This is a genomic window from Desulfobotulus pelophilus (assembly GCF_026155325.1).
Lineage (GTDB): Bacteria > Desulfobacterota > Desulfobacteria > Desulfobacterales > ASO4-4 > Desulfobotulus > Desulfobotulus pelophilus.
The window spans coordinates 228,661-344,003 of the sequence record NZ_JAPFPW010000001.1; the positions used below are offsets into that span (position 1 = coordinate 228,661).

92 protein-coding genes (2 of these 92 only partly in view) are annotated in these 115,343 nt (G+C 51.4%); 61 read left to right on the plus strand and 31 right to left on the minus strand.

Annotated elements, in window-relative coordinates; translation table 11 throughout:
- On the plus strand, positions 1–499 hold the 3' portion of the coding sequence (locus OOT00_RS01085; RefSeq protein WP_265423441.1) for a DUF4124 domain-containing protein. The gene continues 17 nt to the left of window position 1, outside the view; 499 of the gene's 516 nt are visible here — the last part of the coding sequence; its start codon lies off the left edge, out of view; it ends in the stop codon at positions 497–499.
- Here OOT00_RS01085 and miaA read toward each other — a convergent pair.
- Positions 478–1,425 carry a tRNA (adenosine(37)-N6)-dimethylallyltransferase MiaA gene (gene miaA / locus OOT00_RS01090; RefSeq protein ID WP_265423442.1) on the minus strand — a complete coding sequence of 316 codons (948 nt, stop codon included), beginning with the start codon at positions 1,423–1,425 and terminating at the stop codon, positions 478–480. The genes OOT00_RS01085 and miaA overlap by 22 nt on opposite strands.
- A gap of 312 nt (positions 1,426–1,737) precedes the next feature.
- Here miaA and OOT00_RS01095 point away from each other — a divergent pair, with 312 nt between their 5' ends.
- The 19 genes from OOT00_RS01095 (at position 1,738) to OOT00_RS01185 (ending at position 25,503) form a co-directional block, all read left to right on the plus strand.
- The gene (locus tag OOT00_RS01095; protein ID WP_265423443.1) at positions 1,738–4,770 is read left to right on the plus strand and encodes an FAD-dependent oxidoreductase; all 3,033 of its coding nucleotides are present in this window, start codon (positions 1,738–1,740) and stop codon (positions 4,768–4,770) included.
- 65 nt (positions 4,771–4,835) lie between these two features.
- Positions 4,836–5,267, plus strand: a complete 432-nt coding sequence (locus tag OOT00_RS01100) for a hydrogenase iron-sulfur subunit (protein WP_265423444.1) — start codon at positions 4,836–4,838, stop codon at positions 5,265–5,267.
- Positions 5,267–6,214, plus strand: coding sequence for a ferredoxin family protein (locus tag OOT00_RS01105; protein WP_265423445.1), 948 nt, complete (start codon positions 5,267–5,269; stop codon positions 6,212–6,214). The genes OOT00_RS01100 and OOT00_RS01105 overlap by 1 nt, the downstream gene beginning before the upstream one ends.
- A gap of 35 nt (positions 6,215–6,249) precedes the next feature.
- Positions 6,250–7,287, plus strand: a complete 1,038-nt coding sequence (locus OOT00_RS01110; protein WP_265423446.1) for a 4Fe-4S dicluster domain-containing protein — start codon at positions 6,250–6,252, stop codon at positions 7,285–7,287.
- A gap of 111 nt (positions 7,288–7,398) precedes the next feature.
- A complete protein-coding gene (locus tag OOT00_RS01115; protein ID WP_265423447.1) occupies positions 7,399–8,244 on the plus strand; it encodes an FAD/NAD(P)-binding protein in 846 nt (281 codons plus the stop codon).
- A gap of 379 nt (positions 8,245–8,623) precedes the next feature.
- A complete protein-coding gene (locus tag OOT00_RS01120; protein WP_265423448.1) occupies positions 8,624–8,941 on the plus strand; it encodes a TusE/DsrC/DsvC family sulfur relay protein in 318 nt (105 codons plus the stop codon).
- Between the two features lie 121 nt (positions 8,942–9,062).
- Positions 9,063–9,470 (plus strand): secondary thiamine-phosphate synthase enzyme YjbQ, encoded by a 408-nt coding sequence (locus tag OOT00_RS01125; protein ID WP_265423449.1) that lies wholly within the window; start codon positions 9,063–9,065, stop codon positions 9,468–9,470.
- 3 nt (positions 9,471–9,473) lie between these two features.
- A complete protein-coding gene (gene ahbA, locus OOT00_RS01130) occupies positions 9,474–9,920 on the plus strand; it encodes a siroheme decarboxylase subunit alpha (protein WP_265423450.1) in 447 nt (148 codons plus the stop codon).
- A gap of 5 nt (positions 9,921–9,925) precedes the next feature.
- Positions 9,926–10,807 (plus strand): nitrilase-related carbon-nitrogen hydrolase, encoded by an 882-nt coding sequence (locus tag OOT00_RS01135; RefSeq protein ID WP_265423451.1) that lies wholly within the window; start codon positions 9,926–9,928, stop codon positions 10,805–10,807.
- 210 nt (positions 10,808–11,017) lie between these two features.
- Positions 11,018–12,235, plus strand: a complete 1,218-nt coding sequence (locus OOT00_RS01140) for a TolC family protein (RefSeq protein WP_265423452.1) — start codon at positions 11,018–11,020, stop codon at positions 12,233–12,235.
- Between the two features lie 3 nt (positions 12,236–12,238).
- Positions 12,239–13,729, plus strand: coding sequence for an efflux RND transporter periplasmic adaptor subunit (locus tag OOT00_RS01145; RefSeq protein WP_265423453.1), 1,491 nt, complete (start codon positions 12,239–12,241; stop codon positions 13,727–13,729).
- Positions 13,726–16,872 carry an efflux RND transporter permease subunit gene (locus OOT00_RS01150; protein WP_265423454.1) on the plus strand — a complete coding sequence of 1,049 codons (3,147 nt, stop codon included), beginning with the start codon at positions 13,726–13,728 and terminating at the stop codon, positions 16,870–16,872. The genes OOT00_RS01145 and OOT00_RS01150 overlap by 4 nt, the downstream gene beginning before the upstream one ends.
- A gap of 27 nt (positions 16,873–16,899) precedes the next feature.
- Positions 16,900–17,253 (plus strand): copper-binding protein, encoded by a 354-nt coding sequence (locus tag OOT00_RS01155; RefSeq protein WP_265423455.1) that lies wholly within the window; start codon positions 16,900–16,902, stop codon positions 17,251–17,253.
- Between the two features lie 392 nt (positions 17,254–17,645).
- Positions 17,646–18,932 carry a (Fe-S)-binding protein gene (locus tag OOT00_RS01160; RefSeq protein ID WP_265423456.1) on the plus strand — a complete coding sequence of 429 codons (1,287 nt, stop codon included), beginning with the start codon at positions 17,646–17,648 and terminating at the stop codon, positions 18,930–18,932.
- A gap of 39 nt (positions 18,933–18,971) precedes the next feature.
- Entirely contained in the window at positions 18,972–21,998 is a 3,027-nt protein-coding gene (locus tag OOT00_RS01165) for an FAD-dependent oxidoreductase (protein WP_265423457.1), read from the plus strand.
- Between the two features lie 86 nt (positions 21,999–22,084).
- Entirely contained in the window at positions 22,085–22,525 is a 441-nt protein-coding gene (locus tag OOT00_RS01170; RefSeq protein ID WP_139450930.1) for a hydrogenase iron-sulfur subunit, read from the plus strand.
- Positions 22,526–23,473 carry a ferredoxin family protein gene (locus OOT00_RS01175; RefSeq protein ID WP_265423458.1) on the plus strand — a complete coding sequence of 316 codons (948 nt, stop codon included), beginning with the start codon at positions 22,526–22,528 and terminating at the stop codon, positions 23,471–23,473.
- Between the two features lie 35 nt (positions 23,474–23,508).
- Positions 23,509–24,546: a 4Fe-4S dicluster domain-containing protein gene (locus OOT00_RS01180; protein WP_265423446.1), complete on the plus strand. Its 1,038-nt coding sequence runs from the start codon at positions 23,509–23,511 to the stop codon at positions 24,544–24,546.
- A 111-nt stretch (positions 24,547–24,657) separates the two neighbouring features.
- Positions 24,658–25,503: an FAD/NAD(P)-binding protein gene (locus tag OOT00_RS01185; protein ID WP_265423447.1), complete on the plus strand. Its 846-nt coding sequence runs from the start codon at positions 24,658–24,660 to the stop codon at positions 25,501–25,503.
- Positions 25,504–25,776: 273 nt separating this feature from the next.
- Here the strand turns inward: OOT00_RS01185 and OOT00_RS01190 are convergent, their stop codons facing one another.
- From OOT00_RS01190 to OOT00_RS01200, 3 genes are read right to left on the minus strand one after another with little or no spacing between them, the layout of a single operon-like run.
- The gene (locus OOT00_RS01190) at positions 25,777–26,607 is read right to left on the minus strand and encodes a M55 family metallopeptidase (protein ID WP_265423459.1); all 831 of its coding nucleotides are present in this window, start codon (positions 26,605–26,607) and stop codon (positions 25,777–25,779) included.
- The gene (locus tag OOT00_RS01195; protein WP_265423460.1) at positions 26,604–27,527 is read right to left on the minus strand and encodes a cation diffusion facilitator family transporter; all 924 of its coding nucleotides are present in this window, start codon (positions 27,525–27,527) and stop codon (positions 26,604–26,606) included. Before OOT00_RS01195 ends, OOT00_RS01190 begins: the two co-directional genes overlap by 4 nt.
- Positions 27,528–27,887 (minus strand): translation initiation factor Sui1, encoded by a 360-nt coding sequence (locus OOT00_RS01200; protein WP_265423461.1) that lies wholly within the window; start codon positions 27,885–27,887, stop codon positions 27,528–27,530.
- Positions 27,888–28,136: 249 nt separating this feature from the next.
- Here OOT00_RS01200 and OOT00_RS01205 point away from each other — a divergent pair, with 249 nt between their 5' ends.
- The 4 genes from OOT00_RS01205 to OOT00_RS01220 all read left to right on the plus strand — a co-directional run bounded on the left by OOT00_RS01205 (position 28,137) and on the right by OOT00_RS01220 (position 30,450).
- Positions 28,137–28,727: a TetR/AcrR family transcriptional regulator gene (locus tag OOT00_RS01205; RefSeq protein WP_265423462.1), complete on the plus strand. Its 591-nt coding sequence runs from the start codon at positions 28,137–28,139 to the stop codon at positions 28,725–28,727.
- Between the two features lie 92 nt (positions 28,728–28,819).
- On the plus strand, positions 28,820–29,155 hold the full coding sequence (locus OOT00_RS01210; protein WP_265423463.1) for a DMT family transporter: 336 nt from the start codon (positions 28,820–28,822) through the stop codon (positions 29,153–29,155).
- A 1-nt stretch (position 29,156) separates the two neighbouring features.
- Positions 29,157–29,477 (plus strand): DMT family transporter, encoded by a 321-nt coding sequence (locus OOT00_RS01215; RefSeq protein ID WP_265423464.1) that lies wholly within the window; start codon positions 29,157–29,159, stop codon positions 29,475–29,477.
- A gap of 214 nt (positions 29,478–29,691) precedes the next feature.
- Positions 29,692–30,450: a DNA alkylation repair protein gene (locus OOT00_RS01220; RefSeq protein WP_265423465.1), complete on the plus strand. Its 759-nt coding sequence runs from the start codon at positions 29,692–29,694 to the stop codon at positions 30,448–30,450.
- A 21-nt stretch (positions 30,451–30,471) separates the two neighbouring features.
- Here the strand turns inward: OOT00_RS01220 and ald are convergent, their stop codons facing one another.
- The 6 genes from ald to OOT00_RS01250 form a co-directional block, all read right to left on the minus strand.
- A complete protein-coding gene (gene ald / locus OOT00_RS01225; protein ID WP_265423466.1) occupies positions 30,472–31,590 on the minus strand; it encodes an alanine dehydrogenase in 1,119 nt (372 codons plus the stop codon).
- A 192-nt stretch (positions 31,591–31,782) separates the two neighbouring features.
- Positions 31,783–32,547 carry a substrate-binding periplasmic protein gene (locus OOT00_RS01230; protein ID WP_265423467.1) on the minus strand — a complete coding sequence of 255 codons (765 nt, stop codon included), beginning with the start codon at positions 32,545–32,547 and terminating at the stop codon, positions 31,783–31,785.
- A 213-nt stretch (positions 32,548–32,760) separates the two neighbouring features.
- Positions 32,761–33,996 (minus strand): DEAD/DEAH box helicase, encoded by a 1,236-nt coding sequence (locus OOT00_RS16315; RefSeq protein WP_265423468.1) that lies wholly within the window; start codon positions 33,994–33,996, stop codon positions 32,761–32,763.
- Positions 33,997–34,321: 325 nt separating this feature from the next.
- Positions 34,322–35,464, minus strand: a complete 1,143-nt coding sequence (locus OOT00_RS01240; RefSeq protein ID WP_265423469.1) for a response regulator — start codon at positions 35,462–35,464, stop codon at positions 34,322–34,324.
- Positions 35,445–37,310 (minus strand): sensor histidine kinase, encoded by a 1,866-nt coding sequence (locus OOT00_RS01245; RefSeq protein WP_265423470.1) that lies wholly within the window; start codon positions 37,308–37,310, stop codon positions 35,445–35,447. The genes OOT00_RS01240 and OOT00_RS01245 overlap by 20 nt, the downstream gene beginning before the upstream one ends.
- Positions 37,307–38,578: an ABC transporter substrate-binding protein gene (locus tag OOT00_RS01250; RefSeq protein WP_265423471.1), complete on the minus strand. Its 1,272-nt coding sequence runs from the start codon at positions 38,576–38,578 to the stop codon at positions 37,307–37,309. The genes OOT00_RS01245 and OOT00_RS01250 overlap by 4 nt, the downstream gene beginning before the upstream one ends.
- A 422-nt stretch (positions 38,579–39,000) precedes the next feature.
- Between OOT00_RS01250 and OOT00_RS01255 the strand changes: the two genes are divergently transcribed.
- The gene (locus OOT00_RS01255; protein WP_265423472.1) at positions 39,001–39,237 is read left to right on the plus strand and encodes a hypothetical protein; all 237 of its coding nucleotides are present in this window, start codon (positions 39,001–39,003) and stop codon (positions 39,235–39,237) included.
- Positions 39,238–39,409: 172 nt separating this feature from the next.
- On the opposite strand, the gene ldhH is transcribed toward OOT00_RS01255, so the two are convergent.
- From ldhH to OOT00_RS01280, 5 genes are all read right to left on the minus strand, one after another.
- A complete protein-coding gene (ldhH, locus tag OOT00_RS01260; RefSeq protein WP_265423473.1) occupies positions 39,410–41,572 on the minus strand; it encodes an L-lactate dehydrogenase (quinone) large subunit LdhH in 2,163 nt (720 codons plus the stop codon).
- Positions 41,565–42,137: a LutC/YkgG family protein gene (locus tag OOT00_RS01265; RefSeq protein WP_265423474.1), complete on the minus strand. Its 573-nt coding sequence runs from the start codon at positions 42,135–42,137 to the stop codon at positions 41,565–41,567. Before OOT00_RS01265 ends, ldhH begins: the two co-directional genes overlap by 8 nt.
- 10 nt (positions 42,138–42,147) lie before the next feature.
- Positions 42,148–43,434: a (Fe-S)-binding protein gene (locus OOT00_RS01270; RefSeq protein WP_265423475.1), complete on the minus strand. Its 1,287-nt coding sequence runs from the start codon at positions 43,432–43,434 to the stop codon at positions 42,148–42,150.
- A 4-nt stretch (positions 43,435–43,438) separates the two neighbouring features.
- Complete coding sequence (locus OOT00_RS01275; RefSeq protein WP_265423476.1) at positions 43,439–44,821, minus strand: FAD-linked oxidase C-terminal domain-containing protein; 1,383 nt, start codon at positions 44,819–44,821, stop codon at positions 43,439–43,441.
- Positions 44,822–44,996: 175 nt separating this feature from the next.
- Positions 44,997–46,688 carry an L-lactate permease gene (locus tag OOT00_RS01280; protein WP_265423477.1) on the minus strand — a complete coding sequence of 564 codons (1,692 nt, stop codon included), beginning with the start codon at positions 46,686–46,688 and terminating at the stop codon, positions 44,997–44,999.
- Between the two features lie 789 nt (positions 46,689–47,477).
- Between OOT00_RS01280 and OOT00_RS01285 the strand changes: the two genes are divergently transcribed.
- The 3 genes from OOT00_RS01285 (at position 47,478) to OOT00_RS01295 (ending at position 53,151) form a co-directional block, all read left to right on the plus strand.
- Complete coding sequence (locus OOT00_RS01285) at positions 47,478–50,900, plus strand: ABC transporter substrate binding protein (protein ID WP_265423478.1); 3,423 nt, start codon at positions 47,478–47,480, stop codon at positions 50,898–50,900.
- 11 nt (positions 50,901–50,911) lie between these two features.
- Positions 50,912–52,354 carry a sigma-54-dependent transcriptional regulator gene (locus tag OOT00_RS01290; protein WP_265423479.1) on the plus strand — a complete coding sequence of 481 codons (1,443 nt, stop codon included), beginning with the start codon at positions 50,912–50,914 and terminating at the stop codon, positions 52,352–52,354.
- A 494-nt stretch (positions 52,355–52,848) separates the two neighbouring features.
- Positions 52,849–53,151, plus strand: a complete 303-nt coding sequence (locus tag OOT00_RS01295) for a Dabb family protein (protein WP_265423480.1) — start codon at positions 52,849–52,851, stop codon at positions 53,149–53,151.
- Positions 53,152–53,379: 228 nt separating this feature from the next.
- On the opposite strand, the gene OOT00_RS01300 is transcribed toward OOT00_RS01295, so the two are convergent.
- Complete coding sequence (locus tag OOT00_RS01300; RefSeq protein ID WP_265423481.1) at positions 53,380–54,600, minus strand: GNAT family N-acetyltransferase; 1,221 nt, start codon at positions 54,598–54,600, stop codon at positions 53,380–53,382.
- Between the two features lie 755 nt (positions 54,601–55,355).
- On the opposite strand from OOT00_RS01300, the gene OOT00_RS01305 reads away from it, so the two are divergent.
- Positions 55,356–58,727 (plus strand): S8 family serine peptidase, encoded by a 3,372-nt coding sequence (locus tag OOT00_RS01305; RefSeq protein WP_303649735.1) that lies wholly within the window; start codon positions 55,356–55,358, stop codon positions 58,725–58,727.
- A gap of 70 nt (positions 58,728–58,797) precedes the next feature.
- Positions 58,798–61,437, plus strand: a complete 2,640-nt coding sequence (pepN, locus tag OOT00_RS01310; RefSeq protein ID WP_265423482.1) for an aminopeptidase N — start codon at positions 58,798–58,800, stop codon at positions 61,435–61,437.
- A gap of 120 nt (positions 61,438–61,557) precedes the next feature.
- On the opposite strand, the gene sat is transcribed toward pepN, so the two are convergent.
- Positions 61,558–62,835, minus strand: coding sequence for a sulfate adenylyltransferase (gene sat, locus OOT00_RS01315; RefSeq protein ID WP_265423483.1), 1,278 nt, complete (start codon positions 62,833–62,835; stop codon positions 61,558–61,560).
- A 521-nt stretch (positions 62,836–63,356) separates the two neighbouring features.
- Between sat and acnB the strand changes: the two genes are divergently transcribed.
- The 4 genes from acnB to OOT00_RS01335 all read left to right on the plus strand — a co-directional run bounded on the left by acnB (position 63,357) and on the right by OOT00_RS01335 (position 69,142).
- Positions 63,357–65,873: a bifunctional aconitate hydratase 2/2-methylisocitrate dehydratase gene (acnB, locus tag OOT00_RS01320; protein WP_265423484.1), complete on the plus strand. Its 2,517-nt coding sequence runs from the start codon at positions 63,357–63,359 to the stop codon at positions 65,871–65,873.
- Between the two features lie 340 nt (positions 65,874–66,213).
- Positions 66,214–66,675 carry a DUF3015 family protein gene (locus OOT00_RS01325; protein WP_265423485.1) on the plus strand — a complete coding sequence of 154 codons (462 nt, stop codon included), beginning with the start codon at positions 66,214–66,216 and terminating at the stop codon, positions 66,673–66,675.
- A gap of 89 nt (positions 66,676–66,764) precedes the next feature.
- Positions 66,765–68,630, plus strand: coding sequence for an Lnb N-terminal periplasmic domain-containing protein (locus tag OOT00_RS01330; RefSeq protein WP_265423486.1), 1,866 nt, complete (start codon positions 66,765–66,767; stop codon positions 68,628–68,630).
- Between the two features lie 110 nt (positions 68,631–68,740).
- Entirely contained in the window at positions 68,741–69,142 is a 402-nt protein-coding gene (locus OOT00_RS01335) for a thioredoxin family protein (protein WP_265423487.1), read from the plus strand.
- A gap of 47 nt (positions 69,143–69,189) precedes the next feature.
- Here the strand turns inward: OOT00_RS01335 and OOT00_RS01340 are convergent, their stop codons facing one another.
- Positions 69,190–69,711 carry a gamma carbonic anhydrase family protein gene (locus tag OOT00_RS01340; protein ID WP_265423488.1) on the minus strand — a complete coding sequence of 174 codons (522 nt, stop codon included), beginning with the start codon at positions 69,709–69,711 and terminating at the stop codon, positions 69,190–69,192.
- 259 nt (positions 69,712–69,970) lie between these two features.
- Between OOT00_RS01340 and OOT00_RS01345 the strand changes: the two genes are divergently transcribed.
- The 3 genes from OOT00_RS01345 to OOT00_RS01355 are packed head-to-tail and all read left to right on the plus strand — an operon-like array spanning position 69,971 to position 71,908.
- Entirely contained in the window at positions 69,971–70,546 is a 576-nt protein-coding gene (locus OOT00_RS01345; protein ID WP_265423489.1) for a GAF domain-containing protein, read from the plus strand.
- Entirely contained in the window at positions 70,543–71,451 is a 909-nt protein-coding gene (locus tag OOT00_RS01350) for a protein kinase (protein ID WP_265423490.1), read from the plus strand. The genes OOT00_RS01345 and OOT00_RS01350 overlap by 4 nt, the downstream gene beginning before the upstream one ends.
- Before the next feature lie 10 nt (positions 71,452–71,461).
- Positions 71,462–71,908 carry a universal stress protein gene (locus OOT00_RS01355; RefSeq protein WP_265423491.1) on the plus strand — a complete coding sequence of 149 codons (447 nt, stop codon included), beginning with the start codon at positions 71,462–71,464 and terminating at the stop codon, positions 71,906–71,908.
- A 56-nt stretch (positions 71,909–71,964) separates the two neighbouring features.
- Here OOT00_RS01355 and ahbD read toward each other — a convergent pair whose 3' ends face one another.
- The 6 genes from ahbD to OOT00_RS01385 form a co-directional block, all read right to left on the minus strand.
- On the minus strand, positions 71,965–73,053 hold the full coding sequence (ahbD, locus tag OOT00_RS01360) for a heme b synthase (RefSeq protein ID WP_265423492.1): 1,089 nt from the start codon (positions 73,051–73,053) through the stop codon (positions 71,965–71,967).
- A gap of 293 nt (positions 73,054–73,346) precedes the next feature.
- Entirely contained in the window at positions 73,347–74,324 is a 978-nt protein-coding gene (gene hemB / locus OOT00_RS01365) for a porphobilinogen synthase (protein WP_265423493.1), read from the minus strand.
- 546 nt (positions 74,325–74,870) lie between these two features.
- Positions 74,871–76,058 carry a 12,18-didecarboxysiroheme deacetylase gene (gene ahbC, locus OOT00_RS01370; RefSeq protein WP_265423494.1) on the minus strand — a complete coding sequence of 396 codons (1,188 nt, stop codon included), beginning with the start codon at positions 76,056–76,058 and terminating at the stop codon, positions 74,871–74,873.
- A 189-nt stretch (positions 76,059–76,247) separates the two neighbouring features.
- Positions 76,248–77,522: a bifunctional folylpolyglutamate synthase/dihydrofolate synthase gene (locus OOT00_RS01375; protein WP_265423495.1), complete on the minus strand. Its 1,275-nt coding sequence runs from the start codon at positions 77,520–77,522 to the stop codon at positions 76,248–76,250.
- Between the two features lie 134 nt (positions 77,523–77,656).
- On the minus strand, positions 77,657–77,860 hold the full coding sequence (gene rpsU / locus OOT00_RS01380; RefSeq protein WP_265423496.1) for a 30S ribosomal protein S21: 204 nt from the start codon (positions 77,858–77,860) through the stop codon (positions 77,657–77,659).
- A gap of 286 nt (positions 77,861–78,146) precedes the next feature.
- Positions 78,147–78,818 carry an adenylate kinase gene (locus OOT00_RS01385; protein ID WP_265423497.1) on the minus strand — a complete coding sequence of 224 codons (672 nt, stop codon included), beginning with the start codon at positions 78,816–78,818 and terminating at the stop codon, positions 78,147–78,149.
- Positions 78,819–79,151: 333 nt separating this feature from the next.
- Between OOT00_RS01385 and coaE the strand changes: the two genes are divergently transcribed.
- From coaE to ybaK, 21 genes are all read left to right on the plus strand, one after another.
- On the plus strand, positions 79,152–79,781 hold the full coding sequence (gene coaE, locus OOT00_RS01390) for a dephospho-CoA kinase (protein ID WP_265423498.1): 630 nt from the start codon (positions 79,152–79,154) through the stop codon (positions 79,779–79,781).
- Between the two features lie 309 nt (positions 79,782–80,090).
- On the plus strand, positions 80,091–81,338 hold the full coding sequence (gene rho / locus OOT00_RS01395; RefSeq protein ID WP_265423499.1) for a transcription termination factor Rho: 1,248 nt from the start codon (positions 80,091–80,093) through the stop codon (positions 81,336–81,338).
- 31 nt (positions 81,339–81,369) lie between these two features.
- Positions 81,370–81,588 (plus strand): 50S ribosomal protein L31, encoded by a 219-nt coding sequence (gene rpmE, locus OOT00_RS01400; RefSeq protein ID WP_265423500.1) that lies wholly within the window; start codon positions 81,370–81,372, stop codon positions 81,586–81,588.
- 114 nt (positions 81,589–81,702) lie between these two features.
- Positions 81,703–82,770, plus strand: coding sequence for a peptide chain release factor 1 (prfA, locus tag OOT00_RS01405; RefSeq protein WP_265423501.1), 1,068 nt, complete (start codon positions 81,703–81,705; stop codon positions 82,768–82,770).
- Positions 82,757–83,656 carry a peptide chain release factor N(5)-glutamine methyltransferase gene (prmC, locus tag OOT00_RS01410; RefSeq protein ID WP_265423502.1) on the plus strand — a complete coding sequence of 300 codons (900 nt, stop codon included), beginning with the start codon at positions 82,757–82,759 and terminating at the stop codon, positions 83,654–83,656. The genes prfA and prmC overlap by 14 nt, the downstream gene beginning before the upstream one ends.
- A 171-nt stretch (positions 83,657–83,827) precedes the next feature.
- Positions 83,828–84,676, plus strand: a complete 849-nt coding sequence (rpsB, locus tag OOT00_RS01415; RefSeq protein WP_265423503.1) for a 30S ribosomal protein S2 — start codon at positions 83,828–83,830, stop codon at positions 84,674–84,676.
- Between the two features lie 104 nt (positions 84,677–84,780).
- Positions 84,781–85,377 carry a translation elongation factor Ts gene (tsf, locus tag OOT00_RS01420; protein WP_265423504.1) on the plus strand — a complete coding sequence of 199 codons (597 nt, stop codon included), beginning with the start codon at positions 84,781–84,783 and terminating at the stop codon, positions 85,375–85,377.
- 4 nt (positions 85,378–85,381) lie between these two features.
- Positions 85,382–86,095: a UMP kinase gene (gene pyrH / locus OOT00_RS01425; protein ID WP_265423505.1), complete on the plus strand. Its 714-nt coding sequence runs from the start codon at positions 85,382–85,384 to the stop codon at positions 86,093–86,095.
- 139 nt (positions 86,096–86,234) lie between these two features.
- Complete coding sequence (gene frr / locus OOT00_RS01430) at positions 86,235–86,792, plus strand: ribosome recycling factor (RefSeq protein WP_265423506.1); 558 nt, start codon at positions 86,235–86,237, stop codon at positions 86,790–86,792.
- Entirely contained in the window at positions 86,782–87,522 is a 741-nt protein-coding gene (gene uppS / locus OOT00_RS01435; protein WP_265423507.1) for an undecaprenyl pyrophosphate synthase, read from the plus strand. Before frr ends, uppS begins: the two co-directional genes overlap by 11 nt.
- A gap of 101 nt (positions 87,523–87,623) precedes the next feature.
- Positions 87,624–88,430, plus strand: coding sequence for a phosphatidate cytidylyltransferase (locus OOT00_RS01440; protein ID WP_265423508.1), 807 nt, complete (start codon positions 87,624–87,626; stop codon positions 88,428–88,430).
- A 1-nt stretch (position 88,431) separates the two neighbouring features.
- On the plus strand, positions 88,432–89,586 hold the full coding sequence (locus OOT00_RS01445) for a 1-deoxy-D-xylulose-5-phosphate reductoisomerase (RefSeq protein ID WP_265423509.1): 1,155 nt from the start codon (positions 88,432–88,434) through the stop codon (positions 89,584–89,586).
- Positions 89,587–89,696: 110 nt separating this feature from the next.
- Positions 89,697–91,037 carry an RIP metalloprotease RseP gene (gene rseP / locus OOT00_RS01450; RefSeq protein WP_265423510.1) on the plus strand — a complete coding sequence of 447 codons (1,341 nt, stop codon included), beginning with the start codon at positions 89,697–89,699 and terminating at the stop codon, positions 91,035–91,037.
- Between the two features lie 115 nt (positions 91,038–91,152).
- Positions 91,153–94,158 (plus strand): AIR synthase-related protein, encoded by a 3,006-nt coding sequence (locus OOT00_RS01455; RefSeq protein ID WP_265423511.1) that lies wholly within the window; start codon positions 91,153–91,155, stop codon positions 94,156–94,158.
- A complete protein-coding gene (purQ, locus tag OOT00_RS01460) occupies positions 94,155–94,958 on the plus strand; it encodes a phosphoribosylformylglycinamidine synthase I (protein ID WP_265423512.1) in 804 nt (267 codons plus the stop codon). Before OOT00_RS01455 ends, purQ begins: the two co-directional genes overlap by 4 nt.
- Before the next feature lie 104 nt (positions 94,959–95,062).
- The gene (locus OOT00_RS01465; protein ID WP_265423513.1) at positions 95,063–95,260 is read left to right on the plus strand and encodes a hypothetical protein; all 198 of its coding nucleotides are present in this window, start codon (positions 95,063–95,065) and stop codon (positions 95,258–95,260) included.
- A gap of 395 nt (positions 95,261–95,655) precedes the next feature.
- The gene (locus tag OOT00_RS01470; protein WP_265423514.1) at positions 95,656–96,612 is read left to right on the plus strand and encodes a formylglycine-generating enzyme family protein; all 957 of its coding nucleotides are present in this window, start codon (positions 95,656–95,658) and stop codon (positions 96,610–96,612) included.
- Between the two features lie 101 nt (positions 96,613–96,713).
- Positions 96,714–98,078 carry a YjgN family protein gene (locus OOT00_RS01475; RefSeq protein WP_265423515.1) on the plus strand — a complete coding sequence of 455 codons (1,365 nt, stop codon included), beginning with the start codon at positions 96,714–96,716 and terminating at the stop codon, positions 98,076–98,078.
- Positions 98,078–99,109: a M48 family metallopeptidase gene (locus OOT00_RS01480; RefSeq protein WP_265423516.1), complete on the plus strand. Its 1,032-nt coding sequence runs from the start codon at positions 98,078–98,080 to the stop codon at positions 99,107–99,109. The genes OOT00_RS01475 and OOT00_RS01480 overlap by 1 nt, the downstream gene beginning before the upstream one ends.
- A gap of 420 nt (positions 99,110–99,529) precedes the next feature.
- Positions 99,530–100,000, plus strand: a complete 471-nt coding sequence (locus tag OOT00_RS01485; RefSeq protein WP_265423517.1) for a hypothetical protein — start codon at positions 99,530–99,532, stop codon at positions 99,998–100,000.
- 78 nt (positions 100,001–100,078) lie between these two features.
- The gene (gene ybaK, locus OOT00_RS01490) at positions 100,079–100,546 is read left to right on the plus strand and encodes a Cys-tRNA(Pro) deacylase (protein WP_265423518.1); all 468 of its coding nucleotides are present in this window, start codon (positions 100,079–100,081) and stop codon (positions 100,544–100,546) included.
- Positions 100,547–100,593: 47 nt separating this feature from the next.
- Here ybaK and OOT00_RS01495 read toward each other — a convergent pair whose 3' ends face one another.
- The 5 genes from OOT00_RS01495 to thrS form a co-directional block, all read right to left on the minus strand.
- Positions 100,594–102,831, minus strand: a complete 2,238-nt coding sequence (locus tag OOT00_RS01495; RefSeq protein WP_265423519.1) for a LemA family protein — start codon at positions 102,829–102,831, stop codon at positions 100,594–100,596.
- A gap of 42 nt (positions 102,832–102,873) precedes the next feature.
- On the minus strand, positions 102,874–103,647 hold the full coding sequence (locus OOT00_RS01500) for an NYN domain-containing protein (protein WP_265423520.1): 774 nt from the start codon (positions 103,645–103,647) through the stop codon (positions 102,874–102,876).
- A gap of 224 nt (positions 103,648–103,871) precedes the next feature.
- Positions 103,872–104,777, minus strand: a complete 906-nt coding sequence (locus OOT00_RS01505) for a universal stress protein (RefSeq protein ID WP_265423521.1) — start codon at positions 104,775–104,777, stop codon at positions 103,872–103,874.
- 135 nt (positions 104,778–104,912) lie between these two features.
- Positions 104,913–107,141: a hybrid sensor histidine kinase/response regulator gene (locus tag OOT00_RS01510; protein WP_265423522.1), complete on the minus strand. Its 2,229-nt coding sequence runs from the start codon at positions 107,139–107,141 to the stop codon at positions 104,913–104,915.
- 431 nt (positions 107,142–107,572) lie between these two features.
- On the minus strand, positions 107,573–109,486 hold the full coding sequence (thrS, locus tag OOT00_RS01515) for a threonine--tRNA ligase (RefSeq protein ID WP_265423523.1): 1,914 nt from the start codon (positions 109,484–109,486) through the stop codon (positions 107,573–107,575).
- Positions 109,487–109,814: 328 nt separating this feature from the next.
- On the opposite strand from thrS, the gene OOT00_RS01520 reads away from it, so the two are divergent.
- The gene (locus tag OOT00_RS01520) at positions 109,815–110,957 is read left to right on the plus strand and encodes a ribonuclease D (RefSeq protein WP_265423524.1); all 1,143 of its coding nucleotides are present in this window, start codon (positions 109,815–109,817) and stop codon (positions 110,955–110,957) included.
- Between the two features lie 154 nt (positions 110,958–111,111).
- On the opposite strand, the gene OOT00_RS01525 is transcribed toward OOT00_RS01520, so the two are convergent.
- Together OOT00_RS01525 and OOT00_RS01530 are read right to left on the minus strand one after the other, a co-directional pair.
- On the minus strand, positions 111,112–111,411 hold the full coding sequence (locus OOT00_RS01525; RefSeq protein WP_265423525.1) for a hypothetical protein: 300 nt from the start codon (positions 111,409–111,411) through the stop codon (positions 111,112–111,114).
- 26 nt (positions 111,412–111,437) lie between these two features.
- On the minus strand, positions 111,438–112,922 hold the full coding sequence (locus OOT00_RS01530; protein WP_265423526.1) for an HD domain-containing phosphohydrolase: 1,485 nt from the start codon (positions 112,920–112,922) through the stop codon (positions 111,438–111,440).
- Between the two features lie 282 nt (positions 112,923–113,204).
- On the opposite strand from OOT00_RS01530, the gene OOT00_RS01535 reads away from it, so the two are divergent.
- Together OOT00_RS01535 and OOT00_RS01540 are read left to right on the plus strand one after the other, a co-directional pair.
- Positions 113,205–114,365: an ArsA family ATPase gene (locus tag OOT00_RS01535; RefSeq protein WP_265423527.1), complete on the plus strand. Its 1,161-nt coding sequence runs from the start codon at positions 113,205–113,207 to the stop codon at positions 114,363–114,365.
- 435 nt (positions 114,366–114,800) lie between these two features.
- Positions 114,801–115,343, plus strand: partial view of a FadR/GntR family transcriptional regulator gene (locus OOT00_RS01540; RefSeq protein ID WP_265423528.1) — the 5' portion only. The gene runs 141 nt beyond the window's last position; 543 of the gene's 684 nt are visible here — the first part of the coding sequence; the start codon lies at positions 114,801–114,803; its stop codon lies off the right edge, out of view.

Below are 115,343 nucleotides of genomic sequence, written 5' to 3' on the forward strand. Positions count from 1 at the left end.
AAGTTTCATTAGCGTGGTTGTGGTTTTCTTTTTTGCATGCGGCGCAGGGGCGGAGTTTTATCAGTATCGGGATGCTTCGGGTCGTATAGTTTTTACTGATGATCTTTCCCGTCTTCCGGAGGCGGGAAGGGAGGTGGCTCTGCGTTTTGAAAGTCATAGGCCGCTGGCTGATACAGTAGGCGAAGAAGTGGATGCCAATGTACCTTCAGGCACTGTTTTTTCGGAGAGCGCAGCGGATCTGGAGGCGGAGCAAAAAGAACTCGGAGAAGCCTTGAGTCACCTGAAGGTATGGCGGGAAGCTCTTGAAGATCAGTTTGAAACTCTGGGAGATGCGGACCGTCAGATTATCGCAGCCTATAATGAGGAGGTAGCCGCCTTTGATGCGGAGCTGAGAGCTTATGAGCAGAAAAGGCAGCAGCATAATGAAAAAGTAAGGGCATTCAATGCTGTCCTTGCAGAAATGGACAAAGGGGCGCTTCAGGATATGGGCACCCCCTGAAAACAGAGTGTGTTTCGTATGGCTGCCGTGGCCTCTTCAAGATTTGCAGGGTTTATCCACAGGATATCCGGATCTGCATGAAACCACGTGTACTGTCGTTTGGCATAGCGGCGGGTGTCCCTCTTCAGCAGGCGGATCCCTTCCTCCCGCTCGACACGGCCCAGAAGTATGTCGGCCATGTGGCGGTAGCCGATGGCCTGCATGCTTTTTAATTCTGGTCCGTAGCCCATGGTAAAGAGCTGTTCTACTTCTTTTTCCAGACCTTCTGACAGCATGCGGTCTACGCGCTGGTTGATGCGTTCATAGAGTTCGTTGCGGTCCGTAAGGATGCCGATTTTGACAACGGCGTAATCGGGCCTGTCCGTGAAATCATGCTCCTGCTGGCGGGTGGAAATGGGGGTTCCTGTTGTCTGGTAAAATTCCAGGGCCCGGATGATGCGGAAAGTATCGTTGGGGTGGATTTTGGCAGCCGCTTCCGGATCCAGGCTGGCCAGGCTGTTGTGCAGGGCTGCGGAGCCTTTTTCTTCAGCTTGTTTTTCAAGACTGGCCAGTCTTTCCGGACTGGCGGGGTGTGCGCGGAAAAGTCCCTGCAGCAGGGCCTTTATATAAAGGCCTGTACCACCGGCAACCAGCGTGAGAAATCCTTCATTGAAATTGCGCATTATCTCCCTTCGGCCCAGACGTGCAAATTCAGCGGCGTCAAAAGGCATGTCCGGGTCCAGGATGTTGATGGCAGCGTGGGGGTATTGTCGCAGCTCTTCCTGGCTGGGTTTGGCCGTTCCAATATCCATATAGCGGTATACCTGCATGGAATCGGCGCTGAGAATGCGCGCGTTAAAAGTTCTGCTCAGTTTTATGGCCATGCCGGTTTTTCCGCTTGCGGTAGGGCCGCATATGACAATGACACCGGGTCTTGCTGGGTTCATGTTTCCTCCTGTGAATATTCCCACCTCCTTAATTAAAGCGGATTTCAGCAGAAAATAACAGGGTAAAAATTGCCGGGAAGGGCGGATATCCATGCGGGACAAATGTATTGACAACATTGATGTTAGTCGATAAGGATTGGCGTGCTAATAGAATTCATAAATGCTTGTACGGATTTTGGCGCCCATTCCCGATGCGGGAGGCAGAAAGCGTCAGGCAATATGGGTATTTGTAACGTTGCAGAATTCCTTGGAAATGCCGGATAATGGGGTGGCATGACGGGATTTTGCAGAATCGCTACAGGAGAATAGACCATGTCGAAGGAAGTTATTGGATCCGCTGTCGTCGTGGGTGGTGGTATCACCGGGATGCAGTCGGCGCTTGATCTGGCCGATGCTGGATACTATGTGTATCTGGTGGAGAAGGGATCGTCCATTGGCGGCGTTATGTCGCAGCTGGACAAGACCTTTCCGACCAACGACTGCGCCATGTGAATTATCTCACCTAAACTGGTCGAGGTCGGCCGGCACCTGAACATTGAGTTATTGACGCTAAGTGAAGTTACGTCCATTACCGGAGAAGCTGGAAATTTCGAGGTCGAAGTTTTCAAAAAGCCCCGCTATGTGGACATGGACAAATGTATTGCCTGTGGTGCGTGTACGGAGAAATGTCCTAAAAAAATTGATGATCTGTACAATGCATCCTTGAAAAAGCGTAAAGCCATTTATGTGGAATACGATCAGGCAGTGCCCCTGAAGTACGTTATAGACCCTGCAAGTTGTATCAAGCTTACCAAGGGAAAATGTGGTAACTGCGAAAAGGTGTGTCCTGCCGGAGCTATCAATTATGACGACAAGCCGGAAACCCTGAAGCTGAACGTAGGGTCCATCGTGCTGTCTCCGGGCTTCAAGCCCTTTGATCCCACTATTTTTGATACCTATCAGTATGCCAAATTCCCCAATGTTGTGACCTCTATGGAGTTTGAAAGAATTCTTTCCGCTTCCGGTCCCACCATGGGGCATCTCACCCGTATGAGCAAGGATCACGAGGAACCGAAGAAAATTGCCTGGTTTCAGTGCGTGGGCTCCCGTGACATGAACCGTTGCGACAATGCTTATTGTTCTTCGGTATGCTGTATGTACGCCATCAAGGAAGCGGCCATTGCCAAGGAACATAATGGTGATGATCTGGACTGCGCCATTTTCTACATGGACATGCGTACCCACGGAAAAGATTTTGAGCGCTACTATGAGGATGCCAAAAAGAAGGGCGTCCGTTTTGTCCGCAGCCGTGTGCATACCATCAATCCCATTCCGGAAACTGATTCCCTTGAGGTTCGTTATGTGACCGATGACGGCCGTCTTGAGACGGAAATCTTTGACATGATTGTTCTGTCCATCGGCCTTGAAACAGATCCTTCCACAGTGAAGCTGGCCAATGATCTGGGCATCAAACTGACCAAGGGTAACTTTGCTGAATACGAGACCTTTAAGCCGGTTTCCACCTCCCGTGAAGGTATTTTTGTGGCCGGCGCCTTCGCTGGTCCTAAGGACATTCCTCAGGCCATGATTGATGCCTCGGCGGCGGCTTCTGCTGCGGGCGAGCTGCTGACATCGGCCAGGAATACCCGTACAAAAACCGCAGAGGCCGTGCCTGAAACAAACGTTGCCGGTGACCGCCCCAGAGTGGGGGTCTTTGTCTGCTCCTGCGGCACCAATATTGCCGGGACTGTCGATGTAAAGGCCGTGGCGGAATATGCGGGAGGTCTTCCCTATGTGGAATACGTGACCAACAACCTCTTTTCCTGTTCCCAGGATACTCAGGACAAGATGGCGGAGATCATCAAGGAAAAGAACCTGAACAGGGTGGTTGTGGCGGCCTGTACGCCCAAAACCCATGAGGGACTCTTCCAGGAAACCCTGATCAATGCAGGGCTGAATAAGTATCTTTTTGAGATGGTTAACATTCGTAACCATGATTCCTGGGTACATAAAGAAACTCCGGATCTCGCCACGGATAAAGCCAAAGACCTGATCCGTATGGGGGTTGCCAAGGTTGCACTTTTTGAGCCCCTGAAAGAAGGGGAGCTGAACGTCAACCAGGTGGCCATGGTGGTGGGCGGTGGTGTTGCGGGCATGACCGCAGCCAAGGCCCTTTCCAGTCAGGGATACCATACCCACATCATAGAAAAATCAGACCGCTTGGGTGGTCAGGCTCTGAATCTCTTTAAAACCATCAAAGGCGAAGATGTGGCGGAGAAGGTGGCGGATCTGGAAAATGCCATCAAGGTGGATGCCAGCATCACCGTTCACCTGAATACGGAAATCGCAACGGTTGACGGTTTTGTTGGGAACTTCAAAACTCAGCTCAAAGGCGGTTCCGAGCTTCTCCTTGAACATGGCATTGCTGTCATGGCAACAGGAGCTTCGGCCCTCCAGCCCAGCGAATATCTTTATGGCGAAGATCCAAGGATTCTCACCAGCCTTGAGATGGATATCAAGTTTAAAACCAAAGATCCCATCCTGGACAGTGCGGAAAGTGCCGTGTTCATCCAGTGCGTGGGCTCCCGTCAGCCGGATCGTCCCTACTGTTCCCGCGTGTGCTGTACCCACTCCATTGACAATGCTCTGGAGTTGAAAAAGCATAAGCCGGATATGGATGTATTTATTCTGTACAGAGACATCCGGACCTACGGCGAAAAAGAATACCTCTACCGTGAGGCGAGGGATGCGGGTGTGATTTTCATCCGCTATGAGCTTGACGCTAAGCCTGTGGTGGAAAAAGCAGGTGACAGTCTTGTGGTTCGTGTTAGGGATCATGTGCTGGGTCGTCCTCTGGAGCTGAAGGCAGATATTCTGACTCTGGCCTCCGCTGTTGTGCCCAACAAAAATGAAGCACTGGCCCAGTTTTTCAAGCTGCCCATGAACGCAGATGGCTTCTTTGTGGAACGCCATGCCAAGCTCGGACCCAGCGAATTTGCCACAGACGGCGTCTTCCTTGCCGGTACGGCCCATTATCCCAAGCCTCTGGATGAGACCGTGGCCCAGGGAAGGGCGGCTGCGGCAAGGGCCGTGACACTTTTGGCCAGGCAGAAGGTGTACACCTCCGGTCAGGTGGCCAAGGTGGATCCTGCTGTGTGCTCCTCCTGCGGAATCTGTGTGAGTGTGTGCCCCTATTCTGCCCCCAGCGTTATGGATACGGGTTATTATGCGGGCAAGGCTGAAATCAATCCCGTTCTCTGCAAGGGCTGCGGCCTTTGTGTGGCGGCCTGCCGCAGTGGTGCCATCCACCATGGCGGTTTTGATAACAGCCAGATTTTTGCACAGATTTTTACCATGAGTGCATAACCATTTTCCTTTCAGGGTTTCTTAAGGATGCCCTGAAAGGATTCTATACATAAGGAGAAACAGCCATGAGCTGGGAACCTAAAATTGTGAGTTTCCTTTGCAACTGGTGCAGCTACGGTGCGGCGGATCTGGCAGGCGTAAGCCGGTTTCAGTATCCCCCCAACATCCGGGTAATCCGCATCCCCTGCACGGGTCGTATGAGTCCGAAATTTTTCCTTTCCGCATTAAGGGAAGGTGCCGATGCCGTATGGGTATCCGGCTGACATCCCGGTGACTGCCATTACCTGGAAGGTAATTACTATGCACGCCGCAGATTTCAGCTGTTCAACGACCTGATGGAACACATGGGTGTTGAGAAAGGTCGTCTCCATTATTCATGGATCTCTTCCGCCGAATCCACCAAGTTTGTGGAAGTGGTCAAGGAAGTAACGGATGCTGTAAAGGCCGTTGGTCCCAATACTAATTTTGTGAAGCGTTACATGAAGGAAGCGGAATAATGAGCGGAAACATCGACAGGATTAAAGAGATTGCCCGCGGCCTTCTCGAATCAGAGAAGGTCGATGTCGTGATCGGCTTCAAAAAGGGAACGCTTCCCGTCATGAGTGAGCCGACCATCATTCGTAAGGCATCGGATACAAAGGATCTGATCTGGGACGCCACCTGCCGTCTCAATCTGTGCAATTATTTAACGGGCCGCAAGGACCGCATCGGTATCATTGCCAAGGGCTGTGATGCGCGGAACATTGTGGGCCACATTGTGGAAAACAAGATCAAGCGGGATCAGCTTGTGATCATCGGTGTTCCCTGCACGGGCATGGCGGACAAAAAAGCCCTTTCCGACCTTGTTGGCGGTGAGGTAACCGCTTACGCCGAGGCCGGTGATCAGATTACGGTAAGCGGCCCTGCGGGAGAAAAGACTGTTTCCAAGGCAGATGTTCTCCAGTCCAACTGCTGCACCTGCATTAAACGCAACCCCGTAATTTTTGACGAGATGGCAGGGGAGCCCGTGGAAGAACTTTCCCCTGACAATCGCTTTGCGGACGTGGAAGCCATAGCTTCCATGGATGCGGCTGCCAAGTGGGGGTATTTTGAGGAGCTTCTTTCCGGCTGCACCCGCTGCTATGCCTGCAAGAACGCCTGCCCCTTGTGTTATTGTCCCACCTGTTTTGTGGATGAATCCCGTCCCCAGTGGGTGGGTAAGGGAACGGACCCCATTGATATCCGCACCTACCACTTCCTGCGGGCCTACCATTGTGCAGGGCGTTGTACGGATTGTGGTGCCTGTGAGGCGGCCTGTCCCATGGATATCAAAATGCGTGCCTTCACACGGAAAAGCATCAAGGACTGTGTGGACAACTACGGTTGGGAAACGGGTATGAAGGAGGGTGTGCGGCCGCCGCTGGACACCTTTAAAACCGATGACCCCGAGGCCTTTATCCGCTAGGCCCTTACGACCCCAAGCATTATCGGAGGAAAATTATGAGTTATATCCGAATTGCCAAGGCATCCTGGGACGGTGGGCTTGAGAAGGCGCGTAAAGCCTACGAACTCATCGGACCTGTGCCAGAAAAAGACAGTCACAAGTACGCGGTATTGGCCGCGGGCCAGCTTCCGGACATGGGATTTAAAAGCACAAAGCTGTCTCCCAAGTGGGTTGTGTTTCCCCAGTCTGAAGTGATGTTTGAATATACCCTGGATGAGAGCAAGGCCAACCACCACATCCTTCAGGAAGTGCCCGCCGCACCGGGCGCACGGGCTGTGATCGGCATCCGTCCCTATGATGCCAAAGCCATCCAGCTGACTAAGATGAACTTTGACAACAAAGATTACAAAGATCCCTTCTGGCTGCGCAATTATGAGCGCTGCACCTTTGTGGGCCTTGCCATCAATGAGCCTTCTTCAACAGATTTTTCCACCTCCTGTGGCACAGGTCCCTTTGCCGAAGAAGGCCTTGATGTACTGCTGGTGGATGCAGGGGATGCTTTCATCGCCAAGGTGTTGACGGATAAGGGGAAAAAATTCCTTTCCGAAGCAGGCTTTGCCGAAGAAGCCGGTGCCGATGCGGCCAAAGCCGTGGAAGATCTGAAGGCCAAGGCAGAAGCGGCCATCACTTCGAAGGTGAGCTACAATAAGATTGCTGGCAAGACCATCATGGATCTTTATGATGCCCCCTTTTGGAAGGATGTTCTCTTTGGCTGCATCAACTGCGGTACCTGTACCTATGCCTGCCCCACCTGCTGGTGCTTTGACATTCAGGATGAGGTGAAGGGTACGGATGGTGTGCGCGTGCGGAACTGGGATTCCTGCATGACGGGTCTTTTTACCCACCATGCCTCGGGCCATAACCCCCGCGAACACGAATGGGAGCGTACCCGCCAGCGTTTCATGCACAAGCTGAAATATTTTGTGGACAAGTACGATGCGGGCCTGATGTGTGTGGGCTGCGGTCGCTGCGTGGAGCAGTGCCCTGCCAACATTGACATCCGGACGGTGTGCAATACCCTGAACGATTTTTAAACCGGCCACGTGGCAGGGCAGGCTTTTGGCCTGCCCACTACCCCGTGCCTGCATATCGGTGCAGCCCCCTGTGTCTGCCCACTGGAAATAGCAGGATAAGGAGAAGACAAGGTGAGAAATCCCAATCCATATGAGCCGTATCCCGTCCGTATAGACGACATCACGGTGGAGACGGAAGACAAGAGCTTGAAGACCTTCAAGTTCGTCTTCCTGAATCCTGAGCATGAGGAGATGTTTGCGTATAAGGCGGGCCAGTTTGCAGAGCTTTCCATTCCGGGTCAGGGCGAAATACCCATCGGCATTGCGTCCAGCCCTACGGAAAAGGGTTTTGTGAAATTCACGGTGTTTAAAACCGGCAAAGTGACAAGCTATCTGCATTCCATGCAGGTGGGCGATATCATGGGTCTTCGTGGCCCCATGGGCAACTGGTATCCCTGGGAGATCCTTGAGGGGAAGAACATACTGATTGTGGGGGGTGGTTTTGCTTTCACGACCTTACGTTCTTCCATCAAGATGATGCTGGATAACCGGGATAAGTTCGGCAAGATCGATGTGGTGTATGGTGCGCGTTCACCGGGTATGCTTCTTTACATGGATGATCTGAAGGAATGGGAAGCGCAGGGTAAGATCAACATGCACATTACAGTCGACAAAACCGATGATCCTAACTGGAAATATCATCAGGGTTTTATTCCTCCGGTTGCGGAAAAGGTGGCACCCCCTGCCAGTGATGATACCTATGCCATTGTCTGTGGTCCTCCCATGATGATCAAGTTCACCATGCCTGTGCTGGACAAACTGGGCTACAAGCATGACCACATTATCATGAGTCTTGAAAACCGTATGAAATGCGGCATTGGCATGTGCGGTCGCTGCAACATCGGCAAAGAGCTGGTGTGCAAGGACGGTCCTGTGTTCACTCTGGATCAGCTCAACCAGATGCCCAAAGAGTATTGAGGCACTCCATAACTTGTAGTGGGGATGTGGCCTGAAAATGGGAGCTCGTTGGGAAACACTGAACTTCACAGGAAATATTCCGAAACCATCCTCTCTGATTTTCAGGAATACCTCCAGCTTCTAAGATGTATAATGCGAAAGTTGCGACCGTTCCCCGGTTTCTGGTGGAGCGGCCGCAACTTTATTCCGGGGATTCCTGCCCGTTTATGGGCAAGCGTGTTCGCAAAAGTTTGACACCTAAGAAGGAATGATGTAAAAACATCTTGCTTGTTGACAAGGCATGCTTGTTTCGTTAGGTAGATACGCTAACAAAAAGTTAAGGATATAACGGGAACCCCCCCATAAGAATGATATCTTAATTACAGGAGGTCTTTTTAAAATGGCTGAAGTAGAATTCAAAGGAAAAAAGTTTGTTGTGGATGAAGATGGCTTTCTTGAGGACTTCAATACCTATACGGAAGAATGGGTTGAGTTCTGCATGAAAGAAGAAGGTATCGAAACCCTGACAGAAGAACACTGGAATGTAATCAATATTCTTCAGGATTATTACAAGAAGAATGGTATTGCTCCCATGGTGCGTGTTCTTTCCAAGCTTACCGGTTTTAAACTTAAGCACATCTATGAGCTTTTCCCCTCAGGACCCGGTAAGGGAGCTTGTAAAATGGCTGGTCTTCCCAAGCCTACGGGCTGCGTTTAATATCTGCCGTTGCAACACTGTATTTTTTGCTGAAAAGAAAAGGTCCTGCCATGGCAGGACCTTTTCTTTTATCAGAAAGATGCCGTATGATTGCATCCGTGTACTTTATGGGAGAAAGTCTATGCATATGAAAGTTCAGACATCCACGCGTAAAGAACTCGTGGACATTACGGCACGGGTGCAGGAAGTTGTGGCCGCATCGGGTATGGTGACAGGTCTTTGCCATATTTTTGTTCCCCATACCACAGCGGCCATCACTCTGAATGAGAATGCCGACCCGGATGTGCAGGAAGACATGATCCGTACGCTTTCCAGATTGGTGCCGGTGGATCCGGATTACAGGCACATGGAAGGGAATTCCGATGCTCATATGAAGGCCTCATTGATCGGCGCTTCGGAGCTGGTGCCTGTGCGGGATGGCCGTCTGGATTTAGGTCGCTGGCAGGCCATTTATCTGTGGGAATTTGACGGACCCCGGAGGCGCGAGGTGAGAATCATGCTGATGCCCCAGCAGGAAAGGGGACTTTAAATCATGGATGATCTGGATAAAAAGCTTTTGAACAGTATACAGTCAGGTTTTCCCATTTGTTCCAGGCCCTATGGTGCCATTGGAGAAATGCTGGATATGGGCGAGACCGAGGTGCTGGAGCGATTGAAGAAGCTCAAAGAGTCCGGTATTATCCGTCGAATAGGGGGCAATTTTGGGCCTGAGAATCTTGGGTATTTTTCCACCCTTTGTGCCGCAAAGGTGCCGGAGGATAAGCTGGAAGCCTTTACGGAGACAGTGAATTCTTACCCCGGTGTCACCCATAATTATATCCGGGAAAATGACTGGAATGTGTGGTTTACCTTTATCGAGCCTTCACGGGAGATTATTGCCCATAATCTGGAGGAGATAGCTAAAGAAACGGGAGTTACGGAGATCCTCAACCTGCCGGCCACCCATGTTTTTAAAATCCGTGCAAAGTTTGCCCTATAATACCCATGATTAATTCCGGAATCTCTCTGCCGGATAAAGACGGCATCATCACAGGTCTGGCCCTCGCTCCGCAGTTTATGGGGGATGTTCAAAACAACCTTGCTACTTTAAAGTTTTTTTGTGAAAGGGCATCTCTGGCCGGTGTTGAAGTCCTTCTTCTGCCCGAAATGAACCTTACGGGATACCCGACCCGCAAAGAAGATCTTGAGCGATGTGCCCTTGGTCTTGAAGAGGCCATTTCCATCATGGTCCCCCTTGCCAGCCGGTGGAACCTTGTGCTGGTGGCGGGTTTTGTGGAAAGGTCAGAAAAACGTTTTTTTGTAACCCAGCTTGCACTGGGGCCTGAAGGACTGCTTGCCCTTTACAGGAAAATTCATTTAGGTCCGCCGGAGAGACCTCTATACTGTGCGGGAGATCAGACCGCCTCTTTTATGTTCAAGGGAATGCATTTTGCCATAGCCCTTTGCTATGATGCCCATTTCCCTGAGCTTTTTTCTCACCTTGCCAGTCAGGGTGTGGATGTATTTCTTATTCCCCATGCCTCTCCCAGAACTACTCCCCAGGAAAAAAAATCCTCATGGCTGCGCCATCTTTCAGCCCGTGCCTTTGATACGGGAAGCTATGTGCTGGCAGTAAATCCCCTTGGTCCCGATGGTGCAGGAAAAAGTTTTCCGGGTCTTGCCCTGGGTCTTGGTCCTGACGGCCGTATCTTTGGTGAGCTTGCCACAGATAAGCCCGATCTTCTGGTACTGAATCTTCATGCAGAACGGGTGAAATCCCTTCGATCCCATCCCATGACAGCCTTTTATTGTGGCCGGAGGCCGGATCTTTATATGGCTTGGATCCGTGAAGAGCTGGAAACGGTTTTTCCTCCCAAAATACCCTGATTTCTTTCCCTGTGGCTGGGCTTTGTCCTGGCTCTGTCTGGTTGCGGGACAGGGTCGTTGACATAAAACTTGTTCGAGCCTCCTGGGTGTGTTAATTTTTCTGAACCTGGTTTTTTTTAAAGATTCTCCCCACAGCATTTATGCGGCAACGTTTTTCAGATCTCTTCTCTTTCCTGCTTTCCCACCCCTGTCTGAAGAAAGGAAAACCCTATGGGCATTTTTCGTCCCATGCTGTGTGTTCCCTTCATGCTCTTTTTTGTGGTTTTACCCCTTTCCCTTTGGGCTTTGGAACCTGAGCATTTATCCTTGCCCCGCACCCTGGAAATCGCTTTTGAACGGGATACCACCCAGGAAAGCTTTAAGGCCAGGGCTGCAAGTCTTCATGAGCGTGGTGCCGTGGCTTCCCGGCTTCCGGATCCCCGTCTGCTTTTGGGGTATGAAAAGGCGGAAAGCATGGAGGAATACATGTTGGGAGTGAGGCAGGAAATTCCCCGCAGTAGCCGTTTGCGTCTTAAACAGGATCAGTTTGGCGTGCTGGCTTCTGCCCAGGAAAGGCAGGCTGAAGTCTGGGATCGGCAATTAAAGAGAAATGTGCGCATGGCTTATCTCGATCTCTGGTACCAGCAACAGGCCTTAAAGATTGTACGCCATCACCTCAGTCTTCTTTCGGAGCTGGCAGGAGCGGCGGCTCAGCAATATGCCGTGGGCAGGGTGAGCCAGCAGCAGCTTGTCATGCTGGAGCTTGAGGAAGATAAGGAGAAGGATCGTCTGGCCCGCAGCCTTGGCGATGAAGAGGCGGCCCGGGCGAGGCTGGCCCGCTGGATCGGCAGCATTCCGGAAACCCTTCAGCTGGATGAAAAAAGCCCCCCGTTGCCCTCCCTTCCTCCCCTTGAAGCTTTGAAGGCGGCACTTCCGGAGCATCCGCTTCTGGCGGTGGATCAGGCGAGCATTCAGGCAGGTGAAATGGAGGTGAGACTGGCGGAACAGTATTATACGGGTTTCATGGTGGATGGCCTGTATACCCGAACGGATGAGGACCAGCAGAAATTCAACCTCATGTTTTCCATCGAAATTCCCCTTGCGCCCTCCGGGAGGCAACAACGCAACGCCGCTGCTGCCCGGCACCAGGTGCGCGCCACAGGCTATGACCGGCTGGAGCGCCTGCGCCAGATGGAAGGGGAGGTGGAAGCAGGGTATGTACGCTGGGAAAGACTGGGGCAACGCATGGATCTGTACCAGACCCGGATTTTACCCCAGAGTCACATGGTCAGTGAGCTTGCCGCTTCGGGTTATCAGCACAGGGTTGGAGAGTATGCGGGCTGGCTGCGCTCGTCTGTGGCGGCCTTTGAAAATGAACTTTCCTATCTGCGTCTTTTAACGGAGCAGGCCAGTGTGCAGGCGGAACTCCTCTATTATACGGAGAAATAAACCATGAAATTTTCATCCCTGTTCAAGCTGGCTTTTGCCTTTATCATCGGTGTTTTTCTCACAGGGGCCTTTTTCCTGTGGCCCTACGGGGAGGAGGATCACAGCATCCATGGAGAATCCGTTTTGGGCTCAGAAGAACGCGTTATCCTTTACTATCGTCATCCCCATAACCCCCAGGTGACATCGGAAACCCCGCGTAAGGATGAGATGGGAATGGATTATATTCCGATCTACGCCGATGCCGCAGGGGATGCCTCTGCATCCGGAGTCCGGATTGCTCCTGAAACCCGGCAGAACCTTGGGGTTCGCACGGCGCATGTTCGCAGGGGAACCCTCTCTCCCCTTGTGGAGGCCGTGGGTTATGTGGACTATGATGAAAATCTGCTTTCCCATGTGCATGTGCGTACCGAAGGCTGGGTGGAGCGCCTTGTCGTACGCACGGCAGGGGAAGGGGTGAAAAAGGGGGCGCTGCTCTTTGAGTTCTATTCGCCCCAACTGGTGAATGCCCAGGAAGAATATCTGCGGATTCTGAACATCGGTCAGCCCGCAGTACGGCAGGCGGCCCGCGAGCGTCTGCTAGCCCTGGGGATGGGCAGGCCTACCCTTGAAGCTCTGGAAAAAGATCGCAGGGTACGCACCCTGATTCCGGTGTTTGCCCGTCAGGATGGGGTGATAAGCGAGCTTGGTATCCGTGAGGGTATGTTTGTGACCCCGGCCATGGACATCATGACCCTGGCCGATCTTTCGAGAATCTGGATACAGGTGGAGGTTTTTGAACATCAGGCGGCTCAGATTGCAAGGGGGCAGAAAGCACTTCTGGACATGCACCCTGTGCATGGGGGCAGCCTTGAAGGAGAGGTGGCTTTCATCTATCCGGCTCTGGATCCCAGGACGCGGGCTTTGCGGGTGCGTTTGACTTTCCCCAATCCCGATGGTCGGCTGAAGCCAGGCATGTTTACCCGGGCGCGTATTCTGGGAGAACCCCGGGAGGATATTCTCCTGATTCCTTCGGCCAGCCTGATCCGAAGTGGCAACAGCCAGCGGGTGATTGTGGATCGTGGAGAGGGGCGCTTTGAAGCCCTTGAGGTGGAGACCGGCCTGATAACAGATGATGAGGTGGAGATTCTTGCCGGTCTTTCCCTTGGCGAGAAGGTGGTGGTTTCAGGCCAGTTCCTGATAGATTCGGAAAGCAGCCTCCGGGGCTCTTTTCTGCGTATGCAACCCTTGGAGGATTCGCCGCCCGCATCGGGTGAGGCGGTGTGGGCCAGGGGCGTTTACAAGGGTGCTGGCGCCAGTCCGGGATCCATCCATGTCAGCCATCAACCCATTGTGGAGTTGGGCTGGCCCGCCATGGCTATGGATCTGGACCTTAAAGAAGGGTTTGAGCTTCCTGCGGATATCCATGAAGGTATGGAGATTGAATTTGCTTTGGAGCAGGTGGATGAAGTGACTTTCCGCATTGTGGATCTGCGAAGTCTGGAGGTGGCCCCGTGATTAACGCCATAATCCGATGGTCGCTTCGTAACCGTCTGCTGGTTCTCCTTGCCAGCCTCTTTCTGGCAGTCTGGGGGATGTATTCCCTTTATAAAACTCCCATGGATGCCATACCGGATCTTTCCGATGTGCAGGTTATTATCAAAACAAGCTATCCCGGTCAGGCCCCTCAGGTGGTGGAGCAGCAGGTAACCTATCCCCTTTCCAGTGCTCTTTTGGCTGTGCCAAAGGCAACGGCGGTACGGGGATACTCCATGTTCGGAGACTCCTATATTTATGTGATTTTTGAGGATGGAACGGATTTGTACTGGGCAAGGGCAAGGGTGCTGGAATACCTCAGCCAGGTTGCGGGCAATCTGCCCGAAGGGGCAAGGCCTTCTTTAGGACCCGATGCCACTGGGGTGGGCTGGGTTTTCCAGTATGCCCTGACAGACCGCAGCGGCAGACACGACCTTGCCCAGTTGCGCAGCCTTCAGGACTGGTTTCTAAAATATGAACTGCAGACCGTGGAAGGGGTTTCCGAAGTGGCCACCATCGGTGGCATGGTACGCCAGTATCAGATTGTTATGGATCCCCATCGTCTGCGGTCCTATGGTCTGACCCCGGCACAGGTTGCCGATGCAGTGAGGGCCGCAAATCTGGAGAGCGGTGGCTCTGCCATTGAGATGGCTGAGGCGGAGTATATGATCCGCGCCAGGGGATATATCCAGAGCCTGGAGGATCTGCGGCAGGTTCCTCTGATTCTAAGCCCCGGAGGCACCCCGCTTCTGCTGGGGGATGTGGCGGAAGTTACCACAGGACCGCAGATGCGTCGGGGAATTGCCGAGCTCAATGGCGAAGGCGAGGTGGTGGGGGGTATTGTGGTGATGCGTTCCGGAGAAAACGCCCGGGTCGTGATTGAACGGGTGAAGGAAAAGCTGGATCAGCTCCGTCCAGGCCTGCCTGCGGGTGTGGAAATTGTCACGACCTATGACCGGTCCAGTATCATTGACAGGGCTGTGGAAAATCTTCGGGATACCCTGATCAAGGAACTGCTTGTTGTTGTGCTGGTCTGCATGCTTTTTCTCTTTCATTTCCGATCTTCCCTGGTCATTGCCATCAGCCTGCCTTTGGGCGTTCTCGGTGCCTTTGCCATCATGAAGCTTCAGGGAATCAATGCCAACATTATGTCCCTCGGTGGGATTGCCATTGCCATTGGCGCCATGGTGGATGCCGCCATTGTCATGATAGAAAATGTGCACAAACATATGGAACACCAGAAAGAAGGGGAGGTCCGGGAACACTGGACTTTGATCCGGGAAGCTTCCGAGGAAGTGGGACCGCCCATCTTTTTTGCCCTTTTGATTATCACCATCAGTTTTCTGCCTGTGTTCACACTGGAAGCCCAGGAAGGCCGTCTTTTTGCTCCTCTGGCCTTTACCAAGACCTATGCCATGGCGGTATCCGCAGGCTTGGCCATTACATTGGTACCTGTACTGATGGGGTATTTTATTCGCGGTAATATCATGCCGGAGCAGAAAAACCCCTTGAATCGTATGCTCATTGGGATTTATCGACCGGTGATCCGTATCTCTTTGGATTATCCTGCTACGGTTCTGGTGCTGACACTGGTGGTCAGCCTCAGCATGGTTTACCCTGTACTGCGTCTGGGTTCGGAATTCATGCCCACTCTGGATGAGGGGGATCTCATGTACATGCCCACTACCCTGCCGGGGATTTCCGTGGGAAAGGCCAGTGAGCTTCTGCAGCAGACGGACAGGCTCATTAAAACCCTGCCTGAGGTGAAAAGCGTTTTCGGCAAAGCAGGGCGGGCCGAAACCGCTACAGACCCGGCTCCCCTGACCATGCTGGAAACCACCATACAGTTGAAACCCCGCGAAGAATGGCGGCCCGGTATGACTACAGCAAAGCTTATTCAGGAGCTGGACAGCCTTGTGCAGCTTCCCGGTGTCACCAATGCCTGGGTCATGCCCATCCGAACCCGCATTGATATGCTGGCGACAGGTATCCGGACCCCTGTGGGGATCAAGGTGGCGGGAACGGATCTTGGGGTGATTCAGAAAATCGGAAGTCAGATTGAGGACGTGATCCGCGGAGTTCCGGGAACCACTTCCGTGTATTCGGAGAGGGTTACGGGCGGTCGTTACATTGAGATAGAAATAGATCGGCCTGCTGCGGCGCGTTATGGGCTGAATGTGGCGGATATTCATGGGGTGATCCGTATGGCAGTGGGCGGCATGAATATCAGCACCACTGTGGAGGGACTGGAGCGCTATCCCATCAATCTGCGCTACCCGAGGGATGTGCGGGATTCTCTGGAAAAACTTCAGCAACTTCCCCTGGCAACTCCAAGCGGGGTATGGGTCAGTCTGGAGCAGGTGGCGGAGGTGAAAATCACCGATGGGCCTCCCATGATCCGCAGCGAAAATGCCCGGCTCAGCGGCTGGGTCTATGTGGATATTCAGGGCAGGGATCTGGGTTCCTATGTCAGTGAGGCCAGGGATGCGGTGGCGCGTTATGTGGAGCTTCCATCGGGTTATTCCATCAGCTGGTCTGGTCAGTATGAGTATATGGAGCGGGCCAATGCCCGCCTCAAGCTTGTTATTCCCCTTACCCTGGCCATCATTCTGCTCTTTTTATATTTGAGTTTTGGTCGGGTTGGCGAAGCTCTGCTTATTATGGCGACACTGCCTCTGTCTCTGGTGGGGGGATTCTGGCTTCTTTATTTTCTGGATTATAATCTCTCCATCGCTGTGGGGGTGGGCTTCATTGCCCTGGCTGGTGTGGCCGCAGAGACCGGTGTGGTGATGCTGGTTTACCTGGATCAGGCCCTCCGCAGGTGTGAGGAAAAGGCTTTTCAGGAGAAGAGGGGCGTCCATGTTGCGGAACTGATGGAGGCTGTGAAAGAGGGTTCTCTTATGCGGGTAAGGCCCAAAATCATGACAGTTGCCACCATTATCATTGCTCTTTTGCCTATTATGTTCAGTACGGGAACCGGAGCTGAGGTGATGCGTCGCATTGCAGCGCCCATGGTGGGCGGCATGGTCAGTGCCACGCTTTTGACCCTGGTGGTTCTGCCGTCGGCTTTTTTCTTGTGGAAAAAATATACGTTCACAGAGGGTTTGCCCAAGAGTAAGCCTTAAAACGTAAAACCAGAAAAGGAGTGCAGCATGAAAAAAGTGGTTCTTATCCCTATTCTCGCCCTGATATTTCCCTTTGTGCTCTGCACGGCTCCCATGGCCAGCAGCCACAGCCATGGGGACCATAATCATGGGGCCGCAGAAACCCCTGAGGGTAAAGTTGTTACGGCCATGGGCCTTGTGACAGCCCTGAATCCTGGGGGAAAGAGTATTACCCTGAAGCATGAGCCCATCCGGGAGCTGAACTGGCCAGCCATGACCATGGCGCTGGCTCTGGAAAGTCCGGATCTGGCCAAAGGCCTTAAGGTTGGCGATAAGGTGGCGTTTAAACTCAAACAGCTTTCTGCCACGGATTATGTTATTACGGAAATCACAAAGCATTGAGAAGGTAAACCCGTATAGTTTTGCTTAAGGCAGGTCCTTTCTATGGGGACCTGCCTTGGTGTTTTCAGAAGTTACTTCCAGAAATATGATTTGAGAGTTTTTCATAGAATTTTATTTTTTATATTTTTTTAGTTGAACTGAAAAAAATTAAGTCTTTTTAAATAGTAAAAATCTATCCTTGTTATTAACTATATCAGGATTATCTGTTTGACTCCCTCCTTCTTCCCTTTCTATAAGACACAATCAAATTTATACCTATGTTCTTCATTGGTAAAATCTATTTATAAAAGAAGAAACCATAATTTTCCCTGAGAGATCTTTGCACAACATGGCGTCAGGAGAGAGCTTATGGAATATGGATGCCTTTTTGGATGTGAAGGGAGGAATAATAGATGACAGCTGAAGCGGTACGCGTCGGCGGTACTGGCGGGGATATCTGCAGGATGGCACGGGAAATGGTCCCGGACGGGAATCTCAATGCCTGTCTCACCTGTGGTACCTGTTCCAGTGGCTGTCCTGCCACAGGACAGTTTGACATGGATCCGCGGAAATTTCTCCGCATGGCCGTGCTGGGCATGGATGAGGCTCTGGAAAAGCACCCATGGGCCTGGGTCTGCACCATGTGCAGGCGTTGCTATGATGTCTGTCCCATGCAGATCAACATTCCGGCACTCATTTATGAAATCCGTTCCCGCTGGCCCAGAGAGGAGCGGCCCAGAGGGATTCTGGAATCCTGTAATCTCCATGTGAAATCCCGTGGTGGTGCCATGGGGGTCCCCTTCGAGGACTTTAAGTTCACGGTGGATGATCTGGCGGAAGAATGCCGGGAACAGCCGGGGTTTGAGGAGTTACAGGCCCCCATTGATAAAGAAGGGGCCATGTATGCTTTGAATCAGAACTCAAGGGAACCCGTTGTGGAGCCAGATGAGCTTCTGCCCCTCTGGAAGATCCTCCATACCGTGGGGGCGGACTGGACCTATTATTCTGAAATGTGGGCCGGTGAGAACTACTGCATGTTCCTTGCCGATGACAAATCCTGGGAATATATCGTCCGTGCCCAGGTGGAACACCTGAACAAACTGGGTGTGAAGTATTTTGTGAATACGGAATGCGGGCATTCCTTTTACGCCATTTATGGAGCTATCCGCCGTTTCAATATTGAAACTAACTTTGAGTTTATTTCCATCATTCAGCTCTATGCCAAATGGATACGGGAAGGCAAACTTCCCGTTAATTCAGAGTGGAACAAGGAGCTTGGCATCAAGTTCACGGTGCAGGATCCCTGCAATATCATCCGTAAATCTTTGGGCGATGAAATGGCTGAAGATCTGCGTTTTGTCGTTAAGACGGCCGTGGGGGAGGAAAATTTCATTGATATGGTGCCCAACCGTTCCAACAACTACTGTTGCGGTGGTGGGGGCGGGGCGCTTCAGGCTGGCTTTACGGAACAACGGCAGGCCTATGGAAAAATTAAATTTGATCAGATCGACAAAACCGGCGCCACCTACGTCATCACCCCCTGCCACAACTGCCATGCACAGGTAGAAGATATCGGCCATCATTTTGACGGGAAGTATCATACCGTGCATCTGTGGACCATTCTCTGTCTTTCCATGGGGATTCTCGGTGAAAACGAACGGACCTATCTGGGACCGGACCTTGCGGATTTTGGTCTGTAATTTCCCTGAGCCATCAGGCGTGAGGAGGAGTAAAACAAGATGTCAGAAAAAACCATAGGATCAGTTCTGATCGCCGGCGGCGGAATTGCCGCCATCCAGGCGGCACTGGATCTGGCCGATTCCGGCTATTATGTCTATATGGTGGAAAAATCGCCATCCATCGGCGGGGTCATGGCCCAGCTGGACAAGACCTTTCCCACCAATGACTGCTCCATGTGCATCATGAGTCCCAAACTTGTGGAGGTGGGACGGCACATCAATATTGAGCTGGTAACCCTGGCAGAGATCAAGGATATAAAGGGGGAGGCCGGTAATTTCGATGTGGAGGTCTTCCAGAAGGCCCGTTATGTGGACATGGATAAGTGCATCGGCTGTGGGGCCTGCATGGAAAAATGCCCCAAAAAAGTGGATGATGAGTACAATATGGGTCTTGACAAGCGCAAGGCCATCTATGTGCCCTATCCCCAGGCTGTACCGCTTAAGTATGCCATTGATGCAGCTAATTGTATCAAAATCACAAAAGATAAATGTGGAAACTGTGAGAAGGTCTGCCCTGCGGATGCCATTAATTATAAAGATACGGACAAGACTTTTACCCTTAATGTGGGTTCCGTCATTCTGGCCACGGGCTTTTCTGCCTACAATCCTTCGGGTAAGGATTTCCTCAACTATGACCGCAGCAAGGATGTGGTCACCTCTCTGGAGTTTGAGCGGCTCCTTTCCGCATCCGGTCCCTTTCAGGGCCATGTGGTGCGCCTGTCCGATAAGGAACATCCCCATAAAATCGCTTGGTTGCAGTGCGTGGGTTCCAGGGATGTGAACACCTGCAAAAACGGTCACTGTTCTTCGGTCTGCTGCATGTATGCCATCAAGCAGGCCATCATTGCCAAGGAACATGATCCGGAGCTGGAAACCAAAATTTTCTACATGGATATGCGTACCCACGGCAAGGGCTTTGAGGATTGCTATAATCAGGCCAGGGAGAACTATGGTGTAAAGTTCCAGCGCTGTCGTGTGCATACGGTGTATGACAATCTCGATGGTCCGGGACAGGTTCTGGAATACATTGATGAGAACAACCAGCGGGTAACGGAAGTCTATGACATCGTTGTTCTTTCCGTTGGTATGGAAATCAATGATGAAGTGCGGGCCAATGCAGCAAATATGGGCATTGAGCTGACCGAAGGTGGTTTCGTTAAAACCTCCACCTTCAAACCTGTCAGCACTTCCAGGGAAGGGGTCTATGTCTGCGGTGCCTTCCAGGGTCCCAAAGATATTCCCCAGTCCGTTGTGGAGGCAGGTGCTGCGGCCCTCAATGCCGGAGCAGGCCTTGTTGCTGCCCGGAACACCCTGACCCGCACCGTGGAAAAGGTGAAGGAAAATGACATCCGGGGAGATCGTCCCCGTATCGGTGTCTTTGTCTGCCACTGCGGGATTAACATTGCAGGGGTCATTGATGTGGAGGCGGTGAGGGATTATGCGGCAAGCCTGCCCAATGTGGAGTTTGTGACCAATAATATGTATTCCTGTTCCCAGGATACCCAGGATGGCATGGTCAAGGTCATTAAGGAAAAGGGCTTAAACCGCATTGTTGTGGCGGCCTGCAGTCCCAGAACCCATGATCCCCTTTTCCAGGAAACCCTCATCAATGCAGGCTTGAATAAATACCTCTTTGAAATGGTGAACATCCGCAACCACGGCTCCTGGGTACACAAGGATCAGCCTGCGGAAGCCACCCTGAAAGCCAAAGAGCAGGTTCGCATGGCCGTGGCCAAGGTGGCCCTGTTTGAGCCTCTCTCCGAAGCCACCCTTGAGATAGACCAGAACGTACTGGTCATCGGCGGCGGGATTTCCGGTATGGCTGCTGCAAGAGCCCTTTCCACCCAGGGCTATCATGTGACTCTGGTGGAGCGGGACAAGGTTCTGGGCGGTCAGGCAAGAAATCTTTATGTTACGGGCAAGGGCGAGTCCATTGAAGAAGGCCTTGCCGACATGGTCAACAGCGTGGCTGTGGATGATAAAATTGATGTCCTGCTGGAGTCCAGCCTTAAAAATGTGGAAGGCTTTGTGGGTAACTTTGTCAGTACCATTGAGACAAAGGGCAGTGAAAAAGAACTCCGCCATGGTGTTACCATCATTGCCACGGGGGCTGAGGAATATAAGCCCACGGAATACCTCTACGGCAGCTCTGATAGGGTGGTGACGGGTCAGGAGCTGGATGGACTCATGAAGAGCCATGATGCCAAGGTGGAGAAGGCGGAAACCGCTGTCTTCATTCAGTGTGTGGGTTCCCGTGAGCCGGGCCGTGCCTACTGCTCCCGCATCTGCTGTACCCATACCATGGTGAGCGCCCTTCACCTGAAGGAGAAAAAACCGGACATGGATGTCTTTGTCCTCTACCGGGATATCCGTACCTATGGTGAAAAGGAAGCCCTTTACAAGAAGGCCAGGGAAAAGGGTGTGATTTTTGTCCGTTATTCCCTGGAGGCCAAACCCCTTGTGAAAGAAGCCGAAGGCAGACTGCTGGTTCGTGTGAACGATCCCATCATTCAGAGGCCCCTTGAGCTTGCGGCGGATCTTCTGGTACTGGCCTCTGCTGTTAAACCCTACAAGGATGAGCGTCTGGCCCAGTTCTTTAAAGTGCCCCTCAATGATGACGGCTTCTTTGTGGAAGCCCATGTGAAGCTGGCACCCAGTGATTTTGCAACGGACGGGGTCTTCCTTGCGGGCCTTGCCCACTATCCCAAGCCCATTGACGAGGCCATTGCCCAGGCCCAGGCGGCCGCAGCACGGGCCACGGGTCTCCTTGCCAGAAAGACCATCAATACTTCCGGTCAGGTGGCCTATGTGAATCAGGACCTTTGCTCCGGGTGCCGTGTCTGTGTGGCGGTCTGCCCCTACAACTCTCCGGGTATGATTCTGGAAGGGCCGAGGGCGGGCAAGGCGGAGATCAACCCCGTACTCTGTAAAGGTTGTGGGGCCTGTGTGGCATCCTGCCGCTCCGGAGCCTTGAATCTTAAAGGCTTTGAGGAAGGTCAGATCCTGGCCATGATTGATGCGGCCTGATTGAAGGATACGTGAGACCGGTGCCGCAGGTGCCGTTCTTTTCAAGAATCATATGCACCTTACCAAAAGGTGCAGGGAGGCTTCCTATGCAGGAGTTTGAACCTAAAATCATTACCTTTCTGTGCAACTGGTGCACCTACGGAGCCGCAGATCTTGCGGGCGTGAGCCGCTTTCAGTATCCGGCCAACATGCGCATCATCCGTCTGCCCTGTTCCGGAAGGGTTTCGCCCAAAATGGTCCTTTCCGCATTCCGCAACGGAGCGGACGGGGTCTGGATTTCCGGTTGTCACCCCGGTGACTGTCACTACATCACCGGTAACTATTATGCCCGCCGTAAATTTACACTGCTGAAGGAAATGCTGGAGCATACGGGCCTTGAACCGGGTCGTATCCAGTTTTCATGGATTTCTTCCGCAGAAGGCGTGAAGTTTGCCGATGTGGCCCGTACCGTGATTTCCGAGGTGAAGGCCCTTGGTCCTGCCAAAGGTATGGCAAAGGAGTTTATTATGAGTCAGGAGGTGGCGTAGATGGCTGATGTCGCCCTGAAAATAAGAGAGATTGCCAGAGAGCTTCTTGATTCTGAGAAGGTTGATGTGGTGATCGGCTTCAAAAAGGGAACGCTTCCCGTCATGAGTGAGCCGACCATCATTCGTAAGGCATCGGATACAAAGGATCTGATCTGGGACGCCACCTGCCGTCTCAATCTGTGCAATTATTTAACGGGCCGCAAGGACCGCATCGGTATCATTGCCAAGGGCTGTGATGCGCGGAACATTGTGGGTCACATTGTGGAAAACAAGATCAAGCGGGATCAGCTTGTGATCATCGGTGTTCCCTGCACGGGCATGGCGGACAAAAAAGTCCTGAGCGACCTTGCAGGCGGCGAAGTAACGGCCTACAGCGAGGCAGGTGATCAGATTACGGTAAGCGGCCCTGCGGGAGAAAAGACTGTTTCCAAGGCAGATGTTCTCCAGTCCAACTGCTGCACCTGCATTAAACGCAACCCCGTAATTTTTGACGAGATGGCAGGGGAGCCCGTGGAAGAACTTTCCCCTGACAATCGCTTTGCGGACGTGGAAGCCATAGCTTCCATGGATGCGGCTGCCAAGTGGGGGTATTTTGAGGAGCTTCTTTCCGGCTGCACCCGCTGCTATGCCTGCAAGAACGCCTGCCCCTTGTGTTATTGTCCCACCTGTTTTGTGGATGAATCCCGTCCCCAGTGGGTGGGTAAGGGAACGGACCCCATTGATATCCGCACCTACCACTTCCTGCGGGCCTACCATTGTGCAGGGCGTTGTACGGATTGTGGTGCCTGTGAGGCGGCCTGTCCCATGGATATCAAAATGCGTGCCTTCACACGGAAAAGCATCAAGGACTGTGTGGACAACTACGGTTGGGAAACGGGTATGAAGGAGGGTGTGCGGCCGCCGCTGGACACCTTTAAAACCGATGACCCCGAGGCCTTTATCCGCTAGGCCCTTACGACCCCAAGCATTATCGGAGGAAAATTATGAGTTATATCCGAATTGCCAAGGCATCCTGGGACGGTGGGCTTGAGAAGGCGCGTAAAGCCTACGAACTCATCGGACCTGTGCCAGAAAAAGACAGTCACAAGTACGCGGTATTGGCCGCGGGCCAGCTTCCGGACATGGGATTTAAAAGCACAAAGCTGTCTCCCAAGTGGGTTGTGTTTCCCCAGTCTGAAGTGATGTTTGAATATACCCTGGATGAGAGCAAGGCCAACCACCACATCCTTCAGGAAGTGCCCGCCGCACCGGGCGCACGGGCTGTGATCGGCATCCGTCCCTATGATGCCAAAGCCATCCAGCTGACTAAGATGAACTTTGACAACAAAGATTACAAAGATCCCTTCTGGCTGCGCAATTATGAGCGCTGCACCTTTGTGGGCCTTGCCATCAATGAGCCTTCTTCAACAGATTTTTCCACCTCCTGTGGCACAGGTCCCTTTGCCGAAGAAGGCCTTGATGTACTGCTGGTGGATGCAGGGGATGCTTTCATCGCCAAGGTGTTGACGGATAAGGGGAAAAAATTCCTTTCCGAAGCAGGCTTTGCCGAAGAAGCCGGTGCCGATGCGGCCAAAGCCGTGGAAGATCTGAAGGCCAAGGCAGAAGCGGCCATCACTTCGAAGGTGAGCTACAATAAGATTGCTGGCAAGACCATCATGGATCTTTATGATGCCCCCTTTTGGAAGGATGTTCTCTTTGGCTGCATCAACTGCGGTACCTGTACCTATGCCTGCCCCACCTGCTGGTGCTTTGACATTCAGGATGAGGTGAAGGGTACGGATGGTGTGCGCGTGCGGAACTGGGATTCCTGCATGACGGGTCTTTTTACCCACCATGCCTCGGGCCATAACCCCCGCGAACACGAATGGGAGCGTACCCGCCAGCGTTTCATGCACAAGCTGAAATATTTTGTGGACAAGTACGATGCGGGCCTGATGTGTGTGGGCTGCGGTCGCTGCGTGGAGCAGTGCCCTGCCAACATTGACATCCGGACGGTGTGCAATACCCTGAACGATTTTTAAACCGGCCACGTGGCAGGGCAGGCTTTTGGCCTGCCCACTACCCCGTGCCTGCATATCGGTGCAGCCCCCTGTGTCTGCCCACTGGAAATAGCAGGATAAGGAGAAGACAAGGTGAGAAATCCCAATCCATATGAGCCGTATCCCGTCCGTATAGACGACATCACGGTGGAGACGGAAGACAAGAGCTTGAAGACCTTCAAGTTCGTCTTCCTGAATCCTGAGCATGAGGAGATGTTTGCGTATAAGGCGGGCCAGTTTGCAGAGCTTTCCATTCCGGGTCAGGGCGAAATACCCATCGGCATTGCGTCCAGCCCTACGGAAAAGGGTTTTGTGAAATTCACGGTGTTTAAAACCGGCAAAGTGACAAGCTATCTGCATTCCATGCAGGTGGGCGATATCATGGGTCTTCGTGGCCCCATGGGCAACTGGTATCCCTGGGAGATCCTTGAGGGGAAGAACATACTGATTGTGGGGGGTGGTTTTGCTTTCACGACCTTACGTTCTTCCATCAAGATGATGCTGGATAACCGGGATAAGTTCGGCAAGATCGATGTGGTGTATGGTGCGCGTTCACCGGGTATGCTTCTTTACATGGATGATCTGAAGGAATGGGAAGCGCAGGGTAAGATCAACATGCACATTACAGTCGACAAAACCGATGATCCTAACTGGAAATATCATCAGGGTTTTATTCCTCCGGTTGCGGAAAAGGTGGCACCCCCTGCCAGTGATGATACCTATGCCATTGTCTGTGGTCCTCCCATGATGATCAAGTTCACCATGCCTGTGCTGGACAAACTGGGCTACAAGCATGACCACATTATCATGAGTCTTGAAAACCGTATGAAATGCGGCATTGGCATGTGCGGTCGCTGCAACATCGGCAAAGAGCTGGTGTGCAAGGACGGTCCTGTGTTCACTCTGGATCAGCTCAACCAGATGCCCAAAGAGTATTGATACATAATAGGGGGGTGTCTCCCTGAGGTTCCAGTCCATAGGGTTTGTGTAAAGGCCCATGATGCCGGTTATCGGGTGTCATGGGCCTTTTTTTCAAAGTGAGGGATGCTCTGGAAAGGGCGGAGGTTTTTTGCAACCTGATGGTAGATGGGCAGAAAGTTAAATTTTTATTGAGTGGATGATGAAGTGCTGTTTCGGGTGGCTGGCGGCAGCATTGTAAAGAGGAAAAATTCCTCACGGAGTCTCCTTTCATTTGTCATGGAACAGGAGAATTCAGTTCCATAGATTCTGCCAGCATCCCATATAGCGGTACCCCTGAAGAATGGCAGGAATGGCCGGTGCGGGTATACCTTTGAAAACGCTCTGGCGCAGAAGGGTGCCCAGCACTTCCCTGGCCGAAGGGAAATAACCTTCCTGAATTTTCCCGCGTATACTGCTTTCCAGAAACCATGGACCTTTTCTGCAACAGGGGAAGCTCTGGAAATTTTCTGCGGCAGTCCTGGCGTTTTCACGGATGTTTCTCTGAATGTCGGCCGTTTTTTTGGTGCTGGTTTTTTTCTTGGGAATGGTTACGGTACGGATCCATGGAATGTTCTCCTTGATTCGCTGGCATGCAGGAAAGTCTGCCGTGACAAGGGCAACAGGTATGCGGGCTTCTGCGAGAACAGCTGCCATGATCTCCACTTCGCTAACAGGCTTCTTTTCCAGACGGACCCAGTCGATGTCCCTGTGGAAAATATGGGGGCTGAAAGCTTCCGGTTGATCCGGTGCACCGTGCCATCCTATCATCAGTGCCAGATCTGCCTCGGGGATATGGCCGAGTAGGGGGACTGGGTACCAGTGATGCCCCTGCTGCAGTCTGATACCTTTTTCCGGCAGTAGGCGGGGAAGAATATTAAATCCTGTGGCATGCATGTCCCGTATATGGATGATTTCCACCCCGGCATCTTTCAGGCCGGCAATGGCTGCGCTGACATCTGCTGTAATGAGGTTGCGGGCCTCCTGCCATTCCGCTGTGAGAGGTTTGCACTGTTTTTTTTCATAAACACCTGTTATTCCTTCTATATCCGCAAGAATAAGGGCTGATTTCGGAGTTGGTTTCATGGGTCGCCTCCATGGCAGTTGAGGGGGTGATGGGGAGGGGTAAGGGGATCCGGAGGTTCAATATGGATGACCACGTCTTCCATGTGAGCATGTTTCCGGATGAGAAGCTGGCGCACTTCTTCGGCTATGGCGTGCGCTTCCCGTACAGAAATATCGCCGTTTACCACCAGATGAATGTCTGCAAAAATTCGGGTACCCAGAAAGCGGGTTCGAACATGGTGGGCATCCAGCACCGCAGGGTGGCTGCAGGCATGCAGAGTGATGCTGTTGCATATTTCAGGGGACGCTCCTGATGCCATGAGTTCCTGGAAATTAGGCCATACAATACGGGTTGCGGCCTGTGTAATAAAAACGGATACAATCAGTGCACCAATGGTATCCAGAAAGCGCAGCTCAGGGAATAATATGGCCGCCGATACGGCAAGAAAGGCGGGTATGGAGCTTAAGGCGTCAATGCGGTGATGCCAGGCATTGGCCATGACAGCGGAGCTGCCCACTTCCGTGCCTACCTTATGGGTCCATCGGTAGATGGCTTCTTTGGCAAATATGGAGAATGCTGCTGCATAGGCCGCTATGGGGGTGGGCTGGGTTTTGTAGCCTGCAAGGAGATTTCTGGTTGCTTCTACACCGATACCGATACCCGCAAAGAGCAGAAGGGTTCCTATGAAAAGGGTGACAAGGGTTTCAATACGGCGATGCCCGTAGGGATGGCTTTCGTCTGGTGGAAGTGTCCAGAAGGCGGCACCGGCTATCACAACGATATCTGTTATGGCATCGGTGGCAGAATGGACGGCGTCGGCCATAAGGGCTTCGCTGCTGCCCCACCATCCGGCCGCGTATTTGATACCGACGAGCAGCAGATTGACAAGAAGGCCGGCAAAGGTGACGTATTGTATACGTTTTCGTAGGTCGGAACCCATTCAGCCCCCGGCTTTTTTGGCTTTGAATCCCTTCTGGCTGAGCCAGGTAAGGATGGTGTCTCTGTGGTCTCCCTGAATCTCAATGTGTCCATCTTTGACGGTTCCGCCGCTTCCGCATTTTTGTTTCAGTTCTCTGGCCGTACTATGGATAAGCTGTCCATCCAGTCCGGAAACCAGAGTTACTCCCTTTCCCTTGCGGCCCTTGGTTTCTCTGCTGACGCGGATAGTGCCGTTATTATGGGAGGTATTGCTTTTGGTTTGGCTACAGATGCAGTTTTTTGCGGGTTTCTGGCAGCCCGGGCAGATGCGGCCCAGCTCCGATGAATAGACGAGGGCGTTGTTGTCTTGAGTTGAATTCATAAATGTAAGCATTCCTTACAAAAGCGTAAAACAATATCACCTGCCAGTATAGCATAGCCTGTTTTTTTGTGAATTGTCACGAACAGCCTGTGACGAGGAACGTCAGTTGTACCGTGTCATGTTGTTTATGACCTTATCAGTACTTGCCGACGCCGTATAGATGCAAAATAGTCCTTGACGGAAAAGAGTATGTCCTTTATACATGCTCATGACTGACATTCAGTCATGAGCATGTATAAAGGAGTTCTTATGGAAAAAAAAGAAAAAATTATTGCCGCGGCCATAGATGTTTTCAGGGGAAAAGGTATTGAAAAGACAAAGGTTTCCGATATCGTTAAGGCCGCCGGAATTGCTCAGGGAACATTTTATCTCTACTTTCCTTCCAAATTATCTGTCATGCCGGATATCGCATCGGTTATGGTCCAGAGAACCGTTGCTGAGGTGCGGGAACGGGTGAGGGAGGAAGGCAGCTTCTGGACGCGGATGGAAGAGCTGGTGGATGTTGTTTTCCGCCTGACGGAAGAGTACCGCGATGTGCTGGCCCTCATTTATGCGGGTTTATCCCAGACAAGGCATATTACGGAGTGGGAAACCATCTATGCACCTTTTTATGAGTGGATGGGGCTGTTTCTTCGCCAGGCACAAAATAACGGGGAGATACGCAGTACCCTTAACGCAGACCGGACAGCCAAGCTTCTCATCGGTCTCATTGAATCCACTGCGGAGCAGATTTATCTTTATGATGCCCTGCCGGAGAAGGAGAAGGTTGCTTTTCAACAAAGAGAGCTGATGGATTTTATGCGGTATGGATTGATTTGCGAAGAAAGCAAACGGGCTTGAGTCGATTGCTTTGATTATGGAGCAGGTCTTTACCTGTTGCTGGCTACAACGCGGAGCTGATTTGTGACTGATATTCAGTCAGGAGGATGAAAGTGAATAAGTCGTGGGTGTATGTAGGGCTTACCTGCCTGTTTGAGCTTTTCTGGGTGTATGGTTTTAATGTGGCCTCCTCATGGTGGCACTGGGTAATCATTGTGGGGATTATTCTGGTAGATTTTCATTTTTTATCAAAGGCATGTGAAAAGCTCCCCACGGGAACGGTTTATGCTGTATTTGCGGCTGTTGGTACCGCCGGAACGGCACTGATGGACGTGGTACTGTTTGCTGCGGATTTTCATTTGCAGAAGGGGCTTTTCATTGTTCTTATCATCATAGGGGTCGTCAGTCTCAAACTGGCTGATAATCAGGATGAAGGGGAGGTTGGATAAAATGGGCTGGTTGTTGGTTTTTTTAGCAGCGGTTTCGGAAATTATTGGAGTGGTGGGTTTAAAAATGTACAGTACGCAGAAAAAAAATGCGGTCAATACCCTGCTTTTTGTGGGTGGATTTGGCTGTGCTTTTGCCCTTCTCTATGCATCATTTCAGTTTCTTCAGCTCAGCATTGCCTATGCTGTCTGGATAGGAATGGGCACGGCGGGGGGGGTCCTGGTGAATATGATTTTCTTCGGAGAATCCAGAAATATGGGACGAATTATCAGTGTAGTGATCATTGTTGCCGGTGTGACGGGCCTGAAAGCTGTTTCCGTCTGATATGGCTTCCGGTTACTGTTCAGACTGGATGATATTATGCGGATGAGGGCCTGTGGTTCTGACTGGAGTCTGGTCATGTATGGGAAGACCGTTGCAAGAATGATTTTTTGCAGCGGTTTTTTTTGTCAGAAAGTTGCTGTATTTCTCTGTACCCGGTAAGAAAAGGGTCTAACGAGATGTCTTGCAGGGAGTAAATGGCAGCTAAGGGAGATTGATGGTGAGCACAGAAGGTCATGGCGGGCAGCAGATCTGGAAGAGTGCGGAGCAGGCTGCGGCAGGATTGGAAAAACTGGCGGATGGAACCTATGCCCGGACTTTGCAGCGTTTTTTTAAAACGGGTCCCGGGGAGTATGGGGAAAAGGACCGATTTCTTGGTGTGCGGGTGCCGGTTCTGAGAAGGCATATGGGTGCAGGCGCATCCATGGACCATGAAGAGGTTGGAAAGCTGCTGGCATCTCCCTGGCATGAGGTTCGGATGTTTGCCCTGTTACTGTGGGTGGATCGTTATAAAAAGGGGGATGAGAGCCGGAAAGAAATGATATTCAAAGATTATCTTTCCCGTACGGCTTGCGTGAATAACTGGGATCTTGTGGACGTTTCGGCTCCGGGTATTGTGGGAACCCATCTGCTGACACGGGAAAGGCACCTGCTCTATGAGCTGGCTGCCTCCGTTTTGCTATGGGATCGCCGTATTGCCATGGTATCCACCCTTACCCTGATACGTCACGGTCTCTATGACGATGCCCTGCGGCTTGCGGATATCCTTTCCCATGATACGGAACCCCTGATACACAAGGCTGTGGGTTGGATGCTGCGGGAGGTGGGGAAGGGCGACAGAAATTTATTGGAGAATTTTCTTGCCCCCAGATGCCGCCAGCTTCCCCGCATTCTTCTCCGGTACAGCATAGAACATTTTTCGGCAGATTCCCGGAAAGTATGGCTTTCCGGGAATCTGCCGACGGGACTTTCATAGGTAGTGGATGGGGGTAAAGGATTATTCGTAAAAAGATTTTTCCACAGGTGTATAGTCCAGATCAAAGGCTTCGGCCACTCCCTTACAGGTTACATGCCCCCGGACAATGTTCAGACCTTTCTGCATTTCCGGAAACTCCCGTACGGCTTCCAGAAGGCCATTGCTGGCTATGGCAAGGGCATAGGGCAGGGTGGCGTTGGTCAGGGCTATGGTCGATGTCATGGGAACGGCTCCCGGCATGTTGGAAACACAGTAGTGCAGTACGCCATCAATTTCATAAACCGGGTCATCGTGGGTTGTGGGCCTGGATGTTTCTATACATCCACCCTGATCAATGGCCACATCCACAATAACGGAACCGGTTTTCATGGTTTTCACCATTTCTCTTGTGATCAGTTTGGGTGTTTTGGCTCCGGGAAGCAGTACGGCTCCGATAATGACATCTGCTTCGCTGACTTTTTGGCGGATGATGGCTGGTGAGCTCATGATGGGTACACAGTTTTTGGGCATGGTGGCGGAAAGATAGCGCAGCCTGTCCAGCCGGGTATCAATAAGATCCACCTGAGCACCGAGTCCGCAGGCCATGAGAGCGGCGTTGGTGCCAACGGTACCACCGCCAAGGACGAGAACGCGGGCTGGAGGAACTCCCGTTACTCCACCGAGAAGAATCCCCCTGCCTCCGTGGGTCCGTTCCAGATATCGTGCTGCTTCCTGTACAGCCATGCGTCCGGCTACTTCGCTCATGGGAATCAGCAGGGGAAGGCCGCCATTATTATCTTCAATGGTTTCATAGGCCAGAGCAATGCCTCTGGTGCGTATAAAGGCATGGGTGAGCTGTTCATAAGCCGCAAAATGAAAATAGGTAAAAACGATCTGATCTTCCCGTATCAGATCATATTCCGATGGCTGGGGTTCCTTGACGTGCATGACCATTTCTGCATCTGCAAAGATATCCGCCGGGTTTCCCACCAGACGTGCACCCGCACCGGCGTAGGACTCATCGTCAAAACCCGATGCAGCCCCTGCATTTTTTTCCACAAGAACGGAATGGCCGTTGGCCACCATAATTTCGACTCCGGCGGGTGTCATGGCAACACGATTTTCCTGATGTTTGATTTCTTTGAGAATGCCGACAATCATGAAGAATCCTTCCTGGGTAATGGTTGGACAGTTGGGTAAGACTCTTTCATGTAGCATTGTCTTCGCAGATGTAGCAATGGGTAACCGAAAGGAAAACCCGGCCTTTATGGAGAAAGACCGGGTTTCTGTTCTTGTTCGGAAGTTGCCTTGTCTTTGGATTTGTAGGGGAAAGTACGACAGCCATAACGGCCGTTATCCCCCAAAATATTTTCTGTATATATCTTTGTAGGAAGCACTGGTTTTGAATTTCTTCAGTTCATCGGAAAATTTGTCAACAAAATCTTTTTCCACCGTATTCTTACTGAACACGACATAAAGAGATGTGGTTTCTATGGGCTTGGGAAGGGGGATGATGGAGCCGGAAAGTCCCATCTGGTTGATAAGATAAAGACCGTTACCATAATCCATGACGGTTGTATCGATCCGTCCTGCCATCAGTTTTTGAATGTTGAACTGGTCATTGGTAACTTCTTCAAAATTTTTCTGTGAACGCATGAATTCCCACAGTTCAGGGGTGTAGGCATAACCCCTTACCACGCCGATGGTTTTTCTGGTGAGATCGTTGAATGTGCTGAACCGTATGTTGTTTTTATCTTCGCTGCGGATAAAAAAAGACCAGGATGAGTCCATGAGGCTTTCGGTGGCATAGTGGGTTACTTGAGCCCGTTCAGGATTGTACACGGCGGTGTAAAGAAGATCGGCATATCCGTCAATTACCATACGTTCCGCCCTGGCCCATGGATATTGCTGAATGCGGCCGTCAATGGCCACATTCATATTTTTCAGTACCTCCAGAATCACTTCCGTTGCAAAGCCGGATACGTACTCATTACCCGGTTCGCCGGCCTTGAATTCGTAGGGTGGCCATTCATCGGTTACAATTTTAAGGCTTTTTCCCATTGCGGGACCGGAACCGAGACAAAAAACAAGAGACAGCAGAAGAATCATGTGTTTCATGGAAACCTCCAGTGGATGCAGGGGGAGCAATAGAGACTCTTTGCAGAGGCAGAAACGCCCCTGAAGAAAAGCATGGTATGGCGGTGAGTTAAGTGGGTATATTCTTGTGCGAACGGGGTTTTTTGTCAACGAAAAAGTAGAAGGATTCTCTTTTCGGGAAGCCGGTATATTCGGTGAAACGGGGGGATGGGCCAGACAGTGGCCCGTCCCTCTTTATTTCTTTTTTCCTTTTTTCTTTTTTGTGGCTTCAAAGGCTTCCTGACTGGAAATGAGCTCTTCAAGGGATTTTTCGTGGGAGAACATCAGGGTTTCTGCATAGGTTCCCCTGTCCATGGAAAGTTCGGGTACGGGTTTACCGATCAGCTGCTCTATGTCTGCCAGCATGGTTTTTTCTTCTTCGCTGCAGAAGGAGATGGCCAGCCCTTTATGGACTCCCCTGCCGGTTCTGCCCACCCGGTGAACATAATTTTCCGTCACATCCGGTATGTCATAGTTGATGACAACCTGTACGTCCGGAATGTCAATTCCACGGGCAGAAACGTCGGTGGCTATGAGTGTACGGCAACGGCCTGTGCGAAAGGACTGCATGGCTTCGAGCCGTTCTCTCTGGTCTTTGTCGCCGTGGATAAAAAGGGCTGGTATCTCTGCCCTGTGCATGGCTTTGGCCACCCTTTCTGCGCGGACTTTTGTCCGGACAAAAACAAGAATCTTGTCTTCGGGGTGCTCTTTGATGAAGCGTTCCAGAAAAAAGCGTTTGTCATCCTTTTCTACAAAGAGAACATGGTGGGATACGTTTTTAGAAACTGGATCTTCCGGTGAGAGCTGGATGCGGATGGCGGAGCCCCTTACCTGAGAGTAGGCAAGTTTTTTGATTTCGGGGCTGATGGTGGCGGAAAAGAAGAGGGTCTGATGCTTTTGAGGCAGCTTTTTTTTGATGGCCTGGATGTCGTTAATAAAGCCGAGATCCAGCATGCGGTCCGCTTCATCCAGAATCAGTGTACGGATGCGTTCCACACGGAGATGACCCTGTTTGATCAGATCAAACAGGCGGCCGGGAGTGGCTACAAGAATATCCAGCCCATCCTGTAGTTTTTTGATCTGGGCATCCTGCTCCACGCCACCGTAAAGGGCAAAGGTTGCCACTTTGGTATGTCGGGAGAGCTTGGCAAATACCTCGCCTATCTGTGCCGCCAGTTCCCGCGTGGGTACCATGATCAGACAACGGATCCCGTAGCTGCGCTTACTGGTTTTGTCTTTATGGATACTGTCTATTACGGGAATGGCAAAGGCTGCGGTTTTACCGGTTCCGGTCTGGGCTATGGCCAGTACGTCTTCTCCTTTCTGGATGGAAGGGATGGCTTTGAACTGGATATCGGTGGGTCGCTGGAACCCTAGTTTTGCAAGATTGGTCTTGATTTCTTCTGAGATAAAATACTGTTCAAATTTCACGAGTTGTCTTGCCTTAATTGAGAAATGAAAGAATCATGGTAACGTCGTAACAGAAACTGTTCTATTATATATTATACAAAGGCAGCACAGGCGGCCAATAAAAAACGGTTTCTCCTGATATAAATAATCCGGTTTTTCTGTTTTACGGACAGGGAAAGCCCGGCATACCCAATAAATAAGGGGGGTGAATTTTGTGCGGAACTTCCATGGAATTTTCCACCTTCTTTTATCGGGTAAGAGAATCATTCCCTTTATGGCAGCCGGTATACCAAGCCTTGTTTTGTATTAAGTTCATATCATTGTTGTCTTTCCCCGGGAGCAGATATTATGTTCCGGAAAGGGGTAGAAAAATTTCAAAGACGCTGCCGGCATCGGGTTTGCTTGTAACCGCTATGGCTCCCTGATGGGCGCGGACCATTCCCAGAACGGCGGAAAGTCCCATGCCTCTGCCCATCATATTGGTGGAGAAGAAGGGGTCGAAAATACTCTCCAGGTCCTGATTATCGATACCGCATCCCGTATCCCGTATGGTAAGGCAGGCATAGTTTTTTTTTGTAGCCATAAAGTCCAGCGGAAAGCGATGATGGCCGGGAATCGAGGTTGCCGGCAGAGCCCTAAGGCTCAGGACAATTGTTCCGTTTTCCCCGGTGGCTTCCACCGCATTCACGACCAGTTCCGTTACAATCTGCTGAATTCCGTTCCAGTCACCCTCAATGGTGAGCTGTTTTTCCGTAAGATGGGTTTCCATATCCATATGCTGCGGAAGCTTTGCAAAAAGATCCGGTAGCAGGGCGGTACAGCAGCGGGTCAGATTTATGGGGTGATGATGGATGGCGGTTTTTCCCGTATAAGTGAGAATCAGACGGCTGAACGCGGATGCCTTTTCCACGGAGCTGATGGCCGCATCCAGGTATCGGGATGCCTTTGGATTGTATCTGGTGAAAATGCTTACCATCTCAAGATTACCCAGTACGGATTGAAGATGATTGTTGAACTTGTGGGCAATGGCACCTGCCATGCGGATGAGACCTTCTACTTTGAACAGCTGGCGATGGAGGGCTTCTTTTTCTTTCAGTTCCTTCCGGGCCTGAACAAGGCTCAGATGGGTTTCAATGCGGGCAAGGACCTCTGCCTCGTGAAAGGGTTTGGTAATGTAATCCACCGCCCCCTGGGCAAAGGCCTTCAGCTTATCATCCAGAGCATCCAGAGCAGTAATGAAAATCAGGGGGATTTCCCGGTTGTCTGGATTCTCTTTCAGGTAACGGCACACTTCAAAACCGTCCATTTCAGGCATCATGATATCCATCAGTATCAGGCAGGGCGATCGGGCCTCTATGGCTTTCAATGCCATCGGACCGTTGGTGACAGGGCGGACTTCATATCCCCTTGTTTTGAGAATCCCCGTAAGTACCCGCAGATTATCGGTGTTGTCATCTACAATGAGAATGTCACTGGCCTGTGTTTGCATCGCAGCTCCCTTCATCGACAGGCATTCGGGCCGTAAGGAGGGTGAGTATCTGTTCATAATCAAAGTTTTCAGCCAGAGCGAGAAGTTCAGAACCGATGACGGCGTCATACTGGCTGACTTCGATGATGCGCCGGTGAATCTGATCCAGTTCCGCTCTGCGTGTTACAGCGGTAAGTTTGTGGATAAGGGAAATGGGTACTTTGCATTCTTCGGGGAAAGGAAGGGATGTTTCCGGGGCCCGCGGTTCGGAAAGGAAGGCCGGTTCCTGCCGGGAAATCGGTTGGGATGGGTCATGATCTGTCAGGGGGATGGAAAGGAAGAAAGCACAGCCTTTTCCCATTTCGCTGTGAACCGTCAGCGTGCCCTTCATCAGGGCGGCCAGGTTATGACAGATGGAAAGGCCAAGCCCCGTACCTCCCCTTGGGTCACGGCTTTGATGGGCTTTCTGGAAGGGCTTGAAAAGGCATGGAAGATGTTCTTCCGGAATACCGCACCCCGTGTCCTGTACATAAAACAGAATGAAAGAGGCATGGTCTTTTGTTTCCAGTTCAGTACCCAGTGAGATGCTGCCTTCATCGGTGTATTTCAGGGCATTGCCAAGGAGGTTGATTAGTATCTGCCGAAGCCTGAGGCCGTCTATTGTAATATAGCGGGGAAGGTCCGGATTTCTGTGGAGGCGAAAGCTCAGCCCTCTTGCTTCAGCCCTTGGTCGGAACATGGCTTCCATGTCCGTAAGGAGGCTGTCCAGATTGGTGCGGTCTTCCTGCAGATGGATTCTTCCTGCCTCAAGGCTTGCTGTGTTGAGCACTTTGTTGATGAGATTGAGAAGATGTTCGCCGTTACGCAGGATGGCTGCCAGTTGCTGCTGCTGTTCATGATTGATTTGTGGATTTTGGGAGGCCAGCCTGGAAAATCCGATGATGGCATTCAGGGGTGTTCTGAACTCATGGCTCATATTGGCAAGAAAGAGTCCCTTAGCCTTGCTGGCAGTTTCTGCTTCCTCTTTGGCATCGAAAAGTTCCTGAACTTTCTGCTGCAGATCATCATTAATCCTTTTCAGGTTGTCCGATGTCTGGTTAATGGCGTGGCTGATTTTACTGAGTTCATCTTTGCCCTTGAGGGGAATTTTTTCAGGAAAATTTCCCTGTCCAATTTCTGCAAGGGCCTTTCTCCAGATGATAAGATAGTGATTCAGGTTGCCGAGGAACAGGATGAGAATCAGACTGACGCCAAAGGATATGACAAAACTGCACAGGATAATAAGCCGTATGGTTTTTTGGATCTGATAACGGATTTCAAGCTGAACAAGCTCGATGAGATCGGAAAGCTTGGATTCAAATTCAGCGGCGAGATACAGAGATGCTGCGTCAATGCTCTTTTTCGCTTCCAGCACGGCAAATTTTTTGGTGCTCATAACCTGATAAAGCAGTCCGTCGCGGGAGCCTCCGCTCTGCTGGAAGAGTACCGCCAGATCCCTGTCCGCACGGTACAGCCACTGCCGGGTGCTTTTCCAGAAGTTCATGAGGCTTTCCGGCGTTGCCTGCAGTTTTTCTGTTTTCAGCAGGGTTCTCAGGTGGGAAGAGCTGTGCAGGCTGTGCAGGCTGATATCCAGCCTGCGGTGGGCTTTCTGCCACTGCAAAAAGCTCTGGTCAAGGGTCTCTGAAATGAGCAGCTCCGTGGTTAGACGGCGGAGATCCATCAGCGCCTCCATGCTTTCCGCGCAGACCGTTTCCGCTTGTCTCAGATACTGGATTTTGAAAAGAAAAAAGACGGAAAGCCCGGATATGCCCATAAATCCGGACATGACAACGGCAATGATTAGGGAAAGGCGGGCTTTGAGATTCATGGTAAAGGCATGCTCCGGGACAGATCATTCTGTAAAAGGGCCAGTTTTTCCAGGGTCAGCTCAAGGTGGTCCGGATCCATGATAAAATGGGACAGGATATCCGTGACCGGCTGAAGCAGGGGGCCGGGTGCGCTTTCCCAGAAGCGTGGCAGTATATGAGGGTTTTTTTTCTCCATGTGGTACAGGAGCTGCTGGCGAAAATTCGGGAGATGGGTGGTTTCGACGTTTCGGTTGGCCGAAAAAGTACCCATGGACTGGGAAAAGAGAAGGCTGCCTTCCGTTCCCATCCACCAGTCTGCAATGGCATCCGCCTGTTCCCTCTCCTGTGAATGGCTTGCTGTGAATATGGGGCCGGTTTCCATCATCAGGCTGAAGCCTGCCACCGGATTACGGGGAGGGAGAAGAAACATGCCGATGCTTTCTTCCGGAACGCCCTGATCGATGAGAACCATGGAGGGATACCAGGAACCGCAGAGAACCATGGCAAAGGCTTCCGTGTTCCACAGGTGGGCTCCATTGGTGAACATGCGGGTGGATGGAGGCGTAAAATATCCCCTGAGCAGCATATACTGCCATGTCTCCATGGCTTTTCTGATTCTTGCATCACTGTAATCATGGGTATTGTTGTGCAGGTCAGTGTAGAATTCAGGATCTTCTCCCATAATGAGCTGAGAAAACCAGATGGTGGCATACCAGGAAAACTGCAGGGAAGAGAGAAGAGGCGTGATCCCCTCTGTTTTCAGCATTTCGCATATCTCAATGAATTCTTCCCATGTTGTGGGTGCTTGCAGACCCAGACGATCAAAAATATCCCGATTGTACCAGATGGGCCAGTATTCAATACTATAAGGAAAACCGTACATTCTTCCATCCCGGGTGTAGCTTTCCCGGATGAATTCGGGGTAGTGCTGCCTGTGTTTATTCCATATGTGGCTGATGTCTGCAATCACCCCTTTTTTGAGAAGATCGTCAGCACGGCTGCCTGTCCACCAGGTGAAGAGGGCAGGGGCTTTGCTGGTGGGTAGGTTGGCTTCCATGCGGCTGATGAAAAGATCCGTTGTCTGGGAGTCCGTGGGTATAAATCTGTGGCCCGTACGTTTTTCTGCCACAACGGCCTGGTTGACAAAGGCCTGCTGAAAACGTGGCAGGCTACCTTTGTCATGGGCCAGTGTGAGGGTGGGCTTTATTTCCTCCGGGGTGTGCTGAAAAAGAAACAGGCTGTACAGGCACAGAAAAAAGAAAGCAGGTATTAGAATGCGTTTCTGCATGGAGGACTCCTGTGGTTGTTTGTTGTACCTCTTTAGGCCAGAAGTCCGTGTTCCTGCAAGCTTTTTTGAAACAAAAAAGATCGGTTTTGAGACAAAAAGTGCTTTCGTGTGAGAGGCTGATGGTGGGCATGCATGGGCGAAGGGGAGGGACACGATAATGATGAAAAAAGAGGGTACAACGGTTGGCAATGATGATGGCCCGAAAGATAGGTTACTGGTATAAAGATGTGTCTACGATGTTCTAGCCGCTGTACCCGGCGGGCCACGGTCTTCTGCTGGATGTTCCTTTGTTCCGTCCGCCGACGGAAGGACGGGCCCTTCCCGCTTGCCCAGTCAATCTGTCAGCCCAGCCTGAGCCATGCGGGAGATATCCGGAGAAATGGTGTTTCCATGGTACAGCTGGGGGCGTGGAGTAGGGTTCCATGGCGGATCTTACCGCTTTTGATGCCTATGGTGGTTCTGTATGGGGGGAAGGAAAAGGGGACTGCACACAGCTTTGGTCCTGGGCTTTCTGCCCATGGGCTCATCATGGGTGCAATCAGGAACACAAAGACATGGAGCGCAGCCCTGAAAAGGGGCCTTTCTGGAAGGTGGATGGCCTGTCAAGACGGTATGGTCGTTTTGCCAGCCATAGGAGCGTTGCCGGTTTGCTTTGTTGAAAAGCAACCCGACAAGACCGGATTGTACCTCATCGCCTGCATTCAGATCAAAAACAGGAATTTATGGTATGCCTGTTTCAAAGTCTGTGGCCTGTACAGACCCGGCCCCTCTCCGGAAAGGAGAGAGGCCGGGCAGGATCTTTTAAAACATGGAGTTCTGTTGTGGCTGGGTTTAATCTTTTTTCCTGAACTCCTGTAAAATCTCTGCCATATGGCAGACACGCATGCGGGAGGCATGTTTGTCCATGCCGCCGGAAATCTGCATGACGCAGCCCGGGCAGTCCGTGACCACAATGTCTGCCCCTGTTGCTTCCATGTTGGCCACTTTGCGGCGCAGCAGCTGCTCGGAAACCTCAGGGAAGTCTACGGAGTAGGATCCGGAGAAGCCGCAGCAGACATCCTCATCCGCAGCAGGGATATAGTCAAGACCCGCAACCCGCATGAGCTCCCTTGGTTCTTCCACCACATCGAGGCCGCGGCAGAGATGGCAGGGCGCGTGGTAGGCTACCTTCTTTCCGCTCACACGGAAATCCTCCGCTGTCACCTTCAGCACATTCACCATGAAGGAGGAGAAATCGATGATCTTCTCCTCAAGTTTTCTGACTTCATCGGGAACGGCATTTTCCTTTTGAAGAAGTTTAGGGTAATTCTCTTTGATGTGGGAGCCACAGGAGGCGCAGAGGGTGAGGATATAATCGTATTTGCTTGTATCCAGCGCCTTCAGGTTTTGCCCGGCTACTTCTTTAGCTGTTTCATTTTCCGCCATCATGAGAAGGGGCAGACCGCAGCAGGTCTGATCCATGGGAAGGTCCACATCCACGCCATAGCTGGCCAGAAGGGAAACGGCATCTTTTGCCTGCTGAGGGTAGATGAAGTCCTGGGCACAACCTGCAAAAAGGGCCACTTTGAGTTTGGGATTTTTGACCACAGGTTTGAAGGAGGCCCACTGATCCCGCAGGGGGTGTTTGGCCAGCACGGGGATGGTGCGGAAGTCGTGCTTACGGCCGAAAATGGTGGGCAGGTGACGGATTTTCGGGCCATCGGCAATGGGGGCCTGGGCCATCCATGCGTTTTTGAGCAGGGTATGGAAGAGTCTGCGGTTGCCCATGACCTTGGCGAGAAGCCGGTTGCGTAAAGGCCGTTTGCCGTCTTCATCCATGACTTCCCGGTATACCTTTTTGATGAGGTAGGGAAGATCGATTTTGGCAGGGCAGACTACCTTGCAGCTTTGGCAGTTGAGGCAGTTTTTTACGATGGCACGGGCATTGTCCCTGCCATGGTAAAAGAAGGTGAGAATGAGACCGATGGCACCAATGTACACATGGCCGTAGGTATGGCCACCGAGGATCCGGTAGATGGGGCAGACATTGGCGCAGGCTCCGCAGCGGATGCAGCGCAGGACTTCGGAAAAGACGGGATCTTTGGCAAGGGCCAGTCGGCCGTTATCCAGAAAGACGATATGCCGGGTTTTGGCTTCTTTTTCCGAAGCGCCGCAGGGGGGCTGGCCCTTGATCCAGGTCACATAGGAAGTGAGCCCCTGACCTGTTGCATTCCTTGTAAGGCCTTTCAGCGCGGTGAGGGCACTTTTGAGATCGGGGATCAGTTTGTCCACACCGGCAAGGGTAACATGCACCCGTGGCAGGGTGGTGGTGAGCCGGGCATTGCCTTCATTGGTGACAATGCCGATGGCACCGGAGTCCGCGAGGGCAAAGTTGGCACCGGAGATGCCCATATCCGCTTCCATGAAGCGGGGGCGGAGCTGTTTTCTTGCCACCTTCACAAGTTTGTCGATGTTTTCCGGATCCTGCTGTTCTCCGGAAACGTCGGTAAACAGATCGCCCACCTGATAGCGGGAAAGGTGGATGGCGGGCATAACCATGTGGGAGGGGCCTTCATGGCGCAGCTGAATGATCCATTCACCCAGGTCGGTTTCTGTGACCGTGAGGCCCTGTTTTTCCAGGTGGTCGTTGAGAAAGGTTTCCTCTGCGGTCATGGATTTGGATTTGACAATGGTTTTTACATTGTTTTCCTTTGCAATGGCCGCAATGATGGCGTTGGCTTCCTGGGCGGTCTTGGCGAAGTGCACCTTCACGCCACTGGCTTCCGCATGACCGGTGAACTCTTCCAGTAACTCTTCCAGTCTTGGAAGGGCCGCATCCTTGGCGCAGGCGATATCCTGCCGCAGTCCTTCCAGATCCATACCGCTGAAAGCTTTGGCCCTTGAAGCCTTGTAGCTGGTGGCAAAGTTGTTCAGGGTTGTCTGAAGAAATTTTTCTTTTAAGGTCGCACGGATCTGGTCCGAGTAGTCTTTCATGTTCTGAGGCGTTTTAATCATCGGCTTTTTCCTCCCGGAGAATAATGTGCAGGAATTCAGGCCCATGGACGCCAATGCTCAGAACCCGTTCTATGTCTGCCGTACGGCTGGGACCGGTGATGAAAGCCATATATGCGGCATGGTTTTCCTTGAGTGCCGCATCCAAGAGGGGAGTCAGCTCATCGGTGGAAGGATAAATTGTTGCTGGGTCCAGCACACAGACATGGGTTTCCGACAGCATGGTGGCAATGCGCAGGTTTTCCTCCGTCGAGTGCAGAACCAGAGTGCCTGTCTGGGCGATACCCCAGCTGGCAGGTGTGAGACCCGTATGAATCCGGTGCATCTGTGGCCGGAACGGAGGTTCCAGTACCTCAATGTCTTTGGCCGCTGCCATATCTTTGAGAACCTTCAGCAGTTCAGCAAGCTGATCCGGTGCAAATCCGGCTACGGCAATAGTTTTTCCGCCCTGTTCCGCGGTGAGATTGACGGCATAGGCTGCAATGGCCGGGATTGTTTCGGCTGTGCTGATCACGCCCTGCACGGCCTCTGCCTTTTCTTTAAACAGCTCAAGGATTTCATTTCCCATAGCTCTCTCCTTACAGCCCTTCGGCATAAAGCTCGATGCTGTGTTTGACGCGGACATTATCTCCTTTAGAGGAAAGCATATCCGTGATCTGCATCATGCAGGCAGGGCAACCGGTGGCAACAATGGGAGCCTCCGTTGCGACGATGTTATTGCGTTTTTTCTGTCCGATTTCTGTGGATGTCTCATAGTGCTGGAGATTGAAGCTGCCGCCGGAGCCGCAGCAGGTATTGGCGTCTTTCATTTCCTTGATTCGGTACTTGCCACTGGCCTGAATCAGGGCTCTGGGCTGGGAGAAGACGCCCAGGGATTTACCGAGATGGCAGGGGTCATGGAAAGTAACAGCCGTGTCTCCCAGGGCATCTTTGGGCCGTACCCCCACCTTGTCCACCAGGAACTGATTGATGTCCATGACTTTTCTGCTGAAGGCTTCAATGCGGGCCTGATCCTTCATGCCGAGGTTTTCTGCCATCATGGGCCAGACCTTTTTCAGTGTGGCAGTACAGGTGGCACAGGGAGTGACCAGCACATCAAAATGGCTTCCGGAAAAGGTCTCAAGGTTATGGCTGACCAGTTTTTCAAAGGATTTTGTATCCCCGGAAGCCAAAGATGGCATGCCGCAGCAGCCCTGATTTTCAGGCAGATAAATGCCGACGCCGTGATGTCGGAGAACCTTGATCACGGCATCCCCGATGCCGGTGTACATTTTGTCCACAAGACATCCGGGATAAAAGGCCACTTTCAGCCCGGAAGAACCTGCCGGTGTATCCAGAAAAGGGTGGGTTTTACGAAAGGCCCGGTCAGCCAGAGGAACTATGTGGCGGTTGCCGAGTATGGAGGAAAGCATGGGTGCACAGGAAGTCCCATGATAGGCGTTGGCCTTTCGGGTCATGAGTCCCTGAAAACGGGCCCCCACATCAATGAGTCTGTTAAAGAGTCCGGGGTGAGTAAGTGTACCCCGGAAAATCGCTTTTTTAACGGCTGACAGTCCGTTGTATTCCGTCAGGGCAGCTCTGGCCTTAAGGAAGATGTCCGTGGCTTTGACCCCGCTGGGACAGTTGGCGGAACAGGATCCGCAGAGAAGGCAGTTTTCCAGCTTGCACTGTACCCCTTGCGCATCGCTGATGAGCTGCTGGCTGAGACCGTCCAGAAGGGCAATCTTACCCCGGGCCACGTCTCCTTCATTCAGGGTCTGCCCGAATACCGGGCATACGGACTGGCACATGCCGCAACGCATGCAGCTGGCCAGCATATCGTCGATTTCCTTGAGCAAGGAATGCAAACGTTTCAGATCCCCCATGATATCAGCCTCCGATAATCTTGCCGGGGTTGAGGATATTTTTCGGGTCCACGGCACGTTTGATTTTTCTGGAAAATTCCATGGAACCCCTTCCCACTTCTTTTTCCATGAAACCTGCTTTGGCAAGGCCGATACCATGCTCACCGGAAAGGGTGCCGCCCATTCCCAGGGCCAGCTCGAAGATTTCTTCAATGCCCTTTTCAACGCGGTGCCACTCTTCCCTGTCCCGCTTGTCGCAGAGTATGGTGGGGTGCAGGTTGCCGTCTCCGGCATGGCCGAAGGTGCCGATGGTGAGTTTGTGCCTTTCCGCAATGGCGTCCAAACCGCGAACCATATCCGGAATCCGGCTTCTGGGAACGGTGGCATCTTCCAGTACGGTGGTGGGTCTGAGTTTGGCCAGGGAGGAAAGGGCTGCCCTTCTCGCTTCCCACACCTTGTTTTTTTCCTCTGCGGTCTGGGCCACTTGAATGCGGGTGGCTCCATTGGCCCTGCAAATGGTCTCCACCTGATCCGCTTCTTCGGCAACCTGTGCGGGATGGCCGTCTACCTCAATGAGAAGAAGAGCTTTGGCATCCGTAGGCAGACCGGCCTTGGCAAAGTCCTCTACGGTGCGGATAGTGAAGTTGTCCATGAATTCCAGCGTACAGGGAATGATTTTAGCGGCAATGATGGCAGCGACGGTTTCGGCTGCCTTATCTACGGAATCGTAGATGGCCATCATGGATTTAGCCGCTGCAGGCGGTGGCACCAGCTTCAGGGTCAGCTGGCTGTACACTCCAAAACAGCCTTCGCTGGCAGTCATGAGTCCGGCAAGGTTAAAGCCGCTGACGCATTTAACGGTTTTGGAGCCAGCCCGGACAAGGGTACCTCCTGCATCATAAAATTCCATGCCCATGACATAGTCTTTGGTTACACCGTACTTCAGGCCCCGCAGGCCTCCTGCGTTTTCCGCAACGTTGCCGCCAATGGTGGAAACGGCCTGGCTGCCGGGATCGGGAGGGTAAAAAAGGCCTTTGCCCGCTACTTCTGTTGCCAGCTGGGCTGTGATTACGCCGGGCTCCACAATGGCGTACATGTCTGCTTCATTGATTTCAATGATGCGCTGCAGTCCGTTGGTGAGCATGACAAGACCGCCCATGGAAGGGATGGTGCCTCCACTTAAGTTGGTGCCGGCTCCCCGAACGGTTACCGGAATACCATTTTCATTGCAAAGCCGCAAAATGCCGCTGATGTCTTCGGTTTTCCGGGGCCGGACCACCAGACCGGGCAAAACCGGAGCCAGAACAGCCGCATCATAGGCATAGTTCATACGGTCGGTTTCGCTCTCCATGACATTCTCTGCGCCAAGGAGTTCTTTAAAGGCACCCACCAGGGAATTCTTTTTCATGGGGTTTCTCCATAAGAGTAAAGGATGCAGGGCATCCGAAGGTCTGTGAAATCAGAAGAAGTGCCGGGTTCCGGGAAACGACGGAACCCGGCACTTTCTATGAAAAGGAAACGTAAGGCAGATACTCTCGCTTTCGGGCTGGACAGGGCAATCCGAAAGCTGTGGCCGTTTTATCTTAGAAAGTGGCCGGGAAAAGAATGTAAGCAAAAAGCAGGCCCAATGTACCAACAATGACGCCGTAGAGGGCCATGGGGATGACGGTACGACGGATGATCAGGCCTTCCACGCCCACAAGGCCGACGGTGGCAGAGGCGGCCACAACGTTATGGACACAGATCATGTTGCCCATGGCCGCACCCACACCCTGCAGGCCCATAACGATCTCCCGGCTGGCACCGATGGTGGTGGCTAGTCCGTACTGGAAATCGGAGAAGAGCAGGTCGGAAACGGTGGCGGAACCTGTGATGAAAGCACCAAGCGCACCCACATAGGCGGCAAAGAAGGGCCAGCTCTGGCCTGCAATGGCAGCTACGGCCGTGGCCATGGAAAGGGGCATGGAGTGGTAGCCCATGGCATTATTGCCGGATTGCCGCATGATTTCCACCAGAGCCACGGCAAAGAGCATGGCGATGGTTGGATTTTTCAGGCGGATGAAGCTGTCTTTCCATGCCTGAGCCGCTTTGGCCGCAGGGATTTTATGCAGGAAGATGGTGATCAGAGCAACGAGCATAAAGGGGATAACGCCGGGCAGATAGAAAGGCGTCATGGTGAAGTTGACGGTTTCATAGCCAAGGATCTGGGGAAAACTGATCTTGAACGAGGTAACAATACCTTTAAAGGGCAGGCTTCCTATACGGGTGAGGACCAGAAGTACCGCAATAATAATATAGGGCAGCCATGCCATGAACTGGCTCATGTGGGGTTTGAGATCTTTGGAGCCCACTTCGATTTCACCCATCCACTCCTTGTCCCAGGAGCTGCGCTCACCGAAGTCCCAGTTTGTATCCGGCATGAAAAGCCCTTTTTTGGCTGCGGTGATTACGATGCCAAGACCCACAAGCCCGCCGATGAGAGAGGGGAATTCCACACCCACAAAGAAGGCTGTCAGCAGATAGGGCACGTTGAAGGCAATGGAGGCAAAAAGGGCAAATTTCCAGGCACCAAGGCCTTCTTTCCAGGATTTGTTTTTGCCGAAAAAACGGGTAAGAAAACACACAAGGAAAACCAGGAAGCCAAGGGCCACAATGGCATGCATGACAGCGGCCCATTGGCCGACATTCATGAGAAAGCCGTTAAAGCTTGTAAAACCGATGTTTTCACCGGCGGCAATGGCGGCATTTACGGGAGTTTCCAGGGTCATCATGCCAAACCATACAGGAGTACCCACGGCTCCGAAGGTGACGGGGATGGAGTTGGATACCAGGGCAACACAGACTGCTGCAAGGGCGGGGAAGCCTAAGCCCAGAAGCAGAGGGGCTGCAAGGGCAGCCGGAGTTCCGAAACCTGCAGAGCCTTCAATAAAAGCACCGAACATAAAAGCAATGATGATGGTCTGGATGCGTCTGTCCGGGGATATGCCCATGAAGCCGTAGCTGATGGTTTCCATGGCCCCGCTGACCTGCATGGTATACAGAATGACAATGGCACCGAAAACAATGATGAGCACGTTGATGGCGCTGCCGAAACCGGCAAGGGTTGAGGCGGCTAAAAACCCGAAATCCATGTTCCATACGGTCATGCCCAGCAGGGCACAGACGAGCCAGGCGAGGGGCATGGCCTTGGTGGCAGGCCAGCGCATACCGACCATCAGCACCAGAACAAGGGCAATGGGTACAAAAGCAATCAAAGCAAGCATTCCAATGGACATCACAGGCCTCCTTGATAAAAATAAGTGCAGGGATTTCGGGTGAGTCCCTGACATGAATGGTAAAGGATCACTCCGGGATGTCCGGGACGGGGAAGGGGGGAGTCCCGAGACTGTGAAACGCCGTTTGTTTTTCGGACGATGTCTCGCCCGGAGTGGTATCCGTTCCAAGACTTAGCGATAATTGTGCCATTGTCTTTAATTCTTTTTATTTCAATTCTTTATACTTAAGTGCTAAGCCGTTTCGGCAAGTGTGAAGGTTGCCGGGTCTGAAAAACAGGAATGGAATTCCGTGAGAAGGGTTTGTGTTTGGCATTGTTGAACAGATTTTGGTGTTTGTTTCAAAAACTTGTAGAAATGGTGTCCGGAAAATCGGATTCAGTATTCTTCTTTTTAGGATTTGGACTGGTAGAGCAGGTCAACTCCGCTGTCTTTGGCGAGTAAACAGCGTTTTGTGTCGGGCCGCAAATAGCCTTTTTTGAGGATTTTGTCCTTTTTATCCGTCTGGCCGGGCTTTCAATGGCTGGAAAGTATGACCCAGGGGGAGGTTTTTTACGGATATCCTTGCATGATTGTCACTCATTCATTATGGAAGAGTCTTTATGATATCGGGTTTCAGTTGAAAATACAAAAGAAAAAACCGGACTGTGCCCCTCCTGTCATGCTTGCGGTGTTTCCCCTCTGCCTGTGGAATGTTTTTTCATGGGAACTTTGTGTTCCGGGAAAAGATTGTTTCTTGTACAGTGTTGTGACATGGGTTGCTGAATGGCATATTTTGGGTGAGTGAAAATTATGATGACTGTAAAAAACACGAGCCGCCTGTTTCTGATGGGAATCATGTTGTCTGTTTTGCTGCTTTCCGCTGCGGCAGGTGCGGACGAAAGATTGAAAAAGAGGGTGGTGTATCTGAATTCCTATGAAGATGGCTATGTCTGGTCTGACACCCTGCTGCAGGGAGTACGGGATGTGCTGCAGGAAACGTCCTATGCCGTTGAGCTGCATGTGGAATACATGGATACGAAACGTTATCCGGATCCCGGCCTTCGTCCTTACTTGATGGATCTGTATGCGTATAAATATGGTGACCTTTCCATCGATGCTGTAGTTGCAGCAGATGACTATGCCTTTGATTTTATACTGGAACACAGAGATCTGCTTTTTCCTGGAATTCCCATAGTCTTCTGCGGGGTTAATGATTATCAGCCCCATCGGATAGAGGGGATTCCCGCCATCACCGGTGTGGCGGAAAGCTTCAGTGTGGTGGAGAATGTGGAACTGGCGCTCCGATTCCGGCCTTCTGCCAGACGTATGGTGGTGGTGGGAGATGAGTCTTTTACGGGAGGAGCCACCATGGCCGTTATCCGTCAGGTGGCTCATCTTTTTGAGGACAGACTGGATATTGAGTACTGGTCTGACCTTGATATGGAGGTTGCCATCGATGCTGTGGGGCGTTTGCCTGAGGATACCTTTATTTTTTATGTGCCATATTATGAGTATCTTCAAGGAACTTATTACAGTGCGGATGATATTCTGGAGCGTATCTGTCAAAATGCCAGTGTTCCGGTATTTACTTTCTGGGAGTTTCTTATGGGTTCCGGAGCAGTGGGAGGACAGCTGACCAGCGGATCCCGCCATGGAAAAATGGCTGGTGAGATGCTTGTGCAGGTTCTTGACGGCATGCTTCCTGAAAAAATTCCTGTGATTACAGAAGATCCTTATATTTTGCTTTTTGATTATCTGGCTTTGCAGCGTTGGGGCATCCGTTCGGCACTCTTGCCGGACGGAAGCCATTTTATTAATGAGCCCAGGCATTTTTATGAACTGAACCGGGAGGTTTTCTGGACAATCATGGGAAGCATGGCTCTGCTTGCCGGTGTTCTCATTCTTCTTGTACTGAACATTGCAAGACGCAGGGTGGTCGAGGAAAAAATAAAGGACCAGCTGTCTTTTCTGAAAATTTTAATGAATACCATCCCCATTCCCATTTATTTTAAGGATAAAGGGGCTCGTTTTCTGGGTTGCAATAACAGTTTTGAGCAGTGGTTCGGTGTACAGGTGCGTAATATCGTGGATAAGGGAGATGCCGTATTGCAGGGTCGGCATCCCGTGCGACTCAGTGATGAGGTGGATGATGCCCTGTTTCGGGATCCCGGCGTTCGGGTGTATGAGAACCGCATATATGATGCCTCCGGAGTTTACCGTCATGTGATTCTGACCAAGGCGACCTATCTCAATGCCAGGGGGGAAATTCTTGGCCTGGTGGGGGTGATCAACGATGTACATGACATCAAGACAGCCCAGGAGAATTTATGCATTGCTGAAGAACGGTACAGAAGTATTTTTGAAAACGTATCCAAAGGCCTTTTTATTGCCAATCCTGAGGGGCGGTTGACCCATATGAACAGGGCCTTTGCCCGGATTCTCGGGTACGGCACGGAGGGTGAGGCTCTTGAGAAAACCGGAGGTCTTCTGGAATTCCATTATGTGGATCCTGAAAACCGTAAAGTCTTTTGGGAAATATTGTTGTCCGGCAGAGAAGTGGCCGGTTTTGAGCTGGCCTTTTATACCCGTGACAGAAAGAAGCGATGGGCCGCTTTGAATGCCCGTGCCGTCTATGATACCGAAGGCAGGATGGTGCATGTGGAGGGTATTGCGGAAGATATCACCAAGCGCAGGCGGGCGGAAATGGCCCTTATGGAATCCCGCCAGCGGCTTTGGCTGGTGCTGGATAATATTCCCCAACTGGTTTTCTGGCAGGACCGTGAGCTGCGTATCATGGGGATGAACCGCAGTAGTGCGGGGTTTTTCGGTTTGGAAAACGGGCCGAGGGTGATAGGAAAAACCCTTTTTGAGCTGCTGCCGGATAAAGATGATGCCGCCATGCTGATGGAAAGGGGAGAGAGGGCCGTGCAGCTGCAGGAGCCAGTCTACCGTTTTAAATGCAGAATTCAGGATGGACGGGGACGCAAGGTGTGGCTGGAAATCAACAAGGTTCCCCTGATTGGTGCGGATGGTGTGGCCAATGGTGTTTTGAGCTGTGCGGAGGATATCACGCAGAAGGTGACTCTGGAGCGGCAGTTGCTGCAGAGCCAGAAAATGGAGGCGCTCGGAAGGCTTTCTGGTGGTATTGCCCATGATTTTAATAATATTCTTACTTCTATTATCAATTCCGCTGAGCTGGCCATGGAGGATCTGGAAGAGGGCAGTATGGGAAGAAGGGATCTGGAAAGGGTCCTCCGCGCCGGAGAACGGGGCAGTGGAATGATTAAAAAAATTCTGGCCTTCAGTCGTCCCGGAAAAGAAGAATTCCAGTGTGTGGATTTACGGCCGGTTATTCAGGAAGGGCTGGACCTTCTGCGTACATCCGTTCCCGGGCACATTCGCCTGGAGGAGAATTTTTGTGCTGAGCAAGCCCTTGTCTGCATGGCCGATCCTACACAGATTCATCAGGTACTGATGAATCTGTGTACCAATGCCCTGCAGGCCATGGGAATGCTGCCCGGTGTGCTGGAAATAGCTTTGACCTCTTTAGCCCTTGATGATACGAGCGCCATGGCCCTGGGGCTGCCTCCTGGTTTGTTTGCAAGGCTTACGGTAGCCGATAACGGGCCGGGTATCGATTCCGTTGTTCTGGATAAGATTTTTGATCCTTTTTTCACCACAAGGGAAAAAGGGGGCGGGAGCGGTCTGGGGCTTTCCATGGTACACGGCATTGTCAGAGCCCATGGAGGGGTTGTTCAGGTTAGCAGTGTTCCGTCGGAAAAAACCGTATTCGATGTCTATCTTCCCCTTGAGGGAAAGGGGTCTGCATCCTGTGCTTCCCTTTTGGAGAGTGTTGCGGAAGGGAATGAGCGCCTTCTTTTTGTGGAGGATGACCCGGATCAGCGTGAAACCGTTCCGAGAATTCTTCAGGGGCTTGGATACCGGGTAGTGGTAGCTGCCAATGCCGACGAAGCTCTTTCCCGCATGGAGTCATCGGAAAAAAGATTCCACCTTGTGCTGACGGATTATGATATGCCGGGAAGTGATGGCCTTCAATTTGCCGCCCATTTACACTCCATGCATCCGGATCTTCCCGTGATTCTGGTGACGGGTGGTGGAATGGCGGAAACCTTTCAGCCGATAGATAATATTTGTGCTGTTATTTCTAAACCTTATAGTCGTGATTCCCTGAATCGTGTAATTCGGAGTGCACTGGATGTCAGGCTCCACTGAAAGGAATATCCGTGGCACGTATTCTTGTGATTGATGATGATGTGGATTTTTGTGACACCATGGCCAGCCTGATAGGGAGAATGGACTATGGGTTTCATGCGGCGTACACGCTGAGGGAAGGGCTTGCTTTTCTAGCGGAAAATCCTGCGGACGTGGTTTTTTTGGATGTGCACCTGCCCGATGGCAATGGATTGGATGCCATTCCGAGGATCCGGACTTCCTCTGGAGGGCCGGAGGTGATTATCCTGACGGGTCTTGGTGACCCCGATGGTGCCGAGCTCGCCATTGCTGCCGGTGTATGGGATTATCTGGTAAAACCTTTTTCCGTTAAACAGACTCGCTTAAGTCTGGACAGGGCCCTTCGCTACAGAAGCGAAAAGCAGCAGGCAAGGGAGCCTGAGCCGCTGAATCTCAGCTCCGTTGTGGGAGAAGGGCCTGCCATGAAGGAGTGCTACGGTCTTCTGGCTCAGGCAGCCCGCAGTGATTCCAGAGTGTTGATCACAGGCGAAACAGGTACGGGCAAGGAGCTGTTCGCCCGCACTATCCATGAGAACAGTAACCGGGCCAAAGGGGAGTTTGTGGTGGTGGATTGTGCATCCATTACGGAAACCCTTTTGGAATCCACCCTTTTTGGACATAAAAAAGGGGCTTTTACCGGTGCGGAAAGCGACCGTATCGGGCTTGTGAAGCTGGCCGACGGCGGAACCCTTTTTTTGGATGAGGTGGGGGATATGCCCCTTTCCATTCAGAAGTCCTTTTTGCGCGTGCTGCAGGAAAAACGTTTTCGTCCTGTGGGCGAAACCCGTGAACTGGCATCGGATTTTCGTCTTATTGCTGCCACTAACCGGAATCTTCAGGAAATGGCTGAAAGGGGAACCTTTCGTCAGGATCTCCTTTTTCGTCTCTGGACCATTTCTCTGAAGCTGCCTCCTTTACGTCACCGGGGAGTGGAAGATATTCGCTCCTTGTCCCGTCAGCATATCAGAAAGCTTTGCAAGGGGTCCGGTATGCCCATGAAAGAAATGGCCCCGGATTTTGTGGAAGTACTTCTGGCTTACCCCTGGCCGGGAAATGTGAGGGAGCTGTTCAATGTTCTGGAGGTTGCTTGTATAGTATCGGGTGAAAATAAAACTATCTATGCCATGGATCTGCCTCGCGAGATTCGTATTCAGGTTATGCGGGCTGCTCTGGGGGAAGGGGCGGAGGCTGAGAATGTTGCGCTGGATGTATCTGTACCCGGAGGAGGAGCCCTGTCTTGTGATATTCCCCATTCCCTTCGGGGGAATCTGCCGCCTTTGAAGGATTTCAAGGCTGAAATGGAAGCCCTGTATCTGGATATTCTCATCCGTAAAACCGACGGCAGTCCGCAGGAAATGATGGCGGCTTCCGGTCTTTCCAAATCTCATTTTTATGCATTGCTGAAAAAATACGGCCGAACGTTGAAGCCATTATGATCTGTCCGTTATGGCGGCCTGTTTTCCTCTTTTCCGGACAGATGGTTTTTTTATCGGAAAATGGACCGTTTTTTTTACAAAGAGACGGTGCGGCGGTGAAGGGCGGCAGAAGGGAAGGGTTTGCTTTAGGGCTGTCTGAGGAATGTCTGCTCGGGAATCGGGGGTATAATTATTTGTTTTGTAGGGTTTTTTTGAGGCCTGATGTTTTTTTCAGAAAGGCAAGGGTTTTTTTGGGGTGTGGGAGGTTGTTGTGGTACTTTATTTGCATTGTACTTGACCCAGAACCCCAGAAGGGGTCCCGTTGCTATTGGCAGCGGCGGAAACCAGCGTGCCGGGTAGTCTGTCTGATCATCTCATTTCCCTCACTTTGTTTTTTGCCAACCTTTCCGGATTTTATCCCACCTCTCAATAAAACCCTTTCTTCAGGCAACCCGGTGCTGGTATTCTGAAACATAAAACGTTTCCCCGGATGGATGCATAATAAGGAGAGAGCCATGTTCAAGCATATAGTGCTGTTTCGTCTGAAAGAAAAGGCACGGGGCCTGAGCCTTGAGGCCAATGTTGGTGAACTCAGGGATATGCTGGAAGCACTGCCGCAAAAAATATCGGATATCCGCTTTCTTGAGGTGGGTGTGGATGTTCTGAAAACAGGTCACAGCAGTCATATTTCCTTGATTACGGAATTTGATGATGAAGCCGCTTTTACCCGTTATGTGCAGCATCCCGATCATCAGAAGGTGTTGGCATTTTTGCAGGGTGTTCTGGAGGAGCGGCGTGTGGTAGATTATTCGGTGTAAGAATTCCTGTTATAGATAGGCTCTGGATTATGAAAGTGGTTTCCGCCATGGAGCGGAAGCCGCTTTTTTTTGTTGGTTCGGTATCCGGTGGGGTTAGGCCCTTATGAAGGCCCGGATGCCCCAAGAGGTGCAGGCCCGGGAGCAGTGAAAAAAAGGTAATGCCTGCCGAAGGCCGGTTGCATGCCGCCGTCAGAGCAGGGTCAGATAAATTGATTTGCTTCGGTTTTTTTAAAAATAATCCGAAAAATAAGGTGCTGCCTGGGGAATGAGCTGTTCCAGAGAGCGTAGTGTTCTGGGGTCCGTTCGGAGACGTTCAATACTTGCCAGATAGGAGGGGCGCTTGTAGCCCATGAGCATGGTGGTCAAGGTCTGGATATCTGTGTGGACCGGTTGTCCCAGGGGCTCTCTGGACAGGCACAGGTTCTCATTTCTGTCAAAGGAGATGCCGAAAACGCCCCGGTTCCATTCCAGCACAGAATCCTCAACAACGAAATGGAAATCCGTAACTGGAGGATTGGCAAAGGGGCAGGCCAGAAGAAACTTTTCAAGATCTACTATGCGGGCCATGATATAGGGCTGGATAGTTTCCGTTATTTCGCTGTCTTCCAGAAGAAAGGCTATGGGTTCGTCTTTATAGGAAAAACCTTTGACTTCTTCTATCATGGAAAAGTGCGCGGAGATATAGTTCCATAATCCTTTTCTGGCCTCCTGATTCAGATAAAACATTTCTTTGATGTGAAAAATGTCTTCAGCAATTCTGTAGAACAGGCACCCTGTGGGCTCTTTGTCTGAATTGTAATAAAGGGCGGCAAAGTGCTCTTCTTCATTTTCCCAGCGCCAGTACTCTTCCCATGCCAGATCATCCCTGATCAAAGCTCCATGGGTGGTTCTGGCAAATCTGTCGTAGGTATGAATGATATCCTCATGGTTCAGACTCTGTCTTTTGACGAACCCTTTTGTCTCTGCTTTTGACGGGAGCTGGGTGTCCCTCAGGCTGAAAGACATTTTATCGGATATGATTTCCCATCCCTTGCGCCGGTAATAGGGAATGGAATAGGGGAAAAGGTAGGATATCCATTGACCGTTGGCCCGCATCATTTCCAGGCCCTTTTTCAGAAGCCGGCTCATCAGTCCCATGCTGGCATATTCGGGATAGGTGCCAACGCCGGTGAGGTATCCCATGGCAAATATCGTTCCCCGTATATTCACTTCACAGGGGTAGATGGCCAGCTGGGAAATGAGTTTTTCCCGGTCAAACCAGCCGATGACATCGGCTTTTCTGAGGATGGGACGCTTGGCTCTTATGAGCTCACCTTTTTCATAGCCCACTTCCTGCAGGTCATGGCTTGTGACCTGAAAAACGTATTTGAGGAGTTCATTGAACTGCTCCAGATGCTCCAGCCTTACGGGCTGAAGTGTGAAATGGTCAGCAGGATAACCGCGAGACATGGTTCACCTTCCATTGACGGATGTCCATAGGGTCTGCCTTTTCTGTGGCCCCATCCCCGGTGGTATGGGAGAGTACCCCGAAGCAGGATGCAGAGACTTTGTTTTTTATAACAGAAATGGAAAGAAATTTCTGATAAAGTAGCATGGAAACACAGCTTCTCGGGCTGCACGGTGTCCTTCATATTCATTGCTGATGAACAGTCAGGTGCATTGGGTCAGGGTGTTTTTCAGGACGTGTTTTGAAAGATGGCCTTTTGCAGACGTACAAGATAAAACGGTTCCTCCGGACTCGGGGAGTGAGCAGATGATGGGGTCTGCCCCTGCTTTGGGAGGATTCTGGTTTGTCATCTTCTGTTGAAACCATGACCGGCGTCACCGGACTCCCGTATCCCGGATGCTTTTGTGCCTCCATGAAAGGCTTGATGGATAATGGGCTGTAACGATTCATGGAGGGTACAGAATCCATCATCGGTCAGCCGTTCCATATCATTCTGCAAAGAGGGCATACTTTTATGGACGGGGTAGGGCGTTTTTCTCACGAAAGGGGGAAACAGGTGGCCTTTTTTTTTAACAGGTTCCAAAAAAGGAAGGGAAAAGAGGATGTCCTGTTCTCATATTCTGCACCTGCATTATGTGCTGCGGTCCATAGGAGGATTGCTCAAAAAAAAATGGTAGAGTGCAATATCCTAATTGTAGTTTGGAATGATTGAATTTCTGCTGATGGGTCTGATGCTTGATACAGTGGAGGCATGTGTATGCACAGGAATACGGGGCGGAGTATTTTTTCCAGTAGTTTGGGCTGTCTGATTTTGTGGATCTGTTTCCTCTTGCCATCCATGGTTGGGGCAGCCAGCACTCGGCTGATTGTGGAACTGGAAGAAACACCCCTTGTCTGGCGGAACGACCAGAATTCCAGTTTTATGGCAAAGGAACGGCTGGATTTTCAGCAGGCAGAAACCCGGAGGCACCTGTCTGCCATGGAAGCCCGCCAGGATAAGGTTTTGAGCAGTATGAGAACGGCCGTATCCGGGCTGAGGCTGGCAGTTTTCCGGGATGAGGAAAACCGTATGCGGGAGCATCGGTACAGTATTGTTTTTAACGGTTTTACCGTAGAAACCAATGGGGAAGATACGGATAGCCTTATGGAAAGGCTGAAAGGAGTACCGGGCGTGAAAGCCGTTTATCCGGTACAATCCTACTCTCCTTCCATGTATAAAAGTCTGGATCTTATTCATGCCCCTGTCCTTTGGGAACACCCGGTCATTGGAGGTAAATGGAAGGCTGGCAGGGGTATCCGGGTTGCCAGCATGGATGGCGGTGTTCATAAAAATGCCCCCATGTTTGATCCGGCAGGTTTTTCTTATCCGGCAGGTTATCCCCGTGGCGGGTTGGGATTGAAGGCAAACAACAATGGAAAAATTATTGCGTCAAGGGTTTATTACCGGCCTGGAGATCCCCCTGCTGCCGGGGATATGGAGCCATGGCCCGGTCCTGAAGGTGATTCCCATGGGGTGCATACGGCAGGAACGGCTGCTGGGAATCCTGTTCAGGCAGCTTTTCTTGGGAGGATTTTTGAAATCAGTGGGGTGGCACCTGCTGCCTGGGTTATGAGCTATAAAGTCTTCTATCTGAGCCGGGAGGGTAAAATGACCTTCGAGACTCCCGAAGGTATTGCCGCACTGGAGGATATGGTGAGGGACGGGGCAGATGTGGTGAATTGTTCCTGGGGTACGGGGCCTTTCAGTACGGGTGGTGCATATGATCCTTTGGATACGGCTTTACTGAACGCGTGGCGGGCTGGGGTTTTTGTGGTGATGTCTGCAGGAAACAGCGGGCCGTATAGAGGGACTGCGGATCATCCTTCCGAAGAATATATCAGTGTTGCGGCCAGTACAACCGGTGGCAGCATTGCCGGCGGAAGCCTTGCCATAGCCGGACCTTTACCTGTTCCGGGAGAATACCTGAAGCTTGAGGTTGGAATTTCAGATTACGGGAAGATTCCTTCTCTTGGCTCCCGCAGCAGCTATTTTTTCAAAACAGCTGCCAGTGTGGAGCCGGATAATGTGACCGCCTGTGAACCCTTTGACGGTAAGCCCTTTGAGGGGTTGGCCACTGTGGTAAGAAGGGGAGGGTGCAATTTCGATGACAAAGTTCTGAATGCGTACAGGGCTGGTGCTGATTTTGTGGTGATCTATAACAATAATGGCGACGAGATTCGTGATCTTTCCTGTTATATGGAAAACTGTGATGAAGTAGGCGCCTTTGCTGTTTTTACGGGGGAGACTCATGGAAAGGCCCTTGAGAGCTGGTATGACAGTTATCAGGAGAGATCTGAATTGATTTTTGATTTTACACCCTATCAGCTGGGTAACCGTGCCGATGAAGTTGCTGATTTCAGCAGTCGCGGACCCGGAGTCGGGTATACGCTGAAACCGGATATCATGGCTCCCGGTGTGAATATTCTTTCTCAGGGATATGGACCCCTTGCAGAGGGTGAAGAAAAACATTTTGGTTTTGGTCAGGCTTCTGGAACATCCATGGCTGCCCCCCATATTGCCGGAGCTGCAGCCCTTTTAAAACAGCGTTACCCTTTATGGTCCAATGAGGATATTAAATCGGCTCTGATGTCCACGGCTAGATTTATGGATATCTACACCCACGATGGAAAACCGGCTCAGCCTCTGGACATGGGAGCGGGCAGGGTGGATCTGTCGAAGGCTGCGGATCCAGGAGTTATTCTCACACCCCCGTCCCTTGGTTTCGGGGTTGTGGAGAAGGAGGGAGAAAAAACACTTTCCCTTTCTCTCCGAAGCATTCTCCCGGAAGCAAAAACCTATCATATCAGCACTGTTTATACGGGAGATGGCTTTGATGCCGTCCGTCCTCTGGACGGTTTTCATGGGGAGCCTCTATCCCTTACCCTGCCAGCCTTTGGTACGGCTTCCATCAATGTGCGCTTTGAAGGAAAGGGTTCTGTGGGAGATCATCAGGGATATGTTCTGTTGGAAAGTGACACGCACCGGGTTCATTTTCCCGTATGGGCAAGGGTTCAGGAAGCCCGGGGCAGCGGTTCAAAAGTTCTTCTTCTGGATATGGACGGCAGTTCCTTTGATGGCAATCTGAAAAATTACAGAGACTATTATACAGATGCTCTCCATGCCCTTGGGAAAACCTGCGATGTACTGGATGTGAACCCGGACTTAAAAAATGTACAGCTTCCGGAGGCGGCTGTACTGGCAGCCTATGAGGCCGTACTCCTTTTTTCCGGAGACAGCAGCAAGTCGACCCTTGTGGGTGGAGACTTGGACCGTCTGATGGAGTACGTCAATGATGGTGGTCTGGTCATTGCCATGGGGCAGAATATGTTTTCCCGGGTTCTGGCGAACACGTCTTTCTTGTACAGCCGATTCAATGTCAGGGTTATTTCGGAAAGCGTTACGGGAGGGCAGTTGCCGGATTCTTATGTGATAGTTGCTGAAAATGTACCTCCTGCATTCAGGGATGTTTTTCTGGATCTGCGGGATGGTGGAGACGGAGCTTCCAATCATGGAAATATGGATGAGTTCAGTGAAGGTATTGTACGCTACCCCGGCAGAACTGCAGTGGGAAATGGTTATTTAGCACAGATTTCAAAGGGCCTGCTGACCCTTGAAAAACCTGCTCTTATTCAACCGGGGATTTTGGTGGCATCTGCCATGGGCCTGGAGGGAATGAACAATGATACCGGGGCTATGGCAAGGGAGGCCTTTCTGGGAAAAATATTCAGCTGGGCCTTGGATAAGCCGGATATGATGATAGAGGATGTATCTGAAAAGCATGAAAATCAGATGGAAATGAGCCGCTTTGAAGTAGGGTATTCTTCCGATACCGAAGGCATTGAACTTCTTTCCGTCCGTTGGGATATGGGAGACGGAAAAGGTTATCAAGGGCCATATGGGTTACCCATGATTGGTTATGTCTATGAAAAATGCGGACCCTATACCCTGCGTGCAGAGGTTCTGGACAGCTTTGGCAATCATACCATAAACAGTCTGGACGTGACCATTACCCGTTGTCTGAATAAAAATGAACCATCTTCCGGTTCTTCTTCCGGTTGCTTTATTGGTGAGCTGGCGGAAGGTTTGTAATATTTTCGCAGCGCCAGTATGATGTTCTGCAACCACATCATGTTCAGAACTTTTTCTGAAAGGAGTGTTGATGGCTGAGACCGCAGAGATGCATTATCTGAAAGACTACCGCCCCTTTGATTTTGAGCTGAAGTCAACCGGGCTGGATGTCTCTATCCATGGGACATTCGTAGACGTGACAGCCCGGCTTGTGATGGAGAGACGGCAGGACGGAGATGTGCAGGCCCCCCTTTTCCTCCACGGAGAAGATCTGGAAATTCTGGGAATATGGCTGGACGGTCGGTTGCTGGCACCAAGGGAGTTTTTGCAGGATGGTCAGGGTGTGACCTTTTTTGATGTGCCGGTTTCCTTTGAGCTTGTGACAAAGGTACGAATTTTTCCGGATACCAATACCGCACTGGAAGGTTTGTACCGGGCGGGGAGCATGCTCTGTACCCAGTGTGAGGCCGAAGGGTTTCGGAAAATAACCTTTTATCCGGACCGGCCCGATGTCATGGCCCCCTTCCATGTCCGCATTGAGGCGGACAGAAGCCTGTTTCCCGTTCTTCTGTCCAACGGTAATCCGGTGAAAAATGAAACTCTCCCGGGGAATCGTCATGCCGTATGCTGGGAGGACCCTTTTCCCAAGCCTTCCTATCTTTTTGCGCTGGTGGCGGGCGACCTCGCCTGTCAGAAAGATTTTTTTCGGACTGCCGATGGCAGGGATGTACAGCTTGCAATTTATACGGAGCATGAAAATGCAAATCAGTGCGAGCATGCCATGGTTTCTTTGAAAAAGGCCATGACGTGGGACGAGGATGTTTTTGGTCTGTCCTATGATCTGGATATGTACATGATTGTGGCCACCAATGATTTCAATATGGGGGCGATGGAAAATAAGGGTCTCAATATTTTTAACAGCAAATACGTCCTGGCCCGGCCGGAAACGGCAACGGATGGGGATTTTGAGGGCATAGAAAGTGTCATTGCCCATGAATATTTTCATAACTGGACCGGTAACCGCGTAACGGTGAAAAACTGGTTTCAGCTGTCCCTGAAAGAAGGGCTCACCGTATTCAGGGATCAGCAGTTCACAGCAGACATGCAGTCTGCTTCGGTAAAGCGGATTCAGGATGTCCGTAGTCTCAGGGCGCGGCAGTTCCCCGAAGATGCAGGCCCCATGGCCCATTCGGTCCGTCCGGAAGCTTATCTGGAGATGAATAATTTTTATACGGCAACGGTGTACGATAAGGGGGCTGAGCTGATCCGTATGATTCATACCCTGACCGGGCCGGAAAATTTTCGTAGTGGAATGGATCTGTATTTTGCAAGGCATGATGGCAAAGCTGTTACCTGTGAAGATTTTGTGGCGGCCATGGAAGATGCTTCTGGGGCGGATCTTTCACTTTTCCGCCTGTGGTATGCCCAGGCAGGAACTCCGGTGCTCCATGTAACGACAGATTGGGATGAAGGAAAGGGACGCCTCACCCTGCACCTGCGGCAGGACATTCCCGATACACCGGGTCAGAAAAACAAAAAACCCATGGTGATCCCCATACGAACGGCTTTTTTCTCCCGCTCCGGTGAACAGGTTCTGCTGGATTATAGGGGAAAAAAGGATAAAGAATTTCTTCTGGTCCTGCGGAGCAAGGAGGAGAGTTTTGTCTTTGACGGTGTCTCGCTGCCCGTTGTGCCTTCTTTGTTACGGGGGTTTTCCGCCCCAGTCCGGCTCCGAATTCCGCTGAATACCGAAGAACTGGCTGTGCTGCTTGCCTGGGATTCGGATCCCTTTAACCGCTGGGAAGCGGGGCGTATGCTGGTGGAAAGAACCTTTCGGCAGCTGGTGGAAGATCACAGGGCGGGACGATCCATGGTGGTGCCGGAGGATGTGATTGCCGCTTTTCAGGCAGTCCTTGAGAATGCGGATCAGGACCCGGCCCTCGCGGCGGAAATACTGAACATGCCATCGGAAGGAGAGCTGTACCATCTGCTGGCCGCTGAAAAGATTGCCGTAAATCCCCTGATGGTTCATGAGGTGCGGGAGTTTTTTCTGGATGCTCTTGCCAGGCCCTTGAAAACTTTGTGGGAAAGGACATGGTACGCCTGCAGGACACAGGGGGCCTATGTGTTCAGGGCTGCCGATGTATCGAAAAGAAGGTTGAAAAATCTGTCTCTTTTCTGGTTGTCCCGCTTTCCGGATACGGGTTTTGGGTGGGTGGAAAGGGCTGCGGAAGAGGCTTCCTGTATGACAGACCGCATGGCAGCCCTGCAGCTGGCAGCTCATTTTCATGAAGAGGGAAGCCGGAGAATGCTGCTTGATTTCGAAAGGGAGTTTGCCCAGGATGCTTTGGTGATGGATAAGTGGTTTCAGGTTCAGGCCCTTTCCCGTAGGGAAAATACTCTGGCCAGGGTGGAAGAGCTGATGGGGCACCCCCTCTTTTCCATGAAAAACCCCAATAAAGTAAGGGCGCTCATCGGTGCTTTTGCATCGGGAAACCCATTTCGGTTTCACCGGAAAGATGGTGCGGGTTATGCATTTCTGGCGGAGCGTGTTCTGGAGCTGGATGGGTTGAACCCGCAGGTGGGATCCCGTATGGTCAGCATCCTGAATGCCTGGAAAACCTTTGAGGAGCCATGGCGGTCGGAAATGAAAAAAGCTTTGATGCATATTCGCAAAAAAGAAGGGCTTTCTTCGGATATCCGTGAAGTTGTGGACCGTGCTCTGGCCTGACACGTCATGCAGACCCAGGTTCGTGCAGCGAGGATTGAAAAGGAGAAGGGGTACGAAATTTGTCCGTACCCCTTCTTTTGCATCATCACACCTCCACCCGTAGTGGATGGGGATTTTTTGTTACTGGCCAGCACCCGTTGCAGCGGAGTGGGTTTTGATTTCTACTTTTTCGGTCAGGCCTGCATAGTATTCACGCAGGATGTCGAGAACTTCGTCGCGACCAAAGTGATCGGCAATGGGCGCACCTTCGGAAAGGCCTTTGCGCAGCATGGTACCGGAAAGGATAACGCGGTCTTCTTTGCCGTGGGGGCAGGTGCGCAGAGAAGCCATGCCGTCGCACTTGGTGCAGTAGAAGGTCCAGTCGATTTTCAGCGGGGTGCACTTCAGTGCCTTGCCATCTTCGGCAGGGTAGGGGATTTTGTCAAAGATGGTCTGGGCTTCGAACATACCGTAGAAGTCGCCAACACCAGCGTGGTCACGGCCGATGATCATGCGGGATACGCCATAGTTCTGACGGAAAGTGGCATGCAGGAGGCCTTCACGGGGTCCGGCATAGCGCATATCCAGAGGGTAGCCGCCCTGTACCACGTTTTCTTTGACAAAGTACTTGTCCACGAGGGTATCAATGCATCGTACACGAACGCGGGCAGGAATATCGCCGGGCTTCAGGTTGCCAACGAGGGAGTGAATGAACACACCGTCACAGACTTCCACAGCGATTTTAGCCAGGTATTCGTGGGAACGGTGCATGGGGTTACGCAGCTGCAGAGCAGCAACATCGCTCCAGCCGCGCTCATCAAAGATGGCCCGTGCCTGTGCAGGGGAGAGATATACACCTTTATAACGCTCGGGATAGATACCTTCGGAAAGGACCTTGACAGGACCAGCCAGGTTGAAGTCTTTCTGTCCCATAACCATCTGCACGCCGGGGTGATCTTCTTCGGCGATTTTCCAGAATTCTTCGGCGGTCTTGGTGCCTTCGCCCATGAATACTTTTTCGCATTCCCAGCGCTTGTTGGCTTCGGTCATTTCGAATTTTTCGGTTACTTTCATGGTAGCCATGATTTCTCCGCCAGCCGTGACCAGAGCAACTTCTTCGCCGTCCTTGATGGTTTCGGCATCGGCTTTGTCAGCGGAGAGGGTTACGGGGATGGGCCAGAAAGTACCGTCTGCCAGAAGGAAGTTTTCGCAAACGCCTTTCCAGTCAGCCTTGGTCATGAAGCCGGTAAGGGGGGAAAATCCACCGATACCCATCATGATCAGGTCACCTTCTTCACGGGGGGTGATGGTGATTTTTTTGAGACCTTCGGCTTTTTTCAGCTCGGCTTCTTTTGCCGCACCTTCCAGAAGACAGCAGGTAAGGCCTTTTCCACCATGGGGGGCTACAAGATTGGACATGCGTTCTACTCCTTTTTTTTCTGGGGGGGTTAGTAATTATATGGATTTGCGATCCGAAGTTGCCCCATTGGGCAACCATTCATTTCTTCTTAAGTATGTCTGCTTAATAAGAAAGCAGAACTTTGTCAAGGTGAGAAATCCTGAAAGGCAGGTCAAATGGGCCATATCACAGGGATCTTTGCATATATTTTAGGCCCTTCGACAGGTGGCAGGGTATCTTCGGGCCTTTCGGGTGATGTGGGTCCCTTCTGCGACCTTTTTCAGTTTCCGGAGCAGGAGAAAGAGATTGAATCTCTTTACTGGATTGGGTACAAAGTGCCTGATTAAAAAAAGAAAGGGAATGGTAAATGTTTATAAACAATTCCTTTACAATCAAAAGCATGCAACAGATCCAACCGTTTGCTTTATAAGTGTTTTACGGGTAACGATTTGTTTCAGCGTCTTGTCAACGGGTGCTGAATGAAAAGCTGCCGGAGCCGCCGGAGCTGTTCCGGGTACAGAATAAGGATGAGAGGAATGTCATGATCAGTGAATACCGGGGTCATATGGCCGAAAGAGCTGCCGAGGGTGTTCCTCCGCTGGCTCTGAGTGCTGCTCAGGCCGAATCATTGTGTGTACTGTTGGAATCTCCGCCGGAGGGAGAAGGTGAGTTCCTGCTTTCCCTTATGCGGGAAAGGGTATCTCCGGGTGTGGATCCTGCTGCCAGGGTAAAGGCGGACTTTCTGGCCGGTCTTGCTTTTGGATCAAAGGTTTCTCCCTTGTTGAGTCCTTCTGAGGCGGTGGAACTTTTGGGGACCATGCGCGGAGGTTACAATGTCAGGCATCTGATGGCGCTTCTTTCCCATGATATTCATGGAGAAGCGGCAGCAAAAGCTCTGGGGAAAACCCTGCTCGTGCTGGATGTTTTTGATGAGATTGCCGTAATGGCAGAAGATCTTCCCAATGCGCGGAGAGTGCTGGAGTCCTGGGCCTGGGCGGAATGGTTTACCGCCCGCCCGGTTGTGCCGGAGATTATGGACTGCATTGTTTTCAGGGTGGATGGGGAAATCAACACCGATGATTTTTCACCGGCGGGTGAGGCCTGGAGCCGCCCGGATATTCCCCTTCATGCGAAGAGCATGCTGACATCCAGAATGCATAACCCTCTTGAAATGATTGAAAAGCTAAAGGAAGCCGGGCTTCCTCTGGCCTTTGTGGGGGATGTGGTGGGAACGGGATCTTCCCGGAAGTCTGCGACCAACTCCCTCTTATGGCATATTGGTGAAGACATTCCCTTTGTGCCGAATAAAAGGCAGGGAGGGGTTGTGGTTGGCGGAAAGATTGCTCCGATCTTTTTTAATACACTGGAGGATTCAGGCGCCCTGCCCATTGAGTGTGACGTAAGCAGCCTTTCCATGGGACAGCGTATCCGCATCCGACCCCATGAGGGGCGTATAGAAGATGAGAATGGAAAGGTTTTGTGTGATTTCACACTCAAAACACCGGTTCTTCTGGACGGGGTCCGGGCCGGAGGCCGTATCCCTCTTATTGTGGGGCGCAGCCTGACGGCAAAGGCTGCTTCTGCCATTGGTCTGAAAGGGGCGGGCTCCGTGTTTGCCGAGTCACCTCAGCCCGAGGATAGCGGCCGAGGTTACACCCAGGCTCAGAAAATCATTGGCAAAGCCTGTGGTCTGAAAGGCGTGCGTCCGGGAATGTACTGCGAACCCGTTATGACTACGGTTGGATCCCAGGATACCACAGGTCCCATGACGCGGGATGAGCTGACGGAACTGGCCTGTCTGACATTTGGTGCAGACCTTGTTATGCAGAGTTTCTGCCATACGGCCGCCTATCCACGGCCCGTGGATATACGGATGCATGAAACCCTGCCGGACTTCATCAGGGAGAGGGGTGGTGTGGCCTTGAATCCCGGAGACGGTGTGATTCATTCGTGGCTGAACCGCATGATTCTTCCCGATACCCTCGGCACAGGGGGAGACTCCCATACCCGTTTTCCCGTGGGGCTGAGTTTTCCTGCTGGTTCCGGTCTTGTGGCCTTTGCGGCTGCCATGGGAGCCATGCCTCTGGACGTTCCGGAATCCGTACTGGTGCGCTTTCGGGGAGCTAGAAAACCGGGTATTACCTTGAGAGATCTGGTGAATGCCATCCCTCTGGCTGCCATTCGTGAGGGACTGCTCACCGTAGAAAAAAGCGGCAAGAAGAATATTTTTTCCGGACGTATTCTGGAAATGGAAGGCCTTGATGACCTGGAGGTTGAAGAGGCTTTTGAGCTTACGGATGCCTCTGCAGAAAGATCTGCTGCTGCTGGTTGTATCCGTCTGCGGCCTGAAAAGGTTGCGGCCTATATGCGGTCTTCTGCCGTGCTGCTTCGCAGGCTTGCACGGGAAGGCTATGGCGATGCGAGGACCCTTGAATGCCGTGCCGATGCCATGGATCAGTGGTGTGCCAGTCCCTGGTTACTTGAGGCGGATACGGATGCGGAATATGCGGCTGTTATAGAGATTGATATGGACAGCATTTCAGAACCCATTCTGGCCTGTCCCAATGATCCCGATGATGTGAGGCTTCTGTCCGATGTGGCTGGTACTCATCTTCAGGAGGTGTTTATCGGATCCTGTATGACCCATATTGGTCATTTCCGGGCAGCCGCTGCATTGCTGGAAGGCAAGGCGGATCTGCCTGTCCGGCTCTGGGTCTGTCCGCCTACCCGCATGGATGCGGATCAGCTCCGCAGGGAAGGTCTGTTCAGCGTTCTGGGCAGAGTGGGGGCTCGTATGGAAATGCCGGGCTGCTCTCTTTGCATGGGTAACCAGGCCCGGATAGCTCCGGGAGTTACGGCTCTGTCCACGTCGACCCGGAATTTTCCAAACCGCATGGGAGATGGCACTCAGGTTTTTCTGGCGTCCGCTGAACTGGCAGCCATTGCCGCAGCGTTGGGTGAACTGCCCGATCCTGTCCTTTATTTTCGGCTGATGCAGGAAAGGGTGACGGGAAAAGAAAAAGATCTGTATCATTACCTTCGGTTTTCAGAAGAATGATGTGGGGCATTTTATCCTGATAAAGCTGTTGCGACCGATGTTTATTTCGAGGCCTGGCGTATTTGGGGCTGATGGATGGCCATGAGACGCGTGATGTGTATACGGAAAAAAAACTGGTTGCTTTCAGGCTGTTTTATGAAGTAAAATAATAAATGGTCAAGACATGATGGGCCAGCTGCTAGATTGAATGGCGCTGGCCCGTTTTGGGTTTTGAGCTGATTATTGTTCATTGGTTTCCGCAAAGGTTGTTGGCTTGCAGAGATAACGTTTTGTTGTTGTGGGGTAAGAAAATTAGGTTTCTTGATCCCAATTCCTTAAACGTGAATGGAAGGATACGATAGTGAAGCGAATTTTTTCAGCCGTTCTGATTGGTTTGTTTGTGGCAGCCCCTGCTTTTGCCGTTAACCGGGATAATGTGGGCTGTGGTCTGGGATCCATGATGATGCAGGAAAAAGGAGGGGTTGTTTGGGAAGTTATGGCGGCCACTACCAACGGCACTTCCGGTAACCAGACCTTTGGTATCTCTTCCGGTACCCTCGGTTGTGAAAAGCCGGCTAATCTGGCCAAGCGCGAGCAGTTGGACCGCTTTGTGGCGGACAACATGGATGCCCTTGCCGTGGATATTGCCATGGGTGAAGGAGAAACCTTGGGTGCGTTGGCTGAACTGGCTGAAATTGATGAAAATCTGAGGGGAGATTTCTACGCTGCCCTGCAGATGAATTTTGATCAGATTTATCCGGATGGCAGCGTGGCCGGTACCCAGGTTGTGGACCAGATTACGGGTTTTCTTGCACAGATCTGATTTTTCGCTGATGAGTGCATGAAGTGAAAAGTCCGGTTCTCCTTCTTCGGAGGGGCCGGACTTTTCTGTATTTTTTCCGGGGGGGCAAGTTGTTGCAGATCATGGAGAAAACCCGTCTGTGGGTGTGGGTGGTTCTGTCTTTTATGGTGGGGCCTCCGGTTGTTTTTGCCGGGAGCAGGGTGGAAAACCTGGTTCAGAAAGCAGAAGAGCTGAAGCTGGCCGAGCATCGCTACTGGGAGGTTCTGTATCATTATCACAGGCCATTGGGGCTGGGAGTGAAAAGCCGCATAGATGATCCTGCCTTCTTTATTTCTCCGGAAGGCAGACGCAATCCGCAGGAGGAAATGAGAGCGGCCATCCGGTTTCTTTTCTCCGGCAAAGCGGAGAGTCTGTGTCCCTATATCGCCCGGTATCACTGGCTGTACCAGCAGCTTCTGCCGGATTCCGCAGAGTTTCCTGAGCCAGTCTGTCCTGATATTGAAGGTATCAGCCCTACCTCAGCCCGTCTGGTGTTTCCCACCTACTTCATGAACAGTCCGGCATCCATGTTCGGGCATACCCTGATGACCCTGCGTCTGGATAATACCTCACGGGTTTTGGATAAAGCCGTTAACTATTCGGCGTTCACTGATGAAACCAATGGACTTCTTTTTGCGTTCAGGGGAATTTTCGGCCTCTACCCGGGCTATTTCAATGTCCTTCCGTATTATAAAAAAATTCAGGAATATGGCGAGATCAATCAGCGGGACATATGGGAATATCGTCTGGATCTCGAACCCCATGAGTTGGATGCCATGGTCAGGCACATCCGCGAAATGGAGGGAATTTATTCCAACTACTATTTTTTTGATGAAAACTGTTCTTTCACACTGCTCTATCTTGTGGAAGCTTCCCGTTCAGGACTGAGGCTGACCGAGAGCTTTCCTCTGTGGGTAATTCCTGTGGATACGGTTCGTACCCTGGAAAAGGCCGAACTGATTGCGGAGGCAGAATACCGGCCCAGCCGCGCAACCATCATACGGCACAGGCTGGCCCACCTGGATCGCAAGGATCAGGATCTGGCCTATGATATTCTGGAAGGCAAAGAGGCCCCAGAAACTGTTCTGGAACTGGATGCCCAGAGAGCGATTCACATACTGGATACGGTCATTGACTGCATCCGTTATCGTTTTGTCAAAAGAAAAATGGATCAGGATGCCTATCAGAAAATTCTGATCCGTACCCTGCGGGTACGAAGTCTGCTGGGTGTTACCGGTGAGGTTCTGCCCCCTATACAGGAGCCAGTCCGGCCTGACAATCTCCATAACTCGTCCCGGGTGAGCGCAGGAGTTCAGGTCCATGATGGCAAAAGTTCCTTGCAGCTTACCTATCGGCCGGCTTTTACGGATCTCACGGATCCCGATTATCCCGAAAGTGATGGAATCCGTATTGTTTTTGGTGAGACAAGCCTTCGGCTGGGACCGGAGGGGGAAGGTGTGCAGCTGGAAAGGCTTGAAATTATAGACATTATGTCCCTATCTCCCAGAAATCGTTTTTTTTCGTCCCTGTCATGGGCTGCGGGCCTTGGGCTGGAAGGGGTGCCCGGTGAAAAGCGGGGGAGACTTCTGCGGGTAGCCGGGGGAGCCGGTTTTTCGTGGGGCGGAGGGAGTAATGGCCTTTGGTATCTCATGGGGATGCCCCGTTTTTTTGCAGGGACAGGGCTGGAAGAAGGCTATGCTTTAGGGGGCGTGGTGCGGGCCGGGTGGGTTTTCAGGCTTTTTGAACATAGCAAATGGCAGGCTTTTGGTGAATACGGTGGGTTTGGTGCAGGGCATCAGGGCTATGCTGCCGCGGCAGGAGTGGAGGGCAGTGTCCGTCTGGGCCGAAACTGGCATCTGGGTGCTGAAATTTCCCATGAACAGCGCTGGGACCAGTCTACCCTCAAGAGTCTTATGATGCTCCACTGGTTTTACTGAGCCGGAAGCCCTGTGTGTTTTCCCCCGGTAGTGCGGAAAAAGATGCGGTATGAATCAGTCTTTTCGTTGGATGGCTGTCTGGCCTTTTTAATTTGATGGGAGGGGACCGTATGTTTCGCTTGTTTGCAGGGGTGTTTTGTTTATGTGGTTTTCTGTTGGGTAGTACTGTGAGTGCGCAGGGTTCAGAGTGGATACCCTTTGATAAGGCCATGGAGAAAGCGGCTGTTGAAGAAAAGAACATTTTTCTTTATCTCTACAGTCCTTCCTGTCCGTGGTGCCACAAAATGGACGAGGTGACCTTGCAGAGCCCCGAGGTAAGAGTGATTCTCCGCGAGAACTTTATCCGTACTAAAGTCAACATTTCAGAGAGAAAGTCTCTTATCCGGCAGTTTCAGATTCAGACCATTCCTGCCAGTATCTTCCTTTCTCCTCAGGAAGATGTTCTTGTGAATTATCAGGGATACCTTACACCGGAGCGTTTTCTGGAGATTGTGCCTGCGTCACAGCCCTGACCCCGGCTATGACAGATATCCGGGGTCGGCAGGCTAAACCATGACCTTCAGGCAAATATTGCCGGATTACGGTAGGCTGTAGCCTTTTCGCAGTAGTGTTTTGCAGATTCCCGGATTATTTCAAGGATATCTTCTCCAAAGGTTTTTACAATCTTTGCGGGCATGCCGGCCACCAGACTGAAGGGGGGTACGAGGGTGTTTTCCAGCACCACGGCTCCGGCGGCGACAATACTGCCCCTTCCGATTACGGCACCGTTCATGACAATAGCTCCCATGCCGATAAGGCAGTGGTCTTCTACGGTGCAGCCGTGAAGAATGGCCTTGTGGCCTGCGGTGATTCCGTCACCAAGGGTGAGAGGAAAGCCCGGGTCTGCATGAAGAACGCAAAGATCCTGAATATTGGTGTTTTGGCCGATGCGGATGGGAGCCGTATCCCCCCTTGCCACGGCACCGAACCACAACGAGCTGTGGTGGCCCATGTGCACATCTCCGATGACAGTGGCGGAAGGTGCGGTAAAGACCGAATCTGCCAGCTGTGGACTGGATTGATCAAAACGATGCCTGCCCATTTTTCCTCCTTGGTGAGAGACGTTCCAGCCTGTGACAAGGGGTGACCCATCGTCAGGCCGGCTGATGGTGTTTCTTTCTGGATAGTGTAAGGATGGACGTTTGTGCCCGTAGTTTCAGTATTTAAGGTTTGACGAAAAAACGAATCATGGTTTATAGTTTAAAACAATAATTATATTCTTACCACCCTTTCCTTCATCTGCTTTTTCCATTAGCAGCTTCGGTGATCTTTCCCCAACTTCAGCAAAGTGAGGCCATTCCATGGAGCAGAAACCTACGTCCCGGATTCACCTTCGGGAGTTCAAGGCCATCAGTCATGCCATTTCCACCTACGAGGATCTGACCGTACTGAATCAGCATCTTGTGGAGGGAATATGCAGCTCCTTCCATATCAAAGCCTGCAGTATCTTTCTGTACGACGATAGGGAAAACCAGCTTTTTCGCGTGACAAGCTGTGGGCTGAGTGAGGAATATCTCCGCAAAGGTCCTATTATTGTTGATGATAACAAAAATCGTGAAGCACTGTCCGGAGAGGTTGTTTTTTATCAGGATTTACGAAACGATGGCCGGGTATTGTTTCCTGAGGCAGCCATGGCGGAAGGCATTTTGTCTATGCTTTCTGTACCCATTAAGTACCACGATCATGTGCTGGGGCTACTGAAAATGTACCATAGCGATCACTGGATTCTCCATGAGGATGATCTGGATGTTTTCTGTGTGCTGGCTGCCCATCTGGGGCTTCGAATTGAGCATACGGGGCTTAGAAATTTTTTTGAAATGGTGAAAACCGCTGCGGCCAGTCTTCCTCTGCGTATGATGCAGGGCCTTGGCGTATGAAAGCTGGCCGGATTGTTACGGATACCACAGGTTTCTTTGAAATTACATCCGGTGATATTATTGAAATAGGCGGCCGCAGGTTTCGGGTTACGGGCAATGAAATGGAACGTCGTTTTGGCGTGGAAGATCCGAAATACTGGGTGAAACGGGTGGTCGAGGACGCCACCGGAGCCCGCAAAATCGTTAAGCTTTCTTTTCTTGAGACCTTTCAAACCACCATTTCCGGTGTCCCTATCCGTTGCTTCAGGGATCCGGATAAGGAAGGCGACATTCTGGATCTGGTGCGCGGCAGACCTGATTTTATGCAGGGAGAAGTGTTCCGGGACAGCAGAGGGAATAACATCCGTGTGCTGGATGTGGTACGGGGTGCCAATTTTTACGTGGCGATGGGTGATTATTATTCCATGCCCCACAGGGCGTATTATGAGAAAATTCTTCCGGGAATGCTGGCAAAGCTTCTGGAAGCCTGCCGTTCCATCCGCTTTCTTCATATGAATGGATTTCGCCACGGGGATATACGGAATGACCATCTCATGATTGAAAAAAAGACGGGCAACTATGTCTGGATTGATTTTGATTATGACTATGACGCACCGGAAAATCCCTTTAGTCTGGATCTCTTCGGGCTGGGTAATCTTCTGCTTTATGCCGTGGGTAAGGGTTTTCATGATCTTTATCTTATTCGTCATGAACCGGATATTTACGGTGATTTTTTTGATCAGATCACAGAAGAAGATATGTCTCTTCTGGATGCCAGCCGTTTTGTCAATCTTCGTAAGCTCTATCCCTACCTGCCGCGCATGCTGAACGATATTCTCCTGCATTTTTCGAGGGGGACTACCATTTACTATGAGTTTATAGATGAAATTATCGAGGATCTTGAAGGATTTCTTCGTTCCCTGTAGGAGGTGAAGCGTGATCAACTCCATTTTGATTCCTGTAGCGGATTCGGCCAGCTCCAGAGCCGTTGTGACTTATATCGCAGGACTGGCTCTCTCACCGGACAGCACTAAAATTACCCTTCTGTACGTAAGCAGGACGCCATCGGGAAGTGAAGAGTTGATGGGCTACCGTTTTGTTGCCGCCCTTCCCGAAAGGGGTGATAAGGCTTTACAGTGGGCAAGAGATACCCTGGTGGCAGGGGGGATGGATCCGGATAATCTGTATGCCGATATCATATCCGGCCCTTTTGCTACGGTGGGCGATGGTATTATTGCCTATTTTACCAAGGAACCCCATTCCTTGGTGGTTATTGGCAGGAAGAAGATGAGCAAGGCCGAGGAATTCGTTCTGGGAGATGTCAGCGTGAAACTGGTACGGGCCTTGGAAAATACGGCTGTCATGGTTGTGAAAACAATTTGATTTTTTAAGTAAAACGATGAGGCAGCTATCAGGGCAGGGATTCCCCTGCCCTGTGCTTATCCTCGGGTATCAGGCTGATAAAGACACAAGGGTTCTTCGGCCATAAAGTCACCCGTTGCCTCATAGGCTCTGGCCCGGCACCCCCCGCATACGGCCCTGTACTCACAGGGACCGCATTTCCCCGTGAGCTGGTCATAGTCCCTTAGGCGTAAAAGGGTGGGAGATTGTTGCCATATATTCACAAAAGAAGTTTTTTTCACATTGCCGCAGGGTGTTTCGAGAAAGCCGCAGGGCTGCACTTCACCCACATGGGAAACAAAGCAAAAGCCGATTCCACCGAGACATCCTCTGGTCATGGCATCGAGACCATGGGTGGCAGGGGATATGTGTTTCCCTTCCGCTTTTGCTCTCTGCCGGAGAATCCGGTAATAGTGTGGCGCACAGGTAGCTTTGAGCTGCAGGGGGACTTTGTCACGCTGATCGTAGAACCAGTTTAATGTTTCTTCGTACTGAACGGCATCAATGGCTGTTTCTTCAATTTCCTTGCCACGACCCGTTGGCACCAGAAGAAAGATATGGTGGGCTGCGGCCCCAAGTGAAACAGCAAGGTCTAAAATCTTAGGAATCTCCCCCAGATTCTGTTTGGTAATGGTGGTGTTGATCTGGAATTCAATGCCTTGCGCTTTTGCGTTGGCGGCTCCCTGCATGGCACCGTCAAAGGCACCGGGCATGGCGCGGAAGGTATCGTGTACCTCACGGGTGGCACCGTCCAGACTGATGGAGATGCGACGGATACCGCATTCGGCCATGCGCCGGGCATTGTCCGGTGTTACCAGGGTTCCGTTGGGGGCCATGGTCATGCGCAGCCCCAGATTCGTGCCATGTCTGGCTATGTCGAAGATATCTTTTCGCAGCAAAGGTTCTCCACCGGTAAGAATGACAATAACTTCTCCCAGCTTCCGGATCTCTTCCATCAGTCTGAAGGCTTCATCAGTGCTGAGTTCTCCTGGATAGGGTTCGTTTCTGGCTGCTGCACGGCAGTGGATGCAGTTCAGGTTACAGCTTCGGGTGGTCTCCCATGCGACAAGGCGCAGGGTATCCCGTTTACCGGAAGTGGAACCGGGGTGGCTGTACTTGGGTTGCATGAGCTTCCTTCCTTTATAATCAGTGCGAGGCTTTGTTACCCCTGTCTTAACAAGAACAATATATAGGATTAGACAGGGCACATAGGTATTTTGTGAGCGATATGGCCGCTGCTTTGGATCAGGCCTGTGTGCAAAGATTCGGCAAGTGCCTGAAGTGGGCACAAAAGGCTGCGGATTCAGGCTCTACGGCAATCGTGTAACCTGCCTGTGCCGACAAATTTTGCCGATTCAGCACAGGACAAGGGGTGTAATAAGTAAGGTGGCACATGGTCAAGTGGATTGTGTGCCTTACCTCAACAGGATCTCAGTTTACGCGCCGCTTCCATGGCAAAATAGGTGATGATGATATCGGCACCGGCCCTGCGCATGGATAAAAGGGTTTCCATCATGACAGCATCGCCGTCAATCCAGCCTTTTTCCGCTGCCGCCCTGATCATGGCATATTCACCGGATACATTGTAGGCGGCTACGGGAAGATCCAGTTCGTCCCGCAGACGGGTGATGATATCCAGATAAGCGAGGGCTGGTTTCACCATGATGATGTCGGCACCTTCTTCCACATCCATGGAGGCTTCCCGCATGGCTTCTCGGCTGTTGGCCGGATCCATCTGGTAGGTTCTGCGGTCGCCGAATTCCGGTGCATTGCCAGCGGCTTCCCGGAAAGGACCGTAAAAGGCAGAAGCATATTTCACGGCATAGCTCATGATGGCTGTATCCGTATACCCTTCCTGATCAAGTCCTTCACGGATTTCAGCAACACGACCGTCCATCATGTCCGATGGGGCCACCATCTGGGCTCCGGCATTGGCATGGCTGACGGCGGTACGCGCCAGCAGATCCAGGGTGGCGTCGTTGTCTATCCGGCCCTTTTCAACAATTCCGCAGTGACCGTGATCCGTGAACTGACAGAGACAGACATCTGTAATCACCAGCATATCCGGTACGGCATCCCGAACGGCTTTGATGGCCTGCTGTACGATCCCGTCTTTCTTATAAGCCTGGGTGGCTAACGGATCTTTTTTATCGGGAACTCCGAAAAGAATAACCGCTGGAACGCCAAGATCCCGGGCTTCCTTTGCTTTTTTTCTGATATTATCACAGGACAGCTGGGACTGCCCCGGAAGGGAGGCGATGGGCTTGCTCACGCCTTTGCCGGGTACGGCAAAGAGGGGCAGCACCAGATTGTCCACTCCTAAGCTTGTTTCACGTACCATGCTGCGGATGATGGCACTCTGACGAAGGCGTCTGGGCCGGGAGTCGGGGAAAAGCATGGGAATCTCCTTGTTGACGGGTTCGGAAAATTTTTGTCCTGAAGGAAGAAAAGGGCCGCCTCCATGGAGAACGGCCGGATTTTTGCTCTGAAGTTATCAGGTGTACTTGTAACTGTTCAACATAATGTTCCCTTGGTAAATCAAACGCCTTCAATGCGGTACATAGGCAACCAGGCCAGTTGATCGTGACACGGATTTTATTCTTAGAGCTTCTGCCCTGTGCGGAAGCAGCTGAAATTCTCCGCCATGCAAGCTGAAAGCCTGGTTGCTGCCGCAGCTGACCCGGATGCAGCGTACGTGCCGGAATCCGAAATCATAGCAACCTCACCCACAAACAGACCGGTTGTCTTATTCTGGAATCAGGTTGCTGAAATAAAAGCGTGAGTTCCCAGAATAAAACAGACGGAATAGTTAGCTGTGATGATTGGCAGGTCTTTCAGCCTGAGGACACTTTTTGAATGGAGTGCGCCCGAAAATTGATCCCTCAACCCGGTCCTTTCCCATAGGGTGGGGGGAAGAAAAGGCCTTTATATTTCAGGAAATGGCCTAGATACTCTGGCTGATTTCCTCATCCGTTAGATAGCAGGCCGGATCGGGAGCCCAGACATCGTCTGTGAGGGCTTCGGCACGTACCCGGAAATTACCGCCGCAGATATTCAGCCATCTGCAGGTAGCACAGCGTCCTGTTACAAAATCTTTTTTGTGTTTGAGCTGTGCCAGAAGGGGGTCTTCGGGTTGAGACCAGATCTGGGAAAAGGGTATTTTTCTGATATTCCCGAAGCTGTGGTGCCGCCAGAACTGGTCGGCATGGACCTCTCCGTCCCAGGAAACGCAGCCGATGCCACGACCGGAAGAGTTGCCTTCATTCATTTTTAAAAGTTCCATGACCTCTTCAGCCCTTGACGGGTCTTCCTGTAAAAGACGCAGGTAAATGTAAGGGCCGTCCGCATGGTTGTCTACGGTCAGTACTTCCTTGGGTTTGCCTCTTTCGTGCAGATCCCGTGTACGGTCCAGAATAAGATCCAGTGCCTTGCGGGTCTCTTCGTGGGAAAGATCATCTTCCACCAGTTTTGAGCCACGGCCTGCATAGACCAGATGATAAAAGCAGACCCTGGGTATATCCATTTCTTCCATGAGATCAAAAATGCCTGGTATCTCGGCAACGTTTTGCTTGTTCATGGTAAAGCGGAGTCCTACTTTGATGCCGGCCTCCTGACAGTTCCGTATGCCGTCCAGGGCTGCCTGAAAAGCACCTTTAACTCCCCTGAAGTGGTCATTGACCGTTTCCATTCCATCCAGGCTGATACCCACATAGGAAAGACCGACTTCTTTTAAGCGCCTTGCTTTTTCCCGGGTAATCAGGGTGCCGTTGGTGGAGATGACAGCCCGCATGCCCTGGGAAACGGCATAGTCAGCCAGTTCGGGGAGATCTTTGCGCATCAGGGGCTCGCCACCGGAAAAGAGCATCACCGGAGAACCAAAAGCAGCAAGATCCCTGATGAGTGCTTTGCCCTCATCTGTGCTCAGTTCGTTGGCAAAGACCTGGTCCTTGGCATGGGCATAACAGTGTACGCATTTCAGGTTGCAGCGCCGGGTCATGTTCCAGACCACAACGGGTTTTTTGTCTTCGGAAAATTGCAGAAGATGGGAGGGAAGAGAGCCGGAGAGGCGCCCGTAGCGCAAAGCATCCGAAGGTTCGACTGTGCCACAGTAAAGTTTGGATATGCCTATCATAAGATCACCTGTTGGGGAGATGCAGGGGAATGAAATATTCCTTTTGCATAAAAGGCCGATGCGGATTCTGTGCTCTTGCACCGGGCGTTTGTCTCCCGGGGATGCTGTCCGCCGGGAATGCGAAAAGAGCCTTTATGTCTATACCCTTTCCCGATTTGTCCGGCAAGTGCGGAGCATTCATTCCTTGTATCAGAAAGGGAGGATGCCCTCATTCATGCCCCGGAGAATTTCACCTGCCAGATAAAGAGAACCCGCTATACAGATGGTTCCGTTTGCTGGGGTTATGGAAATGGCCCGGGCCAGTGCCTCTGGCGCATCCAGTAAGGTTTCACTGTGTTTTCCCTGGAAAATGTCGGCAAGGGCAGACGGATGAAGGCTCCTTGAATTTTGGGGGCGGGTCAGGATAAATTTGGAAAAAAGGGGGGTGAGATGATGCAGAATGGAGACGGCATCTTTATCTTCGAGGACCCCGAAAACCAGTGTTCTCGGCTCAGAGGTCTTTTGCCTGAGATAGGCGGCCAGAGCTTCAGCGGCTTGAGGGTTGTGGGCACCGTCAAGAAGAATGAGGGGAGAAGTGGCCAGTGTCTGCAGCCTTGCGGGCCACTTTCTGGCCGTCAGGGCTTTGTGGAGGATGGTCTCATCAAGGAGGACCGGCGTTGTCATAAGGGAAGTAATGGTCTCTACTGCCGCAATGGCTATGGCCATGTTGTCTGCCTGATGTTCACCCTCAAGGCCGGGGTGCAGGTCTTTGAAGATGGTTTTTCCCGTGTATATGTACCGGGAGTCCCTGGTTTTTTCCGTGCAGAAATTCTGTCCCATGACGAACAGGGGTGCTTTGCAGTTTTCTGCTTGCCGGGTGATGACATCCAGTGCTTCCGGTGCAAGGGATCCGGCTATTACGGGAATGCCGGGTTTGATAATGCCGGCTTTTTCGGAAGCAATGGCGGCCAGGGTATCGCCCAGAAATTCTTTGTGATCCATGCCAATGCCGGTGATAACGCAGAGGGCAGGGTGGCAGGCTGTGGTGGCATCCCATCGGCCTCCCATGCCCGTTTCCATAACAGCCATATCCACACGACTGCGGGCAAAATGGAGAAAAGCCATGGCTGTGGTGAATTCGAAAAAGGTTGCGTTCTGCTCTCTGTCTGCAGCCTCAATCCTTGTAACCAGATCGTTTAGGCTTTGGTTGTCTGGAGTGGCTCCGTTAATTTGAAAACGTTCAGAAAAATGTACAAGATGGGGTGATGTGTACAGGCCCGTCCGAAGGCCCGCAGCCTGAAGTATGGCGGCTATGAGGGAAGCCACGGATCCTTTTCCGTTGGTCCCTGCTACATGGATGACGGGGAAGTACTGCTGTGGATCCCCTAAATGGGCAAGCAGTCTGGTAATGCCTTCCAGGCCGGGACGGATACCCAGCCGCTGGCGCTGGAAAAGATGGGAAAAATGAGGTGTCATATCTGTCATGGGAGCTTTCCGGTTAAGGGAAAATAGAAAAACCCGGACAGAACCCTCTTAGGGAATCTGCCGGGTCAGAAGCACTCGCATGATCAATTGCTTTAAAAAACAGTTTTAAAGCAATGAATTATCCGGGCCGAAAACTACCGCTTAAACTTGCGTGCCGCAGCGATCCGCTGACGGCGTTGTGCTTCCCGCTGTTTGCGGCGTTTGTATTCGCTGGGTTTCTCATAACTCTTTTTGAGTTTGAGCCGTTTGAAAAGGCCGTCGTTCTGAATTTTTTTCTTCAGAATCCGCATGGCCTTTTCGAGGTCGTTATCCACAACACGCACTTCGATTTCCTTCACGGTACATCGCCCCTTTCTTTCCGCAACTCAGAATAAGGAAATAAATCTCAGAGTTCGGGTATTGAATACCTTTTAAAAATTATTAAAAATTCAGTTGTCTGAAAGACGACATCGGAAACGCCAAAAGCTGAATATGTAAAAAACCGAAAATGTATATCGGGTTTTTGGTGGGGTGTAAAGAAAATAGTGGAAAGCTGTTAGCTTGCTGTGCCTTTATGGCTGACCGCCGGGGCCGGATTCCAGGATTGTGGTGCAGGGGAGCGGTTTCCTCCTGCACCGGCAATCATTAGAGCTGGGCTACAAGGGCATCCGTTACTTCGGGAACGCTTTTGGAACCATCCAGCACAATGTACTTTGTTTCGCCTTGGGCTGCCAGGTCTCTGAAGTAGTAGGCGGAGGCAAGGGTACCCTCCTTGGGATCGTAGTAAATGTCATGACGCTTGTCGATGGCAGACTCATCAATATCATCGGTACGTGTGGAGAGGGCTCCTCCGCATACCCGGCATTTGCCGTCTTTGGGCGAGATGGCGGGTATGTTGACATTGTTGGGGTGGTTGGGGTCGTTTTCACAGAGGCGACGACCCGTAAGGCGACCCTTGGCAATTTCACGATCAAGCTCAATTTCCACAACATAGTTGAGCTTGATACCCGCTGCTTTCAGGGATTCATCCAGTTTTTTAGACTGGACAGGTGTTCTGGGGAAACCATCCAGCAGCCATCCGTCCTTGCAGTCTGGCTGCTGAAGACGGTCAAGAATCATGGGTATGGTGATATCGTCGGGGACCAGGTCTCCTGCGTCTATGAAGCTTTTGGCTTTTTTGCCTAGCTCGGTGCCACCCTTGATGTTTTCACGGAAAATGGCCCCGGACTCAATGTGGGGAACGGTGTATTTTTCTTTGAGAATGGCACCCTGGGTGCCTTTGCCGCTGCCATTGGGTCCAAAAAAGAGAATGTTCATTGGAAAAGCTCCTTTCAAAATAAAAAAATGGTAAGAAGACACTATGCTGATAATACAGCTCGGGGTATGAATGCATTCCAGAAAGGTTTCATATCCTTTAGGCTGGAGAAAAAGCCAGATTTTCAGTCAGCACTACCTATTAGAACACCGGTCGATTGTCAAGTTACGAGCTGTCTCCTTTCTGGAAAATAAACATATTTTTTAAAAAAAAACTTGCGCGATGATCGAAGAACCGGATATGGGGAGTGAAACGTGTTAAGATTTTCAGAAAAATGGAGAACCGCTTCGGTTTTCGGTACTTCATTCGGATGGGTGTCCGTCAGAGGGAAGGGGATGGATAAAAGGGTAGTGAAAATAGCCGTTACCGGTGGACCCGGTTCGGGTAAATCTTCGGTCTGTCGCCTTCTGAAAGAGTTTGGTTTTCCGGTTGTGGATCTGGATGTCCTGTCACGGGAGGCTGTAAAGCCTGGAATGCCTGCCTATCATGCCATAGTGGCAGATTTTGGCCCCGCTGCAGTGGGAGAGGGTGGCGTTCTGAACCGCGGATGGCTGAGGGAGCGTATGACCCGGGAACCGGGTGCAAAAGCACGGCTGGAGGCGGCTGTCCATCCGTCGGTATATCGGATGCTTGATCAAGAGGTGGAACGGTTGGCAGCCGGTGGGGCGGAAACGGTGGTGGTTGAATTCCCCCTTCTTTTTGAAACGAAGAGAGAATCTTATTTTGATAAGGTTCTTGTGGTTTTTGTGCCACCGGAGGTGCAGCTGGTAAGGCTGATGGCAAGGGACGGTGTGGGGCGGGACTCTGCAAAGGCTCTGATCCGGATACAGATGCCCCTTGAGGAAAAGGCCAGAAGGGCGGATCTGGTTCTGGATAACTCCGGTTCGCCGGAAGCAGTTGCCCGTAGTGTCCGAGACTGGGTGGAAAAGGGAGAACTTTCCGTTGAAGGGATGAAATTTCCTTGACCGGAAAAAGTCATTGGGATATTCATTAAAAACTATTGCTTTCTGATCAGAGCGATAGGGGATATGGCTTTCTGATGCATTTCCTGCCTTGAACATTTTTTACCCACGGATCATCGCTACGCTCCTGATTCTTTTCGGAACAAACTGAATCGATTTTCGACGCGTTTTTCCTTAAACAGAAATAACGGGTATTATTCCGGCCGGAATGGTTTTTTTTCTGCGCCTGCGGCCCCGAATTCCCCCCGGCAGTCTGGGTAGCATGCCTTCCGGAAGGGACATCCATACATTCATCTTAAGGTGTAAGGGTTCATGAACATCACCGAACTTAAGGAAATGAAGATTAAAGATCTGACCCGGCTTGCCAAGAAATTTAATATTGATGGCGGGGCGGGAATGCGGAAGCAGGAGCTTATTTTTGCTCTGCTTCAGGCTCAGATCGAAAAAAACGGGCTGATATACGGGGAAGGAACTCTGGAAATTCTGCCCGATGGCTTCGGCTTTCTTCGTTCTACGGATTGTAATTATCTGCCGGGACCTGATGATATCTATGTTTCGCCTTCTCAGATCCGGCGGTTTAATCTTCGAACGGGAGATACGGTTTCCGGTCAGATCCGGCAGCCGAAAGAGTCGGAACGTTATTTTGCCCTGCTGAAGGTGGAGGCTATCAATTACGAAGATCCTGAGGTTGCCAGGGAAAAAATTCTTTTTGATAACCTTACTCCTTTATATCCCGATAAGAAAATGATGCTGGAGGGTGCCAGGGATAATTATTCCATGCGTATCATGGACATCCTTACACCTATCGGGTTTGGACAGCGAGGCCTGATCGTTTCTCCACCACGGGCCGGCAAGACGGTTCTGATGCAGAATATTGCCAACTCCATCATCGCCCATCATGATGACGTGGTTCCCATCGTGCTCCTCATTGATGAGAGGCCGGAGGAGGTGACGGATATGGCCAGGAATGTCAATGCCGAAGTCATCAGTTCCACCTTTGATGAGCCTGCGGAGCGTCATGTGCAGGTTGCGGAAATGGTAATTGAAAAGGCAAAACGTCTTGTGGAGCACAAGAAGAATGTTGTGATTCTGCTGGATTCCATAACCCGTCTGGCAAGGGCGTATAACTCCGTTATGCCTCCTTCCGGAAAAATTCTTTCCGGTGGTGTGGACTCCAATGCCCTGCACCGTCCCAAACGGTTTTTCGGTGCAGCCCGCAACGTGGAAGAAGGCGGAAGCCTTACCATTATTGCTACGGCACTGGTGGAAACGGGCAGCCGGATGGACGAAGTGATTTTCGAAGAGTTTAAAGGAACGGGTAACATGGAGCTGGTGCTGGACCGTAAGCTTGCGGATCGCAGAACCTATCCGGCCATTGACATTAAAAAATCGGGTACGCGCAAGGAAGATCTCCTTCTGTCTCAGGACGTGATTAACAGGGTGTGGATATTGCGCAAGCTTTTAAGTTCCCTGAATTCCATTGACAGCATGGAATTTTTGCTCGATAAGATGACCGGAACGAAGAATAATCAGGACTTCATGAATTCAATGAACGCATAATTGTATCCCTTGGGATCATCAGGAGTTGACGATGAAAGAAGGTATTCACCCCGCATACGAGATGACAACCATTACCTGTGCCTGCGGTAATGTTTTTGAGACCGGTTCTACCAAAAAAGAGATCCGAGTGGAAATCTGTTCTGCCTGCCATCCGTTCTTTACGGGCAAGCAAAAGCTTGTGGATACGGAAGGCCGTATCGACCGTTTCCGTAAAAAGTATGGTAACTATCAGCAGCAGATGGGCAAATAGCTTGTCAGTATAAAAAACCCCGCGATGTTTTGCGGGGTTTTTTTCTTGGGAAGGACTACCGGCATGGGCCGGTTTTCTTTTGGGGAAAAATGGAAGAAAAGACAGGGTGCGGGGATGTTTGAAAAGCTTGCGGGAGTGGAAGACCGTTTTGTGGAGTTGGAGCGCCTGATGAGCGATCCGGCGGTTCTGGCGGACCGCGAACGGTATCAGAAGTATCTGCGGGAACATGCGGAAATTTCTGATCTTGTGGAGGGATTCCGGCACTATCGGGAAGTTGTTCAGGAACGGCATGAAAACGAGTCTCTCCTCCGGGATCGGGACCCGGAAATTCGGGAGATGGCAGAGGAGGAGTCGCGCCGTCTGGAGTCTCTGGAAAAATCCCTTGCGGACACCCTGCGTATGCTGCTTATTCCCAAAGATCCCAATGACGGTAAAAACATTATTCTGGAAATCCGTGCCGGAACGGGCGGGGACGAAGCCGCTCTTTTTGCGGGAGATCTGTTCCGCATGTATGCCCGTTATGCGGAAAGTGCCGGTTGGAAAATAGAAATACTTGACTCCAATGAGCCGGACGTTGGCGGTTTCAAGGAGGTTGTGGCTATGGTTCAGGGCCGCGGGGTTTACTCCGTTATGAAGTATGAATCCGGAATCCACAGGGTTCAGAGGGTTCCGGCAACGGAAACCCAAGGCCGGATTCATACATCCGCTGTCACTGTTGCTGTTCTGCCTGAGGCGGAAGAGGTGGATGTGCATGTGGATGAAAAGGACCTGAGAATTGATACTTACCGGTCCCAGGGGGCGGGTGGGCAGCACGTCAATACAACGGATTCTGCGGTCCGTATTACCCATATCCCCACAGGGATTGTGGTGCAGTGCCAGGATGAAAAGTCTCAGCATAAAAACCGGCTCAAGGCCATGCAGGTCCTGAGGGCGAGAATGTATGATGCCATGGCTCAGGAACAGGCGGCAAAGCGATCGGCAGACCGGAAGGAACAGGTGGGGACCGGAGACCGTTCCGGCCGGATCCGAACCTATAATTATCCTCAGGGGCGTGTGACAGATCATCGTATCGGTCTGACCCTTTATCGTTTGGAATCCATACTTCAGGGTGATATGGCGCAGCTGGTGGACGCTCTGAGAACCCATTATCAGGCGGAGGCCCTGCAGCATGGCGGGGCATGAACCGGGAAAAACAGATGTGTGGACCATTGGCCGGATTCTGCGATGGACTACGGAATATTTGGCAACCCACGGCATTGACAGTCCCCGCCTGACCTCAGAAATGCTGCTTGCCCATTGTCTGAAGGCCTCCCGTATCGATTTGTACATGCGATTTGATGAGCCTTTGAATCAGGAAGAGCGAGCCGTTTTCCGGGATCTTGTCCGCCGTCGTACGGGACGCGAGCCCGTGGCCCATATTGTCGGTGAGCGCAGCTTCTGGACGCTGGATCTTGCCTCCGGTCCAGAGGCTCTGGTGCCGAGACCGGATACGGAAACCCTTGTAACGGAAGCGCTGAAGTACCTGCCTGAAAACCATAGGGCGAAGGTGCTGGATCTGGGTACAGGTACCGGTTGCATTGCTCTGGCTCTCGCGACGGAAAGACCTCTGTGTCAGGTAGTGGCAGCCGATCTTTCCCTTGCTGCATGCGGTCTTGCCATGCGTAATATTCGAAGGGTTGGTTTGGAAGGACGTGTTCTGCCTGTTGTTTCGGACTGGTGCGCTTCGTTCCGGCAAGAGCCTGTTTTTGATCTGGTGGTGTCCAATCCCCCCTATATTCCAACGGCTCATATGGAGGCTTTATCTCCTGAGGTAAGGGATTATGAGCCGCCCCTTGCACTGGATGGCGGAGCGGATGGCCTTTTGGCATACAGACGGCTTGCAGCAGAGGTCGGATCTGTTCTCAAACCATCAGGTATTTTGGTTCTGGAAATTGGCTATGATCAGTGCAGGGCGGTGACCACGCTGTTTGTGGATAGCGGGGATTATGAAGTTTTTCCCTGTGTGAAAGATCTGGGCGGGCATGACAGGGTGGTGGTCCTGAGGAAAATGCTTGCCCGGACGGGATGAAGTCTGATATTTATATGAGGTTTACAGGACTCTTTTTGTAAAGGGTTTTTTTGATGTACTCTTACACGCTTTTGGATCTGGATCCCGGTGCCGCATGCGGTTGGATCCGGAAAGGAAGAAGGCGGAAGATCAACCAAATGAGGCGGGTTTTTCCCGCAGGAGAACTGGTACATGGCGTATGTTACAATGAAGGAGCTGTTGGAAGCGGGGGTGCATTTCGGGCATCAGACCAAACGATGGAACCCTAAAATGAAACCCTATATTTTTGGAGCGCGAAACGGAATTTATATTCTGGATCTCCAGAAGACCGTGAGAATGTTCCGCAAAGCCTATGATTTCGTGGCTGATGTGGCGGCAGCAGGAGATTCTATTCTGTTTGTCGGCACAAAAAAGCAGGCACGCGAAGCGATCTATGAAGAAGCCAACCGGGCTGAGACCTACTATGTGCAGAATCGATGGCTTGGAGGGATGCTGACCAACTTCCAGACCGTAAAGCAGAGTATTGAACGCCTGAAGTACCTGAAAGATATACAGAATGATGGCTCCATAGAGCTCTTTCCGAAAAAGGAAAGGCTTTCCATGATTAAGGATCAGGAAAAGCTGGAAGCGACCCTTGGCGGCATCCAGAACATGACCCGTCTTCCGGGCTGCATGTTTATTGTGGATCCTAAAAATGAAACCATAGCCGTCAAGGAAGCCAAGCGTCTGGGGATTCCCACCGTTGCTGTGGTGGATACCAACTGCGATCCAGATGATATCGATTATCCCATCCCCGGTAATGACGATGCCATTCGTGCCATTCGGCTGATTGCCTCCCGCATCGCTGATGCCTACATCGAGGGTCGCGGTCGCTATGAGGAAAAGATGCATGCCGTTACGGATAAAGAAGAGGGCGAAGTGTCTGTCTCTGCCGACATGAAACCAGGTGAACGCAAGGTGATTGCCGATGGCAGTGATGGTCCTGTGGTTGAGGTCATCAAAAAAAGTACCGCTCCCGTGGATGGGCAAGCCAGCGAATAAACTGGAAAATTCCTGTGGAGTATTTGTGAGAATAATGCAGCTCCTGCATGGCCGGTGGGTATGCAGGGGGCTGCAGTACATAGAGGAAAGGAAAAGTCTCTCCCATGGCGGAAATCAGCGCAGAGATGGTAAAGGAGCTTCGGGCAAAAACCGGGGCCGGTATTATGGATTGCAAGGCAGCCTTGAAAGAAACGGACGGTGATCTTGAAAAAGCCGTCGATTTCCTTCGTAAGAAAGGCCTGGCTACAGCCAAGAAAAAGTCGGGCAGAGAAGCCTCAGAAGGTCGAGTGGAGGCTTATATTCATATGGGCGGTAAAATCGGTGTGCTTGTGGAAGTGGGTTGTGAGACCGATTTTGTGGCTAAAAATGATGATTTTATTGAGTTTTGTCGGAATATTGCCATGCATATTGCAGCGGCGGCTCCCATGGGGCTGTCTTCGGAAGATATTCCAGCGGACGTCATTGCACGGGAGAAAGATGTTTACCGGGGCCAGCTCCTTGAGGAAGGCAAGCCGGAAAATATGGTTGATAAAATTGTTGAGGGAAAAATCAGCAAGTTTTTCAAAGAATCCTGTCTGCTTTCACAGCCCTATATCAAAGAGCCCAAGTTGACTGTGCAGGATGTTGTTAATGAGACTGTGGGTAAAATTGGTGAGAATATTGTGATTAAACGGTTCAGCCGTTTCCAGATTGGAGCCTGATACTTTGGAGCCCAGATATAAGCGGATATTGTTGAAGTTGAGTGGAGAAGCTCTCATGGGAGACCAGGGCTTCGGCATACGGCCGGATATTCTGCAGTATGTGGCGGAAGAAATCCGCTCGATACATGATCTGGGCGTGGAGGTTGCGGTAGTGGTCGGCGGGGGGAATATTTTCCGTGGCATCGCCGCAAGCTCCTACGGCATGGACCGGGCTGCCGCAGATCATATGGGTATGCTGGCAACGGTGATCAATTCCCTTGCCCTTCAGGGTACTCTGGAAGGTAAGGGAATGCAGACCCGTGTTCAGTCGGCCATCTCCATGCATGAGGTTTGTGAACCTTTTATTCTGCGCCGGGCTGTCCGGCACCTGGAAAAGGGTCGTATCGTGATTTTTGCAGCAGGAACGGGAAGCCCTTATTTTACAACCGATACGGCAGCCGTTTTGCGTGCCCAGGAAATCCATGCGGAAATTCTTCTGAAGGCCACAAAGGTCAATGGCGTATATGATTCCGATCCTGCAAAGAATCGGGAGGCTGTTTTCATACGGAATCTGAGCTATATGGAAGTGCTGGAGCGTCAGCTTCAAGTTATGGATATGACAGCTATTTCGCTTGCCATGGACAATGGCCTGCCGTTAAGTGTCTTTGACCTTCTGGGTAAGGGGAATGCGGTGAAGGTTGTATGCGGTGATGAAGAGATCGGTACGCTGATCCGCTGACCGGAATCGGAGGGGTGTGCTGGGAATACCCCGTCCCCATCCTAGTAAGGTGGTCTCTGAAAATTCCTGCGGGTAGAGTAGTGTGGTACTGCCCGTACACCATCAGACAACTGATCCCAAAGTAAAGAGGATAGTGAAGATGCTGGATACCGTTTTTCAGGAAACCAAAGAAAAAATGGGAAAGGCAGTTGATACTCTGAAGGGCGAGTTGCAGAAAGTCCGTACGGGGAGAGCCTCTGCCAATATGCTGGATGCTGTTCGCGTGGATTATTATGGAACGTTGACACCCTTGAGCCAGATGGCTTCCATTTCCACACCAGAAAGCCGCCTCCTTGTGATTCAGCCCTGGGATGCAACGGCCATGAAGGAAATAGAAAAAGGGATATTGAAAGCCAATGTCGGTCTTACTCCATCGAATGATGGCAAAGTGATACGGATTTCCATTCCTCCCCTGACGGAGGAAAGACGCAAGGATATAGTTAAGCAGATTGGAAAGTCCTGCGAGGACTACAAGGTGGGTATCCGTAATCTGCGCAGAGACAGTAACGAAACCCTGAAGGCATTGAAAAAAGATGGGGATATCTCTGAAGATGATATGTTTAAGGGGCAGGAGTATATTCAGAAAATGACGGATGAGCACATCCGCCAGATGGAAGACATACAGAAAGCCAAGGAGAAAGAAATCCTTGAGTTCTGATCTCCCCACAGGCTTTCAGACCGAACTTCTGCCCGTCCATGTGGCAATTATTATGGACGGCAACGGCCGTTGGGCAAAAAAACGCCTGATGAATCGGGTTAAGGGCCATGAAAGAGGTTCTGAGACAGTGCGGAGTGTTGTACGAACAACCCGTAAGCTTGGCATTCCCTATCTCAGCCTTTATGCCTTTTCCACGGAAAACTGGGAGAGGCCTAAAACGGAGGTTGCCACTCTAATGTCTCTCCTCCGTCGGTTTCTGGCTTCCGAGCGGGAGGAAATGCTTGGTAATAACATACGGCTTAATGCCATTGGTGAGCTGGACAGGCTTCCTGCGACTGTTCGTTCTGACCTCGAAGCCATGATGGTGGAAACTGCAGGCAACAACGGCATGGTACTGACTCTCTGCCTCAGTTACGGGTCCAGGGATGAATTGACGGAAGCCATGCGGGCCGTAGCCATCAAGGTTACCCAAGGGCTTCTGGATCCGGCCTCCCTTTCCAGTGATGATATTGCCCGCCATCTGTACACGGCAGATTTGCCTGATCCGGATCTGCTGATCCGCACCAGTGGTGAGCTTCGCCTGTCTAACTTCATGCTCTGGCAGCTGGCCTATACGGAGTTTGTTTTTTCACCCACCCTCTGGCCCGATTTTACAAAAGAGGAATATCTCGAAATACTGAAAATGTTTCAGGAACGGGACCGGCGCTTTGGCAGGGTAAACGATACTTGATTCCATGGGAATTCTGCCCATGGCAGCCTGTGGGATCTTCCGATGAGGGAGATCCTTTTTTTTCATCAAACCGGCAGGCCCGGTTGAAACGGAGACCGCACATGCATGGAACACGGTGGCTAACGGCCATACTGGCCCTTCCTGTTCTGGTCTGGCTGATTGCGGCCGGAGGGCCTTTCTTTTTTTTCCTTCTTCTGCTTGGTGTGGCTTTCATAGCCCAGTCGGAGTACCATCGTATCGTGGACGCAAGGGCCAGTGGAAGCAGTGATTCGGATCTGCGCTGGATTGCAAGACTTGCCATGGCACTTCTGGTACTGCTGGCTTTCTGGGGAATGACAGGTGTGCTGGCTGGCCTTATTGTGGCCTTTCTTATCCTGACAGGTCTTTGTATGGCCTGCTTCCGGAGACGGCCCGATTTGCTTACGGCCCTTCCGCTGGAGCTCCAGGGACTTTTGTGGATAGGATTTCCCCTGGCCTGCCTGGGTGCTCTGCGGGTATCGGACCATGGGGTAGCCTGGGTCTTTTTCACGCTGTTTCTCGTGGCTTCCGGGGATACGGGAGCCTACTATGCCGGCCGTTTTTGGGGCAGAAACAAGCTGGCTCCTGCCATCAGTCCGGCAAAGACCCGGGAGGGTTTTGTGGGTGGTGTGGTTCTGACACTGGTCCTGGCAGTACTGTTTAAATTGTTGTTTCTGCCCTCTTTTGCCCTTTTACCGGTTCTTTTTACGGCTCTGCTTACTTCCCTTGTGGCACCTGTGGGAGATCTCTTTGAATCCATGCAGAAAAGAATTTCCGCAATCAAGGATTCAGGCCGCCTCCTGCCCGGACACGGGGGTATGCTGGATCGCATTGACGCTTTGCTTTTTGCTGCACCTGTGGTCTTTGTCATGCGAACATGGCTGTGCTGAAATGAAAAAAAATATTTGTGTGCTTGGGTGTACCGGCTCCATTGGCCGGAATGTGGTGGAGATAGTTCAGCGGTTTCCAGACCGCTACCGCACGTTGGTTCTTGCGGCAGGGGACAATGTATCTCTTCTTGCAGAGCAGATAAAACGGCTGGAACCTGAGGTCGTTGTCGTCCGTACCGAAGCCCATGCCATGCAGCTCATGGCTATGGACTGTGCCCGCAAAGTCACGGTTCTTTTCGGAGAAAAGGGGTATGAGGCTGCGGCAACTCACCCTGATGTGGACATGGTGGTGGCTGCTATTGTGGGGGCAGCAGGCCTTCTTCCAACGGTAGCGGCTGTCAAGGCAGGGAAAGCTCTGGCCCTTGCCAATAAGGAATCCCTGGTAATGGGTGGGAAGCTACTGATGTCACTGGCGAGGGAAAAGGGTGTGGACATTCTGCCGGTGGACAGCGAGCACTCGGCTATCTTTCAGTGTCTTGCCGGTCAGCGGAAAAAGGACGTGGCTAAACTGCTGCTGACGGCTTCCGGTGGCCCTTTCCGGACCCTTGATAAAAAAAGTTTTTCTACTATTCGTCCCGAAGATGCATTGGCCCATCCTACCTGGAGTATGGGACGAAAAATTTCCATTGATTCCGCAACGCTTATGAACAAAGGTCTGGAAGTGATTGAGGCCATGCATCTTTTTTCTGTCCCCGTGGAAAAAATCGATGTGGTGGTGCACCCTCAGAGTATTGTGCACTCCATGGTGGCCTTCTGTGATGGCAGTGTAATGGCCCAGATGGGGGTGCCAGACATGAAAGGTGCCATCTCTCTTGCTCTTTCATGGCCGGAGCGCCTGCCCCTTGATTTACCGCTGCCCGATTTTTCTCGCATGAATCTGCATATGGAAAAACCGGATCTGGAACGTTTTCCCTGCCTGAGACTGGCTTTTGAAGCGGCGCAGGAGGGAGGCATTTTCCCTGCAGTCCTCAATGCGGCCAATGAGGTGGCTGTGGAAGCTTTTCTGCAGAGTCGTGTGAGTTTTACGGAAATTCCGGAGCTGATTACGGAAACTCTCTTACAGACAGAAAACCGTTTTGTCGATGATATGGCTGAACTCATAGAGGCGGATGCAGCGGCAAGGGTTCTTGCACGGTCTTTTGTTGAACGGTCCTGAGTAGGGTGCTCCTGAACCATAGTTTTGTCTTGAACCCTGTGCACCCGGTTTGAGTTGCTGGACAACAGACATGAAACTATGGTGACAACGGTTTGCAATCCGGAGGTGGCATGACCAGCCTTTTTTCTTTTCTTGTCGTTTTGAGTGTTCTTATCTTTATCCATGAGCTGGGCCATTATCTGCTCGCGCGACTGCTGGGAGTGGGAGTGGAACGTTTTTCCATAGGATTTGGTCCAAGGCTTGCAGGATGGACTTCCGGCCGAACGGATTTTCGTATTTCAGCCATACCCTTGGGAGGGTATGTGAAAATGGTGGGCGATGAGCCCGATGCAGAACTGCCGGAAGAAGACATTCCTCTTTCTTTTACCCATAAGCCTGTTTGGAAGCGAATGCTGATTGTGGCTGCGGGTCCTTTTTTTAATCTTTTACTGGCGGTGTTTTTTTTGTGGGGGCTTGTCTTCTGGTATGGACTTCCCGTTATGGATCCCGTTGTGGGAGATGTAAAGGCTGGCTCACCAGCAGCCTCGGCGGGCTTACGGGTCGGCGATCTGGTCGTGCGCGTGGATGACAGGAGTGTTGACTCCTGGGAAGAAATTCAGAAGTTGATACGCAGGGCTTCTGAAGATCAAGCCATGGTTTTTGAGGTTGACAGAGGTGATGGCATCCGGCAGGTGCGGATTTTCCCGGAACTCATGCCCACGCCCGATGCTCTGGGAGCCATGGTTATGCGTATGGGGATTGGAGCGGATCCCTTTATTCCCCCCACCATTGGATTCGTTAGTCCCGGATTTCCGGCTGCAGAAGCTGGCCTGAAATCCGGAGACCGTGTTATCAAGGTGAACGGAGCAGATTCGCCTACCTGGATGGTCATGGCCAGGAAAATTCAGGAGTCCAGCGGAGAACGTCTGATTTTGGATGTGGAAAGGGAAGGGATCCGGCTTTCCCTTGAGATGCAGACCCGCGAAGAAGTTATGGAGGATGGCCTGGGTGGAAAAATAACCCGCCATGTGGTGGGGATTGCTCCTGAGCCCTATACCCGGGCGGAAAAACTGGGCTTTCTGGGCTCTATGCTGGAGGGAACACGCCAGACCGGAGAAATTGTTACAGTTACAGGTATTGCTCTGGCACGTATGGTAAAAGGAAGTCTTTCCAGAGACAATCTGGGAGGCCCCATTCTGATTGCACAGATGGCTGGCAGTGAGGCCCGCAAGGGACTTGCCAATCTGCTGGCCTTTATTGCGGTCATCAGTGTCAATTTAGCCCTTTTGAATCTTTTGCCCATCCCCGTTCTGGACGGGGGGCATCTGATGTTTTACACCATAGAACTGCTGCGCGGTAAACCGGTGAGTGTGCGGGGGCGGGAAGTGGCCCAGCAGGTGGGGATTTTTCTGCTGTTAAGCCTGATGGTGTTTGCTTTTTATAATGATATTCTTCGTCTGTTCCGGGGCTGAAGACAGGTGGCCCGGTGGGAGGCGGCGGTGTAACTGGTAACCTTGCAGTATCTTTGTATTGCGGGTTCATTTGCCAAGACAGGATGCTGTTTTGTGAACAAGGAAGTGATAAAGCATGCAGGCAAGACTTGAAATCGCTCTGAAGCCGGATCTGGCGGATGCAGAAGGGCTGGGTGTACAGAAAAAGATAGCGGAGGTGTTCGGGATCGAACTGGATTCCGTTCGCTGCATACAGATTCTTACCTTTAATGCGGAGTTGACGGAAGCAGAGAGTACTCTGGTTATGGAGAGAATTTTTTGCAATCCTGTGAGTCAGGTGGCTTCATATACTCCCCTGGATGTGGATTTTGACGGGTGCATTTGGGTTGGATTCAGACCTGGTGTCCGAGATAATGCAGGGGCCACAGCCATGGAGGCTTTATCGGATGTTCTTGGTCGTTCCTTTGGGCCTGAGGATGTCGTTTACACATCCAAACGTTACTGCCTGAAGGGCAGGGGACTCAGTACGGAACTGATGGACCGCATGGCAGGTGAACTTTTAGCCAATGATATCATCCAGCAGTGGCGGGTGTTTATGCCCGGAAGCTGGGATAAGACGGAAGGAGTTGGCTTTGTCATACCCAGAGTGATACTGAACCATGAGCCTGAGGTTGCCCGGATTCCCATTGACAATGATGCGGCCCTGCAGTCGGTGAGTCATGCAAGAAACCTTGCCCTGAATCCCAATGATATTCCAGTGATCCGGGAATATTTTCTCCGGGAGGACGTCCAGAAGATACGTAAGCAAAAGGGTCTTGACCTGCCAACGGACATCGAGATTGAATATATTGCTCAGGGCCGCAGTGACCATTGCAACCATAATACTTTCCGGGGACTTTTCCGGTACAGGGATATGGAAACCGGAGAAACGGAAACCATAGATAATCTTTTTAAGACCTGTATTCAGAAACCTACCCTTGCCATGCAGGAAGAAAAGGACTGGGTTGTCTCCGTACTGTGGGATAACGCTGGTGCGGCACGGTTTGATGAGAGCTGGAACTATGTGATCACAGGAGAAACCCACAATTCTCCCTCCAATATGGAGGCTTATGGCGGTGCCATTACGGGGATTGTTGGTGTCTACCGGGACCCTTTGGGTACGGGTAGAGGAGCACGGCTGATCATGGGCAGTTATGGTTTCTGCGTGGGGCCTCTTGATTATGAAGGCCCCCTGAAGCCCAGGCTGCATCCCAAGCGTATCCTTGACGGTGTGGTGGAAGGGGTCAGGGATGGCGGCAACAAGTCCGGAGTTCCCACGCCCTTCGGCCAGGTGACCTTTCATCCGGGCTATATGGGGAAATGTCTGGTTTTTGTTACGGCTCTGGGAATTATGCCACGGACCGTGGCCGGAACACCGGGCCATGAGAAGACCACCTGTCCCGGAGATCTGATTATCATGTGCGGCGGACGTGTGGGAAAGGACGGTATTCACGGAGTGACCGCATCTTCGGAGACCTTCAGTGCGCACACTCCCGCAGGCCATGTACAGATCGGAGATCCCTATACGCAGAAAAAAATGCATGATTTTCTTCTGGAAGCGAGGGATGCAGGACTGATTGCCTTCATGACGGATAACGGGGGAGGGGGTCTTTCATCATCCGTGGGTGAGTCCGCTCGTTTTGCCGGTGGGTGTACTGTTGCGCTGGATCAGGTTCCTCTGAAATATGAAGGGCTTGACCAGTGGGAAATCTGGGTTTCCGAGTCTCAGGAGCGAATGACTGTGGCCATTCGTCCGGAATCTCTGGATACTTTCATGGCGCTTTCCGCAAAACATGCGGTGGAAAGCACGGTCATCGGAAGCTATACGGATACAGGATACCTTGAGATCACCTGGAAGGGCAGGTCTGTAGCCTGGATTCATATGGATTTCCTGGAAGAAGGTTTTCCCCAATGGGAGTTTGACTGTGAATGGGTTCCGCCGGGACTGCGGGGGCTCTGTGAGCCTGTGGTTGGTGTCCCTTCCGATTATGCCGGACTTTTACAAACTATTTTGGCGCGGCCCAATATGGCTTCCAAAGAATGGATTGGCAGACAGTACGATCATGAGGTTCAGGCGGGATCCGTCATTAAGCCCTTTGTAGGGAAGGGAAGGGATATCCCTTCGGATGCGGCTGTTATCCGTCCGGTGCTCAGCTCGGAGAGAGGTCTTGCTTTTACCCAGACACTATTGCCTTTTTATTCGAAAATTGACGCATGGCACATGACCACGGCGGTGATCGATGAGGCTGTGCGCAGGCTTCTTGCCGTGGGCGGAGGGCTGTCCGAGATGGGCGGAGTGGATAATTTCTGCTGGCCCGATATTCAGTTCCATCCCAGCAAGAATCCTGACGGGAAATTTAAGGCGGCTCAGTTGGTACGATCCTGTAAAGCCCTTCAGTCCATGTGTGCGGCTTATGGCATTCCTCTGCTTTCCGGGAAGGATTCCATGTACGTGGATGGCCATCTCCAGGGACCCTTTGGAGAAACCCGGAAAGTTTCCGGCCTGGAGACCCTGCAGTTTTCCGCCACAGCCATTGTAGACAATGTGAGGCGCTGCCAGACTCTGGATGTAAAGAAACCCGGTGACAGGGTATTTTTACTGGGAATTACCCGAAATGAGCTTGGTGGATCGGAATATTACGATCTTTTGGGCTACACAGGTCTGAACGTGCCGGAGGTGGATGCAGAGGCCTTTCTTGGTATGTACAGAAATTTTGAAAAGGCGATGGAGCTGGAGCTTATGAACAGTGCCCATGCGGTGGCACGCGGCGGGCTCGGAGTGCACCTTGCCTTCATTGCCATGGGGGGAGAGCTGGGTTTGGACATTGATCTTGCCAAGGCCGGGACGGACTCGGGCTTTCCTGATGGCAGGGATGATCTGCTGCTGTTTTCGGAGTCCTGCGGCCGCATGCTGGTAACGGTGGCTCCGGAAAAGGAGGAAGCCTTCCGTTTTCTTTTTGAGGGGCAGCCTTATTTCTGTCTGGGACAGGTCAGGGAAGACAACCTTTTATGCATAAAAGGGCTTGGGGGAGACAGTATCCTTTGTATTTCCACTGCCGACCTTAAACAAAGTTTCAAAAAGCCTTTCGGAGATCGGATATGACAAGGCAAGTAAAGGTTCTGGTACTCACGGGTTATGGCCTGAACTGTGATATGGAAACGGCCCATGCCTTTGAAATGGCAGGGGCTGTAGCAGACAGGGTGCACATCAATACCCTTATCAGTGGAGACGTGAAGCTCAGTGCTTATCAGATTCTTGTATTTGGGGGGGGGTTCAGCTGGGGGGATGATCATGGGGCCGGTGTCGTTCAGGCCGTACGCATTATGACGGGACTGGGTGATGCCATCCGCGATTTTATTGCTGGAGGACGTCTTGTCATGGGAATATGCAATGGTTTCCAGACCCTCGTGAATACAGGCCTTCTACCTGGATTTGATGAGAATTATACCCAGAGAGAAGTGGCGCTTCTGCACAATGACTGCGGAAATTTCAGGGATCAGTGGGTGGATCTTTGCGTTAATTCTCACAGTCCCTGTGTTTTTACGGAAGGCATGGACTCACTGCCGCTTCCCGTTCGTCACGGTGAGGGGAAATTTTATGCCGCTTCGGCTGTCATTGAAAAACTGGAAAACAGCGGGCAGGTGGTCCTTCGGTATGCACGGCCGGACGGAAAACCGGCCGAAGGGGTTTTCCCTATGAATCCAAATGGTTCAATTAATGATATTGCGGGTATCTGTGATGCATCAGGGCGGGTGTTTGGCCTGATGCCCCATCCGGAAGCCTTTACTCACCTTACCCATCATCCAGACTGGACGCGGATGAAAGCGGAGGAGAGAGCTTTTTTTGATGACCTTACACCTGGATTGCGTATTTTTCAGAATGCTGTCCGCCATTTCAGGTGATAAGTAAATTTTTTTTGTCCGGCATTGACAAAAGACCTGAAAATTGGTTCAAAATAACAAATCATAAGAATTATAACCCCCATCAGAAACAAAGGAGAAAAACTATGGAGTTCCTTCCCATCAAACCCAGTGTCCTGAATGCCCTTGTGTGGGTGGCCCTGGTCCTTGCTGTTTTGGGTTTTAATGCGGGTATCGGTACAGCGGAAGGTGCACGATATCTTATGGGTAGTGTTTTTCTTGGATTTCCTGCCTATTTTGCCAACATTCTCTGGATAGAAGGGTTTGCCCGGGGTCATCATTGATCCTTGTTCTGTGTATGCATCCAAAGAGGCCTTGCCGTATGATTGCGGAAAGGCCTCTTTATATTTGTGTGTTCAGAAATTACAGGACTATATGTTGACAAAAAATGGCAAAAAACGAAGGGTTTTGCCATTTTTTGTCAAAAAGGGTGTTTTGTAAGTCTTCCGTCTCTGACCATATCTTGAAAGAAGGGGAGAACTTACGGGAAAAAGTTTGGCCGTCAGAGGTTCTTCCGAAGAAAGCCGGAAGCCGATATGTTTGGAATTGATACTATATGATAGTAAAATGGTTTTTTATGGGAAACAGGTACTTTTATTGCAAGAGTGGCAATCCATGATTGCTGTAGCGCAATTACGGGGCATGGAATGGCCCATGCGATTTTGGGGGACTACGCGGTATGACAGCATTTACTCAGCGGCTGGCGGGCATCTTTGTCATGATATGGCTCATGGCCTGTACCGGCAGGAGTTCTCTGCCCGGATATGATGGCCTGCTGCCGGGTGATGCAGGCGAAGTAAAAGAAGAGACCGTGGTTCGGCAGGCTGGTTCGGAGCAGCGGCCTGACTCCCCCGGAGAGTCTACGCAAAGCATTTCTGATGTTGGTGAGGCTGCGGATTCCCACCAGGGTTACTTGACGAATGCGCTGGGTATGGATTTTGTATGGATTCCGCCGGGTATCTTCCATATGGGATCCCATATGGATGACCCGGACCGCTACGACGATGAGACCCGGAGAAAGGTCACCATCTCAAGGGGTTTTTTTTTGATGGCAACGGAAGTTACCCAAGGTCAGTGGGAAAAAGTGATGGGCAACAATCCCTCTGGCTTCCGTCACTGCGGATCGTACTGCCCCGTGGAAAGGGTTTCATGGAATGATGTTCAGGTGTTCATCCAAAAGCTTCAGGCCATGGATAAGGCATTGATCTATCGTTTACCTACGGAGGCGGAGTGGGAATATGCGGCTCGCGGGGGAAGTCAAACCGCCTTTGCCTTTGGCAGATGTCTCGACGCTGATGCGGCCAATTATAATGGTAGACAGCCTCTGGCCCATTGTTCCGAAGGCAGGTACAGGGAAGGCCCCACTCCTGTGGGAAGTTTTTCGCCCAATGCTTTTGGATTGCATGATATGCATGGCAACGTATGGGAATGGTGCCAGGATGTCTATGCTCCCTATGACAGTGAAAAAAGCGTGGTGGACCCCTTGTATGAAGGGCCGGGTGATGAGCGGGTGATTCGGGGCGGGTCCTGGTATGGCAGTGCCCGAAGCTGTCGTTCGGCAGGCCGGGGGCGGTATGCCCCGGACAGGGGCTTTAACAGTATCGGCTTCCGTCTTGCAGCAGAGAAGCCGGATTGATGAAGGATGGCTGCCTGTCATCGCGGCACAGAATTGGCCGTTGCCCAGGGTATAAACGGTTTTGAACTGCAGCATCCATGAAGACAAGGAAGGAAAGATCCATGTCCGGGGTTCGTTTTGATGTGGTATTTCAAGGTGTACTGGTACCGGGTTCCGATCCGGATGAAGTGGCTGATCGGCTTGCCCGCATGTTTGGTCTTGATAAAGAGGCTGCGGAGCGTCTTTTATCCAGCCGAAGGGCAGTGTTGAAAAAAGGTGTCAGTGCTGAAGCAGCTGAAACCTATGCCAATGCCTTGAAAAAAGCAGGGGTGGAGGTTTCCATTGAACCCCTTATTGAGGAGGGAGAGGCTGTTCTGCCACTTCAGTCCGTTTCAAGGGAGGCAAGTGAGGGGCACGATAACACCATAGGAGGCGGAGAAAGGACGGACAGGCCGGAGGAACGTCAGCGTCTTCCTTTTTCTTTTCATGGTACAGGGGGGGAATATTTTCGTATCTGGATTGTGAATATGCTCCTGTCCATTCTCACTCTGGGCATATATTCCGCATGGGCCAAGGTACGACGGAAACGGTACTTTTACATGAATACCCATCTGGATAAAAGAGGATTTGCTTATCTTGCGGATCCTGTCAAAATACTGATAGGCCGTATTGTGGTTGTGATTGTTTTTGCCATCTATTCCTTTGCCGGCAGTCTGCACCCCTTTTTGTCCATTGGATTTTCCATTGTTTTTCTGTTTTTTTTCCCATGGATTCTTGTCCGGTCTCTGGCGTTTAATGCCAGAAATTCAAGCTACCGCAATATCCGTTTTGCCTTCCACGGTACAGTTTGGGGTGCCGCGAAGGTGTATATTCTCCTGCCTTTCCTGAGTCTGTTCACTCTGGGGCTGTTATGGCCCTATACCCTTTACTGTCAGCATCGTTATGTTATTTCCGGTGGGGCTTACGGAGGCTCCCGTTTTTCCTTCCATGCCGGAGCTCGTGGATATTACAGAATGTTTGCCAGTATTGTACTGCCCATGCTGGCGGCTTTGGGTTTGGCTGCCGGGCTTGCTTTTCTCTTTGTCTTCATGATGGATACGGTTCTCATAAAAAGTGGACTGATAGCAATGGTTCCTTTGTTACTGTTCGTGTTTATGGCAACCTTCTATCTTTTTTTCATGGCCTGGTATGCGGTGAAAACGACTAATATTTTTTATTCTGCTGCACGACTCCGTTCCCATTGCTTAGAGGCTAATCTGAAGGTGCTGGCGTATCTCCGCATCCTTTTTGTCAATACTCTGCTGACCATGCTGACACTGGGTTTTTATCACCCTTGGGCAAAGGTTCGGATTGTTCGATACAAGGCAGAAAAAATGGCTTTTATTTCGGCAGGTTCGCTGGATGTTTTTGTGGCAGGAGAAGAAAACCGGGTCGCCTCTCTTGGGGAAGAAGCGGCGGATTTTCTGGACTTTGATTTTGGATTCTGATGAAAATTACCGGTTTTTTTTATGATGGCAGAACATCGGGCGCCAAAGAGGTCTGTCTTTTTTTTCAGGTAGACACAAAGCGTATCAGGGTTGAAAATAGCGATGGAGTTCTCCTTGCTGAGGCAGAGGCTGGGCACGTCCGCTTTTCGGAGCCCATGGGGAATACGGCCCGTAGCGTTTTTTTCCCTTGCGGCGGTGTTTTTGAAACCCGCGACAACAGGGCGGTGGAAACCTTGCAGGTCTTTTTGAAAAGTGGAGGCTTCTGGCGTTTGGTTCACTGTCTTGAATCCCGCTGGCACTGGGTATTGCTGTCGCTGGTGCTGGTTTCTTCCATTGTGTTTTTGGCATTTTGCTACGGAGCTCCTCTCGCCTCCAGAGAAATTGCCCTTCGGTTGCCTCCGGCTCTCCTTGAAAAGGTGGGAGAGCATACCCTGCATTCACTGGATACCATGTTTTTTTCTCCCTCAAAGCTTTCTCTTGAGGCTCAGAAGGAAATTTATGTAACGTTTCAGCCTCTATGGGATGCCCATCCGGATTTCCGTCTGCAGTTTCGGCGGGGAGGTCTTCTGGGAGCCAATGCTCTGGCTCTTCCGGGTAATATCATTGTTGTCACGGATGAGTTGCTGGTCCTTGCCAAAGAGAACCCGGATGGACTGGAAGGGGTGCTCGCCCATGAAGTTGGTCATGGTGTCCACAGACATGCGGCACGCCGGGTTATCCAGGACAGCTTTCTGGCCTTTTTGATTATGGGACTCACAGGAGACGGAAGCGGTGTGGCAGAGCTCTTTATGGGACTTCCCGTACTGATGACCGAACTGGCTTATTCAAGGGGTTTTGAAAGGGAGGCGGATGCCTATGCGCTGGAATGGCTGGCCCATCGGGGTAAAAGCCCTGACGGACTGGCACAATTGCTCATTCGTCTGCATGAAAATGAAAAGAGAGCAGAGACCAGGGAGGGGGCTTGGCGCGGTTATCTTTCTACCCATCCCCTTCTTGAAGAAAGACTGGAGGCACTTGGGTCAGGGCCATGAGTAATAATGAATTCTTTTACTTGATTTTTTTTTGAAGATACAGGTATCATTACTAATATTCCATCTGCAACCGGTTGCCGCTACCTGATTTTCAGGACAAAGCACAAACGTTGATTTTGATCTGTTGCCTTGCCCCCGGTGGTTTTGCGTCATCTGGTGGAAATTATTCCTGCCTTCGGTTTTTGGAAACTTTCCCATGAATGAGGGCCGGAAAAGGGTGTTGTGGTTTGGAAATCCGCTTGATCCCATTGCTGAATGGATGGCTGTTTGTGGTGAAAGTATCCGGTTTATTTTTGCTTATTTGAAAAAACTATAGAAATATTTTTTTGTGACAAGGGTATGCCATTTAATAGTAATCGCAAATTAAACAGGGCTAAAGAGCATTTTGCACGAAGGAAACCTGAGCAAAGGAGCAGGGCAATGAAAAAAATTGTATGGGCAGGATTGATGATTGTAATCAGCGCCATGTTTATGGCATCGGCTGCGATGGCAGAATCTTTAAATAAGGAAGCCCTTCAGAATCTGTATATGGAGTATTTGAAAGGAGAAGGCTACCGACCTGAAGTGGATGAAGATGGTGATGTGATGTTCAGGCGGGAGGGGAAAATTTACTTTCTGTTTGTAACGGAAGATGACTCGGATTTTTTCAGGCTGGTTTTGCCTAACATCTGGCCGATTGAAAGCATTGAGGAGAACCTTCAGGTACTTGCTGCTGCAGATTTTTCCAATGCCCTGTCCAAAGTATCCAAGGTCTATACGGTAAATGATGATGTTTGGGTGAGCATTGAAATGTTTTTGCCTTCACAGAAGGACTTCAGTCAGATATTCAGAAGGTCGATGGAAGCACTGGACAATGGCGTGGCAAATTTTGTGAGGAAGATGCAGGGCTGAGACAGGCAACAATGGTAAGGTGTTTGTGGCGTGATGCCCTGGGTCTGTCACTGAATGCAGGGAGGGTAGAAACAACACATGACGCCGGCAGTACACCGGATCCGGAAAGCTGGGGTGGCTTTCCGGATCCATGAGTATAGACACGACCCATCCTGGTCTTCCTATGGCATGGAGGCCGCGGCGAAGCTCGGTGTGGACGCAGGCCGGGTTTTCAAAACACTGCTTGTTCGTTTGGATCCATTCGGTTTTGCGCTGGCTGTTATTCCCGTAGAAGCCATGCTCAGCATGAAGTCCGTGGCAAAAGCGGCAGGATCGAAAAAAGCAGAGATGGCCCGCCCGGAGGATGTACAGCGGATAACGGGCTATGTCCTGGGAGGGGTTAGCCCCATTGGTCAGAAAACGGATCTTGTGACCGTAATTGATGCCTCGGCTGAAAACTTTGCCAGTATTTTTGTGAGTGCAGGTCGGCGTGGGCTTGATCTGGAGCTGAGTCCCGAAGATCTGAAGGCACTGACCAGTGGTACATTTGCAGGCCTTTGCCAGTAAAAGGTTTTACGGCATAAAAAAATCTGATCCCACAGATAATGCGGGAATCAGGTTTTTTTATATAGTACATCCTGTTCTCCCAAGGTCTTTTCTCTTTGCTGCGAGAATGTCTTTATGGGTTTGATTCTGAACATTTTAGCAAGAAAAAAATCCGGAAAGGACTGAATGCGGGTATTGAATATTTCGACACTGTCTGCGTAACCTTTTCGGAGGAGGGAGAGATAGTTTTCTGTTCGGATGATTTCATGGGTAATTTCCTGTACCAGAGACTGTGCCTTTAATTGGGGGTAACTTTCCATTCTTGCGTGGAAGCTGTTGCATACGGCCCTTTCTTTTTGAACGATTTCTTCTGCTTTTTCCGTTTCTCCCGGTGGAAGGGACGCTTCTGTGCGGAGGCTGCTGAGGGCGGTAAGCAGCTCTTTTTCATGGGCAAGATAGGTTTTGGCAATCTTTTCAAGCTGAGGCCACAGGTCAAATCGCCTCTGCAAGATGGTATGGATGTCACTCCATGCTTTATGACATCGGTTCCTGAGAAAAATAATATCATTAAAATGCAGAATCAGAGTGTAGAGCAGAAGGAACAGGGGGATGATGAGGGCCGTTTGAAAGAGTGCGGAAGGGGTAAACCATCCCAGACCTGCCCATAATACGCTGGCAGCAAAGAGAAAGGCGGCCAGACTGAAAGACGTGGCAAGAAAACCTTTTGCTCCTTTGCTTCGAAGAATATCTTCCTCCCTGCGTGGACTGATGAAGAAGAAGTTGTGCCTGTCGGTACCTTTCTGCAGGCTCAGTCGATCGCTTTTTTCAGGATCCAGCCCGGCAAAGCCTATGGTGTAGATGGCGAGTCCCGGTTCCAGCAGCCATTCCGTGTAGATCCGTCCTCCTTTTGATTCTTTGCTGCGGCCAGAGTATTCGATGATGGCGTCTTTGGGAAGGACCCTGATTTTTCCTTCTTCATCTTCCAGCCAGAAAGGAGTACGGCGGATATCTTCTTCAATGGTGACCCACTTTGTTTTATTACCGGATTTTCTTTTTTCTTCTACTTTGTAGTGATAGGCTACGCAGTCTTTGCCTTTGAGCCTGCTCTGCATGCAGGGCAGCTCCTCGCCGACAAGTATCTTCCCTTTGAGCTCGGCAAGTCCGTAGCTTAAGCCGGAGCTGCTGGCTGTGGGTATATGCTCCATGAGGCGTTTTTGTTTGATGGATAGAATGCCGGCCAAAAAAGCCATGAGGCCGAGAACCAATCCTCCCGCAGAGAGAAGGCTTACCATAAGGGGGCTCTGAAAGGAGCTGGGGCGAATGGAGTCCGTAAGTTTTTTTGCCTGCTGTATTTCGGTTTCCGTAAGCCCATAGGGTAAGGGAAACTGCCGTTCTGCGACATGGTTAAAAAGGGGGCGATCCGGCCATTTCTGAGCACCTCTTTCAATAAGGAGCCGCATTGCATACAGATCGCTTCGTTGTTCAGGCATAGGTGTGGGATAGGTGGCCTTATAACGCTCCTGGTAGAGGATGGCGGCTTCACTCCAGTCTTTTTTCAGGTTGGTAAGCCCCGTGTACCAGAGAAATCCCATACCACCGCAGATCATGAAAAGCACGTAAATCCAGAACCGATGGATTTGCAAGGCAATGAGAAGGAGGGCAATGCCAAAGGCAATGAGTCCGGAAGCGATGGAAACCAGAACACCGGATTGCAGGAGGCTTTTCCCGCCCTCCGCTTGAAGCGTTCCAACACTCAGGATTGCTGGAATCTGCCAGTTACGGGTATCAAAGTGAATCCATTTTGTTTCCGGGTCGTAGGCTCCCAGGATGTTTATGGACTGACCCGGTCGGATGATCCACTCACTGTAGATACGGTCTCCCCTCTTTACCCTGTAGGTTCGGGAAAGGGACGTCTGCATGGAGCTTTGGTCTGAAGGATTGATCCTTACCTCTCCGCTGGTGTCCTTCAGCAGGAAGGGGGCTCTTCTTTCCCCGGAATCCAGGGTGCGGGTCCGGATGTTATTGTCCGAATCTCTATACTCTTCTTCCAGTCTGTAACGAAGAAAGACAGCTTTTTCTCCGGAATAGGGAGCTGTGAGTACTTGATTCCCGGCGAGAACTTCTCCGTGAACGGCATAAGGGCCTTGAGCCAGGGCTGCTATGGGCGTGGGCGGCAGACGGTCGATCTGCCGGGCATCACGCATGGACAGAAAGCCCCAGTTAAAACAGGCAAGGGCTGTGGCAAAGCAGGCCAGCCCCAAAGCTGCTGCAAGAAGGGCTTTCAGGAAGCGTTTGATATGGCGCATGCGTCCTCACGGGGATAGTGGGGTTGTTGGCTGCCCATGGAATCATCGCCACTGGAATTCACAGACATCGGTGGCTTTTGGCCCTTCGGGCGTCTGAATAAGGTCAAATTCAAGAATAATCTGACGGTGCTTCAGTTCGGCCACATAGCGGGTGTCTACCGGTTCCTGGTCTGCGGTGATGTCGTTGATATGGCAGAAGATGTCGTGGCGCATATCCGTAGCACCAAGGCCGGTGCGCATGGTGATAAAGCCAAATCCCCGGTCTTCGTTATAGGCGTGGAGAATACCGCGTTTGCGACTGTTTCCCGTATCATTACCAAGAATACCGGGAATAAGAAAGCCTGAAAAATGATTGTCAACTTCCCTCATCAGGTCACCGCTGGTGTTGGCAAAGGAAAGAAGATCCACCCGTTTGCCCCGGTTCTGGAGGGCGCGGACGAGCCGGAGAAAATCACCGTCTCCGGAACCTACAAGGATATAATCCAGATTTTCCGACTGAAGGATGGCATCAACGGCAAGGTCCAGATCCGCATTGGCCTTGACTACCAGTTCACCTTCCGAGTCGTAATAGCGGCGTACCTCTTTACGGATGAGATGGAATCCATTTCGGCGGATAGCCGCTCTGTAATTTTCATTTCGTATTCTGTAGCCTGTGTCGTGGCGCTCTCTTTCCACATCTACGGCAAGATAGGCGTTGGCACGTAGAACTATGGTACCTTGTGTTTCCACAAGCTCTTTGATGACCTCGTATCGGATGCCCCAGCCGCCGTTGCGACTTAAATTTTCCATGTCGAGAAAAATCCCTGCCTTCAGCATGATAGCTCCTTGTAATGGTTTGCTGTGGTCCTGTTTTTTCCGGTCTGTTTCCTGTGTCCGCAGAATAAGGGCTGCGGGATTTCAGCAGGAGCTCCACAGAAACATTTTATCCTGTTTTTATCCAGCATAAAATTGGGAGTAAATGGAATCCGGCAAGTTGGCTGCCGGATTCCATGCAGGTTGCTGTATGGCGGGGTATGGGGCAGAAAAAGCAGGCTCCGGTCTCAGTGGACGGACATGACAGGGCAGGGGTTTTCCCGTATGAGTCTGTCTGTTACGGAACCCATCAGCATGGATTCGGCAAGGGAAATGCCGCGGGAGCCCACAAGCGTGACATCAATGCCATTGGCCAGGGCATATTTGCGCAGTTCCGTATGGGCTTCTCCGAGTAAAATCCGTGTTTCACAGTGGCACCAGGTTCTGGCCTCATCCGGTACCAGAGAATCCAGTTTTTCCTTGAGCTTTTTCATTTCTTCCTTCTGGTGACGGATACGGTCTCCGGGTGGTCCTTCGGCAAGGAAGGCTTTGTGCTGATTTTCAGAAACCGTATGTACGATATGAAGCTCTGCCTCGAATTCCTGTGAAAGACTCAGTCCATAACGCAGGGCCATGGTGGCATGATAGGAAAAATCGTAGCCAATGAGAATGCGTTTCAGGTCCAGTATGGGGCCGTTGGGTGTAGTTTTTAGGGCTTCCGGTTCCACGTCCCTCAGAATAAGCAGGGGGACTTTGAGTGTACGGATGAGCTCTTCGGATGTGGAGCCCATGAAGAATTTTTTGAGACCGGAACCGGGGCGTGTTGTGACGACAACCAGATCGGCGTCCAGTTCTTCGGCAAGCTCAGTTATGCGGGTTGGCGGATGGCCGGTCCTTACGATGTCTTTCCATGGGATATGGCAGTCTGCCATGGCCGCCGCCATTTTTTCCCTGGCTCGTTTTTCCATTTTTCTCTCATACCCGTTAGGGTCCCTCATTCCTTCCGCATAGACAAGGGGAATGGGGTCAATGATGGAGCAGAGAAAAAGCTCCGCATTCAGGGTCCGGGCAAGGGCCGTGGCATAACGGATACCCTGCCGGGCATAGTCCGAAAGATCGGTTGTGCAGAGGATGCGGTTAAAGTGAATGCGCATGGTCTGCCTCCTTGTGTTGGGGGGAAAGAAGTAAGGAACGTCAGACTTGTCAGTCGATACCTGAATTTTACTTATAGTAGAGCCATGCGCCATGGAAAACAAGAGTGTATAGGTTTATCCTGTCAAACCTCGTTATTAACAGAGTGCCCGATGGACGCCGCGGGCGAGGCAGGAAAAGGTGTAGGGTTTTTTTACGAGCCCAACGGCACCCATGGCCAGGGCTTCTTTCATGCGGTCGTTTTCGGAAAAACCTGTAAGAATCAGAACCTTCAGATCTGGAATGAGGGTACGCATGTGAAGGAAGCAGTCCAGGCCATCCATGCCCTTATGGCCCATGATCATATCCAGCAGAACAAGGTCCGGTGTAAGGGATGGCAGCATGGCAAGGGCTTCTTCGCCGCTGGCAACGGCCGTGACTCTGTAACGGAGTTTTTCGAGAACAAGTGTTGTGATTTCTCGTTGTTCGGCGAGGTCATCAATGACAAGGATATGCTGACCGCAGCCTTCCGGGTCACGTATTGTTTCCTCAGAAGAAATGGTCAGCCCCGGAGTAACGGGCAGGTGTATGGAAAAGGTACAGCCCTTTCCCGGTTCGCTTTCCAGGTAAATCTGGCCGTGATGATCCTGTACCGTACTCCACACGACCGCCATTCCCAGCCCTGTTCCGGATCGTCCCATTACTTTTTTTGTATAAAAGGGTTCAAAAATTTTCTCTTTGTCCTCCGGAGCAATGCCCATGCCCGTATCCTGAATCTGAAGCAGAACGGCTCCATGGGGAAAGGCGGTGGATGCCTCAGGGATTGTAAGGGTCCGGATGGATATCATACCCCCACCCGGCATGGCTTCTGCAGCATTGGAGACAAGGTTCATAAGCATTTTGCCAAGGTGCAGTCCTGACCCGAGGATGAGATCCAGGGCTGGATCCAGGCGGGTTTCAATATGGACATTGGGATGAAAGGCACATAGTTTTTCATGCTCAGGCGTGGAGAGGTAATCCAGAATAACCGTATTGAGCTGTACGGTGTCTTCCACGCTTACTCCGCGGCGGGCGAGGGTCAGCAGATCCTGAACGATCTGGGCTGCCCTCTGGCCTGATTTTTGGATAATGGCAATCCTGCGGCGCATGGGACTGTCTTCGGGAAGATCCTGAAGGAGCAGTTCCGGATAACTGACAAGACCCGACAGTACATTGTTAAGATCATGGGCTACTCCACCGGCGAGCATACCGACGGCTTCCATTTTCTGGGCTCTGGTAAGCTGGTCCTCCAGTCGTTTTCTTTGGCCTTCGGCGCGCACTCTGCTGGAGATATTCCGTACGATCGCCATTACGGTACCAGGTGTGGCTGCGACCATCCGGGTTTCAAAGTGTTCGATGATATTTTTTTTGATGGGCAGGGCGTATTCGAAAAGAACGGGTCTTTGAGTCCGGAGGGCCAGATGAATGTTGGTTTTGATCTGGGAGGCAATGCTGGATGGAAAAACATCCTGTGCTTTTTTGTGCAGAAATGTATTTGCATTCAGGTAGAGATGATTTTTATTGCCTTGAAAATCGAGAAATTTCCCTTCTGTATCGAATTGAAAGATCAGATCAGGGATGGCGTCCAGAAGAATTGCACGCCGCGCTTCGCTCTTGCGGGCTTCTTCCTCTGCTTTTTTTCGTTCCCGGACTTCTGCCTGCAATTCCCGGTTCATCATTTGCAGTACGTTTTCCCGTGCCCTGATGCGGGTGGCCATATCCTGAAAAGTAGTGGCGAGCACCTGCATTTCTTTATGGCGGATGGCTGTGAAGGCATGGTCATAACGGCCTTTGCCAATACGCTCCAGTCCCTCCCCCAGAGACCGCAGCAGTGGCCGGAAAAAAAGAAGGGAGAGAAGCCATGTGCCAATGTAAATGCCAAGAAAGGAAATGCCCAGAATCCATAATGTCTGGTTGCGTAACCGCGCCAGATTTTCCCGGTAGGGATCACTGGAAATATGAAGGTCCACAAAGCCGATGATTTCGTTTTTGTTGATAACACTTGTGGTGATGGTCTGCAGTGAGTCGCGGTGCATCCCCTCTGGTATGGCATCAAACAGCACCCGCCCTTCCATGTCACTGATACGGATACCGGTCATGGGTTCATTGTGGGTAAAGGCAAGGGCAATGCGTTCTATTTGTTCCTTATCCAGCTGCCAGAGGGGATCAGCGAGAATCTGGGTGAGGCGCTGGGCGTTATCTGCGGTTTGGGCATGAAAGAGTGTTGTTATCTGTCGGGCTTCCCGGGTGAAATAATAGAAAACAAGGGGTGCCTGAAGAAGCATCACCATCAGAAACACGCTTATGGAAAGATCCCTTGATATGCTGCGTTTGGGGGCAGGATGCATACGGACCTGGCTTTCATGCATGAAGAGGGGAGGAATCGGAGAATTTTATTTGGATAAGTGGACAAAAGATGAATGGAAAATAGCATTTTGGCTGTTAAATAGCAAATATTTATTGGCAGGATTTAAAAAGGAGGGGCTTGACCGGTTTTTATCCGTTGTGTCCGGTTAGTTTTTTGTCTGAGGGTGTTCCGGATTTTATAGGCTCAGATTTTTTTGAGGCTGTTCGGAAAATGGATAGTCAACTGTGTTCATGCCAGATTCCAGTTTCTGAATCGGATGTGCCCAGCATAGAGCCGTTTCAGTCAGCCGTTTTCGCTGACCAACCCGTTCCAGGTTTTTGGTCTGTTTTGCGGAACTGCGGTGAACAGTCTCAGCGGCATTGGCTGTGTAGATTGAGCCAGCCGGAGGAGTGCCGCTCCGGCTGGCATATCTTATGCGAAAATATCAAGGGATAGAATTCGTTTGCGGATATGGTTGTTTACTTTTTCCAGAAAAAGGCTTCGTTCCATACCCATGAGGACTTTGCCATCCAGAGTGCGTACGGCAAAGGTTCCTGTTTCGATTTCTTTGGCACCGATGGTGACCATGATGGGAATCTGCAGTAACTGTGCGTCCCGGACTTTTTTCTTGAGGCTTTCAGACCGGGTATCCACCTCTGCCCTCAGACCCTGAGAGAGGAGCTCTTTCTGCAGATTTTCCGATGCTGGAATGAGATCATCATTCATGGGCAGCAGCATGATCTGTACCGGGGCCAGCCAGAGGGGGAATTTACCGGCAAAGTGTTCGGTAAGAATACCGAAAAAACGCTCAATGGAGCCGTAGATAACCCGGTGGATCATGATGGGGCGGTGTTTTTCATTGTCTTTGCCGATATAATTCAGGTCAAAACGTTCCGGCAGGGCCATGTCCAACTGAATGGTGCCGCACTGCCAGGTACGTCCGATGGCGTCTTTGATGTGGATATCAATTTTGGGGCCGTAAAAGGCACCGTCCCCCTCATTGATATGGTAGCCTTTGCCGTAGTCATCCAGAGCGGCCCTGAGGCCGGAAGTAGCCTCTTCCCACTGGGCATCATTGCCGATGGACTTTTCCGGTCTGGTAGAAAGTTCCAGATGAAAATCCAGGCCAAAGGTGGCGTAAATACGGTCCACCAGTTCCAGTACTCCAACGATTTCCTGCTGGATCTGATCCGGTGTCATAAATATATGGGCATCGTCCTGATGGAAGGCCCGAACCCTGAACAGGCCTGACAGAGCTCCGGACATCTCATGACGGTGAACAAGGCCGATTTCTCCGGCCCGGTGGGGAAGATCTTTGTAAGAATGGGGCTTCATGCCGAAAAGGATCATGCCACCGGGACAGTTCATGGGCTTAATGGCATATTCCGTCTCATCCACCTGGGATGTATACATGTTTTCCCGGTAGTTTTCCCAATGACCGCTTTTTTCCCAGAGAACCCGGTTGAGCATGATGGGCGTTTTGGTCTCCACATATCCGGCATCTCTGTGGGCTTCCCGCCAGTATTCCAGCAGGGCGTTCCATACGGCCATGCCTTTTGCATGGAAAAAGGGCATGCCGGGAGCTTCATCGTGGAAGCTGAAGAGGTCCAGGTGTACGCCGAGTTTTCTGTGATCCCGCTTTCTGGCTTCTTCCAGCAGCGTAAGATAGGCTTTCAGATCTTTTTTATCAAAAAAGGCGGTACCATAGATACGCTGGAGCTGCTGGCGGCTCTGGTCCGCACGCCAGTAGGCTCCGGAAACCCGCATCAGCTTGATGGCTTTGATGTGGCCGGTGTGGGGCAGGTGGGGGCCACGACAGAGATCCATGAAGCCTCCCTGTTCATACAGGCTGAAAACATCGCCTTCAAGGGAGTCGATGATTTCCAGCTTGTATGGTTCGTTTTTAAAGCGTTCCCGTGCCTCGGATCGAGTCATTTCCCTTCGGATGAAGGGCTTTTTCTGTTTGATAATGGAAAGAATTTCCGCTTCGATTTTCGGAAAGTCTTCTTCGGAAATGCTCTGCATATCAATGTCGTAATAAAATCCGTTTTCCACAACCGGGCCTATGGTCAGGCGGGCATCGGGGTAGAGGACCAAAACGGCCTCTGCCATGACATGGGCGGCGGAGTGTCTTAAAATTTCAATGGATTCAGGATCTTTTGGAGTAAGCAGGCGTACATTGGCATTCTCATTTACTGGGGATGCAAGATCTCTGAGTCTGCCATTCACCTCTATGGCAATGCAGTTGCGGGCCAAACCTTCGGAAATGGACAGAGCAATGTCCATACCGGTGGGGGGGCTATCAAATTCCCGGATACTGTGGTCCGGCAGGGTAATCTGTATCATGGCACCATTCCTGGATGAGGTTGTATCAGCCGCTTTCTGTGTCTTCCATGATGGCTCAGGAAGGCTGCAGCGGGAAACGAGGGGAAAAAAATGCTTTTACAGAGAGCGCCGCAGTCAGACTTTTTTGAGATAAAAAAGAAGCTTATAGCCATACATTGTGCTTTGAAACAGAGGTTCGCAGGCACAATTGAAGTACCTAAGGGAAATGGTCTTGCGGGTCAAGGAAAATTATGAAACCATGGCAGGCTGCAGAAGCGGCGGGAATATTCCTGTGTCGGATGGAATATGGACCGTTTTCCTTAAGAACGCCGAACAACAACGGATAAGGATGGATTCTACGTATACGCTTATTGAAACCCGGGAGGCACTGCAGGAAGTGCTCCCCCTGCTAAAGGCAGCCGATCGTGTCGGTGTGGATCTGGAAGCCGACTCCATGTTTCATTTCAAGGAGAAGGTCTGTCTCATTCAGCTGGCGATTGACACTGGGAATTTTGTGCTGGATCCTTTATCCATAGGGGATCTTTCATGTCTGGGACCTGTTTTTGCCAATCCGGGAATCTGCAAGGTGTTCCATGGCGCAGATTATGATGTCCGTTCTCTTTTTCGGGATTTTGGTTTCACTGTAGAAAATCTTTGGGATACGGAACTGGCTACGCGTTTTCTGGGTTGCCGGGCTTCGGGCCTGAATGCTGTGCTGAAGGAACGTTTTGGCGTTTGTCTTGATAAAAAATATCAGAAAAAAGACTGGTCCCAGCGCCCTTTGAGTCCAGAAATGATAGCCTATGCCGCAGAGGATACCCGGTATCTTCTTGCTCTTTCCAGAGAGCTGGAATCTGAGCTGGCAGCAAGGGGGCGTTTGGAGTGGGTTGCGGAAGAGTGCCATCTCCTGCAGCAGGTAAGGGCGCAGGAGGGTGAAGAAAGACCGTTGTTTCTTCGGTTCAAGGGGGCTGGGCGTCTCGATAGACGGAGCCTTGCGGTTCTGGAGTCTTTTCTGGAGTTTCGCATGGAGATTGCTGAAAAAAAAGACAAGCCCCTGTTTAAGGTTCTGGGCGGAGAACCATTGCTGCGTCTGGCTCAGCTGCGCCCCCGTACCATGGAAGCCATGAGAGATACGAATTCCTTAAGCCCCAGACAGCTTTCCATGTTCGGTAGCAGCCTGCTGGACTGCATCCATGGAGCGATGGCCATACCAGACGCATCCCTTCCCGTGTATCCCAGATCAAAAGCCTTACGGATTAAACCTCAGGTAGCCCTTCGGATTAAGGTCATGAAGGAATGGCGGGACCGTCTTGCTGAAGAGCTGAGCCTGGATCCGGCGCTTTTGTGCAACAAGTCCCTGCTGACCAAGCTGGCTCAGTGCAGGCCGACTTCCATGGAGGAACTTTCAAAAATAGGCGATATGAGAAAGTGGCAGCGAGAGCTGCTCGGGGAGGGCCTGCTGAGGGTGCTCGAGGAGCCTGGCCTTTTTTAATCCAGGTTTGTTCCCATAATCAAAACCAAGACCAGAGCGCAGTCCCTTTTGGTGTCCACAGAAGGCAGGTCTGCATTAAAGGGACTGTGGGCTGTTTCCTTTACCCATTACCCGCCGTGCTCTCCGTCCCCCGCGTGAAGGATTAATCCCTCCTTTATTCCCATTGTAGAAGAATCTGTAAGTCTTCCTCACTCAGGCTTTTCAGTTTAGGCATCCTTTTGGACAGAACTGCATCCTGAATCATTTCTTTCCGTTCGCAGACATCCTGTCTCGTTGCAAAATCACCTCTGTGGCAGAGGAAACATGTATTCTCGATTACGTCCATGGTCTGATTACCGGGTAGTAAGCTGCAGGCTTCCGGAGGATACTTCTGTAGTCGGATACCGCTGCAGGCGGCAGAAAAAACGATGACGAGCCATATGAGCAACAGGGCAGGAAACAGTTTTGTTTTCAAGGAGAAGCTACCTCTTTCAGTGGGTTTCAGAAATTGGGCCATTGGGAATGGATCCGGGTCAGAGAGGCCATGTCTTCCGTAAAACAGGGGACAAGATGCGGGTCGAAAAGGGTTCCTGCCTTTTGTTTGAGGAAGCGGACAGCATGGTGTAAGGGCCATGCTTTTTTGTAGCTGCGATCATGGATCAGCGCATCAAAAACATCGGCAATGGCGGTTATTCTGCCTGCAATGTGGATATCCTTGCCGCTGAGCCCAAGGGGATATCCGTTTCCGTCCCAGCGCTCATGGTGCTCCCGTGCGGCAATGGCAGCGGTGTGGAGTTCCGGTTTCCCTCCGGTATGCAGGAGCTCGAAACCGATGTCGGGGTGAGTGCGGACGATAGCCCTTTCCTCCTCTGTCAGGGGTCCGTTTTTATTGAGAATTTTTTGAGGGATGGCCAGCTTGCCGATGTCATGGAGGGGGGATGCCCGCCGGAGTTCTTCCGCGGCATCCTTGCCAAGTCCGGCCCGCAAGGCAAGAAAATGGCAGAAAGCACCTACTCTGTGGAGATGGCCGGTATTTTCCTTCGGACCGGTATGGGCAATGGCATGGCTGAGGAGCTGGGAGAAGGAGTCCGCATCTGTGATGTCAGGCTGGTGTTCAAGGAGCGTATCCAGCACATCGGCGATGTGAACCGTAAAGATACGGAGCATGGTAATCTCTTTTTCACTCGGTGCAGGCAGAGACTGTATGTCAATGCGGATGGTTTTTCCCGTGGCAGACCTGGCCATGAGGGGGAGTGCGGGGACGGATGGGCAGTCTCCCATTTGTCTGCGGGCCTTGCAGATGCTCATGCCGGAGGGGGCCATAGCGGAAAACCGGATGCGGAGGGCTCTTGGTCCTGATTTTTTTGGGCAGAGGAGGTGAAGCAGCTGATCTGTAACGCTATGGGCAAAACCCGATGGCGCTCTGTGGCCGGAAAGGGGAGAGGTGGCCTTGAGGATGTGATGTAGGGCGTCCCTTTCTGTCTGGATGGCGGTAAGTTCCCGGAAGTTTCTCAGGGCCGTTGTCAGGACGCTATGCAGTTTCCGTGCACTGAGATCGGATTTTTCTCTGTAATCGTTGATCTCATAGGAATCAACGGCCATATTTTCCGGTGTTTTGCCAGATTGACCGGTTCGAAGGATAATGCGCAGGTTCCGGTTACCGAGCTCTTTCCGTATGCGATTCGCAGCGACAAGGCCGGCCATGTCGTCTTCCATTACCGCATCCAGCAGCAGAACAGATGTGTTGCTGTTATTGGATACAAAAGCAACGGTCTCAGATCCCGAATAAACGCTGTGGATGGCAAGGGGACGGTTTTCGAACCGAAAGTCCGCAAGAACAAGGCGGGTGACCCTGTGCACCTCCGGGTCATCATCGGCAATGAGAATTTCCCATGGCAGGCCTTCGGAGTCTGAAGGCTCCGTATGGTTTTCAGGTGCAAAGCCCATGGGGCTGGTTTCAGAAGATTCAGGAACGTGGAAACGCATGTTGCCTCCGATTCTGTTCGGGTTTGTACAAAACAGGATGCCAGCGTAAACACGGCTATGCCAGTACCGAAGGATCATGTACTGACAATACTCTTATCCGTCATAAAGAAGAGGCCGGACCGGAAATGATTGGATGCTTGGCAGATCGCAATTGACCATAGGGTCTTTGACAGGTATTGTCAAACCTCTATTGATTTTGGATACTGGAATGGCCGCTGTTGTGAACGCTGCCGTCATAGCCGTATGTTGATATTGACTGGACCTATGAGGAAAGGAGCCTGAATGCGTATTCTTTTATTCACGGGAAAAGGGGGCGCCGGTAAAACGACTACCGCAGCTGCAACGGCGCTTCAGGCGGCGCGTTCGGGTAGAAAGACGCTGGTGATGTCAACGGATCCTGCCCATTCTCTGGCCGATGTTCTGAATCTTCCCCTCGGCCCCGAACCTGTGGAAGTGGAGAAAAATCTGTGGGCACAGGAGCTGGATATTTATTATTCCATGCGTAAACACTGGGGTTCCCTGCGTCGCCTGATGCTGGATCTTTTTCGCTGGCAGGGTGTGGACAGAAAGGTGGCTGAAGAGCTGGCAGCCATTCCCGGCATGGAGGAAGGATCGGCATTTTTATGGATCGAAGAATATGTCCGGGAGAATCGCTTTGATCTTATCGTCATTGATTCTGCACCCACAGGGGAAACTCTGACCCTGCTGTCTCTGCCTCAGGTGACCCAGTGGTGGACAACTCAGATGTTCCCTTTCCCGAAAATGGCACTGCGGGGCATGGGAAGGTTGATGGGCGGGATGATGCCCATGGCCGCAGGCCTGGAAGAGCTGAGCACTCTTCTGGAAAAAATGGAAAGGGTGCAGAAAATTCTTGCGGATCCTGAAATCACCAGCACGCGAATTATGGTAAACCCGGAGCGGATGGTGATTGCCGAAGCAAGGAGGGCTTACACCTATCTTCAGCTTTATGGTTATCATGTGGATGCTGTGATCACCAACAGAATTCTTCCCGAAGGGGAGACAACGGGATTTTTCTCCGCTTATGTAGCTTCGCAAAGCCGTTATCTGGCGGAAATAGAAGAAAGTTTTGCTCCTTTGCCCATGCTGCGTATTCCCCATTTCGGGGAAGAGATTGTTGGCCTTGATCTGTTGGAAAAAACGGGGAAGGTTCTGTACGGAGACAGGCCTGGAGATGATCTTCTATTTAGGGAAAAGCCTCTGGGTATTTCCGAAGTAGACGGAGGGTATGTGCTCACCCTGCGTCTACCCTTCCTTGAAAATGGAGATGTCGGGGTAGAACGTTCCGGAGATACGGTTACGCTGCAGGTGGGATCGCGACGGCGGCATGTCTTTTTGCCTCGTTTTCTTGCTTTTTATTCCATCTGGGAAACCTTGCATCTTCCTCCGGAGTTGAAAATTTTTTTTGAAAAGCGTCCAGGATAGCCATGGCACACCATGGGCCTGTCTGGTATCTGTATGCTGAAACCGGTCCATGGTGGCAGGATTTCCCTGGCGGGTGTTGGGGTGGTTGGGGATTTTTCTTCTTGCAGAATAAAAAAGGTGGTGATAGTCCCTGAAATTGGTTGAACCAATTTCAGGGACTATTTTTTAGTCTCCGTACATATTTTGGCTGTGAAAGTCAGGCTTCGGTGGTAAGGGGACTTGTTGGTGAGGCTGTTGTGTAGTTTGAATGGCAGGAACGGTCTTTTAGGCTGTAAGGGTATTGACTGAGGGCAGACGCTTACCGGTGGGCTGGTTATCGGGTTTTCAATGCCGGGGGTGGGGCGGGCATTTGGAAAAAAGGGCTTCCCGGTCCTCCGGAGCAGAGGCAGGGTGCAGAAGAATCTGCTGAAACCAAACCTGTGCAAGGAAAAAAAGATGGGTGTGTATACCTATGAACGTGTGCTGGCCCGTATCCGTGAAATGATGGAGGGGGGGGAGCTCCAGCAGGGACAGCGCCTCCCACCGGAGCGGCACCTTGCGGAACGCTTCGGTGTTTCCCGCCATGCGGTGCGACAGGCCCTGCAGTCACTGGGAGAACGGGGACTGGTGATCCGCCGTCAGGGGTCGGGGACGCTTCTGATGGCTGACAGTGCGGAGATACTGGCACGCGAGATGGCGTGTTTGCTGACGGGAACGGGATCGCGTATGGACGCCCTTCTTGAGTTCCGTCTTTTGCTGGAACCCCAGATTGCGGCAGTGGCTGCAGGAAGGATTTCCCAGGAACAACTGGAAAGGGTGGAAGAGCTTATTCGCATGCAGGAAGAAGGAAGCGGTGATTTCAGGGAGCTGGATGCCCGGTTCCACGGGCTTCTGGCGGAGGCAACCGGCAATGTGATTATCCGTGAGGTCATGACTTCTTTGGCTGTGCTTTTTGATGAAGGGCGAAGCCCCGGCTGGCTGCATCCCGCAAGGGAAGCC

Bases quoted from the DNA above. Each gene is read 5' to 3' on its own strand.
- hemB (WP_265423493.1), bottom strand. From the start codon at position 74,324: ATGCTTTTCCCCGACTCCCGGCCCAGACGCCTTCGTCAGAGTGCCATC.
- OOT00_RS01275 (WP_265423476.1), bottom strand. From the start codon at position 44,821: ATGAAAAAGAATTCCCTGGTGGGTGCCTTTAAAGAACTCCTTGGCGCA.
- OOT00_RS01230 (WP_265423467.1), bottom strand. From the start codon at position 32,547: ATGAAACACATGATTCTTCTGCTGTCTCTTGTTTTTTGTCTCGGTTCC.
- OOT00_RS01175 (WP_265423458.1), top strand. From the start codon at position 22,526: ATGGCTGATGTCGCCCTGAAAATAAGAGAGATTGCCAGAGAGCTTCTT.
- OOT00_RS01160 (WP_265423456.1), top strand. From the start codon at position 17,646: ATGACAGCTGAAGCGGTACGCGTCGGCGGTACTGGCGGGGATATCTGC.
- OOT00_RS01500 (WP_265423520.1), bottom strand. From the start codon at position 103,647: ATGCTGAAGGCAGGGATTTTTCTCGACATGGAAAATTTAAGTCGCAAC.
- OOT00_RS01280 (WP_265423477.1), bottom strand. From the start codon at position 46,688: ATGTCCATTGGAATGCTTGCTTTGATTGCTTTTGTACCCATTGCCCTT.
- miaA (WP_265423442.1), bottom strand. From the start codon at position 1,425: ATGAACCCAGCAAGACCCGGTGTCATTGTCATATGCGGCCCTACCGCA.
- ahbD (WP_265423492.1), bottom strand. From the start codon at position 73,053: ATGCAACCCAAGTACAGCCACCCCGGTTCCACTTCCGGTAAACGGGAT.
- OOT00_RS01295 (WP_265423480.1), top strand. From the start codon at position 52,849: ATGTTCAAGCATATAGTGCTGTTTCGTCTGAAAGAAAAGGCACGGGGC.
- coaE (WP_265423498.1), top strand. From the start codon at position 79,152: ATGGATAAAAGGGTAGTGAAAATAGCCGTTACCGGTGGACCCGGTTCG.
- OOT00_RS01105 (WP_265423445.1), top strand. From the start codon at position 5,267: ATGAGCGGAAACATCGACAGGATTAAAGAGATTGCCCGCGGCCTTCTC.
- OOT00_RS01485 (WP_265423517.1), top strand. From the start codon at position 99,530: ATGAAAAAAATTGTATGGGCAGGATTGATGATTGTAATCAGCGCCATG.
- ahbA (WP_265423450.1), top strand. From the start codon at position 9,474: ATGGATGATCTGGATAAAAAGCTTTTGAACAGTATACAGTCAGGTTTT.
- OOT00_RS01180 (WP_265423446.1), top strand. From the start codon at position 23,509: ATGAGTTATATCCGAATTGCCAAGGCATCCTGGGACGGTGGGCTTGAG.
- OOT00_RS01385 (WP_265423497.1), bottom strand. From the start codon at position 78,818: ATGAACATTCTCTTTTTTGGACCCAATGGCAGCGGCAAAGGCACCCAG.
- OOT00_RS01495 (WP_265423519.1), bottom strand. From the start codon at position 102,831: ATGCGCCATATCAAACGCTTCCTGAAAGCCCTTCTTGCAGCAGCTTTG.
- OOT00_RS01190 (WP_265423459.1), bottom strand. From the start codon at position 26,607: ATGAAACCAACTCCGAAATCAGCCCTTATTCTTGCGGATATAGAAGGA.
- OOT00_RS01335 (WP_265423487.1), top strand. From the start codon at position 68,741: ATGTTTCGCTTGTTTGCAGGGGTGTTTTGTTTATGTGGTTTTCTGTTG.
- OOT00_RS01195 (WP_265423460.1), bottom strand. From the start codon at position 27,527: ATGGGTTCCGACCTACGAAAACGTATACAATACGTCACCTTTGCCGGC.
- OOT00_RS01375 (WP_265423495.1), bottom strand. From the start codon at position 77,522: ATGACAGATATGACACCTCATTTTTCCCATCTTTTCCAGCGCCAGCGG.
- thrS (WP_265423523.1), bottom strand. From the start codon at position 109,486: ATGATACAGATTACCCTGCCGGACCACAGTATCCGGGAATTTGATAGC.
- OOT00_RS01535 (WP_265423527.1), top strand. From the start codon at position 113,205: ATGCGTATTCTTTTATTCACGGGAAAAGGGGGCGCCGGTAAAACGACT.
- OOT00_RS01200 (WP_265423461.1), bottom strand. From the start codon at position 27,887: ATGAATTCAACTCAAGACAACAACGCCCTCGTCTATTCATCGGAGCTG.
- OOT00_RS01530 (WP_265423526.1), bottom strand. From the start codon at position 112,922: ATGCGTTTCCACGTTCCTGAATCTTCTGAAACCAGCCCCATGGGCTTT.
- OOT00_RS01170 (WP_139450930.1), top strand. From the start codon at position 22,085: ATGCAGGAGTTTGAACCTAAAATCATTACCTTTCTGTGCAACTGGTGC.
- OOT00_RS01285 (WP_265423478.1), top strand. From the start codon at position 47,478: ATGATGACTGTAAAAAACACGAGCCGCCTGTTTCTGATGGGAATCATG.
- OOT00_RS01140 (WP_265423452.1), top strand. From the start codon at position 11,018: ATGGGCATTTTTCGTCCCATGCTGTGTGTTCCCTTCATGCTCTTTTTT.
- OOT00_RS01465 (WP_265423513.1), top strand. From the start codon at position 95,063: ATGGAGTTCCTTCCCATCAAACCCAGTGTCCTGAATGCCCTTGTGTGG.
- OOT00_RS01475 (WP_265423515.1), top strand. From the start codon at position 96,714: ATGTCCGGGGTTCGTTTTGATGTGGTATTTCAAGGTGTACTGGTACCG.
- OOT00_RS01270 (WP_265423475.1), bottom strand. From the start codon at position 43,434: ATGGGGGATCTGAAACGTTTGCATTCCTTGCTCAAGGAAATCGACGAT.
- OOT00_RS01265 (WP_265423474.1), bottom strand. From the start codon at position 42,137: ATGGGAAATGAAATCCTTGAGCTGTTTAAAGAAAAGGCAGAGGCCGTG.
- ldhH (WP_265423473.1), bottom strand. From the start codon at position 41,572: ATGATTAAAACGCCTCAGAACATGAAAGACTACTCGGACCAGATCCGT.
- OOT00_RS01245 (WP_265423470.1), bottom strand. From the start codon at position 37,310: ATGAATCTCAAAGCCCGCCTTTCCCTAATCATTGCCGTTGTCATGTCC.
- OOT00_RS01205 (WP_265423462.1), top strand. From the start codon at position 28,137: ATGGAAAAAAAAGAAAAAATTATTGCCGCGGCCATAGATGTTTTCAGG.
- prfA (WP_265423501.1), top strand. From the start codon at position 81,703: ATGTTTGAAAAGCTTGCGGGAGTGGAAGACCGTTTTGTGGAGTTGGAG.
- OOT00_RS01120 (WP_265423448.1), top strand. From the start codon at position 8,624: ATGGCTGAAGTAGAATTCAAAGGAAAAAAGTTTGTTGTGGATGAAGAT.
- OOT00_RS01345 (WP_265423489.1), top strand. From the start codon at position 69,971: ATGGAGCAGAAACCTACGTCCCGGATTCACCTTCGGGAGTTCAAGGCC.
- OOT00_RS01145 (WP_265423453.1), top strand. From the start codon at position 12,239: ATGAAATTTTCATCCCTGTTCAAGCTGGCTTTTGCCTTTATCATCGGT.
- acnB (WP_265423484.1), top strand. From the start codon at position 63,357: ATGATCAGTGAATACCGGGGTCATATGGCCGAAAGAGCTGCCGAGGGT.
- OOT00_RS01215 (WP_265423464.1), top strand. From the start codon at position 29,157: ATGGGCTGGTTGTTGGTTTTTTTAGCAGCGGTTTCGGAAATTATTGGA.
- rpsB (WP_265423503.1), top strand. From the start codon at position 83,828: ATGGCGTATGTTACAATGAAGGAGCTGTTGGAAGCGGGGGTGCATTTC.
- OOT00_RS01505 (WP_265423521.1), bottom strand. From the start codon at position 104,777: ATGCGCATTCACTTTAACCGCATCCTCTGCACAACCGATCTTTCGGAC.
- OOT00_RS01480 (WP_265423516.1), top strand. From the start codon at position 98,078: ATGAAAATTACCGGTTTTTTTTATGATGGCAGAACATCGGGCGCCAAA.
- pepN (WP_265423482.1), top strand. From the start codon at position 58,798: ATGGCTGAGACCGCAGAGATGCATTATCTGAAAGACTACCGCCCCTTT.
- ald (WP_265423466.1), bottom strand. From the start codon at position 31,590: ATGATTGTCGGCATTCTCAAAGAAATCAAACATCAGGAAAATCGTGTT.
- ybaK (WP_265423518.1), top strand. From the start codon at position 100,079: ATGACGCCGGCAGTACACCGGATCCGGAAAGCTGGGGTGGCTTTCCGG.
- OOT00_RS01135 (WP_265423451.1), top strand. From the start codon at position 9,926: ATGATTAATTCCGGAATCTCTCTGCCGGATAAAGACGGCATCATCACA.
- OOT00_RS01455 (WP_265423511.1), top strand. From the start codon at position 91,153: ATGCAGGCAAGACTTGAAATCGCTCTGAAGCCGGATCTGGCGGATGCA.
- OOT00_RS01305 (WP_303649735.1), top strand. From the start codon at position 55,356: ATGCACAGGAATACGGGGCGGAGTATTTTTTCCAGTAGTTTGGGCTGT.
- prmC (WP_265423502.1), top strand. From the start codon at position 82,757: ATGGCGGGGCATGAACCGGGAAAAACAGATGTGTGGACCATTGGCCGG.
- ahbC (WP_265423494.1), bottom strand. From the start codon at position 76,058: ATGATAGGCATATCCAAACTTTACTGTGGCACAGTCGAACCTTCGGAT.
- tsf (WP_265423504.1), top strand. From the start codon at position 84,781: ATGGCGGAAATCAGCGCAGAGATGGTAAAGGAGCTTCGGGCAAAAACC.
- OOT00_RS01340 (WP_265423488.1), bottom strand. From the start codon at position 69,711: ATGGGCAGGCATCGTTTTGATCAATCCAGTCCACAGCTGGCAGATTCG.
- OOT00_RS01220 (WP_265423465.1), top strand. From the start codon at position 29,692: ATGGTGAGCACAGAAGGTCATGGCGGGCAGCAGATCTGGAAGAGTGCG.
- OOT00_RS01255 (WP_265423472.1), top strand. From the start codon at position 39,001: ATGGCGGATCTTACCGCTTTTGATGCCTATGGTGGTTCTGTATGGGGG.
- OOT00_RS01155 (WP_265423455.1), top strand. From the start codon at position 16,900: ATGAAAAAAGTGGTTCTTATCCCTATTCTCGCCCTGATATTTCCCTTT.
- OOT00_RS01240 (WP_265423469.1), bottom strand. From the start codon at position 35,464: ATGCAAACACAGGCCAGTGACATTCTCATTGTAGATGACAACACCGAT.
- OOT00_RS01350 (WP_265423490.1), top strand. From the start codon at position 70,543: ATGAAAGCTGGCCGGATTGTTACGGATACCACAGGTTTCTTTGAAATT.
- OOT00_RS01520 (WP_265423524.1), top strand. From the start codon at position 109,815: ATGGATTCTACGTATACGCTTATTGAAACCCGGGAGGCACTGCAGGAA.
- frr (WP_265423506.1), top strand. From the start codon at position 86,235: ATGCTGGATACCGTTTTTCAGGAAACCAAAGAAAAAATGGGAAAGGCA.
- OOT00_RS01110 (WP_265423446.1), top strand. From the start codon at position 6,250: ATGAGTTATATCCGAATTGCCAAGGCATCCTGGGACGGTGGGCTTGAG.
- rpmE (WP_265423500.1), top strand. From the start codon at position 81,370: ATGAAAGAAGGTATTCACCCCGCATACGAGATGACAACCATTACCTGT.
- rseP (WP_265423510.1), top strand. From the start codon at position 89,697: ATGACCAGCCTTTTTTCTTTTCTTGTCGTTTTGAGTGTTCTTATCTTT.
- OOT00_RS01445 (WP_265423509.1), top strand. From the start codon at position 88,432: ATGAAAAAAAATATTTGTGTGCTTGGGTGTACCGGCTCCATTGGCCGG.
- OOT00_RS01250 (WP_265423471.1), bottom strand. From the start codon at position 38,578: ATGCAGAAACGCATTCTAATACCTGCTTTCTTTTTTCTGTGCCTGTAC.
- OOT00_RS01300 (WP_265423481.1), bottom strand. From the start codon at position 54,600: ATGTCTCGCGGTTATCCTGCTGACCATTTCACACTTCAGCCCGTAAGG.
- OOT00_RS01125 (WP_265423449.1), top strand. From the start codon at position 9,063: ATGCATATGAAAGTTCAGACATCCACGCGTAAAGAACTCGTGGACATT.
- OOT00_RS01510 (WP_265423522.1), bottom strand. From the start codon at position 107,141: ATGCATCCTGCCCCCAAACGCAGCATATCAAGGGATCTTTCCATAAGC.
- rho (WP_265423499.1), top strand. From the start codon at position 80,091: ATGAACATCACCGAACTTAAGGAAATGAAGATTAAAGATCTGACCCGG.
- OOT00_RS01470 (WP_265423514.1), top strand. From the start codon at position 95,656: ATGACAGCATTTACTCAGCGGCTGGCGGGCATCTTTGTCATGATATGG.
- purQ (WP_265423512.1), top strand. From the start codon at position 94,155: ATGACAAGGCAAGTAAAGGTTCTGGTACTCACGGGTTATGGCCTGAAC.
- OOT00_RS01440 (WP_265423508.1), top strand. From the start codon at position 87,624: ATGCATGGAACACGGTGGCTAACGGCCATACTGGCCCTTCCTGTTCTG.
- OOT00_RS01165 (WP_265423457.1), top strand. From the start codon at position 18,972: ATGTCAGAAAAAACCATAGGATCAGTTCTGATCGCCGGCGGCGGAATT.
- sat (WP_265423483.1), bottom strand. From the start codon at position 62,835: ATGTCCAATCTTGTAGCCCCCCATGGTGGAAAAGGCCTTACCTGCTGT.